The organism is Streptomyces sp. NPDC001508, from assembly GCF_040298665.1.
Lineage (GTDB): Bacteria > Actinomycetota > Actinomycetes > Streptomycetales > Streptomycetaceae > Streptomyces.
This window is the reverse complement of record NZ_JBEPAP010000016.1, coordinates 43,333-145,057: the sequence shown is the minus strand read 5'-3', so window position 1 is coordinate 145,057 and position 101,725 is coordinate 43,333. Positions and strand designations below refer to the sequence as shown.

73 protein-coding genes and 3 pseudogenes are annotated in these 101,725 nt (G+C 71.4%); 31 read left to right on the top strand and 45 right to left on the bottom strand.

Annotated features, from left to right (window positions below; genetic code table 11):
- Nucleotides 1-243, bottom strand: a 243-nt coding sequence (locus ABT245_RS17450; RefSeq protein ID WP_351734390.1) for a transposase, incomplete at its 3' end; no start/stop codon positions are given.
- Between the two features lie 141 nt (nt 244-384).
- Here ABT245_RS17450 and ABT245_RS17445 point away from each other — a divergent pair.
- Nucleotides 385-2,082 (top strand): PucR family transcriptional regulator, encoded by a 1,698-nt coding sequence (locus ABT245_RS17445; protein WP_351734388.1) that lies wholly within the window; start codon nt 385-387, stop codon nt 2,080-2,082.
- Nucleotides 2,083-2,268: 186 nt separating this feature from the next.
- Here the strand turns inward: ABT245_RS17445 and ABT245_RS17440 are convergent, their stop codons facing one another.
- The 8 genes from ABT245_RS17440 to ABT245_RS17405 form a co-directional block, all read right to left on the bottom strand.
- Entirely contained in the window at nt 2,269-3,729 is a 1,461-nt protein-coding gene (locus tag ABT245_RS17440; protein ID WP_351734386.1) for an APC family permease, read from the bottom strand.
- Between the two features lie 265 nt (nt 3,730-3,994).
- Nucleotides 3,995-4,948 (bottom strand): electron transfer flavoprotein subunit alpha/FixB family protein, encoded by a 954-nt coding sequence (locus tag ABT245_RS17435; protein WP_351734384.1) that lies wholly within the window; start codon nt 4,946-4,948, stop codon nt 3,995-3,997.
- Nucleotides 4,949-4,961: 13 nt separating this feature from the next.
- Nucleotides 4,962-5,762, bottom strand: a complete 801-nt coding sequence (locus ABT245_RS17430; RefSeq protein WP_351734382.1) for an electron transfer flavoprotein subunit beta/FixA family protein — start codon at nt 5,760-5,762, stop codon at nt 4,962-4,964.
- Between the two features lie 19 nt (nt 5,763-5,781).
- On the bottom strand, nt 5,782-6,831 hold the full coding sequence (locus ABT245_RS17425) for an aspartate/glutamate racemase family protein (protein WP_351734380.1): 1,050 nt from the start codon (nt 6,829-6,831) through the stop codon (nt 5,782-5,784).
- A gap of 275 nt (nt 6,832-7,106) precedes the next feature.
- A complete protein-coding gene (locus ABT245_RS17420; RefSeq protein ID WP_351734378.1) occupies nt 7,107-8,543 on the bottom strand; it encodes an aminobutyraldehyde dehydrogenase in 1,437 nt (478 codons plus the stop codon).
- A gap of 397 nt (nt 8,544-8,940) precedes the next feature.
- Nucleotides 8,941-9,843, bottom strand: a complete 903-nt coding sequence (locus tag ABT245_RS17415) for a polysaccharide deacetylase family protein (RefSeq protein ID WP_351734376.1) — start codon at nt 9,841-9,843, stop codon at nt 8,941-8,943.
- Between the two features lie 243 nt (nt 9,844-10,086).
- Entirely contained in the window at nt 10,087-10,536 is a 450-nt protein-coding gene (locus tag ABT245_RS17410) for a hypothetical protein (RefSeq protein ID WP_351734374.1), read from the bottom strand.
- The gene (locus tag ABT245_RS17405) at nt 10,533-12,170 is read right to left on the bottom strand and encodes a GMC family oxidoreductase (RefSeq protein ID WP_351734372.1); all 1,638 of its coding nucleotides are present in this window, start codon (nt 12,168-12,170) and stop codon (nt 10,533-10,535) included. Before ABT245_RS17405 ends, ABT245_RS17410 begins: the two co-directional genes overlap by 4 nt.
- A 370-nt stretch (nt 12,171-12,540) precedes the next feature.
- Between ABT245_RS17405 and ABT245_RS17400 the strand changes: the two genes are divergently transcribed.
- From ABT245_RS17400 to ABT245_RS17390, 3 genes are all read left to right on the top strand, one after another.
- On the top strand, nt 12,541-13,104 hold the full coding sequence (locus tag ABT245_RS17400; RefSeq protein ID WP_351734370.1) for a winged helix-turn-helix transcriptional regulator: 564 nt from the start codon (nt 12,541-12,543) through the stop codon (nt 13,102-13,104).
- 217 nt (nt 13,105-13,321) lie between these two features.
- Nucleotides 13,322-14,692, top strand: coding sequence for a CARDB domain-containing protein (locus tag ABT245_RS17395; RefSeq protein ID WP_351734368.1), 1,371 nt, complete (start codon nt 13,322-13,324; stop codon nt 14,690-14,692).
- A gap of 314 nt (nt 14,693-15,006) precedes the next feature.
- Nucleotides 15,007-15,549 (top strand): MerR family transcriptional regulator, encoded by a 543-nt coding sequence (locus tag ABT245_RS17390; RefSeq protein WP_351734366.1) that lies wholly within the window; start codon nt 15,007-15,009, stop codon nt 15,547-15,549.
- On the opposite strand, the gene asnB is transcribed toward ABT245_RS17390, so the two are convergent.
- The gene (gene asnB / locus ABT245_RS17385; RefSeq protein ID WP_351734364.1) at nt 15,528-17,339 is read right to left on the bottom strand and encodes an asparagine synthase (glutamine-hydrolyzing); all 1,812 of its coding nucleotides are present in this window, start codon (nt 17,337-17,339) and stop codon (nt 15,528-15,530) included. The two genes, ABT245_RS17390 and asnB, sit on opposite strands and share 22 nt — an antisense overlap.
- Before the next feature lie 223 nt (nt 17,340-17,562).
- On the opposite strand from asnB, the gene ABT245_RS17380 reads away from it, so the two are divergent.
- Complete coding sequence (locus tag ABT245_RS17380) at nt 17,563-17,880, top strand: hypothetical protein (protein WP_351734362.1); 318 nt, start codon at nt 17,563-17,565, stop codon at nt 17,878-17,880.
- Between the two features lie 157 nt (nt 17,881-18,037).
- Here the strand turns inward: ABT245_RS17380 and ABT245_RS17375 are convergent, their stop codons facing one another.
- Nucleotides 18,038-18,220 carry a hypothetical protein gene (locus tag ABT245_RS17375; protein WP_351734360.1) on the bottom strand — a complete coding sequence of 61 codons (183 nt, stop codon included), beginning with the start codon at nt 18,218-18,220 and terminating at the stop codon, nt 18,038-18,040.
- Nucleotides 18,217-18,465 (bottom strand): hypothetical protein, encoded by a 249-nt coding sequence (locus tag ABT245_RS17370; RefSeq protein ID WP_351734358.1) that lies wholly within the window; start codon nt 18,463-18,465, stop codon nt 18,217-18,219. Before ABT245_RS17370 ends, ABT245_RS17375 begins: the two co-directional genes overlap by 4 nt.
- A gap of 36 nt (nt 18,466-18,501) precedes the next feature.
- Between ABT245_RS17370 and ABT245_RS17365 the strand changes: the two genes are divergently transcribed.
- Nucleotides 18,502-18,648, top strand: coding sequence for a hypothetical protein (locus tag ABT245_RS17365; protein ID WP_351734356.1), 147 nt, complete (start codon nt 18,502-18,504; stop codon nt 18,646-18,648).
- 38 nt (nt 18,649-18,686) lie between these two features.
- Here ABT245_RS17365 and ABT245_RS17360 read toward each other — a convergent pair whose 3' ends face one another.
- The 4 genes from ABT245_RS17360 to ABT245_RS17345 all read right to left on the bottom strand — a co-directional run bounded on the left by ABT245_RS17360 (nt 18,687) and on the right by ABT245_RS17345 (nt 26,443).
- On the bottom strand, nt 18,687-19,940 hold the full coding sequence (locus ABT245_RS17360; RefSeq protein ID WP_351734354.1) for an alpha/beta hydrolase family protein: 1,254 nt from the start codon (nt 19,938-19,940) through the stop codon (nt 18,687-18,689).
- 352 nt (nt 19,941-20,292) lie between these two features.
- The gene (locus ABT245_RS17355) at nt 20,293-21,243 is read right to left on the bottom strand and encodes an SDR family NAD(P)-dependent oxidoreductase (RefSeq protein WP_351734352.1); all 951 of its coding nucleotides are present in this window, start codon (nt 21,241-21,243) and stop codon (nt 20,293-20,295) included.
- A gap of 193 nt (nt 21,244-21,436) precedes the next feature.
- On the bottom strand, nt 21,437-22,435 hold the full coding sequence (locus tag ABT245_RS17350) for a LuxR C-terminal-related transcriptional regulator (RefSeq protein ID WP_351734350.1): 999 nt from the start codon (nt 22,433-22,435) through the stop codon (nt 21,437-21,439).
- Nucleotides 22,436-22,591: 156 nt separating this feature from the next.
- Nucleotides 22,592-26,443 carry a S8 family serine peptidase gene (locus ABT245_RS17345; protein WP_351734348.1) on the bottom strand — a complete coding sequence of 1,284 codons (3,852 nt, stop codon included), beginning with the start codon at nt 26,441-26,443 and terminating at the stop codon, nt 22,592-22,594.
- Between the two features lie 372 nt (nt 26,444-26,815).
- Here ABT245_RS17345 and ABT245_RS17340 point away from each other — a divergent pair, with 372 nt between their 5' ends.
- The 4 genes from ABT245_RS17340 (at nt 26,816) to ABT245_RS17325 (ending at nt 32,762) form a co-directional block, all read left to right on the top strand.
- Entirely contained in the window at nt 26,816-27,283 is a 468-nt protein-coding gene (locus tag ABT245_RS17340; RefSeq protein ID WP_351734346.1) for a hypothetical protein, read from the top strand.
- Nucleotides 27,280-27,966, top strand: coding sequence for an SDR family oxidoreductase (locus ABT245_RS17335; RefSeq protein ID WP_351734344.1), 687 nt, complete (start codon nt 27,280-27,282; stop codon nt 27,964-27,966). The genes ABT245_RS17340 and ABT245_RS17335 overlap by 4 nt, the downstream gene beginning before the upstream one ends.
- A gap of 561 nt (nt 27,967-28,527) precedes the next feature.
- Entirely contained in the window at nt 28,528-31,962 is a 3,435-nt protein-coding gene (locus ABT245_RS17330) for a phosphocholine-specific phospholipase C (RefSeq protein ID WP_351734342.1), read from the top strand.
- 251 nt (nt 31,963-32,213) lie between these two features.
- Nucleotides 32,214-32,762, top strand: coding sequence for a putative immunity protein (locus tag ABT245_RS17325; RefSeq protein WP_351734340.1), 549 nt, complete (start codon nt 32,214-32,216; stop codon nt 32,760-32,762).
- Here the strand turns inward: ABT245_RS17325 and ABT245_RS17320 are convergent.
- Complete coding sequence (locus tag ABT245_RS17320) at nt 32,742-33,629, bottom strand: DNA polymerase III subunit beta family protein (RefSeq protein WP_351734396.1); 888 nt, start codon at nt 33,627-33,629, stop codon at nt 32,742-32,744. The two genes, ABT245_RS17325 and ABT245_RS17320, sit on opposite strands and share 21 nt — an antisense overlap.
- 422 nt (nt 33,630-34,051) lie before the next feature.
- On the opposite strand from ABT245_RS17320, the gene ABT245_RS17315 reads away from it, so the two are divergent.
- On the top strand, nt 34,052-36,232 hold the full coding sequence (locus ABT245_RS17315; protein WP_351734338.1) for a SpoIIE family protein phosphatase: 2,181 nt from the start codon (nt 34,052-34,054) through the stop codon (nt 36,230-36,232).
- A gap of 82 nt (nt 36,233-36,314) precedes the next feature.
- On the opposite strand, the gene ABT245_RS17310 is transcribed toward ABT245_RS17315, so the two are convergent.
- Nucleotides 36,315-37,499, bottom strand: a complete 1,185-nt coding sequence (locus ABT245_RS17310) for a beta-ketoacyl-[acyl-carrier-protein] synthase family protein (RefSeq protein WP_351734336.1) — start codon at nt 37,497-37,499, stop codon at nt 36,315-36,317.
- Nucleotides 37,500-37,943: 444 nt separating this feature from the next.
- Here ABT245_RS17310 and ABT245_RS17305 point away from each other — a divergent pair, with 444 nt between their 5' ends.
- From ABT245_RS17305 to ABT245_RS17295, 3 genes are all read left to right on the top strand, one after another.
- On the top strand, nt 37,944-41,999 hold the full coding sequence (locus tag ABT245_RS17305; RefSeq protein ID WP_351734334.1) for a Pls/PosA family non-ribosomal peptide synthetase: 4,056 nt from the start codon (nt 37,944-37,946) through the stop codon (nt 41,997-41,999).
- A 2-nt stretch (nt 42,000-42,001) separates the two neighbouring features.
- Nucleotides 42,002-42,691, top strand: a complete 690-nt coding sequence (locus ABT245_RS17300; RefSeq protein WP_351734332.1) for a BPL-N domain-containing protein — start codon at nt 42,002-42,004, stop codon at nt 42,689-42,691.
- A gap of 132 nt (nt 42,692-42,823) precedes the next feature.
- Nucleotides 42,824-43,174: a 4'-phosphopantetheinyl transferase family protein gene (locus ABT245_RS17295; protein WP_351734330.1), complete on the top strand. Its 351-nt coding sequence runs from the start codon at nt 42,824-42,826 to the stop codon at nt 43,172-43,174.
- A gap of 183 nt (nt 43,175-43,357) precedes the next feature.
- Here ABT245_RS17295 and ABT245_RS17290 read toward each other — a convergent pair whose 3' ends face one another.
- Nucleotides 43,358-43,543, bottom strand: a complete 186-nt coding sequence (locus ABT245_RS17290) for a hypothetical protein (protein ID WP_351734328.1) — start codon at nt 43,541-43,543, stop codon at nt 43,358-43,360.
- Between the two features lie 159 nt (nt 43,544-43,702).
- Here ABT245_RS17290 and ABT245_RS17285 point away from each other — a divergent pair, with 159 nt between their 5' ends.
- Both ABT245_RS17285 and ABT245_RS17280 read left to right on the top strand, forming a co-directional pair.
- Entirely contained in the window at nt 43,703-44,380 is a 678-nt protein-coding gene (locus ABT245_RS17285; protein ID WP_351734326.1) for a response regulator transcription factor, read from the top strand.
- A 3-nt stretch (nt 44,381-44,383) separates the two neighbouring features.
- Complete coding sequence (locus ABT245_RS17280) at nt 44,384-45,859, top strand: sensor histidine kinase (RefSeq protein ID WP_351734324.1); 1,476 nt, start codon at nt 44,384-44,386, stop codon at nt 45,857-45,859.
- Here ABT245_RS17280 and ABT245_RS17275 read toward each other — a convergent pair.
- Genes ABT245_RS17275 through ABT245_RS17230 form a run of 10 tightly spaced genes read right to left on the bottom strand, consistent with a single transcriptional unit; the run spans nt 45,818 to nt 69,387 of the window.
- Nucleotides 45,818-47,206, bottom strand: a complete 1,389-nt coding sequence (locus tag ABT245_RS17275) for a salicylate synthase (RefSeq protein ID WP_351734322.1) — start codon at nt 47,204-47,206, stop codon at nt 45,818-45,820. The genes ABT245_RS17280 and ABT245_RS17275 overlap by 42 nt on opposite strands.
- A 59-nt stretch (nt 47,207-47,265) precedes the next feature.
- Nucleotides 47,266-49,023: an ABC transporter ATP-binding protein gene (locus ABT245_RS17270; RefSeq protein WP_351734320.1), complete on the bottom strand. Its 1,758-nt coding sequence runs from the start codon at nt 49,021-49,023 to the stop codon at nt 47,266-47,268.
- Complete coding sequence (locus ABT245_RS17265; RefSeq protein ID WP_351734318.1) at nt 49,020-50,891, bottom strand: ABC transporter ATP-binding protein; 1,872 nt, start codon at nt 50,889-50,891, stop codon at nt 49,020-49,022. The genes ABT245_RS17270 and ABT245_RS17265 overlap by 4 nt, the downstream gene beginning before the upstream one ends.
- Complete coding sequence (locus tag ABT245_RS17260; protein WP_351734316.1) at nt 50,888-51,616, bottom strand: class I SAM-dependent methyltransferase; 729 nt, start codon at nt 51,614-51,616, stop codon at nt 50,888-50,890. Before ABT245_RS17260 ends, ABT245_RS17265 begins: the two co-directional genes overlap by 4 nt.
- A gap of 34 nt (nt 51,617-51,650) precedes the next feature.
- Nucleotides 51,651-52,481 (bottom strand): thioesterase II family protein, encoded by an 831-nt coding sequence (locus ABT245_RS17255; protein ID WP_351734314.1) that lies wholly within the window; start codon nt 52,479-52,481, stop codon nt 51,651-51,653.
- Nucleotides 52,478-53,743, bottom strand: a complete 1,266-nt coding sequence (locus ABT245_RS17250) for a cytochrome P450 (protein WP_351734312.1) — start codon at nt 53,741-53,743, stop codon at nt 52,478-52,480. The genes ABT245_RS17255 and ABT245_RS17250 overlap by 4 nt, the downstream gene beginning before the upstream one ends.
- A complete protein-coding gene (locus ABT245_RS17245; RefSeq protein ID WP_351734310.1) occupies nt 53,740-55,809 on the bottom strand; it encodes a Gfo/Idh/MocA family oxidoreductase in 2,070 nt (689 codons plus the stop codon). The genes ABT245_RS17250 and ABT245_RS17245 overlap by 4 nt, the downstream gene beginning before the upstream one ends.
- Nucleotides 55,806-56,978 carry a saccharopine dehydrogenase NADP-binding domain-containing protein gene (locus ABT245_RS17240; protein WP_351734307.1) on the bottom strand — a complete coding sequence of 391 codons (1,173 nt, stop codon included), beginning with the start codon at nt 56,976-56,978 and terminating at the stop codon, nt 55,806-55,808. Before ABT245_RS17240 ends, ABT245_RS17245 begins: the two co-directional genes overlap by 4 nt.
- Complete coding sequence (locus ABT245_RS17235; protein WP_351734305.1) at nt 56,975-62,503, bottom strand: non-ribosomal peptide synthetase; 5,529 nt, start codon at nt 62,501-62,503, stop codon at nt 56,975-56,977. The genes ABT245_RS17240 and ABT245_RS17235 overlap by 4 nt, the downstream gene beginning before the upstream one ends.
- Entirely contained in the window at nt 62,500-69,387 is a 6,888-nt protein-coding gene (locus tag ABT245_RS17230; RefSeq protein WP_351734303.1) for a non-ribosomal peptide synthetase, read from the bottom strand. The genes ABT245_RS17235 and ABT245_RS17230 overlap by 4 nt, the downstream gene beginning before the upstream one ends.
- Before the next feature lie 178 nt (nt 69,388-69,565).
- Here ABT245_RS17230 and ABT245_RS17225 point away from each other — a divergent pair, with 178 nt between their 5' ends.
- Nucleotides 69,566-71,200, top strand: a complete 1,635-nt coding sequence (locus ABT245_RS17225) for a (2,3-dihydroxybenzoyl)adenylate synthase (protein ID WP_351734301.1) — start codon at nt 69,566-69,568, stop codon at nt 71,198-71,200.
- Between the two features lie 78 nt (nt 71,201-71,278).
- Here ABT245_RS17225 and ABT245_RS17220 read toward each other — a convergent pair whose 3' ends face one another.
- The 6 genes from ABT245_RS17220 to ABT245_RS17195 all read right to left on the bottom strand — a co-directional run bounded on the left by ABT245_RS17220 (nt 71,279) and on the right by ABT245_RS17195 (nt 77,753).
- On the bottom strand, nt 71,279-72,853 hold the full coding sequence (locus tag ABT245_RS17220; RefSeq protein WP_351734299.1) for an ABC transporter ATP-binding protein: 1,575 nt from the start codon (nt 72,851-72,853) through the stop codon (nt 71,279-71,281).
- Entirely contained in the window at nt 72,850-73,707 is an 858-nt protein-coding gene (locus ABT245_RS17215) for an ABC transporter permease (RefSeq protein ID WP_351734297.1), read from the bottom strand. Before ABT245_RS17215 ends, ABT245_RS17220 begins: the two co-directional genes overlap by 4 nt.
- Nucleotides 73,704-74,654 carry an ABC transporter permease gene (locus ABT245_RS17210; RefSeq protein ID WP_351734295.1) on the bottom strand — a complete coding sequence of 317 codons (951 nt, stop codon included), beginning with the start codon at nt 74,652-74,654 and terminating at the stop codon, nt 73,704-73,706. Before ABT245_RS17210 ends, ABT245_RS17215 begins: the two co-directional genes overlap by 4 nt.
- Nucleotides 74,651-76,237: an ABC transporter substrate-binding protein gene (locus ABT245_RS17205; protein WP_351734293.1), complete on the bottom strand. Its 1,587-nt coding sequence runs from the start codon at nt 76,235-76,237 to the stop codon at nt 74,651-74,653. Before ABT245_RS17205 ends, ABT245_RS17210 begins: the two co-directional genes overlap by 4 nt.
- 152 nt (nt 76,238-76,389) lie before the next feature.
- Nucleotides 76,390-76,611 carry a ferredoxin gene (locus ABT245_RS17200; protein ID WP_351734291.1) on the bottom strand — a complete coding sequence of 74 codons (222 nt, stop codon included), beginning with the start codon at nt 76,609-76,611 and terminating at the stop codon, nt 76,390-76,392.
- 113 nt (nt 76,612-76,724) lie between these two features.
- A complete protein-coding gene (locus ABT245_RS17195; RefSeq protein ID WP_351734289.1) occupies nt 76,725-77,753 on the bottom strand; it encodes a helix-turn-helix transcriptional regulator in 1,029 nt (342 codons plus the stop codon).
- Nucleotides 77,754-77,914: 161 nt separating this feature from the next.
- Between ABT245_RS17195 and ABT245_RS17190 the strand changes: the two genes are divergently transcribed.
- The 4 genes and pseudogenes from ABT245_RS17190 (at nt 77,915) to ABT245_RS46100 (ending at nt 79,204) form a co-directional block, all read left to right on the top strand.
- Nucleotides 77,915-78,337, top strand: a complete 423-nt coding sequence (locus ABT245_RS17190; protein WP_351734287.1) for a VOC family protein — start codon at nt 77,915-77,917, stop codon at nt 78,335-78,337.
- Nucleotides 78,338-78,442: 105 nt separating this feature from the next.
- Nucleotides 78,443-78,571 (top strand): annotated as a pseudogene (locus tag ABT245_RS17185) (aldo/keto reductase); the annotation flags it as partial.
- A 146-nt stretch (nt 78,572-78,717) separates the two neighbouring features.
- Nucleotides 78,718-78,942, top strand: a pseudogene (locus ABT245_RS46105) (DNA glycosylase AlkZ-like family protein); the annotation flags it as partial.
- An 82-nt stretch (nt 78,943-79,024) separates the two neighbouring features.
- Nucleotides 79,025-79,204 carry a DNA glycosylase AlkZ-like family protein gene (locus ABT245_RS46100; RefSeq protein WP_502982141.1) on the top strand — a complete coding sequence of 60 codons (180 nt, stop codon included), beginning with the start codon at nt 79,025-79,027 and terminating at the stop codon, nt 79,202-79,204.
- A gap of 257 nt (nt 79,205-79,461) precedes the next feature.
- Here the strand turns inward: ABT245_RS46100 and ABT245_RS17175 are convergent, their stop codons facing one another.
- On the bottom strand, nt 79,462-79,953 hold the full coding sequence (locus ABT245_RS17175) for an MFS transporter (protein ID WP_351734285.1): 492 nt from the start codon (nt 79,951-79,953) through the stop codon (nt 79,462-79,464).
- 572 nt (nt 79,954-80,525) lie between these two features.
- On the opposite strand from ABT245_RS17175, the pseudogene ABT245_RS17170 reads away from it, so the two are divergent.
- The 9 genes and pseudogenes from ABT245_RS17170 to ABT245_RS17130 all read left to right on the top strand — a co-directional run.
- Nucleotides 80,526-80,822, top strand: a pseudogene (locus tag ABT245_RS17170) (urease subunit gamma); the annotation flags it as partial.
- A 108-nt stretch (nt 80,823-80,930) separates the two neighbouring features.
- Nucleotides 80,931-81,377: an urease subunit beta gene (locus ABT245_RS17165; RefSeq protein ID WP_351734394.1), complete on the top strand. Its 447-nt coding sequence runs from the start codon at nt 80,931-80,933 to the stop codon at nt 81,375-81,377.
- Nucleotides 81,374-83,410, top strand: coding sequence for an urease subunit alpha (ureC, locus tag ABT245_RS17160; RefSeq protein ID WP_351734283.1), 2,037 nt, complete (start codon nt 81,374-81,376; stop codon nt 83,408-83,410). The genes ABT245_RS17165 and ureC overlap by 4 nt, the downstream gene beginning before the upstream one ends.
- A gap of 119 nt (nt 83,411-83,529) precedes the next feature.
- Nucleotides 83,530-84,204, top strand: a complete 675-nt coding sequence (locus ABT245_RS17155; RefSeq protein ID WP_351734281.1) for an urease accessory protein UreF — start codon at nt 83,530-83,532, stop codon at nt 84,202-84,204.
- A 29-nt stretch (nt 84,205-84,233) separates the two neighbouring features.
- Nucleotides 84,234-84,929 carry an urease accessory protein UreG gene (gene ureG, locus ABT245_RS17150; RefSeq protein WP_351734279.1) on the top strand — a complete coding sequence of 232 codons (696 nt, stop codon included), beginning with the start codon at nt 84,234-84,236 and terminating at the stop codon, nt 84,927-84,929.
- Nucleotides 84,926-85,774 (top strand): urease accessory protein UreD, encoded by an 849-nt coding sequence (locus tag ABT245_RS17145; protein ID WP_351734277.1) that lies wholly within the window; start codon nt 84,926-84,928, stop codon nt 85,772-85,774. The genes ureG and ABT245_RS17145 overlap by 4 nt, the downstream gene beginning before the upstream one ends.
- Before the next feature lie 283 nt (nt 85,775-86,057).
- Nucleotides 86,058-87,083 carry a permease gene (locus ABT245_RS17140; protein WP_351734275.1) on the top strand — a complete coding sequence of 342 codons (1,026 nt, stop codon included), beginning with the start codon at nt 86,058-86,060 and terminating at the stop codon, nt 87,081-87,083.
- A complete protein-coding gene (locus ABT245_RS17135) occupies nt 87,080-87,805 on the top strand; it encodes a TIGR03943 family putative permease subunit (protein WP_351734273.1) in 726 nt (241 codons plus the stop codon). Before ABT245_RS17140 ends, ABT245_RS17135 begins: the two co-directional genes overlap by 4 nt.
- A 348-nt stretch (nt 87,806-88,153) precedes the next feature.
- Nucleotides 88,154-88,576 carry a DUF7144 family membrane protein gene (locus ABT245_RS17130; protein ID WP_351734271.1) on the top strand — a complete coding sequence of 141 codons (423 nt, stop codon included), beginning with the start codon at nt 88,154-88,156 and terminating at the stop codon, nt 88,574-88,576.
- A 183-nt stretch (nt 88,577-88,759) separates the two neighbouring features.
- On the opposite strand, the gene ABT245_RS17125 is transcribed toward ABT245_RS17130, so the two are convergent.
- The 6 genes from ABT245_RS17125 to ABT245_RS17100 all read right to left on the bottom strand — a co-directional run bounded on the left by ABT245_RS17125 (nt 88,760) and on the right by ABT245_RS17100 (nt 94,943).
- Nucleotides 88,760-89,563 (bottom strand): ABC transporter ATP-binding protein, encoded by an 804-nt coding sequence (locus ABT245_RS17125; protein ID WP_351734269.1) that lies wholly within the window; start codon nt 89,561-89,563, stop codon nt 88,760-88,762.
- Nucleotides 89,564-89,566: 3 nt separating this feature from the next.
- A complete protein-coding gene (locus tag ABT245_RS17120; RefSeq protein WP_351734267.1) occupies nt 89,567-90,532 on the bottom strand; it encodes a FecCD family ABC transporter permease in 966 nt (321 codons plus the stop codon).
- Between the two features lie 56 nt (nt 90,533-90,588).
- Nucleotides 90,589-91,638, bottom strand: coding sequence for an ABC transporter substrate-binding protein (locus ABT245_RS17115; protein ID WP_351734265.1), 1,050 nt, complete (start codon nt 91,636-91,638; stop codon nt 90,589-90,591).
- 531 nt (nt 91,639-92,169) lie between these two features.
- The gene (locus tag ABT245_RS17110) at nt 92,170-92,772 is read right to left on the bottom strand and encodes a sigma-70 family RNA polymerase sigma factor (protein ID WP_351734263.1); all 603 of its coding nucleotides are present in this window, start codon (nt 92,770-92,772) and stop codon (nt 92,170-92,172) included.
- 222 nt (nt 92,773-92,994) lie between these two features.
- The gene (locus ABT245_RS17105; protein WP_351734261.1) at nt 92,995-93,750 is read right to left on the bottom strand and encodes a hypothetical protein; all 756 of its coding nucleotides are present in this window, start codon (nt 93,748-93,750) and stop codon (nt 92,995-92,997) included.
- Nucleotides 93,751-94,001: 251 nt separating this feature from the next.
- Nucleotides 94,002-94,943, bottom strand: coding sequence for an alpha/beta hydrolase family protein (locus ABT245_RS17100; protein WP_351734259.1), 942 nt, complete (start codon nt 94,941-94,943; stop codon nt 94,002-94,004).
- Between the two features lie 243 nt (nt 94,944-95,186).
- Here ABT245_RS17100 and ABT245_RS17095 point away from each other — a divergent pair, with 243 nt between their 5' ends.
- Nucleotides 95,187-95,567: a MerR family transcriptional regulator gene (locus ABT245_RS17095; protein WP_351734257.1), complete on the top strand. Its 381-nt coding sequence runs from the start codon at nt 95,187-95,189 to the stop codon at nt 95,565-95,567.
- A gap of 533 nt (nt 95,568-96,100) precedes the next feature.
- On the opposite strand, the gene ABT245_RS17090 is transcribed toward ABT245_RS17095, so the two are convergent.
- From ABT245_RS17090 to ABT245_RS17080, 3 genes are all read right to left on the bottom strand, one after another.
- Nucleotides 96,101-97,354 carry an exo-beta-N-acetylmuramidase NamZ family protein gene (locus tag ABT245_RS17090; protein WP_351734255.1) on the bottom strand — a complete coding sequence of 418 codons (1,254 nt, stop codon included), beginning with the start codon at nt 97,352-97,354 and terminating at the stop codon, nt 96,101-96,103.
- A gap of 96 nt (nt 97,355-97,450) precedes the next feature.
- Nucleotides 97,451-100,351, bottom strand: coding sequence for an FAD-binding and (Fe-S)-binding domain-containing protein (locus ABT245_RS17085; protein ID WP_351734253.1), 2,901 nt, complete (start codon nt 100,349-100,351; stop codon nt 97,451-97,453).
- 23 nt (nt 100,352-100,374) lie between these two features.
- A complete protein-coding gene (locus ABT245_RS17080; protein WP_351734392.1) occupies nt 100,375-101,544 on the bottom strand; it encodes an anhydro-N-acetylmuramic acid kinase in 1,170 nt (389 codons plus the stop codon).
- Nucleotides 101,545-101,725: the final 181 nt, after the last annotated feature.

Below are 101,725 nucleotides of genomic sequence, written 5' to 3'. Positions count from 1 at the left end.
CATCGCGACATCGGCCAGGCAGTCCCCGCCCAGGGCGGTCGCGAGCGCAAGGTCCAGCAGGATCTTGCCTGGGCCGTGCACCGCCCGCGGCTTGCGCCACGGCGCCAGCGCCTGAGACATCACCTGATCCAGGCCGGCCTTGCGGACCGTCTCCACCAACAGCACTGCACCGGACTGCGACACCACAGCACGACCGTTGCCCTCGACTCGGACAGGCGGGTACGACCCGCTACGCTTCTTCACCCGGGGAGTGCTTCTCTCTTGGCGACGAACAGGACCTTCGACAAGCCCTATCGTCCCAGCTCAGAGGCACTCCTCGCTTATTTGATCAACACTCGGACGGTCCCCCTCGTGAAAGCCCGAGGTTAGTTTAGGAAATGTTCCATGACGGAGATCACGGCCGGCTGCGCGCTCGGTGATCTGCTGGGCAACGACCGGCTGGGATTGACCCTGCTCGTGGACAGGCCCGCAGCACGCGGGCGGCTGGTACGCGGCGCCCGGCTCCTGCTCCCGGGTGAGCACACCCAGATACGTGAAGACCACATCTTGATCTCGCTCCGTGATCCGGGTGAGGGCGCCTCGATGCGCGAGTATCTGGAAGAGCTGGAGAGTCTCCCGGGGTCGCTCATCATCGCGATTCGCGTGAAAGCGGGCACAGTTGTCCGTCTGGATGGCTGTGCGGGTCAGCACGTCATCCTCGGCCTGCCGGGCGACGCCGATCCCGCGGAGTTCATCACCGAGGTGGCCCGTGCCACCGCGCGGATCGAGGAGACACTCACCCGCAGACTCACCACGCTCCAGCGGTCCCTCGCCCAGGCCCTGGCGGCTCCGCGCCCCCTTCAGTCGCTGACCTCACGGTTGGCCAAGGTGTGCAGCGCGGTGGCCACGATCATCAGCAGCAGCGGGGCGGCCGAGCACCCGACCGGGCCGCTTCCCCTCTCGCTCCTCCTTCCCGAGATCAGACGCACCCGCAGCGAGTCACAGATCTTCGGGATCGAGGGCTGGCACGGGATGGCGGTCAGGGTCTTTGACGGTGCGTCCGACAATGCCAAGGGCGGCTGGCTGCTGGTGGCGAGCCGACGCGCCTCGTTCCCGGACCAGTACTCGATGGCGGCGGTGTACATCGCCGCCTCTCTGGCCGAGACGAGCATGCAGATCGAACTGGCCGCCCAGCGCCAGGAGCGGGCGGTACGCAGTGCCATTCTCGAACAGGCGCTGGCCCTGCGTGCCGAACGTCACGATGCCGAGCTGGCAGAGAGGTTCGCCTCGCTGGGGTTCTCATTCGGCCAGGAGACACGGTGCATCGTGGTCGAACTCGCGCAGGAGTCGTCGTCGGTGCGCGATGCGGCCGCCCTGGACAGCATGTACCACACACTGCATCGTGAACTCACCGCCGAGGACATCCCTCATCTGCTGGTGCTGCGCGAGAATGCCGTCGTCGGCCTTCTCCAGGCCACTGCCTCAACGGCACGCAGAACCTTCGTCAAGGTCAATGGAAGTCCACGCGACTTCCTGCTCGGAGTCGGCCGACAGACAAACGGGGTGGGAGACATAGTCGACTCCTGTCATGATGCGCAACTGGCTGTCCTGGTCCTGCTGCGCCGTGTCGATGCGTCCCAACTCAGCATGGTCTACGAGGACTTCGACTTCGCCACTCGTCTCTTCTCGGATGTGGGCCTGGAAAAGATGACGGCCTGGGCGGACGAGTTGCTGCGTCCCATCAGGGACAACAAGCTCATGTTGCAGACCCTGGCCACGTACTTCGAGTACCAGCAGAACATCATGGAGGCCGCGAAGGTCTTGGCGGTCCACCACAATTCGCTGCGCTACCGCCTGTCCAAGATCGAGGCCGCTCTCAACGTGAGCCTGCGGGACCCGGCGGCGGTGTCGTCACTGTTCCTCGCCTTGACTGCGTACTCCATGGCCTGGGCCGAATCCGATCTCAACCGCTCCATCACGCCAAGTGCCCGGCCCACAGCCATCGGCGATTCGCGTGTCGCCGATGCCGGCGGAGCCGTACTCGATGACGCACAGCAAGGGCTCTCCTCGGGGTTCGGCGCGGCGATCGGTCCGGATCGCTAGCTCATCGCCCCTGTAGGACGCGGCAGCGCACTTTCCGGTATCTCCCCCAGAGCAGCACTGGGATCGGGGGATCCTGCGGCCTCCGCGTCGTGCAACGCTTCGGTGGCCACCGGAGGGGTCCAGTGGCCGCCGGACGAAGGACCGGAACAGCTCGGGTCGACTCCCTGTGCTCGCTGTGCGTGCTCCCTACTGGCGACCGATGCTGTGGTAGACGTCGGAGCGGTTCCGCTTCAGGTAGAGCGCCAGGCCGCCGCCGGCCAGGGTGACGCCCCAGATGAAGATGATCAGGACGTTCTTCAGGGTTCCCGTCGCTCCGGTGAGCAGGTCGAAGTGCTGGGTCGCCAGGACCAGCGTCACACACAGCACGGCGAAGACGATGAGCGACGCCACCGCTGGTCCGACGGCCTTCCCGTGTACGCGGTCGCGCAGCAGGAAGACGCCGATCGCGAGCGTGACGAGCAGCAGCATGATGACGAAGACGTAGCTGTAGAGGCCGGCCAGCCGTGCGTAGAGTTCGTCCTCGGGCGCGTTCGTGATCGCGAAGACGGCGAGCACGAGCAGCGCGGTCACGCTGAGGGCGAGCGAGGACCTGTGCGGGGATACGTGCCGTTCGTGGGCCCGGCCGAAGCGTCGGGGCAGGATGCCGTCGGCAGCGAGGTTGAACACGTATCGCGCGCTGATGTTGTGGGCCGCGAGAGCGAGAGCGAACGAGCTGGTGAAGAGCATGATCGTCGCGGCGTCGTACGCGAACTGGCCGGTGTACTCCTTGATGCTGTCGGTCGACGCGGTCACCATGTTCTTGTCGACCACGTCCATGACGGCGGCGGCACCGTAGGAGTTGATGAAGCACCATGCGGTGAGGGCGTAGAGACCGGCGAGCAGTGCCACCACTCCGTAGGTCGCCATCGGGATGGTGCGCTCCGGCTTGCGTACTTCGTCGCGGAAGATCACGGTCGCCTCGAAGCCGCCGAAGAGACCCATGCCGAAGAGGAACGCGATCGGCATGGAGCCCGAGAAGACCTGGTTCGGTGTGAAGGAGTCGAAGCCGATGCCGTGCGCGCCGCCCTTTGCGAGAACCGAGATGTCGTAGGCGACCATCAGGAGCAGCTCACACGCCAGGAACAGGGTGAGAACGCGGCTTGAGAAGCTGATGTTGAAGTGGCCGAGCACGCTCGTCACGATGAGCATCAGGCATGCCCACACCCACCATGGGGCCTGGGGGCCGTGGAAGATTTCGACGATGGCGGTGTTGAGGGCGATCCCGCCGAGCGCGTAGGCGCTGAGCAGGGCCACGAAGTAGCAGGTGAGAGCCGTGAAGCCGGAACTCAGGCCGACTCCCCTGCCCAGTCCGGCGGTGATGAGGGCGTAGAAGCCGCCGGGTTTCTTCAGCCGTGCGGACATGGTGACCAGGCCCACCGCCAGCATCGTGACGATCACTCCGCAGGCGAGGAACACCACTGGCGTTCCGACTCCGTTGCCGAGCAGGACCGCGACCGGGATGAACCCGAGGAACACTACGACCGGGCCGTTGAAGGCGACGACCGTGAAGATCAGTTCGAGCACACCCATGTTGCCGCGCAGGCCCGCGGTGTTCGCGCCGCTCGAAGCCACTTCGGCATCAGCAGCGGCTTCACTCGCTGTGCTCATATGGCATCCTCCACATGTGATTTCACGGATGCGTCGCCGCCCGCTCAGGGGACCTCGGTGTGGCGTGCACCACGTGTCATTTGAGATGCCAGAACGGTAGGGATTCCTTTCGGACACCTCTATGGGAAGAAGTCCGAAACTCGGTGGCGAGCCCTGCCATCTCCACGACGGGGACCGCGCCCGGTGTGGCACGGCAGAACGACGATGCTCCCGGCAAGCCTGCCAGGAGCATCGTTCGTGCCTCAAGGGTGGGTGTGCGGGAGACTCAGGCTCTCCGCCGGTCGATTTCCGCGGTGAGCGCGGGCAGGACCGTATGGAGGTCGCCCACGACGCCGAAGTCGACGAGTCCGAAGATGGGTGCTTCTTCATCTTCGTTGACGGCCACGATGGTCTTCGACGTCCGCATGCCGGCACGGTGCTGGATGGCGCCGGAGATACCGGCCGCGACGTAGAGCTGCGGCGCGACGGTCTTGCCGGTCTGGCCCACCTGGTGGGTGTGCGGTATCCAGCCCGAGTCGACGGCGGCGCGGGAGGCTCCCACGGCCGCGCCGAGGGTGTCGGCAAGGGCCTCGACCGGTCCGAAGTCACCGCGGGTGCCTCGGCCGCCGGAGACGACGATCGCTGCCTCGGTCAGCTCGGGGCGGCCGGTGGCCGCGCGCGGCTGGGTGTCGTCGATGCGGGCGGTCTGTGCGGCCTGGGAGATCGTCACCGCGAACGGCGTGACGGTACCGGCGCCGGGCGACTCTTCGGGGGCGGCTGAGTTGGGCTTGACCGTGATGATCGGGGTCCCGGTGGTGACCTTGCCGGTGACGGTGTGGCCGCCGGCGAAGACCGACTGCGTGGTGGTGCCGTCGGCCTCGATGCCGACGGCGTCGGTGATCAGGCCCGAGCCGAGTTTGATGGCCAGACGACCGGCGATCTCCTTGCACTCGGCCGAGGAGGACAGCAGGATCGCGGCCAGGTCCCTGTCGGCGGCGAGCTGGTGCAGCGCCTCCGCCTTGGGGGCCACGAGGTAGTCCCTGATGTCGGTGTCGTCGATGACATAGACCCTTTCGGCGCCGTACGCCTTGACGGCGTCGGCGACGGACGGGCCGGCGTCGGCGCTGCCGATGAAGACGGCCGACGGCTCGCCGAGTTGCCCGGCGATCGTGAGCATCTCGTACGTCGGCTTCTTGACCGTGCCCGCCACATGGTCGACGAGGACCAGAACCTCAGACATGTCGTGTTCCTTCTCAGATGAACTTCTTGCTTGTGAGGAAGTCGGCGAGCGCGACGGCGCCCGAGCCCTCCTCGTCCTTGACGATCTCGCCGGTGGTGCGCGGGGCGCGGGCGGCGGTGGCCTCGACGGTGGTCCGGGACGCGTCCGGGCCGACCAGGGACGCGTCGATGCCGAGGTCGGCCAGGTCCCAGGTCTTAAGGGGCTTCTTCTTGGCCGCCATGATGCCCTTGAAGGACGGGTAGCGGACCTCCCCGGACTGGTCCGTGACGGACAGCACGAGCGGCATGGTGGCACTGATCGATTCCGTGGCGGTGTCCCCGTCGCGCCGGATGTGTACCCGGTCGCCCTGGGTCTCCACCTGCGACGCGAGGGTGACCTGCGGGATGCCCAGGCGCTCGGCCAGCATGGCCGGGACGACGCCCATCCCGCCGTCGGTCGAGGCCATACCGGTCATGATCAGGTCCGGTACGGTGCCGTCGCCCGCCTTCTTCACGGCCTCGGCGAGCACCAGCGAGGTGGCGATCGCGTCGGAGCCGGCGATGGCCTCGTCGCAGATGTGCACGGCGCTGTCCGCGCCTATCTGCAGAGCCTTGCGGAGGGCGTCTTCGGCGTCGTCTGGGCCCACGGTCAGGGCCGTGACGGCGATCTCCTCGTCGCCGCGCTCCTCCTTGATCCGGAGTGCCTGCTCGATCGCGTACTCGTCGAGTTCGGACAGCAGGCCGTCGACGCCGTCTCGGTCGACCGTGTTGTCGGGCTCGAAGCTGCGGTCTGCGGTGGCGTCGGGCACGTACTTCACCAGGACGACAACGTTCATGAGAAGAGAGTTCCTTCGGTCAGTTGGCGGCCAGGGCCGCCGCACCCTTCAGGGTGACGAGATTGGAGTTGAGCACGACGACTTTGCGGTCCGGGAAGAGGTGCCGGTGCTGTTCGTAGGCGGAGGAGACGATGGTGCAGCCGATGACGACGGACTGCGCCTCACCCGCCGCGGCCAGGTCGGCCACGATGTGGTCCACCGCTTCCGCCGCGCCGCGGGGATTCTCCAGGATGGCGTCGCCTTCCCAGCCGATGGCGGACACGCCGACGCAGGCGGTTCGGTGTCCGTAGTCGTCCACGAGTCCCCGAATGACCGGCACGGCCTCCGCGATGTCGGTGATCACGGCGAACTTCGGGCCGAACTGGGTGGCGATGGCGGTGGTGAGCTGCAGCGGCCCGACGACTGGGATCCGGGACACGGCGCGCGCCTCGCGCAGCGCGGGGTCGTAGTGGCAGGCGATGACGACCGCGTCGTACCGCTCGGCGTTGGCCTGTTCCACTGCCCTGAGAATGGCCTGTGTCTGGGCGGTTTCGTAGTCGACGTTCTCGGATTCGAACCGTTCCACGTGCTGTGCGGAGACGATCTGTTTCCCGTGTCCCGTCAGCAGCGAGGTGAGGACGGCGTCGAACTCGTCGTCGTGCTCGGACTTCTCGAAGTGGAACGGGGTCAGGAACAGGATCCGCGGCGCGCCGGTCTCCTCCGATGCGGGGTCGGCCGTCGCCCGATCGACTGGCGCGATCGACAGCAGCAGGCGGGTGCCCCGCTGTCCGCCGTAGCGGACGGTGCTCCCCTTGGCGAGTGCGATCAGCTCGCCCACGCCGGCCCGCAGATCGCTCTCGCCCTCGTCGCCGATGACGAGCAGGGATGCCTCGCCGCTGATGACATAGATCGACTCCTCGTAGTCCAGGCGCCACGGGTCGGTGTGACCGCCGTCGGGGAACGTCATGAAGTAGCTGCCGAGTTGACCGAACTCGGCTTGCGCGGTGCGATGCTCGATGACCGCTGGGCCGAACGGCCTGGCCCTGCTCTCGTCGTGGGGTAGGACAGTCGCCTTCGGCGGGGTCGGCATGTGGTTCTCCTCGGATGCGCTGTATGTCAGGCGGTCCTACGTTGTCGGCGGGTCGGACGGGCCGTCGTAAGGTCCAAAGATCCAGAGACGCCGGGTATGGCTTTCAGGCGGTTGCACAAGATGGTTCTGCTGACCTGGCCGCCCGGCGTCTTACGACGACTCGGCCGCTGATCAGGAGCTGCGGGCCCCTGCGGGTGCATCGCTGAGTAGGACCACGCCGGCGAGGCCGATGAAGTGACGGCCGTCGGTCCGCGGATGCCCGTCGAGGCGGCGCATCAGCCCGTGGCCTTCAGCATGACGTGTTTGACCTGGGAGTATTCATCGATGGCATGGGCCGATAGCTCCTTGCCGTAGCCGGACTGGCCGAAGCCGCCGAAGGGCATCTCGTTGGCCAGGACGAGATGCTGGTTGAGCCACACGGTCCCGAAAGCGAGTTCCCGCGTAAAGCGCAGGCTCCGGGAGACGTCGGTCGTCCAGACGCTGGCGGCCAGACCGTAGTCGACCCCGTTCGCCATCGCCAGCATCTCGTCGTCCGAGCCCGCGCGCTGGATCGTGACCACCGGGCCGAACACCTCACGCTGGACGATCTCGTCGTCCTGCCGCACCTCGGTGATCACGGTGGCCTCGTGGAACCAGCCCGGGCGATCGATCCGGTTGCCGCCGACCAGGACGCAAGCGCCCGCCGAGCGGGCACGCTCGACGAAGCCCTCGACGCGTTCCAGTTGCCGCTGTGAGATGACCGGGCCGAAGTGGGACAGCTCGTCTTCGGGGTCACCGCACCGCAGGCCGGCCACGGCCTTGCAGTAGGCATCGGTGAAGGAGTCGTAGGCGGCGTCCTCGACGATGACACGGCAGGGCGCGGTGCAGTCCTGGCCGGCGTTGAGGTAGCCGGTGGCAGCCAGTTCGCCGGCGACGGCCTCCAGGGGTGCGTCGGCGAAGACCAGGGCCGGCGCCTTGCCGCCGAGTTCCAGGTGGACGCGCTTGAGCGTGGCGGAGGCCGCGACGGCGACCTTCCTGCCGGTGGAGACGTCTCCGGTCAAGGACACCATGCGCACGGCGGGGTGTTCCACGAGGGCCGCGCCTGTGGCGCCGTCGCCCAGGACGAGGTTCAGGACACCGTCGGGCAGCACCTCCCGCGCCAGTTGGGCGAACAAGAGCGTCGACAGGGGCGTCAGCTCGGAGGGCTTGAGAACGACGGTGTTGCCCGCCGCCAGCGCCGGGGCGAGCTTCCACATCGCCTCCATGAGCGGATAGTTCCACGGAGTGATCAGCCCGACCACGCCGAGGGGTTCGCGCCGGGTCATGGAGGTGTTTCCGTCCAGGTACTCACCGGCCGCGCCGGCATGGGCGATCCGTGCGGCGCCCGCCATGAACCGCAGCACGTCCGCGTCGTATGCGATCTCTTCGCGTGCCAGGCCCAGCGGCTTTCCTACGTTGAGGGTCTCCGCCCTAGCGAAGTCCTCGCGGGCGGCTTCCAGCCGGTCCGCGAGGGTGAGCAGCAGCGTGGCCCGCTCGGCCGGTGTTGTGCGGCCCCAGGTACGGAACGCCATGGTCGCCTTCTCGACCGCGGAGGCGACTTCTTCGGGTGTCGCGTTCCGGAAGGCGGCAAGGGGCTCACCGGTCGCGGGATTGTGGGCGACGGAGACGGTGCCGTTCTCGGGGGCTGCGCGCCAGTGGTCGAAGAGCGGACCTGCGAGCGGGGCGGTGGGCATTCGGACGTGGACCTCCTGGACAACGGTGAGGCGCGGGCCGCAGGACCGAGCTGCACCGAGACGGGTACGGCCTCTTGGCTGGCCAGTCTTGTCCTGCGGCACCGGGCCGGGAACTGTGATCCGCACAAGACCCGGCCCGGTCACTTGTGACCGGTACGGGGGGGCAGGCGACGCGGCAGCGTCCGAGCAGGGCGTCGGCCGTCTACCGCGCGATGGCGGCGGAGCGCAGCGCCTTGGTCGGATCGTCGGACAGCGGCCGTGACCTGCCCGCGCTGGATGGTGCCGTCATCCAGGCTCACCCCCGGTGCGGCGGGTCCGTGCGGGCCATGACGACAAGAAGGTGCCGCGTGACGGACCCGCGTGGTGGTCCTCGGTCAGGCCGAGGTCGGCGGGCTGGTCAGGGCCGCCGGGTGCTCTCCAGTCCGGTGGGGTGCGGGTCGTTGGTGGGTCCGGCCGGCTCGGTGTCCGTCCAGGCGTCGTACGCCTGCGACAGGGTCGGAAACCAGATGTCGTCGTGGCTGACGACGTGGTCCAGGAAGCGCTCAAGCATGATCATGTTGTTCGCCCGGCCGATGGTCTGCGGGTGGAGGGCGAAGGTCATGAGGCCGCCGGAGCAGCGCTGGTGGGCGAAGTCGAAGCTGTCCTTCCAGCGTTCGAGGACTGCCTGGTTCGACTGCATGAGCGGGCTGCCCTTGAACGACTCGAGCTCGGGGAAGTCGTCGAGGCTCCAGTGCACGGGAAACTCCAGCGCCTGGCTCTCGGGCCCGAAGGTGTTGCCCCGTTCGAGGTCCATGTGGGTGACCATACGCGGGTGGTACGGCGTGAAGTCGCGGCCCATCAGCGAGGAGTCCCAGTCGAAGCCGTACTCGGCGAGCAGGTCGAGCGTGATGTCGGTGACGTCCAGGGCCGGTGAGCGGTACCCGCGGGGCCGGGCGCCGAGCAGCCGCTCGTGCTGCTCCAACTGCAGCTCGATCAGGCGCCGCTCCTCGTCCGGATCGAGTTTGGGGACGTACTCGTGAAAGACCCCGTGGGCGGCGATCTCGTGACCCGCGGACACGATCGCGTCGACGGCGGGGCGGAAGGTCTGCATCGTGTGCGTGGGCACGAACCAGGTGGTGGTGATGCCGTACCGCTCGAAGGTGTCGAGCAGACGGGGCACACCGACCTCGGCGCCGAACTCGCCGCGTGACAGCAGTGTCTGGGAGGTGGAGCGGAAGGTACCCATCCAGACGCTGTGCGCGTCGAAGTCCGGGCCGAGCGAGAGGGCGAGTCGCTTGCCCTCGGGCAACTGAAGTGGCATGAGCACGTTCCTAGTCGGTCGGTACGGTCCTGTTGGCGGTGCCGTCGGCGGCGTCAGCCGGCGATCCGGCCGCCGTCGACGTGGATGACCTCGCCGTTGACATAGGCGGCCCCCTCACTCGCCAGCAAGAAGACAGTGGCCGCGATCTCGAGGGCTCGCCGCCCCGTCGAGCGGGGATGAGCAGGTCCGCGAGGCCCGTGCTGGTGCCCACGCCGGCATCGGCCGCAAGCCGGCGCCGGCCCGCTACTGGGGTGCGGGCACGTAGACCGCGCCGCGTGCCAGTACGGGAGCGACAAGCTCGTCGGAGCACAGCTCTTCCGGCGTGGCGAGTGTGATCGGGCGGCGGGCCTGGCCGGGGTAGCCGAGCGCGGAACGCACCTCGCTCGACATGTAGTAGGCGGAGTGCAGGGCGAACACCACCTGTTCGAGGTCCTTCCCCGTCCAGCGCTCGATGTCCGCGAACGTGCACGTCTGCGAGGCGGCTGCCCGTTCGCCGGCCCTGGTGACGGCCGGTTCCAGTCGCGGGTCGGCCTCCAGTGCCTTGTCGAGCAGCTCCAGGTGTGCGCCCACCGAGCGTCCGGGCGGAAGCTGTTCGGTGCCCGGAAGCAGCACATCGAGGATCGAGGCGAGACCACCGCGGGTCCGGTCGTCGATCATGTTCTTCCGCTGAGTCCGCTGAATGTCCATGGTCATACCGGAACCTTCTGATTGCTCGCCGTGTCCATCAGGTGCTCGACCGCGCGGGCGGCGAAGGCCACCACCGTCGACGTCGGATTGACCGAGGACGAGGTCACGAACACGCTGCCGTCCAGGACGAAGAGGTTGGGTACGTCGTGGGCACGGCCGTACTGGTCGACGACCGAGGTGTCCGGGTCGTCACCGCACCGGGTCGTCCCGAGCATGTGCCAGCCGACACCCGGCATCCACGGCACGACCTTTGTCTCGATCGCCCCGGCGGCCTGGTGCGCCTCCCGCATGCGCTCCACGTTCCACTCCAGGTTGCGCACGCTGTCCTCGGAGAGCCGGTAGGTGATCTTCGGTGCCGGGATTCCGGAACCGTCGACCATGTCGGGGCTCAGGGTCACGGTGTTGGTCTCGTCCGGCAGGTCCTCGATGGAGGCCGCCCACTCGAAGGCCCGGCCGAGGGTGCGTTCGACCAGTGCCTGGCCGGCCGCACCGGTCCGTTCGGCGAGGGGCAGGTCGGCGTATCGGGCCAGAATCTCCATAGGGCCCGGGATCGCCATCGCCGACCATTTGGCGCCGCGGGCGAAGCCCCGGCTCAGATCGGTCTCGGCGAACTGCAGGGAGTACAGGTTCGCGCCGAACGGGCCGAGCCAGCTTTCGAGTTGGTCGGGGTAGATACCCATGACGCCGACGAAGGGGTGCATCATCAGCCGCTTGCCGACCAGGCCCGAGGAGTTCGCGAGGCCGTCGGGGAAACGGTTCGAGGCCGACAGGTGGAGCAGGCGCGGGGTGCCGACGCCGTTCGCGCACACCATGACGACCGCGGCGGATGTGTGGTGCTCCTGGCCTGTGGCGTCGATCCAGGTCGCACCGGTGGCGAGACCGGCCTTGTCGACGGTCACCTCACGCACCCGGGCCTCGGTGATCAGTGTGGCGCCCGCGGCGAGGGCCGCAGGCCACATCGCCACGTCGAACGATCCCTTCGCGCCCTCGGGACACCCGGACATACATGTGCCCCAACGCGCGCACGCGCCCCGGTCGCCGTGGGTCCTGGTCATGATGGCCTGAGTGCCGGGCCACCAGTGCCAGCCGAGCTTGTTCATGCCCTCGGCGGCCTTCACGCCGATGCGGCCGATCGGCACGCCGGGCATCGGCGGTTCGACGGTCGGCGGGTACGCCGGGTCACCCGGGCGCCCGGAGACGCCGATCATCTCGTCGAGCAGGGTGTAGTAGGGCTCCAGGTCCTCGTACGTCAGCGGCCAGTCATCGGCGAATCCGTACAGGCTGCGCACCCGGAAGTCGGAGGGGATGAAGCGGGGCCATTCGGCGCCGTAGAAGATGCTGCTGCCGCCGACGCCGTTGAAGTTCAACGGATGCACGTCGGCCTCGGACACGTCGCAGGGGTAGTCCCAGGTTCCGCGCCGCACGTTGGGGTCCGCCGACCACGAACTCGCGAGCAGGACGTCCCGCTCCAGTTTGTCGCTCGGGTAGTCGATGCGGTTCACCCAGCCGCCCTGTTCCAGGACGGTGACCCGGTAGCCGTTCTCCGCCAGGATCCGGGCCGATGTCGCTCCGGCGGGACCGGCCCCGATGATCAGCACATCCATCGCTGCCTTGTCCGGCGGCGGCCCGACTGCTGTCATCTGAAGTCTCCTCGGTAGGTCCGCGACGCCCCGCTCTCCCGGCGGGGCCGTCCTGGCCGTGAGGGTGCTCACTTGTCCGGCAGCCTAAGGAGCCCCTATCCGGGACCAGTACAGTGAGCTGTCCAAATCTCTCGGGGCCCGGCGGTGAGAAGTCCAAAGTCGCTGATCAATCCAGACGCCCCGCGTTCGGGTCGCCTGCGGAACGCTCCGTCGCGGCTGTGTACGACTCCGGTAGGGCGGTAGACCCCGAGCCCGGTGACCCGCTCGTAGGTGCAACGGGGGGGCCGGTTCCTGGAGGAGCCCTTGCTGGTCCAGAAACTGCCCCTCACACCCCGGGGGGGTCGGTGTCTTCGCGCCCTGCGTCCTGCACGTGTTCTTCGGGCCGGATCTCGGCGCCATCAACAAAGGCGGGCCACTGACCGACGCGCAGGCGACCGCGCTGGCCCCACGGCCCAGGGACGGGAAGCGGGCGGTCGGCACCGGGCCCGTCGTGCTGGACGACCGTGACCGGCTGCTGCTCGACCGGCCGGCCCGCGACGGCAGGACGCCGGTGGGTGAACTGGCCGATGCCACGGGACTGTCGGTGTCCACGGTGCGCCGCCGCAGCAGCGATCTGCGCGCCGAGGGCGTGCTGTACGTCGACATCGACTACCACCCCGACGTGCTGCACCCGTCGGCGGAAAGCTTCCGTATGGACGGGTCGCCAGGCTTGCCCGCTTGCTGGGCTACAAGGACCCACCTCGCGCCGGTCCCCGCCTTCATGGCCCGCTGGTGGGGCGAATTCGTCCTCGCCCGCGACCCCCAACTGGTAGCGAAGGTACACGGCTTGGAGGACGAGGCCGGCCGGGATCCTGACTACGCCCGCGCCAAGTCGCTCATTGAAGAGGCCGGACGCATTCGCCGCACGGCAGCGAAGGCGGAGCCCGGCCAGTGAATGACGGCTTCATGGGGCCGCCCTGGCAAGCCCTACGGGGGCCGGTGGACGGCGGGTGCGGAGTTCCACGCGGCCTTCTTCGGTCCACGACCGCACGCCGTTCGCCAGCTGGGCCGAAAAACCGGGGCGCGGCGGGATCCTCTGCCATGTGATGATCCTGCCGGTGCGCCGGGGCTGCCGGCGCGTCAGTCGCGTCACCACACCCTTGGGGGTAGCAATGAGACTGTTCTCTGCCGGACGCCCGTTACGTCTCAGATCCGGCGCCGCCGTCGCGGTGGCGGCCGGTCTGCTGACTGCCGGCCTCGCCGCGCCCGCGTTCGCTGACGACGACCCGCCGCAGACCGACCAGTTGTGGATCAACCCGCCGTACGAGCAAACGCTGCCGCTCGGCACGGACGGTGGTCAGCCGCAGTCCCGGACCCTCGGCGTCGGCATCTACCACGACAACGACAACTTCACGGTGACCGACGGCAGGCTCACCGTCGACGTCTCCGACCTCGCCGGGGTCGCCGAGGTGACCTGGCCTGACAACTGCACGCCGAGCGGCACGAGCGCGGTGTGCAACATCCCCGTGGTGCCCGCGATCGGGGGCGACTACGAGGACCAGGTGTTCTTGAAGGTGCGCGCGGCCGACGGCGCCGAAGCCGGCGCGCAGGGCAGGATCACCTACGAGGCGACGGCCACCGGCGGGCCCGACGGCACGCTCACCGCGCCGCACGAGAGCTTCGAGACCACGCTCACCGTCGGCGCCGGGCCCGACCTCGCCATCGCCCCCATCGCCGACATCGAGGACGGTCAGCCCGGCGAAGAGCGGACGATCCCCTTCAAGGTCACCAACAACGGCAACGAGAGCGCGAACGGGTTCAGCGTCAAGCTGTACGCCTCGTACGGCCTGACGGATCTGACCCGGTACGACGCCTGCACGTACACCACGACGGACGGCACCGACTACGCGCCGTCGAACCAGGCAATCTGCACGTTCGACCAGGTGCTGGCGCCGGGTGACTCCTTCGAGTTGCCCGAGCCGCTGACGGTGCGACTCGCCCCGCACTCGCTGAACGAGCGGCTCGACATCGACGTCGAGCCGGGCGACGGCGCGCAGGACATCGACTCCCAGAACGACTATGTGGCCGTCCAGATCGGCGCGGAGAACACCGCGGACTTCTCCGTGAGCGGTGACGCCGTCTCCGGCGCGGCGGGCGAGACGGCCACGGCCCAGCTCACGTTCAAGAACAACGGCCCGGCCTGGCTCGGCAACCTCGGCTCCGGCGACCCGGTCGCCGAGGTCCGGCTGATCGTGCCCGAGGGCACCACGGTCACCGGCGTGCCGTCCGGCTGCTACCCGCGCACCCTCGACGGCGGCTACTACCCGAAGCAGACGGGCGCCCCGCGCTACGACTGCAACCTGCGGTACTGGGTACTGGAGGACACCCAGCGCACGTTCGCGTTCTCCGTGCGCGTCGACACCTTGGTGCCCGGCGCGACCGGTGCCGTGAGCATCCACCCGACGTTCGGCGAGTTCGGCGAGTACCCCTTCGACTTCGACCCGGACCTCGCGAACAACACGGCGGTCCTGGCCGTCAACTGACCGGCCCGGAGGTTCGGAGCAAGCCGTCCAAGCGGCTTGCTCCGAACCCGCTCTGCAAAGCGGACACCGCCGGCCGGTCCCACCTGGTTTCACGGCGTCCTCGGCCACGCGTTCATGACCGCCGCCCCGGAGATGCCGGCCTGCACACCAGGCGTCCAACGCAAGGCGGGCCCCCTTTCCGTACGGCGGGCTCGTCTCCGCGCTCGCATCGGTCGCCGCGGCGACCACGCCCTCGGCGACCAGCCGCGGCCCCGGCGGGCTCGGGGGCCGGACGCTGACTTGAGTGCGTGTGCGACGTACTTCAGGATCTTCCCATGATGTCTGAGCCACGTGACCAAGGCGAGCTTGTGGTGATCGGTGAAGCAGGCAGACGCTTCGGGCTGAGCGTCTCCACCCTGCGCTACTGGGAAGAGCGCGGCCTGATCCAGGCGACACAACGGCGTGGGGGGCGCCGTTACTACGGCCCCGATCAGCTGCATCGCATCGGTCTGATCCAGATGTGGCGGGAGACCGGGCTGATGAGCGTGAACGAGATCGCCGTCGCCCTGGGCGGCGAGGGCGACTGGCGCGAGGCGGTGCAAGGACGCGTACGGGCGATCGAGGAGCAGATGGACCGGCTGCGGGTCGGCCGGGCGCATCTGGAGCACCTGTTGACGTGTCCCCGTGACGCTCCCGCCATCGAGTGCGAGTACCTGCGCAAGGCGGTCGCGGAGCGGATGAGAGGCAACCCGGTCACCCCGGAGGATCTGCGCCACGACGGCGACGAGGATGCCGGGCCACACCCCGGCCGCCGGGCGCCCGCACCGGACGGTCGCCGCACGTCCGCGCCACCGGCTCAGCAGAGCACGACGCGATAGGCGCGCAACCACTCGGCGGTCTGCAGAAGCAGGGCGAGGGTGTCCCGGACCCGCCACATGCCGGGACTGTCGCAGGGGCGGGCGAGCAGCGCGAGCAGTGCCGCACGATCGACGAGGGGCGACAAAGCCGAGTTGCGGTCGGACAGTTCGGCGCGCATCTGCTCCCGCAGGCCGGCCTCGTAGTCGGGGTGCACGTTCACGGGAAACGATGTCTTGCGGCGCCCCAGGACATGGGCGGGCAGCGCGCCGGCCATGGCGTCGCGGAGTAGTCCCTTGACCCGGCCGCCCGGCGACTTGAGGTGCCACGGCGTGTTCCACAGGTATTCGACGAGCCGGTGATCACAGAAAGGGACCCGGACTTCGAGGCCCGCGCGCATGCTCGTCCGGTCGGTGAAGTCGAGCATCAGCGGCAGCCAGCGTGTGAGGTTCAGATGGAACAGCTCACGGATCCGGGTGCCCAGCGGATCCTCCCCGGGAAGCCGGGGCACCTCGGTCATCGCCTGTGCGTGGTCGTCGGTCAGATGCCGGGCGACCCGCCGCCTCAGGTCGCCGTCGAGGACAGGGCAGACGGACTGGGGAATGGCCGCCCAGGGCAGGGCGTGCTGCGCGCGGGCGGCGGGCGAGTGGAACCACGGGTAGCCGCCCAGCGACTCGTCCGCCGCATCGCCCGAGAGGACGACCGTGACCTCCTTCTTCACCACCCGGAACATCAGGTACTGGGCGGCGTTGATGTCCGCGAAGCCGGGTACGTCGCGGGCGCGCAACACCTCGGAGCGTGCCCGCAGCACGTCCTCGGTGTGCAGCAGGATCTCCGTGTGCCGGGTCCGCAGTGTCTCCGCGACCGAGTGGGCGAACACGGAGTCCTGCTCGGGGCGGGTGGCGTCGGGTGTGAAGTACTTCTCCTGGTCCTGGAACCCGACCGAATAGGTGGGGGTGACGCCGTCGTGGCCGATCACGTCGGCGGCCAGGGCCGTGATCGCGCTGGAGTCGAGTCCGCCGGAGAGCAGGGCGCCGATCGGAACGTCGGACACGAGCTGCCGTTCCACGGCGTCCTTGAGCAGTCGCCGGACCGTACGGACGGTGGTGGGGTGGTCGTCCGGGTGCTCATGGCTCTCCAGTCTCCAGTACGGCCGTTCGCGCCGGCCGGCGGCGTCGGCCAGGACGAGATGTCCGGGACGCACGGCGCGGATCCGGCGGAACACCGACCGTCCAGGCACGGGTGTGACGCACAGCATCGCGGCCAGCCCGTCCGGGGTGACCTCGGGCCGCGCGAAGGGATGCGCGAGCAGTGTCTTGAGTTCGGAGCCGAACACCACCCCGTTCTGGTAGGGCAGGAAGTACAGGGGTTTCACGCCGAGGCGGTCACGGGCCAGCAGCAGCGCACGCCGGCCGGGGTCCCAGAGCGCGAAGGCGAACATGCCGTCGAGGCGGGTCACACACTCCGCTCCCCACTCCAGGTACGAGCGCAGCAGGACCTCGGTGTCCGAGGACGTGCGGAAACGGTGTCCGCAGGAGGTCAGCAGGCGGCGCAGCTCGCGGAAGTTGTAGATCTCACCGCTGAACGTCACCACACAGGGTGCCTCGCCGTCGCGGGCCGCGGTCATCGGCTGTCTGCCGCCCTCGACGTCGACCACGGCGAGCCGGCGATGGCCCAGTGCCGCCTGGCGCGACAGCCACGTACCCCCGTCGTCCGGACCGCGTGGGACGAGTGTCCCCGTCATCGCGTCGAGTACCCGGTGTTCGTTTCCCAGGTCCCGTTCCCAGTCGACCCAGCCCGCGATTCCGCACATACTCCCTCACTTCCCTTGTGCGGGACTAGCCCTGATCCGTCCCGTAGCGGGAGGTTCGCACCTCAAGCCGACTTGAGTTCAAACCCGGTACGGCCAGGTCGGGTCAGTCACGATCCTCGGCGCCCACACCCTTGACCTCAAGCCGGCTTGAGGATGCAGGGTGACTGTTGCAGATCACTTTCATCTGCAAGTAATGTGCATATACGAGGCGAGGAGACAAGTGGTGAGCCGTGCCGGCAAGACGACACTGCTGGCCACCCTGTATCTGGTTCAGGACGTCGGGTACTCCTTCTTCTTCCTGGCTCTCGGCGTCATCCTGCGCCGCCGCGGTGCCTCCCTCGAACACCTGGCACTCATGAACCTGCTGGGAGTCGCCTGGGCGGGAAAGTTCCTGCTGGCTCCCCTCGTGGACAGGTTCTCGGTGCAGCGCTTCGGTCACTACCGCGCGTGGCTGATGAGCACTCAACTCGTCCTGGTCCTCGCCCTGTTGTGTCTGGCTCCACGGACCCGGTGCACCGGCTGCCGGTCGTGCTTGCCGTGATGACGCTCGCCCTGCTCGTCTCCGGCGCGCACGAGGTGGCGATCAACGGGCTCGCGGTACGTCTGCTGGCCCCGCACGAGCGCACCATGGCCGGCGGCTTGCAGACGGCCGCCATCAGCGTCAGCATGATCCTGGGTTCCAGCGGATCCTTGCTGCTCTATGCCTCCGCGGGCTGGCCGATCACCGTCATGGCGCTGGCCGCCGTCTTCCTGGTCCCGCTCGCCCTGCTGGCGCGTCTCCGGGAGCCGCCGGCTCCCGGCGCCCGCGGCACGGGCACGCCGAACGCGCTGCTGTCCTTCCCCCGCAGGCGGGGCGCGGCACGCTGGATGCTGCTGATCATCCCCCTCTCCATGCCGTGCCGCTGCGCAACAGGCCGGTCCACTTCACCGCGCCGCCGGGACTGTTGCCATCAGGCCGGACACCCCACTGTGTGGCGAGTGCCGCCAGCGCCAGGACGGCCGGCAACACGGCCACGCCGAGTGCGATCGACGACGAGTTCCCGGAAGCCCGGTAGATGGGCTCGGACAGCGCGGCTATGGTGGCGGCGCCGCCGCCCATCATCATGGCGTAGACGCCCATCATCATACGTGCCTCCTCAAGCCAGCTTGAGGTCAACCCGGGGTGCGCACCGCCCGGACACCGGCGACGGCCCTCAGCGGATCCGGCGACGGGTCGTCGTCCTGCCCGCAGACGACCGTCGCCGGGGTGGTGATCAGCGTCAGCGCCGCCTGGCCCTGGGAGACCGGCCACGCCCGCACCGCCCGGTGACGCGCGGCGACTCGGCGTCCGCCGGGCCAGTCAGCCGATCACCTCGGGTTTCCGGTCAACGCGCCGAACCAGTGGGCCACTTGCGGTGCAGACACCACGAAGGAGCCGAAATGGTCCACATCGCCCTGGTTCACCAGGGACATGTGTGCCTGGTGAGCGGCGAGTTGAAGCGCGCAACTGCGGGCGTTCCCGAGGGGAACGTCGGTGTCGGCCACCCCCGCGTACAGCCGCACCGGCACATCCGGCTTCCAGTCGCAGGTGTGATCGGCCGAGCGCAGGGCGCTCAGCAGGGGGCCGGTCGGGTGCTGGAGGAAGTCGTAGAAGGCGGGCGTGAGCAACTGCTTCACCGACGGGGCGAGGCTCTTGACCACGTCCTCCTCGTTGTGCCGTCCGTCGAAAAGTGACTCCACACGGCTCGCGTACGGCGCACGGAAGACCTCGCCCGGGTCCTTGTAGAAGTGAAGCAGCCGGTTCTGGGCGACCAGCCAGTACGAGACGTAGAAGACGCCGCTGGTGTCGTTGACCCGGCCGTCGAACAGGGCCGGCATCTCCTGGCCCGCCAGGTCGTACGGCCCGCTCACCGGCGCCAGCGCCTTCAGCCGGAAGGATCGCTCCGCGCCACCTTCCAGCGCCCGGCCGAGCGCCATCGCGACCTGGCCGCCCTGCGAGAAGCCGGTTGCGTAGAGGTCACCGGTGAGCGTCCGGCCGAGCCGGTCCGCGGCTGAGCGGGCGGCGCGCAGCATGTCGACGGAGACGGCGACGGCGGAACGGGTGTCCATGTACGGGTGCGGGCCCGGCCCCTCACCGAGCCCCAGATAGTCGGGCGCGGCGACCGCACGCCCCGCCGAGGCGTTCAGATACGACGGCACACGGCCGAAGTCGTCGCTCACGGACGGCGCGTAGGCGCGGTCGACCATGGTGCCGTGTGTGTCGGAGACGAGGTCGAGCCGCTGGGCTCCGCCCTTGGGAAGGGTGAGGAGACCGGTTGCGGTCGTGGGTTTCCCGTACGGGTCCACGGTCCGGTACGTCAGCCGGTAGGCCCGCACGCCGTACCGCACCGGATCGGTCGCGATGTCCCGCCCGGCCAGGAACTCCCTGACCTGCCCGGCGTCACGGTCGGCGACCGCAGTGACGGAGAGGAGGGTGCCGCGGCGGTCGGTGTGCCGCTCCGCCGCCGTGGCGACCGGCGCGACGGCGACGCCGGCGAGGAGCAGGGCCGCCGCCGCGGGGAGCCCCTTCTTCGTCCGCCAACTGATCTGTCTCACTGGGGACTTGCGTGTCTCATCACTCATGTCGCAGACGTTACGGACGCACTGTCCGCAGCGGCATCCGGGACGCCCCCGTGCTGGTGGTGCACTCAACTCCACCCTGAGCGGGGCGAGGGGCGGGCGTACCGGGCTTCGGTGTCCCCGTCGGCGCGGTGGAGCGGCGATGTCTGCGCTGCGCCGACGACGACGTCATGCACCGCCTCGGCACAGCCGGAAGCGGCAGACCGGCGGCGGGGCAGGGGCCGGCCGCGTGGCCCGGCAACGACAGAGCGGGGAGTTCCAGGTGAAGGTGCCCGGGCAGCCCTGTCCGGTGTGACCGAGTGCGCCAGTTGGGCATTGTGAGCACGCCGGTCGGCCGAGGGCTCGCTCGGCCGGTCTATCCGCGCGGGGTGTCGGGGTCGACACCGGTCAGGTCGCGGCTGGCGTCCCACAGCCGTGCCGCGACGGCGGTGTCGGCGAGGTGACTCCATACCGCTTCTTGCCGGGGTGTGCCGCGCAGGCTGAATTGGCGTGGTCCCCACAACTGTCCTCCGCGCACGGCAGGGTCGAGCACCGCTCGGACCGCGGGCCATGCGCCGGCGTGCTTGCCCTGGACGAGGAGGGCGGCGGGTGCCGCGCGCAGCCGTGCGCCGGCGGTGCGTACATGGACCGGCGGTCGCGACGGGGTCAGGCAGTCCAGGGCGCCACCGGGATGGACCACCACGCTTGCCACCGTGCTGCCGAGGGCGCGCAGGCGGCGGTCGAGTTCGAGTCCGAAGTACATCTGGGCCAGCTTGGACCGTCCGTAGGTGCGCTTGGGGCGGTAGTCCCGCCGCGACTGGAGATCGTCCAGGTCCAGCCGCTCGGACTTCGCCGCGAAGCTGCCGACGGTCACGATGCGTGCCGCCGGTGCGGCCGACAGCAGTGGCATCAGCCGGCCGGTCCGGGCGAAGTGCCCGAGGTGGTTCGTGCCGAACATGAGTTCATGGCCGTCCCGTGTCTCGCGGCGTGGCGGGTCGTCGAGTGCGACCCCGGCATTGTGGACCACCGCGTCGAGACGATGCATCTCCAGGGATTCCACCGCTGTGCGGAGCGACGACAGTTCGGCGAGGTCCAGCCGTACGGCATGCACCTGCGCGCCGGGCACACGGGTGCGGATCGAGGTTACGGCGGCTTCGGCTCTCGCCGCATCCCGGCTGCCCAGTACGACGGTGGCTCCGGTGGCGGACAGCTGCTCCGAGATGAAGTACCCGATGCCCGCGTTGCCGCCGGTGACCAGGAAGACACGGCCTTCGGCACGCGGTAGCCGGTGAACATCCCAGGGCGGGGTGGAGGACGCGGACGACATGATGGCAGGCTCCCTTGGTTCCGAAGGACGAGACGGTCACGGCCGCCGCCGGGCAAGCGGCGTGTCATCCACGGTTCCAGCCGGCACCGACACATCGTCTACGGATCACCGACATCGGCCGCACTCCCCGCTGCCAATAAGATCCCGACGGCCCGACATGGTCGACAGCCCGACACGGCCGACGAGCACATGCTCAGAGCCAGTTCCGGCGGGCGGCCTGCCAGGCCAGCTGCATACGGGTCTCGGCGCCGACAAGGGTCATCATGTGCTGGATGTGCCGTTGGATGGTGCGTCGGCTGAGTTTCATCTGGCTGGCGATGGCCTTGTCGGCGACGCCCGCCACGAGCAGCGACAGCAGTCGGCGGTCGGTTTCGCTCAAGGCGCCCGCACCGTGGCCGTCGGTACCGTCGACGGTACCGGCCGCACCGACACGCAGCGGAACGGCGTCCTCCCAGTAGCGCTCGAAGAGAGCGGTCAGCGCGTCCAGGAGACTGCTGTCGCGCAGCAGTGCCGCCGTCGGTTCGCCGGGGTTGCCGTGCGCGCCGCCGGGGACCAGCGGGCAGATGGCGATGGCCCGGTCGGCTATGGCCAGGCGCAGCGGTAGGTGAGGGACCGAGCGGGCGATCTCACCGGCGCGCACGCCCTCGGCGACATTGTCGATGGCTCCCTCGTCGTCGAAGAACGCCTGCTCGTACAGGACCCGGTAGCGCACCCCGCGGGCGAGGGCGTCGTACTCCGCGCGGTTGCTGCCCGAGGGCATGGCCACGTACTGGGCCTTGCAGAACCAGAGCATCTCGTGGCGCGCGTTATCCTGCATCCGCCGCAGATGCTCGCGCAACGCCTCGGCCCCGGTGATCACTTCGATGAGCTGGCCCGCGTCCCGGCGGCGGCGTGCGCTGCGGTAGCTGTCCAGCAGGTCGCCGACCGCGGTACGGGCCTTGTCGAGGGCGTCGGCGTGCCGCTGGAGCCGGGGCAGCAGCGCCACGTCGGGCGGTGTCGCGGCGAAGTGCGGCGGATCGTGGTCGGTGGGGGTGGCGAGCCCCTTGCCGCGCAGGGACACCAGGGTCGACTCCACCGTGTCGGGCGGGAGTCCGGTCTGAGCGGCGATCTCCTGGACCGACGCGGTTGCGGTGCCGACCAGAAGGCGGTAGACCGATTCCTCGCGCGCCGTCAAGCCTGCCGCCTCCAGCATCCCGCACCCTTTCTCGTCTCCGCCCGATCCCGGGCGGAGCGGCCGGATGTCGTTGAAGTTTGTATATAAGGCCGTTGAAGTGCAAGCGTTGACGGGCGCCGGGGCTCCCTCGCCCCGACGCCCGCCGCTGTCAGCCGCCGCTTTGCCGCTCCGTCATCACCGTCCCGCTGCGGTGCCGCGGTGCAGGTAGGCACGGTCGATCGTCTGCCGGACGCCGTCTCCGGCGGCGTCCTTCGCGGTGACGCGGAGGGTCACGAACGTGTCCCGGTGCACCGAGGAGGGCCGCTCCACGGTGGCGGTGAAGTCCGTACCGCCGCTGTGCCGGTTCGTACGGGCCGTGGTCCAGGTCCGCCCGTCGTCGTACGAGGTTTCGACCTTGAGCGACACCCCGCGCGGGGCGGCCAGGCCGTCCGGCATGCGCACGTGGAGGCCCACGGTGTGCGACCGTCGCGGACCCACCGCGTTGCGGGCGTCCACGGGCACGTCGTAGTCGACCTGGAGCAGGGGCAGCAGGGCGGTGGTCGCCGCGGTGCCCGAGGTGAACGTCCAGGAGGTCGTGGTGCCGGTGCCGAACCGCCAGTCGGCGGAGGTGCGGGCGGTCATCAGGTCGAGCCGGTAACCGGCCTTGCCCGCTGGCACCTCGAAGTCGCCCCACGCGCCGTCGTCGGACTCCGCGACGCGCCGGCCGTTGCGGTACAGCTCCGCGCGGGTCACCTCGCTCGCGTCGGCCACCGCGGACGCTCCGGTGCCGATCCCGCCCAGCGCGGAGCGCTCCGCGAACGACCAGTGGCCGGCCTCGGAGTCGGTGAACTCCGCGATGTGGAACGACAGGGTGTCACCGTTGCGCACCGAGGCGGGCCAGCCCGTCACACCGTGCGGGACCGACGGCCGCACCGGGGCCGCGAACCACCGCTCGGTGGCGCGCTGTCCGGGCTGGTAGGTGTGGGGCGCGTCACGCATCCCGACGCCCAGCTCGATGTCCCGGTCCGTGACGGTGTCGTGGTGCACGGTGTGGCTCCAGCGTGTGTCACCGGCCGTCACATACTCCGTCCGTTCCTGGCCCGTCGGCACATCGCGGGTGTACTGGTTCCAGGACGTGTTCTGGTAGGGCCGCCATCCGAAGCGCTGCTCGCTCCCCCAGGAGGAGGCCCCCGTACGGGTGTAGGTGGCGCGCACCACCGCGCTGTTGCGCTCGGAGACGGTGTGCACCAGGTGTGCGGGGACGCGCTGCCGGGACACCTGCATCACGTCGTACAGATACGGGCTGCGCACCGTGCCGGAGAAGGTCACCGAGGTGGGGCGCTTTCCGGCGCGCTCGAGCAGGTCGGTTCCCTCGGCCGTACCGGCCCGCATGATCGGCAGGGCCAGGCGGTCGCCTTCCGGGTGCCAGCGCGTCCAGGGGTAGGAGCCCTGCGGCATCACGAGCATGAGCGCCTTGGCCCCCGCGTCCGCGGCCGCCTGCGCCAGCGCCCGGTCGTCGCCGTAGTCGTAGCGGATGACGGCGAGTTTCCCCCGTACGCGGGCGGCCTTGAGGTCGGCGGCGGTACCTGCTCCGGCGTCCACGGCGGTCAGACGGACGCCGTTGTCGTCGAAGACCGGGGAGGTCGGCAGGTAGTACGGGGTGAAGGCCGAGGAGGTGCCGGACACCTTCGCCCGCAGCTGGGGCGCCGTCAGCTGCCATCGGGAGGCGAACTCGAAGGTGCCGTCGGTGACCTGGGCCGTGGGGCTGACGTAGATCCGCTTGGCGATGTCGAAGTACATCACGCCCTGGAGCAGGCCACGGCCGTCGATCTTGCGGTACGTCTGGTAGCTGAGGATGCCCCGCTGCTCGGCCGGCTTGGGTGTGCGGATCCGCACATCGGTGGTCTTCGAGGCGTCGAGCGTCACCGTGGTGTCCTTGGCGACCGTCACCTGCGGGTTGATCACCTCGCGCAGTTCCTGGCCGTCGGCGGCGTTGTCCAGGGTGCCGTGGCCGACCTGGTACGTGCCCTCCTCGACGACGGCGACGGCGGGCTCTGCGCTGGTGTACGAGACGAAGCCGTCGGCGCCCCAGATGGTCGGCAGCCGGCCCGGCAGCACCTTGCCGTCGCGGTCGCGGGCGACCACGGTGAGCCGGTGCAGCGGAGCGTGCACGACGAGGGAGAGCGTGGTGTGGGCGACCACCGTGCCGTCGGCACGGCTCGCGGTGACGTAGCCGTAGTACGAGCCGCGCTCGGCGTTCTTGGCGTCGGTGCTCAGCGGCACATCGGCAAAGGCGCCGGGGGCGAGGTGCACGGTGCCGGCGGCGGGCGTGACGACGCCGGACGGCAGGGCGATGCCGTCGGCGTTCGCCAGGGCTGCGGTCAGCTTGAGGTCGACGGGCTGGTCACCGGTGTTGGTGTAGTGCAGGACCGCCGCCTGCCGCTGCCCGCCGGCGCCCGTCTGCAGGGCGGGCAGGGTCACGCTGCCGGTGGCCGTGACCGCTCCCATCGCCGCGGCGACATCGATCCGGCCACCGCCCTGCTCGGTCGCCTCGGTGCCGGCCACGGTGTGCGCGGTGCTGGTCAGGGCGTCCTTCAACTGCCGCCCCGTCCAGTCCGGATGGCGCTGTGCGAGCAACGCGGCCGCTCCGGCGACATGCGGCGTCGCCATCGAAGTCCCGGACGCGGTCGTGTAGTTCACATCGACCGGGCCGCCCATCGTGGTGCCCGTGGCTCGCGCAGCCACCACACCCACACCCGGAGCGGTCACATCCGGCTTGACGGCCTTGTCGCCCGGGCGGGGGCCGCGGCTGGAGAACGAGGCGAGCAAGTCGTCGCGGTCGACCGCGCCCACGGTCAGGGCGGCATCGGCCGAACCCGGCGAGCCGATCGTCGACGGGCCGCTTTCGCCCGAGTTGCCGGCCGCGACCACGAAGAGGGTGTCGCCCGACGCGGAGAGCGTGTCGACGGCCTGGCTCATCGGATCGGTGCCGTCGGACGCCCCGTCCGAGCCCAGGCTCATGTTGACGACCTCGGCGTGCTCGGCCGCCGCCCACTCCATGCCGTCGATGACCTGCGACTCCGAACCGTAGCCGTCATCACCCAGCACCTTGCCGACCAGCAGCTCCGCCTTCGGCGCCACACCGCGCCGTTTCCCGGCCGACGCGGTACCCGTTCCCCCCACGATCGACGCCACATGCGTACCGTGTCCGAAGTGATCCTCGGTGTTCGAACTGCCCGAGAAATCCTTGGACTTCGCGATCCGTCCCGCCAGATCCGGATGGCGCGCGTCCACCCCGGTGTCCAGCACGGCCACCTTCACGCCTTGGCCCTCGAAACCGGCCTGCCACGCCGTCGGCGCGTTGATCTGCGCCGTACTGCGGTCCAGTACCGGAGAAACCCTGCCGTCCAGCCACACCCGGGGCGTCGCCGCGGCACGGGCCGCGCCGGATGCGTCGCCGGGGGTGAGCGCCTTCCAGAAGGCGCCGAGGTCGCCGTCCGCCACGCGCAGCGACCGCGCGTGGATGCTGTCCAGGCGGCGCTCGGGAGCGGAGGCCATGGTGAACGCGGCGACTCGGTCCGCGACGGCGGCCGCGGCCTTCTCGCTCTGCGCCGTCGTCCGGACCACGCCGTGACGCGGTTCGTCGGAGACGATCAGCGGCAGCGCCGAGCCGGCCGCCTCGTGGTGACCCTGGGCCATCAGGGTGGTGACGTTGAACAGGCGCCGGTCCAGCGTCCCGGCGGCGACCAGGTCCGCGGCGTCCGCCGGCAACACCGTCAGGTCGCCGCCGTCCTCCTGGTACGTGCGGAACACGATCCCCTCGCGCCCCGGCCCGGGCTCCACCGACGCGGCGGTCCGGCCGTCGACGCCGGGCGTCACCGTCACACGGTCGCCGGTCACCAGTCGCACGGTCGTGGGGCGGGCCCCCGGTGCGGCGGCGGGTCCTGCCGCGCCTCCTTCGGTTGTCTGCGCGGACACGGACTGCACACCCCCAGCGGTCAGGAGCAGTCCTGTCGATATCGCCGCCGTCAGGCGGATCCATGCCATCAGCCGAGCACCTTTCGTTCAGCGTGTGGTCACGCGCCATCCGAAAGAATCTGCTGACGCCGGAGCGCATGTCACGACCCTCAGGTGTCACAGCTGCGACATGTCCCAACGGCGCCAGAACCTTGACCCGTTGACGTCTCCCCCGGTCGCGGACCCTTTGTCACGTCGCTGAACCACCCACGTCCAAAACCCCCGGCAACCACCGCTGCCCGGCGACGCGGCATCGTGCAGCGCCGAATACGACCCGGTCAGCGACGAGCCGGTGATGGGTCGGCGCAGACATGCCTCGGTCGGCCGCCGTGGGGCCGGCGGCCGGTCAAGGGCGTGTGCTCGGGGCGGTCGTCATGCGCTGGGCGGCGGTGTAGCGCGGGCGTGCCGGAACCGGGCGGCGTCAGCTCGGTCGACGTGTCGGCGTTCGGAACAGCAGCGGGCACGCTCCGACTGGACGCGCTGGATACGGCGCTGGACGCGCTGGCCGTCGCTCCCGTGCAGAACACCGAGGAGCGCGCGGTGCTGATCGCCGCGGCGGTGGCGGTGCGCGACCTGGTGCACACACACCTCGCACACGAGGAACCCCTGTTGTTCCCGGCCCTGGCGGCACACATGTCGGACGAGGTCTGGTCGGAGTTCTCCCGTACGGTGATTGCCTCGGCCCCGCCGGTGGGCGCCCACCTCAACATCGGCTTCTTCGAACAGGTGAGCACCCCGGCCGAACTCGCCGTGGTCACAGCGCATCTGCCGCAAGGCGTCCTTGACCTCGTTCCGGCCATGCGGGAGCAGGCCCGGGCCATCCTGAACAGTCTGAAGGCCACCGATCGCGGAAGGATCGTCACCGCATGACCAGCACACTCATCGTCGGGGGCAGCGGCGGCTTGGGCAGTGTGATCGCCCAGCACTTCGCGAGCCGCGGCGACGACGTCGTCATCACCAGCAGGGACAAGGCACGCGCCGAGACCATAGCCGCCCGGATCGGCAGCACCACGCGCGGTCTGGCCCTGGACCTCGCCCAGCCGGAGACGATCAGTGCCTCGCTGGCGGACGTCACGGGGGTCGACCACCTGGTGATCACCGCCGTCGGCCAGGCAGCCAACACGTTGGCACAGTTCAGCATCCCGGACGCCGTCTCGGCCGTGACCATGAAACTCGTCGGTTACGCGGAGACCGTCCGCGTGCTGCGCGACCGGTTCACACCGGAGGCGTCCGTCGTGCTCTTCGGCGGGCTCGCCAAGGAACGCCCCTATCCCGGCTCGACCATCGTCAGCACCTTCAACGCCGGTATCACCGGCCTGGTGAAGACACTCGCCGTGGAAATCGCCCCGCACCGCGTCAACGCCCTGCACCCGGGCCTGATCGGCGACAGCCCCAAGTGGCGTGGCGTCCCCGACCCGCCGCACTCGGCCCAGACCCCGATCGGGCGGCTGGTGACGATGGCCGAAATCGCCGACGCCACCGACTTCCTGCTCCGCAACACCGGCATCAACGCCCACGATCTGCACATCGACGGCGGACTGCTGGCCACCTGAACCAAGTCGACAACCACTCCCGGCGCCGTATCCGCGGGGCCGGCTCGCCCTGCATCCCGCGTCGATCCGCAGGTGATCGCCTGCGCGCTGCACATCCACAGCGGAGGGGAACCGGCCGACCAGGGCTTCCCCCGCCCCGAAGACTTGGGTTCCTCGCAGCGCATCGGCCACGACGCCGGCCAGCCGTTCCTCCCGGTAGCAAAGCGAGTGACGTCGCGGATCTCCCGGCGGACCCGCGGGCGGCGGAACCAGTGCGGGTGGGCGAACACGCGCTCGGCGACCCGGCGTTGGGTGGGGAGGCCCAAGCCGTGCTCGGTGCCGCGGCGGGCGGTCAGCGCTTTCGCCCCGAAACTCCGGCCCGGGCGGCGGTACTTGTCGTGTTCGTAGCCGCAGGGGCGGCGAGCGGGATGCCTGTGGTGTCGGTGATCAGGTGGTGTTCATCGGCCGTCCCTGAAGCAGGCCGTACCGGCAAGGGAACGTTCGGCGCCACTGGATGAACGGGCAACGAAGATCCCTCACGTAGGGTTACGATGCGCGAGAGAGGTGACCTAGCCTCCCGGCATGTCTGACATTTCCCGCCGCAAGGTTCTCGGCACCCTCGCCGGTGGAACCGCGCTCTCTTTCCTGCCTCCGTCGCTGCACCAGGCGATGGCCGCGCCCATGCCACGCGGTGGCCTGCGGGCGATCGAGCATGTGATCATCCTGATGCAGGAGAACCGCTCCTTCGACAACTACTTCGGGACCCTCAAGGGTGTGCGCGGCTTCGGCGACCGAACTGCGCTGCGTCTGCCCACCGGTGGGAGTGTCTTCGAGCAGCCGCGGGCCGGCGGTGCCGAGGTTCTGCCGTTCTCGGCGCGGCAGGCGGCGGTCGACGCGGGCCGCCCCGAAAGCGACATCCAGTACCTGGGTTCGCTGGCGCACGGATTCTCCGACGCCGTGCAGGCCCGGGGGAACGGCTGGTGGAACGACTGGATCGCCGCCAAGAGCCAGAGCACCATGGCCTTCTACGACCGGCGCGACATTCCGTTGCAGTACGAACTGGCCGACCGCTTCACCCTCTGCGACGCGTACTTCTGCTCCGTCTACGGCTCGACCAACCCCAACCGCAACTATCTGTGGACCGGCACGACCGGTTACGAGCCGGACGGTGTCAACCGGGCCGTCACCAACGCCGCGTACTCCTACACACATCAGGGGTACGACTGGACGACGTACCCAGAGCGCCTGGAGGCCGCCGGTGTCTCCTGGCAGATCTATCAGGAATGGGACAACTTCACCGACAACGCGGTGGAGTACTTCCGTCCCTGGAAGGAGATCGGCCGCAAGATCCTGGCCAAGGTCAGCGGCCGGTACTCCACTACCGAGCAGTTCTACGACAGTCTGTGGGGCAAGACCGCGGATCAGCGCAAGTCCGCGCTGGCCGAGTTCCAGCAGGGCGTCGACGCGCTGACCAAGGCCGAGAGACGGCTGTTCCTGCGGGGCGCCCACCGCTCGGAACCGGACACTCTCATCCAGCGGCTCAGCTCGGACATCAAGCAGGGCACGCTGCCTCAGGTCAGCTGGATCGTTCCGACGGCCGCGCTGTCCGAGCACCCCAGCAGCTCCACCCCCGTCGGCAGCGCCAACCTCGTCTACGACCTCCTCGACGCGATCGCCGCCGACCCGAAGACCTGGTCGAAGACGGCGCTGTTCATCAACTTCGACGAGAACGACGGCTACTTCGACCACGTACCCGCCCCGGTCGCGCCGAAGCCGGCCACCGGCAACGGCGACGACTGGTTCAACGGCAGCCCGGTCGGTCCCGGTCCGCGTGTGCCGATGACGATCGTGTCGCCCTGGACGGTGGGCGGTTTCGTCAGCTCGGAGGCGTTCGACCACACCTCGATCATCCGGTTCCTGGAGAAGTGGACCGGGGTCCGCGAGCCCAACATCAGCGATTGGCGCCGCAGCGTCTTCGGCGATCTGACCTCCGCCTTCGACTTCGACCGTGCCCACCGGCAGCCCGAGGTGGAGCAGCCCGGCCCGGTGCCGGCGCCCGTCGGCCGGTGGAACCCCGTACCGCCCAAGGACCAGTCGCTCCCGGAGCAGGAGGCCGGCACCCGTCGATCGCGCCGCTCCCCCTACCGGCTGTCCCTGCGCGCGGACGTCACCCGCTCCGCCGTACGCCTCCGGTTCGGCAACGAGGGCGGCACCGGCGCGACGTTCACCGCCTACCCCGGCGACGGCACCGCTCCGCGCGCCTGGACCGTCCCCGTCGGCAAGAGCGCCACCGAAACGGTGGAGTACGGCGCCGACGGCTACGACCTGCTGGTCCACGGTCCGGGATGGTCGGTGTGGGAGCTGCGCGGAACCGGTGTGGGCGCCGAGGCCCAGCTCGTCGAGCATCCCGCGCCCGGCCGGGTGAAAGTGGTGTGCTCCAACCCCTCCCCCACCACCCGTACCCTGCTCGTCGGTGAGTCGGTCTACTCCCGCAAGCACGGTGACCATGTGCGGACCGTCATCCTCAAGCCCGGCCAGTCCCGCACGGTGCAACTCCCCGTCCCGGACCACGGCTGGTACGACGTGGTGGCCGTCGACCGCGATGACCCGTCCTTCCTGCGGCGCGTGACCGGGCGTCTGGCCGACGGCAAGCCCGGCGTCACCGACCCGGCGACCGGCACGGCCCCGGCGCTGGCCGCGACGATCGGCCTGCCGGCGGCGCTGCCGTCCCTCGGGACGCCCTTCGCACAGGGCAACCCGACCGATGTCGTGGTCACCGTGCGCAACCAGGGCGCCCGCCGGCTCGACGCTCTCTCCGTCGCCCTGCTCGCCCCGTCCGGCTGGACGGTCCAGCGCACCGGTGGGACGCCCACCATGCTCCGGCCCGGCGACTCGGCCGACGTGCGCTTCGTGGTCACGCCCGCCCACCACGCCACCGCCGGGCGGCTGGTCGTCGCCGCGCACGCCGACGACGGTCTGCTCAGACTCGCTGACGCGCGCGTACCGACCAAGGTCGCCCCGGCCATGAGCGTCGCACTGACCGGTCCGGCCAGTTCCCCCGGGACCGACGGCACCGTGCTCTCGCCGGGCAGGCCGGGCACCGTGACGGCCACCGTCACCAACGCCGGCAGCACACCGCTCACCGGCCTGACCCCCGTGCTGTCCCTCCCGGAGGGCTGGACCGCCACCGTCAAGGGCGGCGCGCCCACATCTGTTCCGGCCCGCTCCTCCGCGTCCGTGGCCTGGGACGTCGTCGCGCCCGCCGCCGCGGCACGCGCCTCCGGCAGCCTCAAGGCAACCGTCACGGCGAAGCTGGGCGGCGACGACGCGGAAGCGTCCGCGTCCTTGTCCGCCAAGACCGGGCCCGTCATGACCGGCTACCTCCTCGCGGAGGACTTCGAGTCCGACGCCCCTGCGCTCGCCGCGGCAGCCGACCTCAGCCGCCCCGGCCTGCTCGGCTGGACCCGGACCACCCCCGAGGGCTGGACGATCACCAATGCACCGGCCATGCCGCAGGGCACGCGCGAGCTGCAGGGCTGGACCTTCCTGTCCAAACAGTTCTGGTTCCCCGCCGGACAGGACCGCCCCAACTTCAGCCGCGGTCTCGGCGTGGTGGCCGTGGCCGACCCCGACGACTGGGACGACACCGGCAGCCCGTCAGGCCGGGGCCGGTTCGACTCGACGCTGACCACCCCGGCCGTGGCCATCCCGGCGGGCACGTCCACCCTCCACCTGGGCTTCGACTCCCACTACCGGCAGGAGAGCCCGCAGGAGGCCGAGGTCACCGTCGTGTTCGACACCGGCGAACCGGTCCGGCTGCTCCACTACAGCAGCGCGACGTCCGGGAACACCAACCTGGGCAAGGACCAGCAGAACCGGCTCGTTAGGCTCTCCAGTCCGGTTCCCGCCGGTGCGACGTCGGCGAAAGTCAACTTCCGGATCTTCAACGCGGGCAACAACTGGTTCTGGGCGATCGACAACGTCCGTCTGGGCAACAGCCCGATCACTGACGCCTGAGGGGAGCTACGGAGCCGGGGAATACTCGGTTCCGTAGCCCCCTTGTAGCCCCAACCACCAAGTGCTTACGGGCGTGTGACGCCGGCCGGCTCCAAACCGCTTCTGTGCGAGCGGAATACAGACCGTCGGCGTCACGCACAGCACCACGACGGGCGCCTGGTCAAGACGCCTCAGGGGCTGAGAAATCACGCTGGGCGGCCAGGAGCCGCCCTACCGCCTTGCCGTCCAGGGCAATCGTCGAAGATGGAAGCATGACAGGGGAAGCGAGCGAGGTCGTTCTGAGCAAACAGGATCTTCGCGAGGTCACCGCGTTCGCCGCGGCATGCGCGGAGGCCGTGCTGGAGATATTCGAGGCCGATCAGCCGGACGACCCACGGCCCAGAGACGCTGTCGGTGCCGCGCGGGAGTTCGCCCAAGGCGGTGAGCGCGGGAAATCGCTGCGGGACACAGCGTCGGCGGCCCTCAAGGCGGCCAAGAGCGCGGACACCGCGGCCGCGCGCGAGGCAGCATGGGCAGCGATGGCTGCGGCAGGCGCCGCCTACCTGCATCCGCTGGCCAAGGCCACTCAGGTCAAGCACATTCTCGGAGCCGGCGCTTACGCGGCCAGAGCGGCCGAACTCGCCGCCGGCGACGATCGGAGCGTTGGCGCTGAACACCTTGAGCGGACGGTGCATCGTGCGACATCGGTTGTCGTTGACGTACTCACACGCTTCCCGGCAGCGCCGGGTGGCGGCGGACGTGTCGGCGAGTTGACCCGCATGTTGGACGCTGACCTTCGTTCACTGACCCTCACTGAATAACCTCTGGCGCCCGGATGGCGCGGCCTCACAACCAGGGGTGTCATTGCCAGTCTCGCTGGGCGGTGTCCCGGTGAGCGATGGCTTCGGCCACCTGCTCGATGGCGGTACGCACAAGGGCACCGTAAGCGTCCTCGGAAAGGTGCGGGGCATGTTCATGGGCCGTGTCGATGTGCTGAGTGGCGGCGTCGAATGACCCGAGCCTTCTCGGTTCGCCGTGCGCAGCCAGATCCCGTGCGGCGTGGCTTCGACTCGCACCAGCGCGCTGCGGCGGATCTCGCCTGCCGCGGCCCGTAGTTCGTCGCCGTTGACCGTGGCGGCCCATGTCGTGGTAGCCGCTTCAGCGGGCACCAGGGTTCGTGTGGAGAGCCGGTACCGGTCGGTTGCGGTCAGCGTGACCGCTTCGCCGGACGCCTCCACGCGCAGTCCACCGAGTACCGGCATCCCGGGATCCCGTGCGGTCGCGGTGAGCACCTGCTCGATCGCGTCAGCCAGCACGGGCCCCTTCAACGCGGCGATCGGCAGACTTGGCAGGTCGGTGAGCGATGACTTGATCAGAGCGGCTTTCCGCTGCACCGCTGCCGCGTCCCCGAGCACCGTCGCGACATGCTCGTCGATCATCCGGGCTGCTTCATGAGGCTCGGCGGAGAGCACCACTTCGACAGCGGCGAGGGGCATGGCAATCCCACGGAGCTGACGAAGCTGGGTCGCCCGTACCACCTGGTCAGCGCTGTAGTAGCGGTAGCCCGAGACCGGGTCCACCTCGGCAGGAGGAAGCAGCCCGGAGTCGGCGTAGAACCGCAACGCGCTTGGGGTCAGACCACTGCGTCGGGCGAAGACCCCGATCGGCATCAGCTCAGAATTCGGCACCCGGCCATCGTCGAGCTTCAACCGACCTGAAGGTCAACACGGATTTCAGCGGGCCCCGAGTAAGGCGCGCACCGGGCGGAGAAGGGCCAGCCGGATCGCACGGTGGGTGCGGGTCTGGTCGGCGCCGGTCTCGGCCGGCGCGGCAGGGTGTAGGAGGCAGCGCGTCGACGGGCGCCTGGGGTCGGCAAGCACGAGCCCCGGCACCCCGGCACCCCGGCACCGGCCCGTGCCGGGGCCCGCTCCCGGACGTGGCGCAGCCGACCAGCTGATCAGCACCTCCCGTACAGCGGGGGAACCCCACTTCGGTGAGCCGGGAATTTATGTTACTCATGAGGTGTGCGGTGAGGGATCTCGGAGCTTGACCGCACGGACTCGGGAATATCTTCCGGCATGTGCCGGAGCCAGCGAGCTGGGTGAGCTGCATGGACCCCACACCCTCCTCTTCCTCCGCCTCGCCGTTCGACATGGTCAGCGAAGCCCTGGCGGATTACATCCCGAGGGCCGGAACAACGGCGGCCGAAGGCCCTGCCGCTCCACCGGCCGAGCAGCACGCCGGTCGGCCGTCAGGTGCCGGCCGGGAGAACGGAGGCCGGGAACAGATCCTCGGGGCGGTCAATCTCGACCGGGATCTGAGGATCACCGGCTGCAATCTGGCGGCCGCCCCTTTCGCCGGGGTGAGCGTCACGCCGGGGGCCGCTTTCGCCGATCTGCTGCCACCCGAAGACGTACCGACGGTGACACAGCGGTTGCAGAGGGTTCTTGAGACGCGAGAGGCGCATGTCGCCCGGGTCCAGCGTCTGCGGCGGGCCGACGGGACCGAGCTGGTGGTCTCGATGAGCATCCTGCCGGCCGCACCACCGCGGGAAGGTCTGACGGTCTCCCTGATCGCCATGGCCAAGCGGCTGCACCTGTACGCTTCCGCGACCGCGATCGGGATGTCCTTGGACATCGGGGAGACCGCGTTGTCCCTGGCCCAGTCCCTGCTGGCCTGGGGAGACGTGGCCGCCGTCGACCTCGATTACGCCGTATGGACGGGCGAGGCGGTCACCGAGCAGGCGCAGGAGCGCATCCGGCTGCGCCGGGCGGCCCTGGTCCCGGACCGGGCCTGGCCCGAGGGGTATCTGACGCCCGGGGACAATCTTCCCCGCGAGGCGAGCCGGCTGCTGGCCGGTGCGGTCATGCGCGACGACATGCCGCAGGCCATGGTCATTGCCGACCGTGAGGGGATCGAGCGGGCACTGCTGAACGATCCGCGGCTGGTGCGCGCCCTGGTGCCCGGCGACCGGCCGGTGAGTGTCGCCTGCATACCGCTGGTCGTGGACGGACCCGAGGGCACGCCCGGTCCGATCGTGCTGGGCATGACGGAGGTGTGGCGGCGACCGGAGCGCCCGTTCCGCGATGGCGAACTGCTCGACTTGGAAGAACTCGTGGCCAAGACCGCCCGGCACGTGGACCTGGCCCGGCAGCATCAGCGTGAGCACGCCCAGGTCCTGGCACTGCAGCGCCGGCTGCTGCCGCGGGCCGGCAGCGACGCCATCGAGGTCGCCAGCGTCTATGAACCCACCACCCCCGACAGTGCGGGCGTCGGCGGTGACTGGGTGAACAGCTTTCCGCTCCCGGGTGACCGCACCGCGCTGGTGATCGGCGATGTCGTAGGGCACGGTCTGGGGGCCGCGGCGGCCATGGGCCAGCTGAGCATGGAGGCCCGCGCGCTGCTGTCGGCGGGGATGGGCCCCGGAGAGGTGCTGGAGCGTCTGGACGAGACGGTCACCCTGCTGGACGAGACGGACACGGGCCTTGCGGCCGGATACAGCGCGCTGGGCTCGACGTGCTGCATCGCGGTCTACGATCCGGTCGACCATCGGGTGGTGATGTCCAATGCCGGCCATCTGCCCCCCGTCCTCATCCGTCCCGACGGGTCCGCCGAGACCCTCACGGCGCAACCACAACCGGGCCTGGGAGCCGTGTTCGCGGTGCGGGAGCCGTTCGACGAGCACGAGTTCGCCGCGCCGCCCGGCTCCCTTCTCGTCCTCTACACCGACGGCCTGGTGGAGGACCCGGCGGCCTCGATCGACGACGGCATCGAACGGCTGACGGACGTGGTGCGCGAGGTGCATCCCTGGGACGATCTGCAACAGGCCGCGCATCGCGTGGTCGCCGGTCTGGCCCCGCAGGGGCGCCTGCGCGACGACATGACCCTGCTGCTCGCCCGTATGGCCGGCCGCCGCAGCCGGGACACCGCCACCTGGCATCTGCCCGCCCGCGATGACACCGCCGCCCGCACCCGCGTCCTGGCCTCCCCGCTCCTGCGGCGATGGCACACCGGCGAGCAGGCCCGGGACAATGCGCTGCTGGTGATCAGCGAACTGGTCACCAACGCCGTCCGGTTCGGCACCGGGCCCGTCACGGTACGGCTGGTGAAGGCCGGGAGCCGTCTGTCGTGCGAGGTCGGCGACACCGGCAATGGCCGGCCGCGCCTGCGCCGTGGTGAGCCACTCGACGACAGTGGGCGGGGTCTGCATGTCGTCCACAGGCTCACCACCCGTTGGGGGGTGCGGTGGACCAGCACCGGCAAAGCCGTGTGGGCGGAACTGGAGGCATAGCGCCCGCGCCGGAATGAGAGTGGCGAGCTTCGGCTAGGGCGTGTTTCGCGTCGCGGGCCGGACGGGACTTTCGAAACACGCCCTACAGCCACTCCCCTTCCACGGCCGTGGCTGTCAGCCCGGGCGCGGCCGCGTACAGCACCGTGCGACTGCCCGTCTTCTGACCGGCGTCGTGCGCGCGCCGCAGTATGTCGAACACGGCGGCACCGCCGCGGTTACCCGTGGTGTAGCTGTCCCGGCTGTAGGCCAGAAGCCCCGACGGCCACCCGTCGGGCATCGTCTGCTCCATGTACTCCAGCACTCGCGTTCCACCGGGATGCGCGAGCAGCAGATCGGGATGCCACGGGCGTCGGTCGTCGTGGTGGCGCGCCCGCAGCCACTGCCACATCGCGGCGACCGTCTCCTGCACGGCACGCGGCCCACGGCGGTCCATCACGAAATGCGTGCCGTCGGCCCGGGTCTCCAGCCGGTGCAGATCCGCGGTGCCGGGCAGGGTGTGATGCCAGACCGCGTCCAGGCGCAGGACCGACCCCGTGCTGGGGCGGCCCGTGACCACCACGGCGACGGCGGTGTCCGCGAACAGCAGCCGGACGATCAGCGATTCCAGCGTGTCGTCGGCGGGCTGGTAGGTGGTGCTCAGCGCCTCCGAGATCACGACCAGCACCACCCGGTCGGGGTCCGCGGCGACCAGATCGGCCGCCAGCGCCAGCGATCGGGTGCCGGCGATGCAGGCCCACTGGGTGGCGGGCAGCAGCAGCACATCGCTTCGCAGCGGAAGGCGGTTGAGCAGGGACAGGTCCAGCCCCGGCAGGGCCGGGGTGGTGGAGTGACTGGTTATCAGACAGTCGACGTCGGCGGCCTCCAGTCCGGCGTTCCGAAGGGCCCGCCGGGCTGCGCGCTCCCCGTAGGTCTGCACGGCCGCCCAGGCCGGCGCGGTGCGCTCTTCGATGGTCTGCGGCGCCGGTACCGCCTCCAGTGCGGCGACCACTCGGTTCACCTCCTGGTCGGTGAACCCGCCACGGGCCAGTGCCTCACGGGCCGGGCCGGCGCCCGGAGTTCGCAGTCCGCTGTCGCCGCTGGGCGCGGCGGCTGCCTCCAGCGGCAGCATCCAACCACGGGAGGCGATCCCCGTACTCGCGGCGATGCCGTCGATCCGCGGCAGCCACGGTGCCTGTGGATGCCGGCTTCGCACGTCCGCCAGGATCTGACCGGTCTCCACGACGTGTTCGCCATGCAGTACGACCGGAGGGCACAGGTAGGCGCCCATAGTACGCACCTTTCTCCGAAAACCCATGAATGGCGTAAAGTGTCCGAAATCTGCCCACTTGGGAAGGTCAGGGTCAAGTCGCCGTCATCGCACTCTACTTCGCGTTCGACCCACTTGACCCATACCGCGAAGGAACAAAGCCAGGGCGGACAACCGCCCAATCTCCAGACCGATTTCGGGCAAATGCCCATCAACAGGGCCGGATCTCGGGGAAGGACCACGGCACCCGCCCGATGCGTGGTCTCGCTGCGGCACGACCGCGCCGTGATCACACGGCATACGGCGGTCGGTGAACAAATCGGGCAACGGCCGGAGGCCCGCCTCGGGTTTCCTCCCCGAGGGCCGTGCGGATACCGGCTCTCAGCGTCTTCTCAGCGGGCGACGCACAGGCTGGAGGAGTCACCGGGGACACCGATCCCTCCTCCTGGCGAAGAGGCGGAGCCCATGGTCATCCACACCACCGCTCTGCCGGTCGTTCCGGCTCGCAGCCGCGCCGTCCCCGGCGGTGCGGGCGCCCACGGCCGGCTGAACCGCTTCTTCGAGGACGCCTGCGACCGTACGCCCTCGGCCTGCGCCCTCGAATGCGGATCACAACGGCTGACCTATGCCGAACTCGACGCGCGGGCCAATCAGCTCGCCCACCACCTGCGCGGTGCCGGGATCGGCCCGCACAGCCGGGTGGCCCTGCTGCTGCCCCGGTCCGTGGAGATGTACGTGTGCCTGCTGGGCGTCTGCAAGAGTGGCGCGGCGTTCGTGCCGGTCGATCCGGCGGCGCCGCCCGAGCGGGTGTCCTTCGTTCTCGGTGACTCGGGCGCCACCGTGGTCCTGACCACGTCCGCGCTCGCCCGGGGTGCCGCCTGGGCGGAGCCGGACGGAGTGTGCCCGGTGATCCGGGTGGACGCGTGTGCCGAGGAGTTCGCCCGCCTGCCGGCCGTACGGATCCCGGAACACTCGGCGGGCGCGGACGACCCGCTCGCGTATGTGATGTACACCTCGGGCTCCAGCGGCCGGCCCAAGGGTGTGGAGATCGCCCGGTCCAGCATCGGCAACTTCCTGCGCATCGTGTCACCGGTCTACGGCATCCGGCCGCGGGACCGGGTGTATCAGGGCATGACCATCTCGTTCGACTTCTCCATCGAGGAGATCTGGCCCACTTGGACGGCCGGCGCCACCCTGGTCGCCGGACCGGGCGGCCCGGCACTGCTCGGCGCGGATCTCGCCGACTTCCTTCAGGGACACGACGTCACCGTCTTGTACTGCGTTCCGACACTGCTGGCGACGATCCCGCGCGACCTGCCGCGGATCCGTCGCCTGATCGTGGGCGGCGAGGCCTGTCCCGCCTCGCTCGTCGAGCGGTGGGGCAGACCCGGGCGACGCATGCTCAACACATACGGGCCGACCGAGGCGACCGTCACCGCCACCTGGCAGGAACTCCGGCCGGGCCGCCCGGTGACCATCGGCCGCCCGCTGCCCACGTACTCGGCCGTCCTCCTGGACGAGCGGCTGCGGCCCGTGCCGGACGGCGCCGTCGGTGAGATCTGTCTGGGCGGTCCCGGACTGGCGCGCGGCTATGCGGGCCGTCCGGATCTGACGGCCGACCGCTTCGTCGAGCACCCGCCGGTGCCCGGCCCCGGCCGCCTGTACCGCACCGGCGACCTCGGCCGGATGACCGGCGACGGGGAGATCGAGTACCTGGGCCGGGCCGACGCCGAGGTGAAGATCCGCGGCTACCGGGTGTCCCTGGACGAGATCGACAACGTACTGCGCGAAGACCCCGGCGTCATCCAGGCGGCCACCGCCCTCGTGGCCCCGCGCGACGGGGGTGGCGGCGACCGCGTGCTCGCCGCGTACGTGGTGCCCGCCGGCCATGGCACGGCGCCCGGCGACGACCTTGTCGCGCGGTTGCACAAGAGGCTGCGCCGCGCGCTGCCCGCCTACATGGTGCCCTCGACGCTGGACGTCCTGGACCGGCTGCCCGTCATGCCGAGCGGCAAGGTGGACCGCGGGGCACTGCCCGCGCCGAGCGGCCGCAGGCTCATCGGTACCCGTGAGGTGCTACCGGTCAGCGATGCGCTGGAGGCCGGGGTGCGGGACGCCTGGGCACAGGCGCTGGGCCTGGCCCCGCAGGAGGTTTCGGCAGAAGCCGACTTCTTCACCGATCTCGGCGGCCACTCCCTGCTCGCCGCCCGCGCCGTGTCGCTGGTGCGCGAACAGACCGGCGCAGCCGGATCCACCCTGCGCGACCTGTACGAGAACCCGACCGTACGCGCCTTCGCGGCACGGCTGCGCGCCGCGCAGGGCGCCCCTGCCCCGCTGCCGCGGCCCCGGCCGGAACCGCTGCGGCACAGCCGTGCGGGGATCGCGCGCGCCGGGCTGGCCCAGGCGGCGGCGTTCTATGTACTGCTGTTCCTGCTCACCGGACCGGTGGCCGGCGCCTACGCGCTGCGGCACGGCCAGACGTCGGGCATGGGTCCCGCCGGGACCGGAATCGCCGCGCTGGTGGGCTACTTCGCCGTACGCTGGCTCGTCCCGCTCCTGCTCGCGCGACCGCTTGCGGCCGGCATCCGGCCCGGCCGGTATCCGCTGTGGGGAACGACGTATCTGCGGCTGTGGGTGCTGGACATCCTGCTGCTCGGCCCCGGCCCGGTGCGGGTGCTCAGCGGATCGCCGCTGATGGGCCCCTACCTGCGACTCCTCGGCGCCCGCGTGGGCCCGGGCACCACCATCGCCACCAGCCTGGTCGGTCTGCCCGCGCTGCTGCGCATCGACCGTGACGCCACCATCGGCTACGGCGCCACGCTCCGCCCGTGGCAGGTCGCCGACGGATGGGTGACGGTCGCCCCGATCACCGTGGGCGAGCGGGCCTATGTCGGTGCCAACGCGGTGCTCGAACCGGGCGCCTGCCTGGGTGCCGGGTCCGCGCTCGGCGAGCAGTCCGTGGCGGGACCTGACAAGGCCGTCCCGGCCGGAGCGCGCCGCGCCGGATCGCCGGCCCGCCCGGTCGCCGCGCTCGCCCCGCTCGTGGAGACGATGCTGCGCACCCGGACCGCGACCGACCACTGGCGACCGCGGCAACTGGCCGCCGTGGTGCTCGGCCTGACCGCGCTGGAAGCCGCGGTGCTCGTCATGGTCCTGCCGAGCGCCGCCCTGTTCTGGTCGGCCGCTTCGTACGGCGGTACGGCCGCCGTCCTGGCCGCGCTCGTGCTGTCCGGACCGGTCTTCGTGGCCACGGTGTGTCTGGTCGTGGCCGTCGGCAAGCGAGCCGTCCTGCCCAGGACACCCGTCGGCATCCACCCGGCGCGCTCGGGGCTCGGCGTGCGCAAGTGGATCGCCGACAAGCTGCTCGAACACAGCCTGTTCTTCACCAACTCCCTTTACGCCACGCTCTACACGGTGCCCTGGCTGCGGCTGCTGGGCGCCCGCGTGGGCCGGTACGCCGAAGTCTCCACGGCGGCGCACATCGACCCCGACCTGCTCACCCTCGGCGAGGGCAGCTTCGTCGCCGACATGGCCGGCGTCGGCATCGCCACCTTCGCGGCCGACCGCATGGCCTTGCGGCCCACCGAGATCGGCTCGCGCGCCTTCGTGGGCAACGCGGCGCTCCTCCCCGCCGGAAGCACGCTCGGCCCGGGTTCCCTGATCGGGGTCGGCACGCTGCCGCCACCGGACCGAGTGCCGCCCGGCAGCACCTGGCTCGGCTCGCCCGCGCTGCGCCTGCCGGTGCGGCAGGACAGCGGCGCCTACCCCGAGGAACGGACGTTCCGGCCCGCCCGCAAGGACGTGCTGGGCCGGCTGGCCATCGAGTTCTTCCGGGTCACGGTGCCCGCCTCGGTGATCGCCGGCACCGCCTTCCTGTATCTGCTGGCCCTGGCCGGCATCGCCCGCGGGACCGGGCCGCCGGTGTCGCTGTTGCTCTCCCCGCTCCTGGCCGCGGGTTCGGTGCTGGCCGTCATCGGGTGCTGTGTGCTGGCCAAGTGGGTGGTCGCGGGCAGGTATCGTCCGCGCGTCGAGCCGCTGTGGAGCCTGTTCGTGCGCCGTACGGAATTCGCCACCGGTCTCTTCGAGGCCGCAGCGGTGCCGGCGGGCGTGGGCGTCCTGGTGGGGACGCCGTTCCTGCCGCCGGTGCTGCGCTGGTTCGGCGCCCGCATCGGACGGCGCACCTGGATCGGCACCACGTACCTCACCGAGTTCGATCTCGTGGAGGTGGGCGACGACGCCGCCGTCGGCATGCAGGTGTCGCTGCAGAGCCATCTGTTCGAGGATCGAGTCATGAAGATGTCCACGGTGAGCGTCGGCCCCGGTGCGAGCATCGGTGCGCGGACGGTCGTGCTGTACGACACGCAGGTCGGCGCCGGTGTGCGGCTCGGGGCGCTGTCGCTGGTCATGAAGGGCGAACGGCTGACACCGGGGACGAGTTGGCGCGGTCTGCCCGCCGAGGGGCCGGCCGCACCGGCCGGTGCCCGCGCCGACCGGGCACCGGCGAGGACGGCGAAGAGGTAGCCGTGGCACGCCCCGAGAGCGGCACCGGACCCCGCCTGCTCGCCCTCGTCTACCGCGGGCCGGCCTCGCTGCCCGGCTGCCCCGAGGCGGTGGCCGCGCTGCTGGCCCGCGGCCCGTGGGACCTCGATGTCCGCTTCACCGGCCCCCAGGAGGCACTGGCGCTGACCGCCGGATCACTCTCCCGCGCGCTGGTGTACGCCCAGCCCGGCGGCGGCACGCTGGCCGCCGCGTACCGGAGGCTGCGGCCGCAGCGCGGGGCGATCCGTGCCTTCGTCCGAGGCGGCGGACGCTATCTGGGCTTCTGCCTCGGCGGCTATCTGGCCGGGGCCACCCCGGGTTTCGGCCTGCTGCCCGGGGACAGCGACCGGTACATCTCCTCGCCGGGAGCCACCGTCCAGGGCACGGGCGACACACTGGTCCGGGTCGACTGGCGGGGCCGCCCCCGCACCGTCTTCTTCCAGGACGGCCCCTGCTTCGTCCTCGACGAGCATGCCGACGCCACGGTCCTCGCCACCTACCCGACCGGCACACCCGCGGCCCTCGTGACCCGCTTCGGCGCGGGCCGGGTCGCGGTCGTCGGCCCCCACCCGGAGGCCACGGACGACTGGTACACCGGCCACGATCTGCCCGTGCAGCACACCCTCGACCTGGCCAGGGACCTGGTGGAGGCGGTGCTACGCAGGGCGCCGTGAGCCTGTCGCCGCGCTGTGGCCGGTGCGCGCCGAACCGCAGACGGCGCCGACGTTGCTGGACGCCGACGAACTCCGGCAGGCGTACGCCAACGCCCGGCCGGAGATCCGCGGACGGTACATCACCGTGCACACGTGCTGCGCCACCTCGTGGCCGACCGGCTCGGCGTCGCACCGCGCCAGGTGACGTACAGCCGTGAGCCGTGCCCGGTGTGCGGTGCCCCGCACGGCCGGCCCGCGGTGGCGGGCGGCCGCGCGCACTTCTCCCTCGCCCACAGCGGCGGCCTGTGCCTGATCGCGCTCGCCGACACACCGGTCGGCGTCGACATGGAGCGCGTCCCGTCGCCGTCGGCCGCGACCGGGCCGGCCCCGGAGCCCCACCCTCAGGAGCGGGCCGAGCCGACGGCGCCGCCGGAGCGGGACGGGCGCCGGCCCTCGCCCGGACCCGGGTGCGCAAGGAGGCGTACCTCAAGGGCCTGGGCATGAGCCCGGGGACTGCCCGCCGACTACGCCGGCTCGGGCCCGAGGCCGGCCCGGACACCGCCGGGCTGGGGGATCGAGGATGTCGCCGTGTACCACGGCCGCACCGCGGCGGTCGCCCTCCGCCGCCACTGACGCCACCTGCGGGCGGTCCGTGACCCACAGGTCACGGGCCGTCCGCGGGCGCCGTCAGCCGAAGGGCCGCTCGGCGACCCGTGCCCTGCGTATCTGACGCTGCCGCTCGTCGAGTTCCGGCACTCCCCGGCGCTCCGGCCGCCCGCGGTCCCGTGGGCCGTCGGCCGCAGGCCGTTCCTCGCATGGCTCCCGGGGATCCCGCAGCCGCGCCGGACGCTCGTCCTCCCTGAGGTCCCTCATCGTCGCTCGCCTCGCTCCCCTCACCGGCCCCCGCCTGTCTGTCGGGTTCAGCCTGCGCCCCGGGCACTGAGAAGGGCCTGAGAGCCCGCCCCTTCCTCAGCCGGCTCTCAGGAAACAGCAGTGACGGTCCGGAGCTAGGGTGGAAATGGAGAGACTGCCATGCGGATGCTGATCATCGAGGACGAGCACGCACTCGCCGAGGCGATCGCCGACGGACTCGCCGCGGAGGGCTTTGTCGCCCATGTCGCCCCCGACGGCGCGGACGGACTGTGGCGGGCACTCCACGAGCCCTACGACGTCATCATGCTGGACATCATGCTGCCCTCGCTGTCCGGGTACGAGGTCCTGAAGCGACTGCGAGCGGCCCGGGTGTGGACACCGGTGCTGATGCTCACGGCGAAGGACGGCGAGTACGACGAGGCGGACGCCCTCGACCTCGGCGCCGACGACTACCTGAGCAAACCGTTCTCCTACGTGGTGCTCGTCGCCCATCTCCGAGCCCTGCTGCGCCGCGGAGCGCCCGCCCGGCCCGCCGTGCTCACCGCCGACGATCTCACCCTCGACCCCGCGCGCCGCCGCTGCCGCCGCGGCCACCACGACATCGACCTGACCGCACGGGAGTTCACCCTGCTGGAATACCTGCTGCGGCACCCCGACGAAGTGATCAGCAAGACCGACATCCTCTCCCACGTCTGGGACGAGCACTTCGACGGCGACACCAACATCGTCGAGGTGTATGTGGGCTACCTCCGACGCAAGATCGACACCCCGTTCGACCGCCGGACCATCGAGACCGTCCGCGGGGCCGGCTACCGGCTGCGCGGCGGCAGGAGGTGACCTGTGGCCGCCGGCCTGTGCTCCTGGTGGGCACGCCGGTCGCTGCGCCTGCGGCTGACCGCCGCCGCGGCAGCGGTCATCGCGGCCGGGCTGACCGGCGCGACCGTACTGCTCGTCGTCTGGCTGCACGCCAGTCTGATCAGCGGCCTCGACCAGACCGCCCTGCAACGCGCCCAGGTCGTCGCCTCGGACATGGACCGCGACCACATCCGCCAGGACCTGCCCCCCACCGGCCACGGAGAAGGCGCCGTCCAGATCGTCGACGGCAGGGGCGCCGTACTGGCCAGCTCGGCCAACCTGCGAGGCCGCCCGCGCGCGTTCGACTTTCCCGCGAGCCGTTCGGACACCCCGCACGCACACACCGTCAGCAACATTCCCGTCGGGCCGGGCGGCACCTGGCGTGCCGTCGGCGTCCCCGCGGGCACCCACCGCACCCCGGTGACCGTGTACGTCGCCGTACCCACCGAGGGCGTCGACCACGGTCTCGCGCAGCTCACCGCGGCTCTGGCCGCCGGCGTACCGGCGGTCGTCGCCCTGCTCACCGGCGTGGTCTGGCTGCTCACGGGGCGCGCGCTGCGCCCGGTGGACGCCCTGCGCGCCCAGACCGCCGAGATCACCGCGTCCGATCTGAACCGACGCGTCGACGTACCGCCCGCCGACGACGCCCTCGGCCGGCTGGCCGCGACCTTCAACGACCTGCTCGCCCGACTGGACACCGCGACCCGCCGGCAACGGCGGTTCGTCGCGGACGCCGCCCACGAACTGCGCAACCCCCTCAGCACGCTCCACACCCGCCTGGAAGTCGCCGCCCACCGGCCCGGCTCGGTCGACGGGCACGGCCTCGCCACCGGTCTGCTCCAGGAGAGCGAACGGCTCACCAGACTCGCCGACGACCTGCTCCAACTGGCCCGGCTCGACACCCGGCCCCGGCTGCGGACCCGCCCCGTCGACCTGGACGAGGTCGTCTACACCGAGGTACGCGAGGCGCGTCGGCGCACCCCGCTCATCATCGACCAGCGCTCGGTCGGCGCGGCACGCGTCCAGGGCGACGCGGACGCCCTCGCCCGCGTGGTACGAAACCTGCTGGACAACGCCCTGCGGCACGCCGAGACGCGGATCGGCGTCACCCTGCGCGCCCAGGACGGCACCGCACACCTGGTCGTCGTGGACGACGGCCCCGGCGTCCCCGAAGCGGACCGCGAGCGGGTCTTCGGACGCTTCACACGACTCGACGACGCCCGCGCCCGCGACACCGGTGGAACCGGGCTGGGCCTCGCCATCGTCCGCGACATCGTCACCGCACACCACGGCACCGTCCGCATCGAGGACAACCGGCCCGGTGCCCGGCTGATCGTAGTGCTGCCGGCCGGGCACCAGCCGGCGGAGGACCGGCCGACGGGTCGGTCAGGGGTCCGGGGGGTGTCGCACGGTGTCGGATCAGGTCTCGGTGAATCTGACGTACGGCGCGACACTGCGTAGCTTCTCGCAGGTTTCCTCGGTCTCCCGGTCGGGGCTGGACTGAGCCGTGACCCCGGCGCCCGCACGCAGCCACACCTCGTTCCCCCTGCCGATGAGGGTGCGCAGCACGAGGGCTGCGTCCAGGGCTCCGCCGGTGCTTCCCCGGAACACCGCGCCGCCGTACAGACCCCGGGGTCCTTCCTCATGGCGGCCCAGGGCCCGCAGTGCGGCGCCTTTGGGGACGCCGGTGGCGGTGATCGCGGGGAACAGCGAGGCGAACGCGTCCCATGGCCCCGTTCCGGGCCGCAGCCGGCCCGTCACCCGTGAGGCAAGGTGCTGCACCGAGCCGCGCGGCCGGACCGCCATGAACTCCTCGACCGCGACGGAGCCGGGCCGGCACACGGCCTCCATCTCCTCCCAGGCCAGGCGTACGGACACCGCGTGTTCGTGTATTTCCTTGGGGTCGGTGAGCAGGTCCACGCGCCTGCGTTCGTTGTCCACCGGGTCGGCTCCCCGTGCGCGGGTGCCCGCGAGTGGCTGAGTGCTCACACGTCCGTCCTCGCCGACCTCCAGGACGGTCTCGGGGCTGAACCCGGCCGCCCGGTACCCGCCGAGGTCCATCAGGTAGGAGCGTGCCGGGGTGTTGGCCCGGCGGCCCGCGAGATAGGTCGCGGGGAAGTCCACGCCGGGCTCGACGGGCAGCGGAACCTTCCGGGACACCACCGCCTTCTCCAGGAGTCCCGCCCGGATGTCCGCGACCGTACGGGCCACCGCCTCGCCGTAGGCGCCGGCGCCTGCGGCGATGACGCCCTCGGTGCCCTCCGGCGACAGCTCGTCGGGGGCGCTCCGCCGCGCCGGTGGCTCCACCAGCAGGTCGGCGACCTTGCGCTCCCATGCCTCGTCCACCGCGCGGACCAGGGTCTGCTCAGCGGTGAGGGTCACCTCGACGCATGGAATCAGAACGTGCAGCAGGGGGTGGTCACCGGTCGCCGCGGGGTCCGCATGGAGGAGGTGGGAGAGTTCGAAGGCCGCCCAGCCGTAGAAGTGGCGTTCTGTGTCACGCAGGGCGGACAGGGCGGTGGCGAACGCCGTCAGGGGTCGCCGGTCGGTGCGCGATGTCCAGGTACGCCCCACGGCCCGCGCGGTGATGCTGGTGGCGTGCGCGGTGACGCTCACGGCGGAGCCCGCCGCGAAGTGCCAGACGCCGCCCTCCGTCTCGTACACCATGTACTGGTCGGCGAGTTGCGCCTGTGCGAGGCGGGTGGCGGTGGCCGCGGGGTCGTGGCAGGGCTCCCGGGTGCTCGCGTGGGCGAGCGGAAGGACGGAACGCGCCCATGCCTCCCAGGTGGGCCGAGGACCGGTGCTCATCGTGTCGTGCCTTCCCTCTTGCGCTGGTTCCGGTGGAATCGCCGGTGCCGGGTGACGGGTCATGACCGTGCCGCCTCCAGTCGCCAGCCGTGGGCCCTGGCTCGTCGCTCCCAGAAGGTGGCGTATGTGCCGCCCGCCGTGACCAGGTCGTCGTGCGTGCCCCGTTCGGTGATCTCGCCGTCCTCCAGGACGAGGATCTGGTCGGCGCTCACGACGGTGCTCAGTCGGTGCGCGATGACCAGGAGGGTTTTGCGGTCGGCCAGGGCGCGCACGGCCTCGGCGAACTGCGCCTCGTTCTCCTGGTCGAGCGCGGCGGTGGCCTCGTCGAGGACGAGGATCGGGGCGTCCTTGAGCAGGGCGCGGGCGATGGACACGCGCTGGCGTTGCCCGCCGGACAGTCGCGCGCCGGCCTCCCCCACCTTCGTGGCCCACCCGTCGGGCAGTTCCTCGATCACTCGGTCGAGGCCGGACAGGGCCGCGGCCGTGGCCAGTTCACCGGGTCCGGCGTCCGGTGCGGCGATCCGGACGTTCTCCTCGATCGTGCCGTCGAAGAGGTAGACGTCCTGGAAGACGAGGGATACGTGGGCGGCCAGATCGTCGGCGGTGATCTCGCGGACGTCGACGCCGCCGATGCGGACGGTTCCCTCGGTGGTGTCACGGAAGCGGGCGAGCAGCCCGGCGACGGTGGTCTTGCCCGCGCCGGAGGGCCCGACCAGCGCGGTCATGCTGCGCTCGGGCAGGCGGAAGGTCACGTCACGCAGGACCGGGCGTCCGGCTGCCCCGTCCGCCGCCCCGCTGTCGTAGCTGAAGCCCACCCCTGTGAACTCGACGCTCGCGTCCCGGGGCGGCCGGGGCTTCGCGGGCTGGGGAAACGGCGGTTCGTCGAGGACCGCGCCGAGCCGTTCCAGGGTGTTGCGGGCGATGCGCATGCCCGCGCCGGCCTCGGCGGCGGACGACACGCTGTCGATCAGCCGGACCAGCAGCACCAGGAGTGCCAGCAGGGTGGGCACGGTGAGTGATCCGTCGAGTTGCCAGGAGACGCCCAGGGCGAGCAGCAGGGCGAACACGAGCCGGGTGGCGAAGGAGAAGGAGACCAGACCGGGCAGGCCCCGTGCGATGAGCCGCCGGTCCGCGCGGGCCTCGGCCACCAGGGCGTCGTCCAGCGCCCCGTAGCCCTCCGCGGTCCGGCCGAACGCCCGCAGGACGGGCTGGTTGCGCGTGTACTCCAGGACCCGGTCGGCGGACTCGCCGATCGCGGCGTCACGGCCGAGGTCGAGCCGGCGCATCACCGCGGTGCTCGCCAGTTGGACGGCGAACAGTACGGGGGCGCAGCACAGCAGGACCAGGGCCGTGCGGACGTCGAAGAAGAAGGTGGCGGCCACCAGCGTCGCCGGGGTCACGAAGGAGCTGATGAAGGGGCGCAGCAGATGGGCCGGTGTGCTCATCACCTGGATGACGTTCTGTCCGGCCAGCCGGCTGAACTCGGCGGTGCGGCCTGCGGTGAACCAGCCGAGGGGCAGTCGCAGGGCCTGGTCCGCCATGCGGCGGTGGAGCACCCGGGAGAGCCGGGAGCCGACCGTGAATCCGCCGCTGAGGGCGGCGCCCTGGAGCACGGCGTGGGCGAGCGAGCAGAGGGCGAAAGCCGTCAGCCAGGGCCACACGTCGTCGGGGTCCGTGCCGAGCAGGGCCCTCAGGACGGGCACCAGCAGGGCGAAGGCGGCGCCCTGGAGGACGGCCGCCGCGGACTGGAGGACGAGCAGCCGGTTCAGCGGACGGGAGCCCTCGGGCCCGAGGACGCGGTAGAGCTGACGGATCATCGTGCGCTTCCCTCTCGGATGTCGTCCGCCGCGCGGTCGGTGCCCGGGGAGGCGGACAGCCGGCGGGGAACGGCTGCGGTCCGGTCCGGCTGTGCGGTCCGCTGGGCCTGCCACAGCGTGGCGTAACGGCCCTGGGCGGCCAGCAGGTCGTCGTGCCGCCCCTGTTCGGTGATGCGTCCGTCCTCCAGCACCACGATCCGGTCGGCCGAGCGGATCGTGGACAGCCGGTGGGCGATGACGAGCAGGGTGCGGCCGGCCGCGAGCGCGGACAGCGCGTCCTGGATCAGCGCCTCGGAGTGCGGATCGGCGTACGCGGTCGCCTCGTCGAGGACGAGGACGGGAGGGTCGGCGAGCAACGCCCGTGCGATGGACAGGCGTTGTGCCTCTCCGCCGGAGAGGGTGACGGCCGTGCCGAGTTCGGTCGCGTAGCCGTCCGGCAGGGCCATCACGCGGTCGTGGATGCGGGCGGCACGCGCGCACCGCTCGACCTCCTCGTCGGTGGCGTCGGGGCGGCCCAGCCGGATGTTGTCGGCGACGCTCGCACGCAGCAGCCGTACGTCCTGGAGGACGAAGCCGACCCGGCGGTACAGCTCGGTCGCGGGGATGTCCCGCAGGTCGGCGCCGCCGAGGGTCACCTCGCCCTCCGTGACGTCGTGGAAGCGGGGCAGCAGCGACGCCAGGGTCGACTTTCCGGAGCCGGAGGGTCCGACCAGCGCGGTGACCGTGCCGGGCGCGAGGTCGAGGTCCACACCACGCAGGACGTCGGTGCGCCCGTCGTAGGAGAAGGACACCCCGCGCATCGAGATGTGGTGCCCGTCGGGCAGCGCGGGGGCCGTCGGCTCGGGCAGGGCAGGGGTGCGCAGCAGCTCCGTGATGCGTACGGCGGCGGCCTGGCCGGCCCTGATCTGCTGAACGCGGGGGCCGACGACGCCCATGGGGGCGGCGACGGCGGGGCCGAGCAGCAGGAACGGGACGAGTTCCGCGCCCGTCATCCAGCCGTGGGTGACGAACACCGCGCCCACCACGGACACAAGCAGCAGGACGACGGCCGGGGCGACCACCAGGACGGCGGCGGTGGAGCTGACCAGGGTGGCCCGGACCCAGCCGGAGAAGAAGTCGGCGAACCCCTCGGTCGCGGCGACGAAACGCTCGTGGGCCTTGCGTCCGCGCCCGAAGCTCTTGAAGACGGCGATGCCGGACGCGAACTCCACGGCGGCGCCGGAGATCCGCCCCAGCGCGGCACCGAACTCGGCCATCTGCGCCGCCGCGCCCGACATGGCCCGGCCGAACAGGAGCACGCCGAGGACCAGGGGCACGACGCTGACCAGGGCCAGGCGCCAGTCGACGGTGAACAGGTAGCCCAGAGCGAGCACCGGGGCGGTCAGCACGGCGACGACGTCGAGCAGCGTGTGGGCGAACAGCGTGTGCAGCGCGCTCACGTCGTCCTGCACCGCCTGCTTGACCTCGCCGGTGCCCTTGTCGGTGAGCCGGCCGAGCGGCAGCCGCCCGATGTGCCGGGCGAGCCGGTGGCGGAGGGCGAGCTGGAGGTCGTTGTCGGCGAGATGGGCGAGGGCACCGGCCGCCGTCGCGCACACCAGGGCGAGCAAGCCCGCCGCGCAGGCCAGCGTGACCAGCGGCCAGAGGGTGTCGCCGTCGGCGGGGGTCCCTTGGGTGAGGCGGTCGGCGATCCTTGAGACGGCGATGAACGGGACCACTCCGGCGAGGGCCGCGACAGCCTGGAGGCCGACGGCGAGGGCCAGTCGGCCCCGGACGGGCTCGGCGAGCGCGCGCAGCGGCGGCGGGTGCGCCTCGGTGCCCGCGCCGGGGGCCGCCGGGTCCGGGCCGGGCCCGGACGGTTGTGACTTCACTTGACGAGTACTCCGATTTCGGGGATGGGCCTGCCGCCCGCCTCGGTGATGCGGCGGCTGGTCATGCCGGCCTCTCGGGCCAGTCGGGCGACGTCGAAGGTGTGCCAGTCGTAGCTGTCGGCGACCTCGCGCACGGTGCGGCCGTCGCGCAGGACCTTCCAGGTGGTGGTGAACCGCATGGCGTCGCCCTCGGTGGGTTCGCCGCCGATCCACCACTCGTACGTCTGGCGTCCGATGGTCTCCCTGAGGGACATCACCGGTGGGATGACGCGTGGTGAGGAGACACCCATCAGCTCCACGACGATGGGCGCGCCGTCCGGCAGGCGGGCCGCGAGCCGCTTCCACAGCGCCACGCGTTCGGGGACGGTGAGATGTCCGGCCACGCCGAAGATGACGACGGCGGAGAGCCGTTCGGGCAGGACGAGGTCCTGGGCGGCGCCGTCGACCACCGTCACCCGGCGCCGCAGGTCCGGGTCGCGGGCGACCCTGGAGGTGAGCATGGCGCGCATGGTGGCCGACGGCTCGGCCGCGAGGATGTCCGCCTCGGGCAGTGCGGAGGCGATGACTTCGGTCACGCGTCCGGTGCCCGCGCCGATCTCCAGGACGGGCCCGTGCGACACGTCCAGGCCCGTGAGGACACGGGTCAGCGGGGGGCCGCTGCTGGCGGTGTGCCGGGTGGCGACCAGTTCGTAGAACTCGGCGGAGGTCGAGTAGTAGTCGATCACGACGCTCTCCAGGCGTGGGGGGCCGGGCGGTGGCTCATGGGGTGCTCGGCCAGGTGGGTGCGCCCGTGGTCAGCGAGGGGTCCATCCTGCGCAGGACGGTGGCGGCCACCTCGCGGCGTTGCGGGGTGAGGTAGAAGTGGTCGCCAGGGAAGACGCGTACCTCGGTACGGGCGGTGGTGAGGCCCGCCCAGCCGCCGGCCCGGTCGCGGCAGCGTTCTTCGCCGAGTTCCGGGTCCGCGCCGCCGGTCAGCACATGGATCGGACAGGTCAGCGGCGGCCGTGGGCCGGGCCGGTAGGTCTCGATGATCCGGTAGTCGTGGCGTACGGCCTTGAGGATCACGGCCCGCAGCCCGGGATCGTCGAGGACTTCACGGCTGGTGCCGCCGAGCCGGACCAGTTCCGCGCTCAGTATGTCGTCGGGCCGGCGGTGCAGTTGCCCGGTCACCGCCGTGCCGGGAGCGGCCCGGCCCGACGCGAAGAGCCGGCGCGGGCCCGGTGCTCCGCGGCGGTCCAGCTCGTGGGCCAGTTCCCAGGCGACGGCGGAGCCCATGCTGTGCCCGAAGAGGGTGTAGGGCCGGTCGAGCAGCGGCACGACGGCGTCCGCCAGCGCGGTCACCAGCTCGCCCATGCCGGCTGTCTCCGGCTCCTCGATGCGGTCCTCCCGGCCCGGGTACTGGATGCCGAGGAGTTCCACCTCGGGGGGCATCAGCGCCGCCCAGGGCCGGTAGAAGGTGGCGCTGCCGCCCGCGTGGGGCAGGCAGATCAGGGTGAGCCGGGACGCGGCCCCGTCGCTCCACCGCCTGATCCACGGGCTGTCCGTACGGGCGGCACGCGCGGAGGCGCTCGGCGAGAAGGCGGCGGTCACCAGGTCACCTTCAGTTCTTCGAGGCCGAAGGTGGCCGAGTCGTGCTTGAAGACGACCTGGTCCCGGTCCTTTGCGAGGCGGAGCGTGGGGACGCGGCGGATGAGCGTTTCCAGGGCGACCTCCAGCTCCAGCCGCGCCAGATGCTGTCCGATGCACTGGTGCACGCCGTAGCCGAACGCCACGTGATGGTTGTCCGTGCGGTGGAAGTCGACCCGCTCGGGGTGGTCGAACTGTTCGGGGTCGTGGTTGGCCCCGGCGAGGAGGGCGATGACACCGTCGTCGGCGGGGACGGTCCGGCCGGACAGCTCGATGTCCTCGGCGGCCACTCGCAGCGGTATGGAGTCGGCGACGGAAAGGACGCGCAGGAGTTCGTCGACGGCGGCGGGCATCAGCGAGGTGTCGTGGCGCAGTTCGTCCATCAGCTCGGGCCGGTCCAGGAGGAGCAGGGTGCTCAGGGCGATCATGCTGGTGGTGGTCTCGCGGCCGGCGTTGATCGTGATGCCGAGGGTGGAGAGCAGTTGGTCCGTCGTCACCTGGCCGGTCGTCAGATGGTCGGTGACGAGCTGGGAGATCAGGTCGTCGCGGGGTTCCTGCCGCCGCTCGGCGATCAGTTCGGCGAGCAGCCCGAAGAGGCCGCCGAGGGCTTCGGAGACCTGCTCGGCGGTGCTGTGGCGGGAGCCGGAGATCCGGGTGACGTCCCGGAAGAACTCGAGGTTCTCCCGGGGGATGCCGAGCAGTTCACAGATCACCGAGGTGGAGACGGCGTTGGCGTACGCCGAGACGAAGTCCGCGGGACCGCCGGCGGCGAGCATGGCGTCCAGGATCTCGTCCACGCGTGCCTGTACGGCGGGTCGCATCGCGCGGACCCGGCGGACGGTGAACACCGGCAGGAGCATCCGCCGGTAACGGGTGTGTTCGGGGGCGTCGGTGCGGATGAAGGGCCGGAACCTGGCCCCGGCCTCCTGTTCGCCTTCCCCGAGGGCGGGGAAGTTGGCCCGGCGGATGTCGGCGCTGACGCGCGGGTCGGAGAGCAGTTCGCGTACGTCGTCGTAGCGGGTCACCACCCAGGCTTCCCGCTGGGTCGGCAGCGTGACACGGGCGACCGGGTCCTCGGTGCGCAGTGTGCTGTATTCCTCCGGTGCGGCGAAGGGACAGCCACGCCGGATCGGGAAGTCGCGGGGCTGGCCTGCGGGGTGCGGCGCTGCTTCGGGGGTGGGTTCGTCGGGGGTGTCGGGCGTGGTCGGGGACACGGGGGTGCTCATCGGTGGTCCTCAGTCGTCGGTGGGCAAAGAACAAGGGATGCTTCGGTGCCGCGCGGGGTGTCCGGCGCGTCCGGTCCGTACGTCGAGTTCGGTGCGTGCGGTGCCCGGGTGAGTACGGCCAGCGGGGGTGCGCCGGGGCGGGTCGGCAGGGGGTGTGCGGTCATCCCGGACTCGGCCTCCACGTCCTTCAGGCCGAAGGGAGCCCAACGGTACGAGTCCCGTACTTCGCGTTCCGTCTCCGTGGCGCCGTCCCGGTAGACGCGCCAGGTGGAGCGCAGGCGCAGCACGCCGTCGGCCGCGTCGTCGGGTGCCGCGCCGAACCACCACTCGTAGCGCTGCCGTCCGGCCGTGGCGGTGGCGAGCCTGGTCTCGGGAAGCGTCAGCGGTTCGTCGAAGCCCATGAGTTCGACGACCACGAGCCCGCCGGGGGCCAGCCGGCGGGTCAGCCGTCGCCACAGCAGGGCTCGTCCGGCGGGGTCGAGATGGCCGAGGACACCGCAGAGCAGGACGACGCCGATCTGATCGGGGAGTTCCAGGTCCGGGGCCGCGTCCGCGGTGATGGTGATCCTGGAGCGCAGCTCCGGATCGCTGAAGACGCGGCTGGTGAGCACGGCGCGCATGCCGACCGCCGGTTCGCAGGCGATGATCTCCGCGTCCGGCCGGGCCCGGGCGACGGCCTCGGTCACCAGGCCGGTGCCGGCGCCGATGTCGACCACCGGCCCGGTGCTCAGGTCGGCGTCGGCGAGGAGCGCGGCGATCGCCGGGGCGCTCGCGGTCGCGGTGTGCTCGGCCGCGACGAGGTCGAAGAACTCCGCCGACGGGGTGTAGGGCGCGGTGTTCCCGGGGTCGGCCCCATCGTCCCGGCTCGGGCCGGTACGGGTGCCGGACCGTGCGTCGGAGGGGACGTGTCGGGTGCCGGCGCGTTCGGCGGCCGGGGTCTGCCCGGCCTCGCCGCCGCCCAAGAACGTGTGGGCGGGGGGTTGTCCCGGCACCGGGAAGATGTCACTGACCGCGAGGGGCCGCGGGGCGGCCGGTCGGACGATCTCGGGCGGTCCGAGCCGTGCCGCGAGGTCGGCCCAGATGCGGCACACGGCCAGCTCGTACTGCCCCGTGCGCAGGGCGTCGTCGCCCCGCTCGGCGGCTTCACGGAGCCCGTCGAGGGCACTGCCGATGGCTTGCGGCCACAGGTCGGAGAAGACGGTACGGAAGGTTCCTGTGGTCCCGACGACGGACGTGGTACCGAGGCCCAGGCGGCCGGTGCCCGGCCCGTCCAGGACGAAGCGATGGTCGGCGTCGCGTCCGATGTGCAGGCGGGGACTCCACAGGACGGGCCCGTGGGTGTCGGCCAGGGTGAGGACCCCGCCTTCCGTGCCGAGGGAGAGCCGGTGCCAGTGCAGGGCGTGGTTGTCCCGGTCGGCGGGGTCGAGTTGGTGGTGCACTCTCAGGGTGAGGGGTACGCCCGCGAACACGCCGTGCAGGGAACAAAACGGCTGCGGCCCGATGTCGGCGGGCAGCGGTGCCGGGTCCGCGAAACGCCAGGGCCGCAGGGTTCCCAGTGCCTGTCCGAGGATGTCCACCAGCGGATGCATGAGGTGGACCGGCGTGGCGGCGTCCACGAACAGCGGCCGCTGCCGTGCGACGAGCCTGCGGGCCGCGTCGATGAAGGCGCGGACCGGGGCGACGTGCGGGTAGTGGGTGTTGAGGCGGTACTGCACCCCCCGGCGGCGGGCGTGTCTGAGGTTGTCCGTCAACTCGCTGAGGTGCAGGGGGTGTTCCTGGAGGACGTGGATGCCCCGGTCCATGAGCGCCTTGGCCAGTTCGGTGCCCTGCCCGCCCGATATGGAGGAACCGACCGCCACACACGCGGCGTCGATACCGGCCGGGAGGCCGTCGGGGTCCGTGTAGTACGGGACGCCCAGGCTCCGGGCGTACGCCCGGGACGCGGCCGAACCCCGGCTGAGGATGCCGGCCAGCGCGTATCCGGGGCGCCGGTGTGCCGCCTCGGCGTAGAAGCGGCCGAAGTTGGTGCCGCAGACCAGCACACGGAACGGAGCCGGAGCGCTCACAGCACACCCTCTTCCATCTGCTCGGCGCCGGCCGCCGTCCCGGTGAGCCGTAGCTCGGCGGCTCCTTGGGACCGCAGGTGCCGCACCACGGTGCCGGGGTCCAGTACGTCGCAGGCGAAGTGCACACCGGCCCGGACCTCGGCCCGGAGCACGGCGTCCACCGCCAGCGCGCCCACGGCCGCGGTGAGCCGGTAGCTGCTGGCCGCGCGCAGCGTCAGTCCAGCCGTGGCCGGCTTTGCGGACGCGGTGCCCGACAGCGCGAAGTCCATGACGTAGTAGGGTCTGCGGCCGGCCAGGTCGAGGTCGGCGGCGAGGATCAGACGGTCCGCCAGCTCTGCCGGGTCGTCTTTGGCGGCGAGGCTTGCCGGCAGCAGATTGAGGAGCGCGCGTACGCGGGGACCGGGGTGGACGTTGTACCAGTCGAGCCGGTCGAGGCCCAGGACGCCGGCGAGGCGTTCGCTCTCACCGCTGAGATAGGGCTGCACGGCCACCCGGCCGGGGAAGCCGTCGTGTTCGGTGTCCTCGGCGGCGCGCAGGGCGCGTGGGACGCGCCGGCCGCCGCGGACGGCAGCGAGGGCCTCGCCGTAGGCCGCGCCGGCCGCCCCGCCGGAGGTGAGGGAGAGCATGAGGTCGCGTGCCACCGTCGGCGAACAGGTCTCCAGGCCGCCGCAGTGGGCGGTCAGCGCGGAGACGCTGTCCAGGCCCTGCCCGGCCAGCCAGCGGGGCAGGAGACTGGACAGGCCGGGCAGGGCCCCCGCCGACAGGACGACGGTGCGGCCGTCGCGGGCCGGGTCGCCGTCCTTGAGGAGGTCCTCGGCGGCCGGGTCGTCCCCGGCCACGTCGACGCAGTGCGCGCCGGCGGCGAGGGCCGCCGAGGCCACCGTGGCGCGGAGCAGATAGGTGGGGCCGACGCAGTTGAGGACGATGTCGCAGCCGTCGGTGAAGGCACGCAAGCCGTCCGGTGCGCCGGCGTCCGCCCGGACGGTCTCGTCCTGGCCGGTGGGGTCCTGCTCGGCGATCTCGCGGAGGGCCGAGGCGGTCCGGCCGCCCAGGCGGAGCCCGGTGTGGCCGAGTGCGCGCAGTTCGCGTACGGCGGCCCGGCCGACCGCCCCGGACGCCCCCAGGACCCCGATCCGGGGCTTGTGTCCAGCCGTCGGGTTCCGGGTCATCGGGTGATCGCCCCCTGGGTCAGTTCACCGAGGGTCTTGAGGATGCCGGGCGCGTGCTCGACGGACAGGCAGCTGTAGTGGTCGCCGCCGATGTCGACGATGTCCAGGTCGCCCAGGGTGAGTTCCTTCCAGTAGGCGGTGACAGCGTCCTTGCTGCCGGGGAAGGGGTAGGCACCGTCGTGCCGCAGGAAGGTGATGTCACCCGCGTAGGGCTCGGCGTCGTACCGGGTGATGGCGAAGACGCTCTGGCGGAAGGCGAGGAAGAGCCGCGTCATGTGGTCGGGTTCGTAGGTGCCGGCCGAGGCGGGAACCGCCTCGCACATCCGCGCGATGCGGGTGGCGCGGGGTACGTCGGCGAGTCGCCGGAAGCAGCTTGCGACGTCCTCGAACTCCTCGGGCAGCGCGGCGAGTCCGCCGTCCGGCAGGACACCCGGGCTGGCGGCCAGGACGGCGTCGGCCGCCGCGGCCACCCGGTACTGGTCGTCGGGGAAGCCGAGCGCGGCGGGGTCGATGCCCATCATGACGGCGAAGGAGTACTCGGCGAGCAGTTCGTCGTCCAGCCGGAAGCGGGGGCTGTGGCTGCTGATGACGGTGAGGCTGTCCACCTCCGCCCCGGACTCGGCGAGGTTGCGGGCCACCTCGGTGGCGATCAGGCCACCCAGGCAGTAGCCGACGACATGGAAGCGGCTCCGCCCGTTCGCCGTCAGGGCCCGCGCGTAGTCGGAGGCCACCTGCTCGATGAGTCCGTCCGGCGGGGCGGCGAGGAACCCGTCGAGGTCGGGGACCTCCACACCGACGACCTCGGCGAGGCCGGGCGAGCGCCGTCTGATCTCGGTGATCAGCGCCCGGTACGGCATGATCGTCGCGGTTCCGGCGTGCACGAGCACGGTCGTGGGCTCGTCGGCCGACCGTGCGCCGTGCAGGTGGATCACCGGGTCCGTGCGTACGGCACCCGCCGCGGGCGCGTCCTTCGGGTCGGCAAGTCCCCGCAGAAAGCCGGCGAGGCCGGCGACCGTGGGGCGGCGCAGCATATGACGCAGGACGACCTCCCACTCCAGGTCCGCCGCCTGCGGTACGCGTTCGCGCAGCCGGCCCACCATCCGGGCCACCAGGAGTGAGTCGCCGCCGAGGTCGAAGAAGTCGTCGTTGCGGGTGACGTGTTCGACCGCGAGGAGTTCCGTCCACAGGTCGGCCAGGCTGTTCTCCAGTTCGTCCCTCGGCCGCTCGTCCACGACGACCGGTGCGCTCTCCCGGGGCAGCCAGGTCCGCAGGCGCGCGCGGTCGGTCTTGCCGTTGGCCGTGCGGGGCAGGGTGTCGACGATCTGCCACACCGAGGGGAGCATGTACTCGGGGAGCCGGGTGGCCGCCGTGCGGGCCAGCTCCCCCATGGGCACATGGTGCCGGTCGTCCTTCATCGTGGCGATGAACACCTCCTGGCCGGTGAGCGCGAGAGTGTCCTCGGCCTTGGGCAGCGAGGTCACGTGGGACGCGGCGTGCCGGCCGAGGAGTTCACGCCACTGCGTGTGGGTGAGGAAGGACTGGCCGGTGTGCTCGCGCACATCGGTCCACGCCCGGCCTGCGACCTCCAGGAACTCCATGGAGACCAGCAGCGGCAGGTTCTCGTCGCGGGTGTTCTCCACGAACACGAGCTGTCCGCCCGGCACGAGCAGTTCCCGCAGCCGGCCCACGGCCGCGTCGGCGTCGGCGGCGGCGTGCAGCGTGTTGGCGCAGACCACGACGTCGAAGGTGTTGGGCACAAGGTGCTGGGGGCGTGGGTCCTCGTCGATGTCGAAACGCTGGTAGCGCACCCAGGTGTGGTCGGCGAAGCGCTCGCGGGCCTCGCCCAGGAAGAACGCCGAGGCGTCGGTGAACAGGTAGTCGACGCCGTACTCGGCGAGGACGGGCACCAGTTCGCCCGTGGTGCCGCCGACGCCGCCGCCGACCTCCAGCACACGCAGCCGCTCCTCACCGGTGTGGCTCGCGGCGATCTCGCGCAGCGCGGCGACCACCGCGCGATTGAGGTGCCGGATGGCGAGGTTGTCCCGGTAGGCGGCGTCCGCGGCCTCGGTCGCCGCGCCGGGGAAGAGCAGATCCCGGATGCCGACCTCCCCGGTGACCAGGTCGGGCAAATGCTCGGCGCAGGTGCGCATCACGGTCAGCAGCTCGGTGCTCCACCCGATCTCGTGCTCCAGGTCGGCGGCCAGCCGCCAGCGGCGCTCCGTCTCGGGCGGGGAGACGGGGACAAGGCCGGTGTAGGTGTCGTCGGCGGCCCGGTGGGTGAGCCGGTCCCGGGCGGCCAGGGCGCGCAGCCAGCGCCGCACGATGTGCCGGTGGCGTGGCGTGGCGCGCAGCGCCGTGCCCACCTGCTCCGCCGTGCGCGCGGCGCCGTCCTCGAACACTCCGCAGCCCGCGAGGACCCGGGTCATCTCGGCGAGCGCCACCTCGTCGAGGGCGGCCAGGAACTCCGTGAGCCGTGCCGTGTCGACGGCCGCGGAGGCTTCCCGTACGGCGTCGGCGGCTGCCGCGCGGGCCTGTTCCGGGCCCGGCGGGACCGGCTCGTCGCCGTCCTTGTGTGCCGTCTCCACGAACGCGGCGAGCCGCCGTCCGCCCGCGGCCGAGTCGTCGACGACGACCGCGCCCGCCGCGACCGCGGGGTGGGCCTGCACGGCGGCCTCCACCTCGGCGAGTTCGACCCGGTAGCCGCGGATCTTGATCTGGGCGTCCTCCCGGCCCAGGAACTCGATGGTTCCGTCGGGGAGATACCGGCCGAGGTCACCGGTGCGGTAGAGCCGCTGTCCGCTGACCGGGTCGGTGGGGAACCGTTCCGCCGTGCGGGCCTCGTCGCCGAGGTAGCCGAGGGCGACGCCGGCACCGCCGATGTACAGCTCACCCGGCACCCACTCGGGCCGTGGCCGCAGCCGCTGGTCGAGTACGGCGAAGGTCTGGTTGGTCAGGGGCTTGCCGTACGGGACGCTCGGGCGGGCGGTGTCCACCTCGCCGATCGGGTGGGCGATGGACCAGATGGAGCCCTCGGTGGCGCCGCCGAGTGAGACGATCTCCAGCCCGGGCAGCAGTGCGCGGGCCTGGTCGGGCAGGGCGACCGGTATCCAGTCGCCGGATATCAGCGCGAGTCGCAGCGAGCCGTCGTCGGTGGGAGGCTCGGAGCGCAGCCAGTCGCACAGCATGTGCAGTTGGCCGGGAACCGAGTTCCACACCGTCACACCGAAGTCGCGGACGAGTTCGGCCCAGTGGGAGGGATCTCCGCGCCGGTCGGCCTCGGGAAGGACGAGGGTGGCGCCCACCGCGAGCGGCCCGAACAGGTCGTAGACGGACAGGTCGAAGCCCAGTCCCGCGATGCCGAGGACGCGGTCGCGCTCGGTGACGGCGTAGCGGCGGTTGATGTCCTGAACGGTGTTGAGGGCGGCCCGGTGGCTGATCATCACGCCCTTGGGCGTGCCGGTGGAGCCGGAGGTGTAGATGACGTAGGCGAGTTCGTCCGGGTCGCGTCGGGGTGCGGTCGGGTCGGACGCGGTGGTTTCGGGGAGGAGATCGACGGCGACGGCCGCCACGGTCGCCGGGAGGTCGTCGGTCTCGGCGAGCCAGGACTGGGTGAGGACCGTGCGTACGCCCGCGTCGGCGATGATCGTGTCCCGGCGGGCGGGCGGCTGGGCCGTGTCGACGGGCAGATAGGCGCCGCCCGCCATCAGCGTGCCGAGGACGGCGGCGACCTGCTCCCAGCCCTTGTCCGCCCAGACGGCCACCGGTTCCCCGGGCCGCAGTCCCAACGCCGCCAGCGACTCGGCGACACCGCTCGCGCGGGCGACGAGCTGCCGGTAGGTGAGCGCCACTTCGGGCGTCCGGACCGCGATCGCGTCCGGTGTGGCCTGTGCCCGGGCCAGCACCGGTTCGTGGAGGAGAGCGTCCGGCAGGGGTCCCTCGGTCGCGTTGACCGCGCTTCGGCGGGCCCGCTGCGCCTCGGGGAGAGGGATGCGGGCCGGTGCGTCCCAGGCGGCCTCACCGGCCTCGCCGTCGGCGGACAGCAGTCGCACGAGTGCCGTCCAGGCGTCGAACATGGCCTCGGCCACCCCGTGGCTGAGCGCTCCGTCCCGGATGTCCCAGGACAGGCCCAGCGCGTCGCCGCGGTGCATGACCTGGCAGTCGAGCCATACCTGCGGCGTCCGGGTCGCGGCGTAGGACACCTCGGGGGGTACGCCCTCGGCGGTGCCGCCCCCGCTCAGGGCGCTGGTGAAGACGACCGGCATCAGAACCGGGGCGCCGGCCCTGCGGGACAGTTCGGCGAGCACGTCCGAGCCGGTGAACAGCGGATGCGCCAGGTCTTCGAGGAGCCGCTGCCCGACGGCCCTGGTCCGTTCGGCGAAGGTGGCCGGGGCGTCGAGGTCGACGGCGAGCAGTTCGAGCGAGGTGAAGTCACCGACGAGCCGGCCGATGTCCTCGTGCAGGCCGGGCCGGTCCACCGTGGGCACGTTGAGGGTGAACCGGCTGGTCCGCGACCAGTGGCCGACCGTCTCGGCATAGGCGGCGAGCAGTGCCGTCGAGATGGTCAGCCCGCGCCGCGCGGCGCGCTCGGTGAGACGCTTCCGGTCGGCCGCGGGCAGCAGGACCTCCAGCCGGCGGAAGGTCACCGCGTCGCCGGAAGCGGGCGGACGGCTCGTTTCCTCGAAGGCGCTCACGGCGGCCTGCCAGGGTTCGGCGAGGGGCAGTTCGGGGGCGGGCGGCAGTGTGTCGAGCCGTTCCGTCCAGTAGGCGCGGTCACGGGAGTGGCCGTCGGTGTCGGCGAGGGCGCGGCGGGCCAGGACGTAGTCGCGGAAGGTGATCCGCGGGGCTTCGGGGAGGTCGGCACCGCCGTAGCGGTGCTGGAACTCGGCGAGCAGGATGCGCAGGCTCGCGTGGTCGACGACGAGCATGTCGAAGGAGAGGTGGAGCACGGCCCGCCCGGCGGTCCTGCTCACATGGACGTCGAAGAGGGGCCACTGGTCGGTGGGTGCCTGACGTGCGGACAGACGGGCGCGGGTGCGTTCCACCTCTGCCTCGGCCAAGGCGGGCGGGAGCGCGGTCAGGTCGTCGGCCCCGACGGCGAGGGCGGGCACGTCGGCCAGGACCTGCTGGTAGCCGTCGTGGTGGATGACGGCGCGGAGCATGTCGTGGCGCTGGACCAGCTCCCGCCACACGGCGGTGACGCGGTCCACGTCCAGGTCGGGGTATGCGAGTTCGACGTAGGCGTGGCAGCCGACGCCGCCGTAGGCGTAGGCGTCGGTGCGGCCGATGAGGTAGGCGGCCTGGATGTCGGTCAGCGGGAACGGATCGTGGCGGCTGCCGGGGTCGCCGCGCAGCGTGGGCTCCGCCGCCTCCAGGTGGCGCAGGATGGCTTCCTTGTGCGTGCGCAGTTCGGCTCGGTGCGTGTCGGTGAGCCGGCCCTGGGGGGCCCGGAAACGCAGGTGTCCGTCCTCGGCCCACAGGACCACGCCCTCGTCGGCGTAGCGGGCCAGCAGTTGAGCGATGTTCACAGCTCTCCGGTCTCGTAGGCGGTCGCATGGGCCGCTAGCGTTCGGGTGACGTCCGCGGCGAGCGCGGCGATGGTCGGTGCGGCGAAGAAGCGGCGCACGGGCACGGCGGCTCCCAGGCGGCGCTCGATCGCCGTGAGCAGGCGCAGCGCGGAGAGGCTGTCGCCGCCGAGGGTGAAGAAGTTGGCATCGCGGTCCGGCACGGGTTCCGGTAGCTGCTCACGCCAGAGTGCGGCGAGGGCTGTCTCGGTCTCGCCCCGTGGCGGCTCGCCGTGGGCGGACACCGGCTCGGGGCCCGCCGTGCCGGCCAGCGCGTTGCGGTCGACCTTGCCGTTCGCGGTGAGCGGCAGGGCGGGCAGCAGCAGGATGCGGGACGGGACGGCGTAGCCGGGCACCCGCTGCGCGAGCAGGCCGAGAAGGTCCTCGACAAGGCCCGGGTCCTCGACGGGCGAGCCGCCCTCGGCGGGGCCCGGCTTCCCGTCGGGTGCGACGGCCTCGCTGGGGCCCGGCTTCCCGTCGGGTGCGACGGCCTCGCTGGGCGCGGCCCCGTCGCCGGGCGGCGTCTTCGGACCGGCGGCCCGGGGGTCCAGCGGTACGGCGAAGGCGACCAGGCGTTTCGCGGTGCGTTCCCCCACGGCCACGACGGCGGCCCGCGCGACGGCGGGGTGTGCCTCCAGCGCGGCCTCGATCTCGCCCGCCTCGATACGGTGGCCAGCGATCTTGAGCTGGTCGTCGAGGCGGCCCAGGAACTCCAGCAGTCCATCACCCCGGAACCGGCCCAGGTCGCCTGTCCGGTACCAGCGCCGACCGTCCCGTACGACGAACTTCTCGGCGGTGCGGACCGGGTCGGCCAGATAACCGCGGGCCAGTCCCTCGCCGCCGATCCACAGCTCACCGGGCGTCCAGTCGGGGCAGTCCCGCCCGTCCCGGTCGACCACCCGGTAGCACTGCCCGGTCAGGGGACGGCCGTAGGGGATGGACACCCACCGGGGGTCCACCTCGGTGACGGTCAGGGTGTTGGACCAGATGGCGGCCTCCGTCGCGCCGCCCATGGCGACGAACGCGCAGGGCCGCGCGGTCCGGGCCCGCAGGCGGGCCGGGAGGTCGAGGCCGATCCAGTCACCGGAGACCAGTGCGGTCCGCAGTCCCCGTACGCCACCTGCCGCGCGACCGCCCTGGACGCCTTGTTCATCTTGTTCGTCTTGTTCGCTTTGTTCGTCGGCGTCCAGCAACAGGTCGAGCAGGGCGGGGACGGTGTTCCAGACGCTCACGCCGTACCGGTCCAGCAGGCTCGGCCAGCGGGCCGGCTCCCGGCGCTGGTCCTCGGTGGGGAGCAGCAGGGAACCGCCCGCGGAGAGCAGGCCGAAGAGGTCGTACACGGACAGGTCGAAGTCCAGCGCGGACAGGGCGAAGACACGGTCGTCCCCGGTGATGCCGTGCCGGGCGTTGATGTCCGCGATCGTGTTCCAGGCGGCGGCGTGTGAGATTTCGACGCCCTTGGGCTCGCCCGTGGAACCCGACGTGAAGATCACGTAGGCGAGGGCGTCGGGGGAGGTCTCGTGCGGCGCCCGCAACGGCTCGGGGCGCTGTGTGTCGGGGAAGGGGACGGCGCGGGGGCCGGTGCCGTCCGAGTCGGGCCAGTCCCCCAGGACGACACGGAACCCGGCCGTGGTGTGAACCCGCCGCAACCGGGCAGCGGGCTGTTCGAGGCCGAGGGGGACATACGCGGCGCCGGCCGCGAGGACGCCGAGGACCGCCGCGATCTGTTCCGGTCCCTTGGGCAGGGTGACCGCGACCAGATCGCCCGGCCGTACGCCCGCGTCGCCGAGCGCGGCGGCGGTGCGCAGCGCCTGCTCGGCGAGGGTCGCGTAGCCGACCTCCTCCCCCGCCGTCGTGACCAGGGCGGTACGGTCGGGGCGGTCCGTCGCACGGGTGAAGAAGGTCTCGTGCAGCAGACGTGGCGCGACCGGCTCCAGGGCGGACTCCCGTGCGGCGGCGGCACGCCGTTCGCGCTGGCCGGCGGGCAGCAGGTCGGGCAGCGGTGCCTCCCAGTCGCCGGTGACGAGGTGCCGCAGCAGCCGTGCGTGGGCGTCGAACATCGCGTCCAGCACGCCCTCGGAGAACAGGTCCTGCACCGCGTCCCAGGTGACGATCAGGTTCCCGGACTCTTCCGTGACCTGGTTGTCCAGGCACACCTGCGGGGACTGGGAGATGCCCCAGACCTTCTCGGGCAGGCCCGTGCCCGGTCCGGCCAGCGTCGCGTCACCCACGCCGATGGCGCTGGTGAACACCACGGGTGCGGCGGCGTCCACCGTGCCCGTGCGACGGCCGAACTCCCTCAGCAGCCAGTCGATCGGCACATCGGCGTGGTCCAGGTCCTGGGCCTGACGGTGCTGCAGCGCGACGGCCGCCGCGAGCCATGACGTGCCTTCGCGCCGGTGACCCGCGAGGGACAGGGAGGTGAAGTCGCCCAGCACCCCGTGGATGTGGGGGTGGATGTCACGCCGGTTGAAGAGGGTGAGTGTGACGGTCACGGCGTCGGTTCCGCTCCAGGCCGCCAGGACTTCCGCGTACAGGGCCAGCAGAACGGTGGAGGGGGTCAGGCCGTGCCGGGCCGCGTGCTGCTTGACGGTCTGCCAGTCCTCGGCGGGCAGACTGAGCCGGCGCCGGGTGAAGACGGGCACTTCGAGCGTGGCCGGATCCCGGTCGAAGGGCAGGGCGGGAGGGGGCGGCAGTTCGGACAGCCGGGTCTGCCAGTGCGCACGCGCCCGGGCGGCCGACTCCGGGTCCGCCGAGGGGCGGGTCAGATAGTCGCGGAACGTCACGTCGACGGGCGGCAGTTCGTGGTCCGGGTTCGCGTAGAGCGTGTTCAGTTCGGCGTAGAGCGTGGTGATGGAGAGCGCGTCGAGCACGAGGTAGTCCAGGCCGATGCCGACACGGACACGTGTCCGGCCCGCGTTCTCCTGGTCGCCTTCGCGGTAGCGCACGGCCTCGACGGCGAAGAGGGGCCACCGCGCGGGGTCGCGGACCTGGTGGGACAGGCGGGCGCGCAGGCCGGCGAGGGCATCGGACGCGCCCTCGGCGGTGGCGTCCCGCGCCGGTATGCGCACCGCGGGTACGTCGGGCAGGACACGCTGGTGTCCGTCCTCGACGACGGCGCGGAGCATGCCGTGCCGGCGGACGAGGGTGTTCCAGGCACGCTCCAGCCGGTCCAGGTCGACGTCCGTGCCGTCGAACTCGGTGTAGTGCCAGGTGCCGACACCACCGAGGGTGAAACGGGGATCGCGGCCCGTGTGGTAGGCGGCCTGGACGTCGGTCAGCGGGAACGGCTCATGGGCGTGGTCCGGGTCGGGCACAAGGAGGGGCGGAGCCGGCTCGCCGGGCGCCGCCTCGGGGTGCAGCGTCGCGCAGAAGTGCTGGAGCACGGGGCGGGCGAACAGGTCGGCCACGCGGGCGCCGGGGAACCCGGCGGCGCGCAGCCGGCCGATCATCCGCGTCGCGACCAGAGAGTCGCCGCCCAGCAGGAAGAAGCTGCTCTCACGTCCCACCTCGGCCACCCCGAGCAGTTCGGCCCACTCGGCCGCGACGGCGGTCTCCACCGGGCCGGCCGGCGCAAAGGTGCGGGCTCCGTCCTGGTCTGCGGTCTCGGTCAGGGCCTGGTGGACCGCCGCCCGGTCGAGCTTGCCGTTGGCGGTCAGCGGCAGGTCGTCGAGGACCAGGACGCGCTCGGGCACCATGTAGGAGGGCAGTCGCTGCGCCGCCCGGGTGCGCACGGCGGCCGGATCGGGTGACCGGTCACGGGCGGACACGGCCGCGGCCAGGTGACGCACCGGCGTGTCGAGGACGGTGGCGACCGCGTGCAGGACGGCGGGGTCGTCCTCCAGCGCGGACTCGACCTCGCCCAGTTCGATGCGGTGGCCGCCGATCTTCACCTGGTGGTCGGCGCGTCCCAGGAACTCCAGTACGCCGTCGGGCCGGTAGCGGGCCAGATCACCGCTGCGGTACCAGCGCTCGCCGTCGTACGCGACGAAGCGTTCCGCCGTGCGCTCGGGGTCCGCCCGGTAGCCGGTCGCCACGCCGGGGCCGCCGATCCACAGTTCGCCGGGGACGAGATCGGGGCAGTCCCGTCCCCGTCCGTCCACGACACGGGCCCGCATGTTGCGCAGCGGAACTCCGTACGGGACGGACTTCCAGGCCGGGTCGGTCTCCTCCACTTCGAAGACCGTCGAGTGGACAGCCGCCTCCGTCATGCCGCCGAGTGCCACGAAGCGGCAGCCGGGTACGAGGGCCCGGAGTCTGGCCGGCTGGTCGAGTCCGACCCAGTCCCCGCCGAGCAGGACCATGCGCAGGGATGTCCCCAGGCCCTCGGCGCCCCCGGCATCGGCTGCGGCCATCAGCAGGTCCAGCAGGGCGGGCACGCACTGCACCAGCGTCACCCCGTGCGTGCGCACCAGTCGCACCCAGTGGTGGGCGTCGCGGCGGTGCTCCTGTCCCACGGCGACCACCTGGCCGCCCAGGGACAGGGGGGCGAAGATGTCCCAGGTGGCGAGGTCGAAGTCCAGGGCGGAGATCGCGAGGGTGCGGTCCGAGGGCCCGAGCCCCAGCTGCTCCGCCATCGCCTCGACGGTGTTGACGACCGCTCGGTGCGGCACCTCGACGCCCTTGGGCACTCCCGTCGAGCCGGATGTGAACAGCACGTAGGCGGGCAGGGCGGGGTCCGGCCGGGCGACCGGTGCGGGCCGGGCCGCCGACGCGTCCTCGAGGAGCAGCACCGGTGCGGAGGAGACGTCCGCGCAGAGATGGGCGTGCGCCCGGTCGGTGAGTACGGCGGACGCGCCGGCCACCAAGTGGATGCGGTGTCTGCGTACGGCGGGCTGTTCCACGCCGACGGGGGCGTAGGCCGCGCCCGCGGCCAGGATGCCGAGGACCGCGGTGATCTGGTCGGCGCCCTTGGGCAGGGTCAGCGTGACGGTGTCGCCTTCCCGCACGCCGTGGTCCCGCAGCAGCGCGGCGATCTGCCGTGCTCTGTGGGCGAGTTCGCCGTAGGTGAGCGTGTCGCCGGCCGGGCGGACGACCGCGGTGCGGCCCGGTTCTGTTTCGGCGAGCTGGAAGAAGCGGGTGTGCAGGGCGCGGTCCGGTACGGGCGTGGGCGGCAGGGCGGCGACCGCGCGCCGGGAGAGGACGTCGTGCGCCGGCAGGCCGTCCACGGGCCGGGTCCAGGCGTCGGGGTCCGTGACGAGGCGGGTGATGAGGCGGCGGTAGGCGTCGAACGCGGCGTCGGGCACGCCGGCTTCGAACACGCCGTCCCGAACGTCCCAGTTGAGCAGGAGACCGCCGTCGAGTTCGGTGACCTGGGCGTCCAGGTAGACCTGCGGGCCCTGCGAGATGATCCAGGAAGGGTGGCCGAAGGACTTCTGGACGTCCTGCTCGAAGATCTCGCCCAGCCCGATGGCACTGGTGTAGACGACGGGGGCCAGCACCGGGGAGCCTTCGACGCGGGCGAGGTCGCGCAGCACCTCGACGCCGCCGTACGCGCCGTGGGAGATGCCTTCTTGAAGGCGTTCCTGGAGGCGGCGGGCCTGCCGGGAGAACGGCAGGGACGCGCTCAGGTCCGCGTCGAGCAGGACCGAGCTGCTGAAGTCCCCGACCAGTCGGGCGACTTCAGGGCTGAAGATCTCCCGGTCGAACAGTGGCAGGTTGAGGAGGAAGCGCGGGCTGTCGCTCCAGGCGGCGATGACCTCGGCGAAGGCGGTGGCGAGGGCGGCGGCGGGGGTGAGGCCGTGCCGACGTGCGGCGTTGATCAGCGCCGCCTTGTCGTCGGGGCCGAGCCAGTGGTGGAGGCGGCGGGAGTGGGTGAGCGTGGTGTCGTTCGCGCTGACCGGGGTGAGCGGATCGACGGTCGTCGGCAGTCGCGGGGCGCGCGGCAGTTCGTGCAGGCGCTCCCGCCACCAGGTGGCGTGCTGCTCGCGTTCCGCCGTGCGCCGGGCGTCGTGCTCGGCGAGGTACCGGCGGTAGTCGAGGCCGAGTTCACGCGGCGGGTCGTCGGGACATTCGTAGAAGCGTTGCAGGTCGGACAGGACAACGCGCAGGCTCAGCGCGTCGCCGGCCATCATGTCCAGGTCGATCTGCAGCCGGGTCCTGCCGCCCGGGAGCAGGCACACGGCCGTACGGAAGACATCACCGGCGGCGATGTCGGTACGAGCGTGGGTGTTGCGCTCGCGCAGCAACTCCAGTTCGTACTCGGCTTCTTCAGGTGTGCGGTCGCGCAGATCGTGGATGGTCAGTGGCGCACCGGAGGCGCCGAAGCGCTGGCGCCCCTGCTCGTCGAAGACGGCCCTCAGCATGCCGTGCCGCCGCACCAGTACCTGGAGAGCGGCGTCGAGCCGGGCCGGATCGACCTCACGGCCGTCGAGTTCGACGTAGAAGTGCGCGGCGACGCCGCCGAGCGGCTGCCCGTCCTGGCGTCCGATCCAGTAGGCGTGCTGCATCGTCGCCAGAGGGAAGGATTCCGTCTCCGCCCCGGTCGTCGCCGCACCGGGTGATGCGTGGACCGGGGCGGTCCGCCGCGCCGCGGGCCGCCGGGCCGTGGCGGGCGCGTCGCCGCGGGGGGCCCGCCCGAGCAGGGCCGTCCACGCCCCGAGGGTCGGAACGCGCGTGAGGTCCTGGAAAGTGACCGTGCTGCCCTCGCGTCGCCAGGCGCCGACCAGGGACATCAGCACCAGTGAGTCGAGACCGAGTTCGAAGAGGTCACGGTCGTCGTCCAGCTCCTGCGGCGCCATGTCCAGCGCGCGGGCGACCGCTTCACGCACCGCCTCGGCCGTGTGGGGGTCGCGGCTGTCGACGTCGCCCTCCGATGTCCGCGCCTTGACGACTGCTTCATCGCTCACTACTGGGGGCCTTCCGGTCGGGTGGGGTGGGCGGCGGTCGGGGAGCGGACGCTGACAACTCCCGCGCGCAGGGCCGAAACTCAAATAGAAACGATTATCATTTCTATAGTTCACATCGTAGTCACACGACGAGGTCCGGCGCCAGAGCCCACGGCCCGGCAATGAGAGGCGGAGCTGTATGACGGAGACTCAACCGACCTGGTCCGAGGCCGAATCGGCGCGCTATCGAGCCGCCGGACACTGGGAGGGGGTGACATTCGGTGCCCGTCTGCGTCAGGCGGCCACCGGTCATGGCGGGCGTGTCGCCCTGGTCGACGGCGACCGGCGGTGGACCTACGCGGACCTGGACGCCAAGGCCGACCGTGTCGCCGTCGGACTGCGCGGGCTGGGGATCGGGCGCGGCGACCGCGTGGTGGTCCAACTCCCCAACTGCGCCGAGTTCCTGCTCGTCTGGTTCGCGCTGCAGCGGCTCGGGGCGGTTCCGGTGCACGCCATGCCCGGCCACCGGCGCCGGGAGATCGGCCATCTGGTGCGGCTGGCGGGCGCGGTGGCCTGTGTGGTGCCCGACCGGCACGCCAGGTTCGATCACCGGGAACTGATGAGCGACGTACGGGCGGAGCAGGGGCCGGGCAGCTCGCTGCGGCATGTCATCGTGGTCGGCGACCCCGGCCCGTACGACGACTTCGTCCCGTTCGACGCACTGCGGGTGGACGCCTCGTCCGCGTCCGGCCCCGGCTCCGACGCCGGCGGAGCGGACCCCGCCGATCTCGCCCTCCTGCTGCTGTCCGGCGGCACCACGGGGCTCCCCAAACTCATCCCGCGGACACACGACGACTACGCCTACAACGCCCGTGCCTGCGCCGGCGTCTGCGCGCTCGACCCACAGGCCGTGTACTTGGCGGTCCTGCCGATCGGATTCAACCTCACCTTCGCCTGCCCGGGTGTGCTGGGCACCCTCATGGCCGGCGGAACCGTCGTCATCGCGCCGGACCCCAGCCCGCAGACGGCGTTCGCCCTGATCGAGCGGGAGCATGTGACCATGACCTCCCTGACCCCGCCGCTCGTTCCCCACTGGATGGACGAAGCCTCGTCCGGCTCCTGGGACCTCGGGAGCCTCGCGGTGCTCCAGGTCGGCGGGGCGCGGCTGCCGGAGGAGCACGCGCGCAAGCTCGGGCCGGCGCTCGGGGTGAGCGTGCAACAGGTCTTCGGCATGGCCGAAGGGCTGATCAACCTCACCCGGCTCGACGACCCGGATGACCTCGTCTGCACCACACAGGGCCGGCCCGTCTCGCCGGACGACGAGGTCCTGGTGGTGGACGCGGACGGCAGGCCGGTCCCGGACGGCACGGCGGGTGAACTGCTCACCCGGGGCCCGTACACGCCGCGCGGCTACTACCGCGCCGCGGAACACAACCGCACGGCCTTCACCCCGGACGGCTACTACCGGTCCGGCGATGTGGTGCGGCGTCTGCCGACCGGACACCTCGTGGTGGTGGGGCGGATCAAGGACCAGATCAACCGTGGCGGCGAGAAGATTCCCGCGGTCGAGGTGGAGGAGCAGTTGCTGACGCATCCGGCCGTCACCGCGGCAGCCCTGGTCGGCGTGCCGGACGAGCGGTGGGGTGAGCGGTCCGTCGCCTTCGTCGTCTGCGCGGGCGCGGCCCCCGGCGCGCGAGAGGTCGCCCTCCACTTGCAGGAGCGCGGGCTCGCCGGTTACAAGGCCCCGGACGAGGTCATCCAGGTTCCGGGTCTTCCGCTCACCGCCGTCGGGAAGGTCGACAAGGCGGCGCTGGCCCTGCTGCTCGGGCGGTGAGCCAGGGCCGGGGGGGAGCGCCCGGTGGGCGTCGCGCTCCCCCCGGCGGCGGTAAGAGGCCCCGCACTCGCCGTCCGCTCACCGCTGCTCGGGCACCGCGAACACAGGACGGTCGGCGCAGGCGAGCAGTTCCCGGGTGACCGGGTGCTCCGGGGCCACCAGCACCCGGTCGACCGGGCCGGCCTCGGCCACTCTCCCCTCGTCCAGGACGACGACCCGCTCCGCGTGGCGGGCGGCGGCTGCCAGGTCGTGCGTCACCATCACGACCGTCAGTCCCAGTGTCCGCCGCAGCGAGTCCAGCAGCTCCAGAATCCCGCTCGCCGTCTCCGCGTCCAACGCCGAAGTGATCTCGTCGCAGACCAGGACGCCGGGCCGGGCGGCCAGCGTCCTGGCCAGTGCGACGCGTTGCCGCTGGCCTCCCGACAACTCCCCCGGCCGACGGGCCAGCACATCCGGGTCCAGTCCGACCCGATCGAGCAGCCGTACGGCTTCGCGCGCCGCGTCCTGGGCCGGCCGGCGCCCCACGCCGGTGAGGGGCCGCAAGAGGGCGGTGCGTACGGATTCCCGTGGGTTGAGAGCGCCGCGTGCGTCCTGCGCGACGAGCTGCACCGGGGCGCCGCCGCCTCGCTCGGCGGCGCGCTCCCGCCACTCGACGCTGCCCCGGCTGGGCCGGTGGAGTCCCGCGAGACATCGGGCGAGGGTGGTCTTCCCGGACCCCGAGGGGCCCACCACGGCGATGCAGCAGCCCGCCGGGGCGGTGAGGGAGATGTCGTGCAGCACGGGGACCCGGCCGTGCGCGGCGTCCAGCCCACGGACCGTCAACTCTCCGGCGTCGGCGGGGGCAACGCTTTGCGGGTTCCCGCGGCAGGGGCCGGCGGGCCCGCCGGACGGCGGCACGGACATCGGCGCCTTCGGCACGCCGACCGCGGTGATCCGGCCTTGTTCCAGACGGATCACATCGTCCGCCACGGACGCGATCCACTCCGGGTCGTGGCTGACCAGCACCGCGGAGCGGTCCCCGTCGGCCAGGACCTCGCCCAGCAGCCTGCGCATGCCGGCCGCCAGAACCGTGTCCAGGCTGCTGGTGGGCTCGTCCAGGATCAGCAGGCTGGGTGTGCCGGCCAACGCGAGTGCCAGGGCGACGCGTTGGGCCTGTCCTCCCGAGAGCTGACGCGGCAGCCGTCGCTGGAACGCCCGGTCGGCCGGGAGCCGCACGGACAGCAACAGTTCCTCGACCCGCGCCCGGACGTCGTTCGCACGCTTCGCGGACGAGCGCAGGCGCACCGCCTCGGCGATCTGTGTGCCGATCCGCAGCGCGGGGTTGAGCGACGAGGCGGGGTCCTGGCCGAGGAACGACACCACGCGCCCCCGCAGGCGGCGGGCGCCCCTGCGGTCGAACGGATCGAGGCCGGCCACCCGGACGGTTCCGCCCCGGACCTCCAGGCCCGGACGGACATGTCCGAGCAGGCTGTACGCCAGACTGCTCTTGCCGGATCCCGATCTGCCCACGACCCCGAGCACCTGCCCGCGCGGCAGACAGAGGTCGGCGTCGTGCAGGACGGGCGGGCCGCCGGTGGCCGGACCGAGGGTCAGTCCGGTGATCTCGGCGAGCGGACCGCTGCCGGACCGGCGGGCGGACACCTGGTCGCTCATGCGGCCCCCCGCCCCACCGTGTCCGCCAGTCGTCCGGCCAGCAGACCGACACCGACGGACAGCAGCACGAGCAGCAGGGCCGGAGCGAGGAACGGTGTGGCGGCCAGCGTCGCCCCGGGCACGTTCTCGCTCACCATGCGCCCCCAGTCGGGCGCCGCCCCGCCCTGTCCGAGTCCGAGAAACCCCGCGGTGGCGGTGAGATGCAGGGAGGCGACCAGGCGCAGCGCGCTGTCCACCAGGGCCGGTCCGGCGATGTTGGGCAGCACGTCGTACCGCAGTACGGCCCGCCGGGTGTCACCCCGGGCCAGCGCGGCCTCGACGTATCCACTGGTCAGGACGGTGTCCGCGGCGGCGCGCAGCACCCTGGTGGAGAAGGGGGCGGTGGCCAGGGCCACGGCCGCCACGACGGCCGGGCCGCTGCCGGGGAAACCGGCGGCCAGGACGAGGACGATCAGGAGAGCCGGGAGTACGGCCAGGGCGTCGACGCAGCGCACCATCAGGTCGCCCAGTCGCCGGGACACCATGGCCGCCAGGACGCCGGCGGACATTCCGACGGCACCGGCGGCCGCCGTGCCCGCGAGCGCGGTCAGCACGATGGTCCGGCCGCCGCTGAGCACCCGGCTCGCCACATCCCTGCCCAGCACGTCGGTGCCGAGGAGAAAATGTCCGTCCGGCTGCTGGAAGGGCGCCGCGAGCCGCGCGGTGGGGCTGTACGGCGCGGCCAGCGGGCCCAGCAGGGCGAGCAGGACGACGAGCAGCGTTCCCGCGCCCATGAGCAGGGGCGGTCGGCGGCGGCGCGGTGTGCGGTGACCGGCCGGACGGTCCCGCCGCCGCGGTGTCAGCACTGTGGTCATCGGCCGTGCCTCTCCCGCGCGCCGAGCAGACGCGCGCAGATGTCGCCCAGCAGGAGCACCGCGAGCATCACCGCGACGAGGGCGGTGGCGATGCCCTGCACCATCGGCACGTCCCGTGCGGCGACGGCCAGTTGCAGTTCCCGGCCGATGCCCGGGTAGTCGAACACGTTCTCCACCACCACCGCGGAGCCGACCAGTGCCCCCGTGGTGAGGGTGAGCGCCTGCACCGCGGGCCCCGCGGCATGGGGAAGGATGTGACGAACCGCGAGCCGCACCCCGCGGACGCCGTTGAGTCGCGCCGCTTCGCAGTACGGTGTGGCCGCCGCGTCCGCGACGCAGACGCGCAGCAGTCTGGTGGCGACGGCGAGGCCGACCGTACTGAGCGTCAGTACGGGCAGGACCAGGGCGCGCGGCACGTCGAGCGGGGTGCCGCCCAGGGGGATCACGGAGACACGCGGAAGGACCCCAAGCCATACCGCCAGTACCGCGATGAGCAGCGCCGCGATGACGAACTCGGGTACGGCCGCCAGGACTTGGGCGCAGGCGGAGACCAGGCGGTCGGCGCCGCCGCCGCGCAGCCCGGTCCACAGGCCCAGCAGTGCGGCGAGCGGTGCGGTGACCGCTAGGGTCAGTCCCGCGAGCAGCAGGCTGTTGGGCAGGCGGGTGGCGAGGACTTCGCCGACCGGTCGGTCCCCGACGAAGCCATGGCCCAGATCCCCTCGCAGTGCGCCTGTCGCCCAGGACGCGTATCGCTCGGCGGCGGGCCGGTCAAGACCGAGTTCGGCACGGACGTCGGCGCGCTGTGCCTCGGAGGCGTCCATACCGGCGACCGCGCTGACGGCGTCTCCCGGAAGGACGGCCGTGGCCGCGAAGATCGCGGCGGACAGCAGGACCAGCAGGACGGCCGCCCCCGCGAGGCGACGGCCGGCGAACGCGAGCAGGTTCACGCCAGGGACGCCTGGGAGAAGCCGGGGAACTGTTCGAAGAGGTCGTCGCGTATCCCGCTGACCTTTTTGGTCTGGGCGTTCAGATTCGGCTTGAAGACCGGCAGCACCTGGTTGCCCTCGTCCCAGCGCGTGCGCTGCGCCCGTGTGCCCAGCCGCTTCGCCTCGGACGGGTCGCTCGCGGCGCGGGCCTTCGCCACAAGGGTGTCCGTCTCCGGCTTCTTCCAGCCGAACGCCGACGGCGATCCGCCGGCCGCGCTCATCTGGTAGGTCGACAGCGCGGGGATGGGCATCTGGTACGAGCCGGCCAGCGGCAGCGCCGCGTAGGCGGCGAAGTCGGCGTAGAGCTGCCCGGCGGGCAGTTCACGGAGCGACGCCCGGACGCCGGCCTGCTTCAGGTCCTCGACGTAGAGCGTGGCCATCTCCACCATGCCCGGCGTCTCGGGGCCGGTCGTCAGCCGGACCTTCATCCCGTCGGCGCCGGCCGCCTTGAGGAGCCCCCGGGCCCGCTCCGGGTCGTGGGCCCGCTGGGGCAGGCCCTCCGCGTAGTCGGAAAAGCCCATGGACGGCAGGTCGTTGCCGATCTCGGCGTTCCCGTAGAAGACCGTCCTCACCATGGCCTCGCGGTCGACGGCGAGCTTGAACGCCTCCCTCACCCGCGGGTCGCCGAACGGCTCGACGCCCATGTTCAGCTGGAAGGAGAGCCCGACCAGGTAGGGGCTCTTCGTCGGGACGAGCCGGACCGTCGCATGGTCCGCGAGGGTGCGTGCGGTGACGGGTGAGAGGTCGTGGGCGAAGTCGATCTCACCGCTCGTGAGGGCCCCGGCCCTCGCGGTCGAGTCCGCGATCGAACGCAGCTCCAGGCCGTCCAGGTGCGGGACATGGCCGTAGTGGTCGTCGAAGCGCTCGAACGCCGCTCCCTGACCGGCCGTGAACTCGGTGAGCCGGAAGGGCCCGCAGCTCGGCATGCCCGTGCGGAAGCTCTTGGTGCCGTCCTTGACGACGAGGAAGTTGCCCTGGCAGAGGATCATACGGCCGTCCGCGATGGGCCGCAGGGTGGGCAGTACGACCTTCAGGTCACCGTCGGCCTTGGCGCGCGCGAGGTCGAAGTTGGCGGCGGCGAGCCGGTACACGGGCAGTGTGCTCTTGCCCGCGAGGACGCTGAGGGAGTGCAGGATGTCGGCGGAGGTCAGTTCGGAGCCGTCCGTGAAGCGGACGCCGGGCCGCACGTGCAGTGTGTAGGCCGACAGATCGTCGGAGATGTCGATCCCCTTGAGCACGCCGTAGCGCACCCCGTCGGGCCCGCTGGGATCGAGGTTGCCCAGGGTGCCGTGCCAGGCCCGGGCGCGCACCAGGTCCAGTGCGGACGGGCCGTTGAAGAAGTCGAGCGTCTCGGAGGCGCCCCCTCCGACGAAGGCGGCTCGCAGGGTGCCGCCCGAACGAGGCGAGGAACCCGGTCCCGGCTTCCGGTCGGCACCGGGCTCATCGGTGGAGCACGCCGCCAGCAGGCCGGGTCCCACCGCCCAAGCCGCGGCCCCCGCCGCACCACGGCGCAGGAGGGTACGGCGATCGAACTGTCTGGACATGCTTCTCCTTGACGTTGCGCTGAGCTGAACCGGGCGCCGGGAGACATTCGCGGCGCGTGAACCGAGGCCGGCGCGATGGCAGGCGGCCGGTGAAGGACGGGCGTACGTACCGACGGGCGGCACCGGCCGTACCGCAATGGACGGTTGCCGGGCTACCGCAGGAGGAGGGCACCGGACGGGCAGGCCCGAAGGGCCTCGTGCACGGCGTCCGACTGGGACGCCGGTGGCCTCTCGTCGAGGACGAGTACGAGCCCGTCCTGCTCGTCCTGGTCGAAGACGGCCGGCGCGGCGAGCACACACTGTCCCGCCCCCACGCATCGATCCCGCTCCGCGCTGATCTTCCCGTCACCGGACGCCCGGCCCGCCAAGGTCATGAGAATCCCTCCCCTGCCGCCGCACACACGGCCGCCGATGCGGCAACCCGAGATTAATCGATAACGACTTCCATATTCAACAACTGGGGGCGATTCACAAAGCGGCTGAACCGTCAGGCGTTCCCGGGGTCACGTCCGGCTGCACGCCGGGGCGGACCGGTCTCCGGTCCTGTGGTGCGTACGGCGCGGGCGTAGCGGGCGGCCAGGTCGGCGAACGCCGTGGCCAGTTGGGGCGGGCCGACGACTTCGACATCGGTGTCGAAGCGGCCGATGACGGCGGCGAGCCCGGTCCATGACCAGGAGCCGAGGGTGAGCCGGCAGTGATGGGGGCCGAGTTCCTCGACCACGCCGTCCAGGACGAAGGGCGCGACATCGGCGGCCGGGAGACGCAGGACGACTTCGCCTTGGCAGGGCCAGTCGGTGGTGGTGCCGTCGTTGCCGCGGAAGCGGCTGATGACGAAGGCGGAGACGCTGCCCCCGGGGAGTTCGCGCGGGGCGAAGCGGGGGCCGGTGGGTGTGCGGGGCCGGATGCGGTCGACGCGGAAGGTGCGCCAGTCCCCGCGGTCGAGGTCCCAGGCCACGAGATACCAGCGATGCCGCCAGGTGACCAGGTGGTGGGGCTGTACACGGCGGGTGTCGTCGGCCGGGGTGCCTGGGCCCGGGGTGTAGTCGAAGCGCAGTTCCTCGCGGGTGTGGATGGCGCGGCTCAGGTCCACCAGGACCTGGGTGTCGACCTGTGGGGTGTCGCGGGCCGCGGCCGGTTCGACGGCGGTGATGCGCAGCAGGTCGATGCGGTGACGCAGGCGGGGCGGCATGACCTGGCGGAGGGTGCCCAGAGCGCGGGCGGCATCCTCGGCCACGGTGGTGCCGGTGGCCGCGGTCCGCAGCGCGATGGCCAGGGCGACGGCCTGGTCGTCGTCGAACAGCATGGGGGGCAGATGAGCGCCTGCATCCAGGCGGTAGCCGCCGGCCGGTCCCTTGACGCTCGTGATCAGGTAGCCGAGTTCGCGCAGGCGGTCGATGTCACGGCGCACGGTGCGGGAAGTGATGCCGAGGCGCTCGGCCAGATCCTCGCCGGACCAGTCACGGTGCGTTTGAAGCAGCGAGAGCAGCACGAGCAGCCGGGAGGATGTCCTATGCATGAGATCCATTGTCATCCGCAGTAGAGGACACCACCTGTCCGCTACCTCCGCCATGGTGGCGTACAAGCCGTTCGGGAGGCATCGCTCCTGGTCACGGCAGCAGCCAGCCGGCCTTGGACGGCCGGCGGCGCAATCGACACATCGAGGTCAAGGAGCAGGCCATGTCCGTCACGACCACCACCCACCTGAACTTCCGGGGCACCGCACGTGAGGCGCTGGACTTCTACCGGTCCGTGTTCGGCGGACGTACCGTCGCGGTCACCTACAAGGACGCGGGCGCCGTGCAGAACGAGAGCGAGGCGGACTGGGTGATGTGGGGCGAGGTGGCCGGCGACAACGGCTTCCACGTCATGGCCTACGACGTGCCCTCGCAACTGCCCTGGAGCCGGGGTGAGAACCCGTTCTTCGTCTCCGTACGCGGTGACGACGCCGAGGAGATCAGCACCCTGTGGGGCAGGCTCGCCGACGGCGCGACCGTCGTACGACCGCTGGAACCCGCGCAGTGGGCACCGCTGTACGGCATGCTCACCGACCGCTTCGGCATCACCTGGGTCCTGGACGTCGCCGCCCCCTACAACGGCTGAGCCGGCCCACCTGACCTGCCTGCGCCGTCCGGGCCGCCGCGGCCACACGGCCGTGGGACGGCGCAGGCACCGAACATGTACGGCGGCGAAGAGAAGTGGGGCACCATGCGGATGCGGACGTTGCGACGGACCGGCATCGAAGTCAGCGCCTACTGCCTGGGCACCATGATGTTCGGCAAGACGGGCAACCCGGATCACGACGACTGCGTGCACATGATCCACCAGGCGCTCGATGGACACCCTCGTCCCGCCCGGCACCGACATCAGTCCTCTGGCCGTCTCCTGCACTCCTCTCCTGGACGTCTCCTGAACACCTCTCCCCCTGACCCGCACCGACCTGCGCCGAAGCCCGCCCCACGAGCGGGCCGCGGCCTGACGCCATGACCGTTCTCGACAGCCGCGCCCTCAACCGCGCCACCCTGGCCCGCCAGCACCTGCTCACACGCAGCGACACCTTCGTGCCCGAGGCGGTGGCCCACCTGCGCGGTCTGCAGGCGCAAGCGCCCCAGGAACCGTTCATCGGGCTGTGGTCCCGCCTGGCCGGCTTCGAACCCGCGCAACTGGACGAAGCGCTCACCGGGCGCACCGTGGTGCGCACCGGCCTTCGACAATGCCGTCCTCGGCTACCACGACCGCAGCCGCATCATCGACGCCCCGCACCTCGGTCTGTCCGTCGCGGGCCACCGCATGGTCCTGGTCGACGGACGTGTCACCGCCACCTGGACCGTGCACGGCCACCGACTACGCGTCAGTCCCCTGCGTCCCCTCACCGCCCCGGAACAAGAAGCCGTCCGCGCCGAAGCCGAAGACCTGATCACCTTTCTGGACGAAGGAATCGACCAGGTCCGACTCGACACCGAAAGCTGACGCTCACGCACCCTCGTTTCCCGACATGACACGACCATCGGGCGAGGCGATGGCTCGGCAGGGCAGCCGGTCGAGGTGGAGACCCCACCGTCGCGCCACCCGGCTCAGGTCGTTTCGCCCCCTGGCCCCACTTCCCCGCGCGCACAACGGAATGCGCGACCTTCCCGGCCGCCGCGCAATGCGACGTGACCGAGCCCTATGACGACCGGATCACTGCGCACTGTCTCCCCCGGGTGGCTCGGGGGCGTGCACACCGGTCAGTCGCGCGTACGCCCCGCGAGCAGCACGATCAGCGCGCTGGGCACGAGGAGGACGGCGGAGGCGACACCATAGCCCACCAGCCCGCTCGAACCGGCCGCCCAGCAGATGTTGAGCACGAGGGTGGACAGTCCCAGCACCCCTATCTGCCCGAGGTTCTGGTTGGTCTGCATCGCCGCGCCGGCATGGCCCCGCCGACCCGGCCGGCTGTGCGCGAGCGACAGCACGATGAGGGACGGCTCCAGCATGCCCATGCCGATGGCGGCCAGGGGCATCGCGGCGGCAGCGGTGAGTGGCGGCACGCCGGGGAGCGTGCCGGCGACCGCAACCGCGACCGCGCCCGTCTGCACCAAGGCGCCGAGCCGGACGAGCCGGTACCGCGGCCAAGCCTCCAGCACCCGGCCCTGAACCCAGGAGGCGCCCGCCCGCACCACGGAGGCACTGGTGAAGACCAGGCCGATGATCACCGCGGACACTTTCCGCTCGGCCACCAGGGCCCTCGCGGCAGCGGTCCTGATCCTCCGGCGACCCGACAGCCGGGACCGGCCTGCTCCCGGCAGCGTCATCCCGCTCCGCCCGTCCGGCGATCAAAGAGGGCAGGCCGTCACGCGGCAACGCCGAGCCTCTTGCGGGGCCGGTGGATGAACTCGCGGACGGCCGGCTCGCGCCGCCGGGGGGCGAGGGCGGCGTGGAACTCGCGGACGCAGTCCTCGGCCCGGCTCAACTGGACGCGGGCGAGGATGTCGATGGCGGTTGCCGAGTTCGAGACCTGTGGTCGAGGTCAAGGGCCGTGATGTTCGAGCCGGCTCGGGGGCCTCTGGCCTCCGCTGCTGCCAATGCCTGACCGCTCCTCAGTCCAGCTCATTGAGCAGCGCGTCGAGGGCCGGATGTCACGCCTCGCGGATTCATCAGGTGGCGTGGTTTATCCGCCGTTCGGTCGCTTTGGCTGATCTTGCCCGCTGATGATCGAGGGGCGCCCGGTTGTCGGCCTGGGGAAACGTGTTCGTGATTCTCCAAGCGTGCCCGGCCGCAGGCACTGTCCGACCGAAAGAAATGGCTCATCGTGCATTTGACTCCGCATGAGCGGGAGCGCCTGTTGATCCATGTCGCGGCCGAGGTTGCACAAAGGCGCCGCGACCGCGGGCTGCGCCTCAACTACCCAGAGGTGATGGCCTTGCTGACGGTGCACGTCTTCGAGGCGGCGCGCGACGGCAAGACGGTCAGCGACATCATGGACTCGGGCCGGCAGTTGTTCACCCGTGACGAGGTGATGGACGGCGTCCCGGAGATGATCAAGTACGTCCAGGTGGAGGCCACCTTCCCGGACGGCACCAAGCTGGTCACCCTCCACGACCCCGTCCCGGAGGCCACAGAGGAGCCCGAGGTCTACCCGGGCAAGGTCGAGCACCCCCAGCCGCCCCGCAAGCCAGGCTCCCCGGTCGACTGCGATGACAGCGGCACCCCGGATGTGTGCTGCACCGAGGACGACAAAGCCTCCCGGTACGACGCGATCTGCTTCAATGCGCACCTCGACGGGGACACACACGGCGTCAGCCTGCAGAGGGACGCCACCTCCTTGCCCGGGCCGGGCAGGACGAAGATCAGGGTGAAGAACGAGTCGGACCGTCCCGTCCAGGTCGCCTCCCACTATCACTTCGCCGAGGTCAACCCGGGGCTCAAGGTCGTCAGCATCGAGGTCCCTACCGGTCAGACAGTCCCGGACGACCGCAGTCTGTGGAACTGCGAGGCGGCGAAGGGCCGGCGGCTCAACATCGCGGCGGGCACGTCCGTGCGCTTCGAACCGGGCGACGAGTGCTGTGTAGAGCTGGTGCAGATCCAGGGTGAGGTCACGGCCGGCGGCAACACCAGCGACCTGACCAAGATCCAGGGACTGCGCGAAGGGGTCGTCCGATGAGTGACCCGCAGGGACAAGCCCCCGGCCAGGAGCCGAAGCCGGTGGAGAACCGGCCAAAGCCGAGCAATGAGCTGACGCGGGCGGAGTACACCGCGCTGTACGGGCCGACCACGCGGGACCGGGTCCGGCTCGCCGACACCGACCTCACGCTGGAGATCGAGGCCGACTGGAGCGGCGGCCCTTCGTACAGCGGCAATGAGATGGTCTTCGGCGGCGGCAAGGTGATCCGCGAGTCGATGGGGATGTCGCACCTCGCCAGGGACGGGAAGAGCAGCCAAGGCCATGACACCGGCCACAGGCCCGTGGACACCGTCATCACGGGCGCGCTGGTCCTGGACTGGTGGGGTGTGGTCAAGGCCGACATCGGCATCCGTGACGGCAGGATCGCGGCCATCGGCAAGGCGTACAACCCCGAGACGATGGACAAGATCACGACCTTCGAGATGCCGGATCGTGGACCCGCGAAGGAAGCCCCGCCGGTCACGCCGACCAACTTCGTCATCGGGCCGGGCACCGAGGTCGTCTCCGGCAACGGGCGGATCCTCACCGCGGGGGGCGTGGACACCCATGTCCACTTCATCTGCCCTGAGCAGATCCACGAGGCTCTGGCCTCGGGTGTGACCACCCTGATCGGCGGCGGCACGGGACCGGCCGAGGGCAGCACGGCCACCACCGTGACTCCGGGCGCATGGCACATCAGGCGAGCCTTCGATGCGCTGGATGGGTTCCCGGTCAACATCGGCCTGCTCGGCAAGGGCAGCACGATGAATCAGCACGAGCTCAACGCGCAGGTGGACGCCGGTGTTTGCGGGTTCAAGATCCACGAGGACTGGGGCGCCACGCCCGCCGTGATCGACCGGGCGCTGGATGTCTGTGAAGAACGCGGTGTCCAGCTCGCTCTGCACGCCGACTCGCTGAACGAGTCGGGGTTCCTGGAAAGCACGCGGGCCGCCTTCACCGGCGACGGCAGGGACGCCGGGGGCAGGTTCGCGGCGAAGAAGGCACGCTCCCTCCATATCTTCCATGTCGAGGGTGCCGGCGGCGGACACGCACCGGACATGATCGAGCTGGTCAAGGAACCGAATGTGCTGCCTGCCTCGACCAACCCGACCCGGCCCCTGACGGTCAACACCGTCAAGGAGCACGTCGACATGATGATCGTGTGTCATCACCTCAACCCGGAGATTCCGGCGGATATGGCGTTCGCCGACTCCCGGATCCGGCCGTCCACCATGGCCGCGGAGGACCTCCTCCACGACATGGGCGCCATCTCCATGATGTCCTCCGACGCCCAGGCGATGGGCCGCATCGGCGAGATGATCATGCGTACCTGGCAGACCGCACACGTCATGAAGAGCCGCTACGGGCCCCTGAAAGAGGATCTCGAAGCCGCGAGGATCCACACGATCGCCGACGACACCAACCACTCCTTCAACGACCGGCAGCTGAAACCGAACGACAACTTCCGGGCACGCCGGTACGTCGCCAAGTACACGATCAACCCGGCGATCACGCACGGCATCGAAGACCACGTCGGCTCGGTGCAGAAGGGAAAGCTCGCCGACCTGGTGCTGTGGGAGCCGAAGTTCTTCGGCGTCAAGCCGCATATGCTCCTCAAGGGCGGCCAGCTCGCGTACGCACAGGTCGGCGACGCCAACGCGTCGATCCCGACGCCGCAGCCCTACCAGCCGCGCCCGGTCTGGGGCTCCACCGGCCGCTCCCCTGGACGCAACTCGGTGAACTTCACGGCGCCGGGCGTGGCCGTCAAACTCAACGGAGACGGCACCGGCACTCATCCAGGTCTCGGTCTCGACAAGCAGTTCGTGGACATCCGCAGCACCCGGGATGTCACAAAGGCCCACATGAAACTGAACGACACCGTGCCCGACAGCCTCGAAGTCGACCACAACAGCTTCGAGGTCACCATCGGCGGTGCGACCACGACCGACGCCCGCACCGAACTCAATGGCGCGACCGTACCGCGCTCCTACGTCAATGAAGTACCTCTGGCACAGCGGTACTTCCTCTTCTAGCACCGCCATCTGCCCGGCCGCCCGAGCAGCAGCATCGCGGCCGGGCCCCGGCGCGGGTCCGCCCTGCCCGCCCGCGCTCGGCACGCCTTCCAACCCTCGCGAAAGGCAGCCGCTCACCCATGAGCCGTGCAGCCCTGCTCCTGCTGGCCGACGGCCGCTTCCCCGCCGGCGGGCACGCCCACTCCGGCGGCGTCGAAGCCGCCATCGCCCACCAAGCCGTACACGACACCGACAGCCTTCAGGCATTCTGCCGCGGCCGTCTGCACACCACCGGCCTGACCACGGCCGGGTTGGCCGCCGCGGCCGCCGCCGGAGTCGACCCACTGCTGCTCGACGACGCCGCCGACGCACGCACCCCCGCCCCCGCGCTGCGCGCCGTCGCCTGTCGGCTCGGCCGGCAGATGATGCGCGCGGCCCGTGCCACCTTCCCCTCCGAAGACCTGGAACGGCTGGCCGCCGACCGTCCCCAGGGCGCCCACCAGCCGATCGTGCTGGGCCTCGCCGCCCGGGCCGCCGGGCTGACACCGCTGGACGCCGCCTATGCCGCCGCGTACGAAAACGCCGGAGGCCCGGCCACCGCGGCAGTGCGCCTGCTCAGCCTCGACCCGCTCGACGCCTCGGGGCTGCTGGCCCGCCTCAGCACCGACATCGACGCCGTCGCCACGGCCGCCGCCCGGGCCGCGGACCGCGTTGCGGCCGAGGGGGTCGACGCCCTGCCGTCGGCGTCCTCGCCGCTGCTGGACATCACCGGTGAACAGCACGCCGCCTGGAGCGTCCGGCTCTTCGCCTCCTGACCCCCTTCCCTCCCCACCTGGAGTCCAACATGCACCTCGACCACCCCGAGACCATGCCACAGCGTCACACCCACAGCGCCGAGCCGCTCCGCCCCGACGGCAGCCCCCGAGCCCTCCGCGTCGGCCTGGGCGGGCCCGTCGGCTCCGGCAAGACCGCCGGCGTCGCCGCGCTCTGCCGCACCCTGCGCGACAGCTGGTCCATCGCCGTCGTCACCAACGACATCTACACCCGCGAAGACGCCGAGTACCTGCTGCGCGAGGCCGTACTGCCGCCCGAGCGGATCACCGCGGTCGAGACCGGCGCCTGCCCCCACACCGCGATCCGCGACGACATCTCCGCCAACCTGGAAGCCGTCGAACACCTGGAAGAGACCCTCCCACCCCTCGACCTGGTGCTCATCGAGTCCGGCGGCGACAACCTCACCGCAACCTTCTCCAAGGGCCTCGTCGACGTGCAGATCTTCGTCATCGACGTCTCCAGCGGCGACGACATCCCCCGCAAGGGCGGCCCCGGCATCACCACCGCCGACCTCCTCCTCGTCAACAAGACCGACCTCGCCCCGCACGTGGGCGCCGACCTCGCCACCATGGCCGCCGACGCCAAACGGCAACGCGGCGGCCTTCCCGTCATCTTCACCAGCCTCACCTGCGACGACGGCATTCGCGAGGTTGCCGACTGGGTCACCGCCCACCTCACCGCGTGGCGCGCCAAGGAGGCCGTATGAGCGCCGCCGCACAACTCTTCACCGGCCGGACAAAGACGGCCGGATCCCTCTCCGGCACCGACGAGCCCGCCGGGCACCCGCACGGAGTGCGGGCCACAGCCCGCGTCCACGCCACGTACAACGGACGCGTCACCACGCTTACGCAGCTACGCAGTGACGGCCCGTTCCACCTCCGACGCATGCGCAGCGACAACAACTCCGCCAAGGTGGGGATCATCGGTGCGATGAGCGCCCCCCTCGGGGGCGACCGGCTCACCATCGACGTCACCGCCGGGGACCGGGCCGCCCTTGAGGTCACGACGGCCGCCGCCACCCTCGCCCTGCGCGGCCCCACCACCGCCCCAGCCCACTACGACGTACGGCTCACCGCCGGCGAACACACCAGCCTGCGCTGGCTGCCCCAGCCGCTGATCAGCGCCGCCGGCAGCAACCTCCGACAGACCTACACCATCGAACTCACCGCAACCGCCCGGCTGCTGCTGCGAGAGGAGCAGCTCCTGGGCCGGGCCAACGAGGAACCGGGCCACCTCGTCAGCCGACTCCTGGTCCACCGCGCCGGAAGACCGCTGCTCGACCAGCAGACGGCATACGGGCACCCAGAGCCCGGCTGGGACGGCCCCGCCATCCTGCACGGACACCGCGCCGTCGGCCAACTCCTGCTCGTCGAACCGGAGATGCACACTCACCACGCCCCCGCCCTCCTCGGTGAGGGCTCCCGGGACGGGTGCGCCGTCCTCACACCGCTGGCCGACAGCCCGGCACTGCTCGCCACCGCCGTCGCACCGAACTCCTCGGCCCTGCGGGAACTACTCGACAAGGCCCTCGCGCACGCCCGCCAAAAGTAGCGCGTACGGCCCGCCGCCCCTCGACGGACGGCGGGCCGCCTCGTCCTCACCTCCCGCGCCGCCACCCCGCCGGCAGCGTCCCGACGATCACGGAACGGATGGCCCGGTCCGGACCGCAGCGGGGCCCGGGCCACGACGAGCAGAGGTGCCCTTGGGATGGCCTACTCTGGGCCTGGCGCAGCCGTGACCCTGACAGCTCTCTGTGGCCGGGCGCCCGGCCGGCGCACAGCCGCCACCGCTAGTGTGCGGCGCGTCCGTTGTGTCGTACGGTGAAGCGAGTGGCGTGGACGAACATGAATACCCGCAGGTAAGAGGCGGACCGGGCGATGCCGTGCGCCTCGTCGTGCGGACGCTCGTGTACGTCGTCGTCGGCGGCCTCGCGCTCACGGCGATCGTCACGGTCGCAAGCGTGCTCGGGCCGATGCTCGCGCTCGACTTCTACACCCCGCCCGTCGCCGCTTGGTGGACGGTCTTCACGGCCGTCGCCGTCCAAGGCGTCCCGTTCCTGCTGCTCGGCACGCTTGTCTCCGCGGCCATCGGCGCCTTTGTGCCCGAGCGTGTCTTCAGCCGACTGCTGCCGCGCAATCCGGCGCTCGCCGTCCCCGTCGCGGGCGCGGCCGGCGTCGTACTGCCGGGTTGCGAGTGCGCGTCCGTGCCGGTGGCGGGCAGCCTGATGCGGCGCGGGGTGGCCCCTGCCGCCGCGCTCGCCTTCCTGCTCTCCGCGCCCGCGATCAACCCGGTGGTCCTGGTCGCCACGTCGATCGCGTTCCCCGGGCAACCGGTGATGGTGGCCGCCCGGCTCGTGGCCTCCCTCGCCACGGCCGTGGTGATGGGCTGGCTGTGGGCACGCTTCGGGCGCCAGGAGTGGTTGCGGCTGCCGAAGCAGCGTACGACCGAGTCCGGTTCCTCCGGCGCGGCTGCCTTCGTGGGTGGGCTGCAGCATGACTTCCTGCATGCCGGGGGGTTCCTCGTGCTCGGATCGGCGGCCGCCGCGACCTTCAACATCGCGGTGCCGCGCTCGGTCCTCGACCTCTTCACCGGTTCGGCCTGGGTGTCCGTCCTGCTGCTGGCGCTGCTCGCCGTGGTGCTGTGCGTGTGCAGTGAGGCCGACGCGTTCGTGGCCGCCTCGCTCAGCGGGTTCTCCCCCACCGCGCGGCTGGCGTTCATGGTCGTCGGACCGATGGTCGACCTGAAGCTGATCGCGCTTCAGACGGGCACGTTCGGCCGGGCCTTCGCCATCCGGTTCTCGACGGTGACCTGGGTGGTCGCCCTGGCGAGCAGTGTGCTCGTGGGGTGGTGGCTGCTGTGAGGCGGTACGGGCCGGCCGTGCTGTTGCTGCTGGTGGGCGCCGCGGTGCTGAGGATTTCGCTGTTCAGTTCCCTGTATCTGCGGTATGTGCAGCCCGGGCTGCGGCCGTATCTGATCGCGTCCGGGGCTCTGCTGGCACTGCTGGGGGTGGCGGCGGGAGTGAGGACCGCGCGGGAGGTCCCGGACGACGACGCCCCGCACGACCATGCGACCGATCACACCCATACGTCCGGCCCTCGCCTCGCCTGGCTGCTCGCCCTCCCCGCCACGGCCCTGCTGCTCTTCCCGCCGCCCGCGCTCGGCTCCTACAGCGCGGCCCGGGAGGACGCCCAGCGCGCGGCGCAGGGTGTGGGCACCTTCCCGGCGCTGCCCGCCGTGGACCCTGTGGACCTCAGCGTGGCCGAGTTCAGCTCCCGCGCCGTCTACGACAGCGAACACTCTCTGAAGGGCCGCACGGTCTGGTTGACCGGCTTCGTCACCCACGGGGACGACGACACCTGGTACGTGACGCGGCTGCTGGTGTCGTGCTGCGCGGCCGACGCGACCACGAGCAAGGTGCGGGTCCGTGGCGCGGACGCCCCGGGGACAGACACCTGGGTGACGGTCACGGGCACCTGGCATCCCAAAGGCCGGCTGGGTTCGTCGGCGGCCTGGCCCCCGGAGCTGGACGCCATGACGGTCAAGCAGGTCGACGAACCGTCCGACCCGTATGAGAAACGCTGACCGGCGGGCCCAGCACGTAGTCCGCTCACGGGCGCGGACAGCCCCGCTACCGCGCTGAGACCACGACCGGCGGGGTGGTCGCCAACGCCGGTATGCAGGAGGGTTCCGTGAACCGTTCTGTGCCTGACGGCCGCAGCGTTCCGCGTCCCGGTGGGAAACCGGGGCTGCCCCGCGGCGGTGAGCGGGTACGCACCGGGTCCAGGAGATCCGGGAGGCGACGGCCTTCTGCCCGTGCCCGTGCTTGCAGTCGCGATACCGAGCGATCACGGCGATCCTGGCAGGGAGGCGTGACCGGCCGCGCGTGACCACGGTGCGTCGCCGGCCGCGCCGTGCAGGGAGGCGATGGCCATGGCAACGATACCCAGCAGGACACAGCGAGGGCACAGCACCGAGGCACTCAGCGGCGCCTCCTTGGCCGCCGGGGCCATGATGACGCTCAGCGGGGCGCTCAGCATCCTCATGGGCGTGTCCGGCGTCTCACAGGACACCCTGTTCGCCGCCTCGGCCGGCTACACCTACTGGTTCGACCTGACCACCTGGGGCGTGATCCACCTCGTCGTCGGTGTGGTGCTCCTCGTAGCCGGTCTGGGGGTCCTGGCGGACCAGAGCTGGGGTCGCGGGGCCGGCGCAGCGATGGCGGCGATAAGCCTGATCACCCAGTTCATGTTCGTACCGCACTATCCGGCGTGGGCGATCCCGATGATGACACTTGATCTCCTGATCCTGTTCGCACTGACGAGGTTCCACATCGAAACCCGCGGTGCTCACTGAACCGGAACACCCGTGCAGCACGCGCACCCCGCCGGCGTCGAGAGACCCGGCCCTCTGGCGCTGCTCCACATGGGCCGATACCAAGGGTGAGGCGGCCTCATCTGGGGGCGCGGCCGGACGGCTGCGACCGGTTCAGGGACTCCCTGGACGAGTCCCGCCTGGTGCGTCACGCTCCCGTGGAAGTCACCAGCCCCGCCTCGTAGGCGCAGGCCGGTGCGCGAGGGGGCGGGCCGCGTAGGTGATGCGGATGACACCGTCGGTGTGCCGTTCGGTGGTCGCGCGGACACCGAAGACATCGGCGAGCAGGTCAGGGGTGAGCACGTCCAGGACCGGCCCCGCCGCGGCCACGGCTCCGTCGCACAGGACGACCAGACGGTCGCAGAGGCGGGCGGCGAGATCGAGGTCGTGCAGGACGGCGAGGGTGGTGACGCCGGTGGCACGGATCAGGTCCAGGAGTTCGAACCGGGCCCGGATGTCCAGGTGGTTGGTCAGCTCGTCCAGGACGAGGAGCCGGGGGTCCTGGGCCAGTGCGCGTGCCAGCAGGACGCGTTGACGTTCGCCGCCGGACAGGGAGGTGTAGGCGCGGTCGGCGAAGGGCCGTACCCCGCAGCGCTCGATGGCGTCGGAGACGGCCTCGTGGTCCTCGGGTCCGTCGCGGCCGAGCAGACCGTGGTGCGGAGCGCGGCCGAGGGCCACGATCTCGGTGACGGTCAGGCCGGTGGTGTTGCCGCCGGCGTCCTGGAGGACGGCCGCGGTACGGCGGGCCGCGACGCGCGGGGACAGTTCCCACACGTCGTCCTCGCCCACCCTGACGGCCCCGTCCGCCGGGCGCAATGAGCGGTAGACGGCCCGCAACAGGGTGGACTTGCCGCTGCCGTTGGGCCCGACGAGGCCGACGATGTCGCCTTCGCGGACCTCAAGGTCCACATCACGGAGAATCGGGTTGCGGTCCAGGGTGATCCGGAGCCGGTCGACGATGAGTTTCATGCTTCAGTCCAGGCCCTTGTTGCGGCGCAGCAGCCACAGGAAGAAGGGGGCGCCGAGGAGGGCGGTGAGAATGCCCAGCGGCAGTTCGTTGGGGCGGTCGAGGGTGCGGGAGAGCAGGTCCACGAGGACCAGGTAGACGGCGCCCGACAGAGCGGTCAGGGGCAGCAGTCGGCGGTGGTCGGCGCCGATGGTCAGCCGCACCAGGTGCGGGATCATCAGGCCGACGAAGCCGATGCTGCCGGCGACCGCGATGACCGTCCCGGTCAGCAGCGCGCTGAGGACCAGCAGGACGGCCCGCAACCGGTTGACGTCGACGCCGAGCGCGGTCGCCGACTCGTCCCCGGCCAGCAGCACGTTGAGGCGACGGCCGAACAGGGACAACAGCGTGGTGGTGAGGAGTACCACCACGGTGACCGTGGGAAGTTGGTTCCACTGGGCGCCCGCGACGCTGCCCAGCATCCAGAACATGACCGTCCGCAGTTCGGTGGGGGTCGCCTGGAGTTGGACGTAGCTGGTGGCGGAGAGGAAGACATAGCCGACGGCGACACCCGCGAGCACCAGCCGGGTCGGGGCCAGCCGGCCGCGGCGCTGTCCGAGCGTGAAGACCAGCGCGCCGGCGGCCACCGCGCCGGCGAAGGCCGCCGCCGACACTCCGAGACCGGCGAGTGCCACACCTCCGCCGAGTGTGATGACGAGGACCGCGCCGAGCGTGGCGCCGTAGGAGAAGCCCAGCACGATGGGGTCGGCCAGCGGGTTGGACACCACGGTCTGCAGCACCGCGCCGGACACGGCCAGGCCCGCGCCGACCAGGGCCGCCAGAACCACCCTGGGGGTGCGGAAGTTCCAGACGATCTGGTCGAGCGCGGGGTCGGAGGGTGCCGTACCGGCGCCGGTGACATGGTGGAGGACGATGCTCCACACGTCACCGACGGGCACGTTGACGGCACCGATGCTGATCGCCACGATCATGGTGGCGAGCAGCGCGACGAGCAGGAAGGCGAACGCCAGCGGGAGCGTGAGCCGGCTCAGACGGCGTCCGGGTGCAGCATTTCGGCGACCTTCTTCACGGCCAGGTCGTTGCTGGGGCCCAGGTACATCGAGTCGGACAGCGTCACGTAGGTGTTGTTCTCGGCGGCCGGCCACTGGGGGAACTCCTTGAGCAGCTTCTTGGCGTATGCCGCCGGGTCGGGGTCGTTGTAGCCGATGACGACGAGGGCGTCGACGTCGGTGGCGGCCACCTTCTCCTTGCTGAGGTCGGCGAAGGTGGTTGTGGCAGCGGTCTCGAAGGCGTTGGCGCCGCCGGCCTCGGCGAGGATGTCGTTGATGATGCCGTTGGCGACGACCGAGCTGAAGTCGTTGCTGCCCATGGACATGTTGGAGAAGAGCACCATGACCTTCGGGGGCTTTTCTCCCTTGACCTTCTCGGAGACCGCCGCGATGTTCTTCTCGGACTCGGCGATCAGCTTCTCGGCCTTGTCGCCGACGTTGAAGATCTTTCCCATGTCGCGCAGCAGCCGGTAGCTGTCGGCGATGGTCATCTTGGCGGGGTCGTCGTCGCAGCCCTGCGGGGAGACATAGCTGGCTGCTCCTACTTGCTTCAGCTGCTCGCGGGTGGCGAAGCCGTTCTTCTGGTCGAAGCCGTACGAGGTGACGGACAGGACGAGGTCGGGGCGCAGGCCGAGCATGGCCTCGCGGGGGATGTCGTAGGCCTCGTTGAGTTTGACGTTCCCGGTGGGCAGCTTCTTGATGGCCGCTGCCCGGCCGGGCACCTCGGACATGCCGTAGCCCTGCTGGTTGGCGACGATTTTGTCGCCGAGGCCGAGGGCGAGCAGCGTGGAGACCTCGGCCACAGAGGCGCCGTTCATCACGACTACACGGCTGGGGGCCTTCTTGAAGGTCTCCTTCTGGCCGCAGTTGTCGAGGGTCACCGGGTAGCCGGTCTTCGAGGCCGCGGCCTCGGTCGTACCGTCGCTCGTCGGGTCGTTCGCCTTGTCGTCGGAGGAGGAGCCACAGGCCGCCGTGAGGAGGCAGAGTGCTGCGGCCAGGGCGGCAGCGACCGGCCGGTTCATCGACATGCAAGCTCCTTGCGTGAGGGGTGTGCTCATGGGCTGAAGGGTTCTGTTGCAGTAGTCGGGGCGAAGCGGCCGTGAGTTCCCGGGCGGGTGCGGTCTGTTTCGCGGGCGCACCGTGGCCGGGTGCGACGCCCTTGGGGTGGCCGGTGGATCCCGAGGTGTGCGGTACGTACGCGAGATCCGTGCGCTGTGTCGCCGAGGAGGTGCCGGTGGTCTTTCCACCGGGGCCCGGCCGGTCCAGCAGGAGTACGGCGTGGTCCGCCGGGGCCGACTGCCGGGCCGGTGTCGCAGGAGTGGTCGGACGAAGAAGCCGGGGAGTTCCCTCGGCGATCCGTCAGGTCTTCGGATCGCCGTCGAGTTCGCGGCGGCGCGGCCCCTTCTGAGGGCCGCGCCACCGGGACCGTCGGCGCCGGTGTCCCGGCACGGGAAAGCGCCCGGGTCAGACACGCCCGGGGGCGCCCGGGGCAGGCAGCTCGGGGGCGCCCGGGGCAGGCGGACTGGAGGCTCGGGGCAGGCAGGCTGGGGGCGGCCGGGTCAGGCGGGCTGGGGGCTCGGCGCGTCGGCTTCGAGGAGCAGCCGTCCGAGGGTGGCCCGGGCGCGGGAGACCCGGGAGCGGACCGTGCCGACGGGACAGCCGAGGTGGCCCGCCGCCTCCTCGTATGACAGCCCGACCACTTGGGTCAGCACGAACGCCTCACGGCGTTGTCCGGGCAGCGTCTCCAGGAGGTCGAGCAGGGCCACACCGTCGTCGAAGCCCGGCAGTCCGCACGGTTGGGTGCGTTCCACCACCGTCTGCCAGTCGGCGGCGTCCGCGATCCGGGGGCGGACCGCGGCGCGGCGCAGACTGTCAGCGACCGTGCGACGGGCGATCGACAGCAGCCAGGTACGGGCCGAGGCACGGCCCTCGAAGCGGTGCAGGCTGCCGAACGCCCGCGCGAAGGTGTCTTGGGCGAGGTCGTGGGCGGTCTGGGGATCGCCGCTGAGACGGGCGACGTAGCGCAGCACATCGCCGTGCAGGGCACGGACGAAGTGGTCGGCCGCGTCAGGGTCTCCGCCGCGGGCGGCCAGCGCCCAGGCGGTCGCCGACGCGTCCGCGGCGGCACGATCCGCCCGGGGAGCGGGCAGGACAGAGATCATCAGTGATGTCCTTCTCGGGTCTTCCGGTGCCAGGCCCGCACGGGGGCATGGCTCACCGGCACAGGGGGTGCGGCCGTACGCGAGAGATACGGCGATGCCCGGGGCCGTCAGGAACGTCCTGCTCGCGGCGGCGCGCCGCGCCGAGGCGAGGAGCCTGCTGGAAGACCTGCGCGCGAGCGCCGCAGGAAGTAAGGCGGAGCGGCCCCGGTGGATCCGGCTGTCTCAGAGGACAGCGGCACCCGCGGGCGGCCCCCGGAAGGTGAGGGAACAGCACAGAAGCAGACGCACCGGAGCCGGACAGGCGGCATCGCGGCAGCTGTGCACGGAGGGGCGGCGAAACGGCGTGGGCAGTGCAAGCAGCAGCCGCAGGGGCGCCGCCAGCCAGGCCGCCGCGGCCCGCAGGACACGGAAGACGGCCCGCTCGCCGTAGGCCAGCCACAGCCCGCACAGGGCCGCGGCCAGGAGGTGCGCGGCGAACATGCCGGCCGAGGCGGCACCGCTCATGGCGGCCATGTCGTGCCCGTGCTCGATGCCGGGCATGCCATGGCCCATGTGCGCGGTGGACCCCAGGTGCATCCGGGACATGGAGCCCATGTCCATGGAGGACATAGTCCCCATGGAGCCCATGTTCATAGAGCCCATAGAGCCGGTGTCCATGGCGCTCGTACCCGTCGAGCCGCCGGCGCGGGGCATGGCGGTGGAGGCCGGCACTGGTGCGGAGGCGAGCCTCTGCGCCAGGGAGAAGGTCTCGTGGAGCACTGCCTGCGCGGCGGTCACGACCGCGACGATCACCGTGCGTCCGCGCTCCCGGCCGGCCAGCGACCAGCCGGCCGCGCCGGTCCCGGCCGCGCCCGCGGCCATGGCCCACCAGGGGACGGCGGTCCCCGACATGGTGGCGTGACCGAGGGCGGCGAGCAGCACGCAGGCCACGGCGAACACGCCGGCCCGCACTGCGCGGCACCACCCTCGGACAGTCATAGCCCGCCCATCCTCGCACCCGGCGTCCGGTCGTCGTCAGAGGATACGTATGAGCCCCCACCTCCCAACTCACCGACCGGGACGTGACTCAACTCACCACGGCCACAGGGGAACCCGGGAAGCGCGGCGGACGACTACCGCAACGAACCGAACCCGGCCGTGGCACAGCAGGGTCTCGGGCAGGCGCCGGGTCGGTGCGATGCCCCAGCGGCTGGGCATCGGCGCGGATCGTCGCGGGCTCGGCGGCGGTGTTACTTCGATTCCAGTCGTCCCAGCGGGTGCAAGTCACCGGTGAGGGCGGCCTGGGCCGCTGCCCAGTCGGTGTGGTCGGTGCCGGTGACATGGCGCAGGTAGGCGAGGGTGACCTGCCTGACCAGGGCGACGCGCTCGGGGTTCTCGTCGGTGGTTTCCGCTGCCTCGTAGCCGGAGATGCCGCCGAGGTAGTGCTGGCCGCCGTAGACCGTCAGCAGGCTCTTGCCGCCGCGGCCGAGGGTGTACGGGTCGGTCGTCCAGGACGGTCCCCGGGTGGAGAGCGGAAGCTCGTCCTTGTCACCGGCAACGACGAGTCCGGGTGCGGTGATGTGGGAGAAGTCCTGGTCGCGCAACCAGGGAGTGTGCTGGAGGGCGAAGGGGGTCAGTTCGTCGCCGCCCCTGCCGGCGGTGGCCAGCTGGATACTGGCCATGACCCGGGGGTCGGACATGTCCCGTGCGATGCCGGTCTGCGGGTCCGCGACGCGCAGCCCCACGAGGATGCCCGCGGTCTGGCCGCCGAAGGAGTGTCCGGCCGCGACGACACGGCTGTGGTCCACCCGGCCGGCCAGGCCGGGCACGCACGCCTCCAGGGTGTCGAGTTCGTCGAGGATGCGCTTCATGTCCAGCACGCGGTAGCGCCACAGGTGGGGCCTGCGGGGGTCGTCCGCATCCAGGCGCAGCCTCCTGGAGTCGAGGTGGGTGGCCTGGACGACCACGAAGCCGTGGGAGGCCCAGTGATCGACCAGCGGTGCGTAGCCGTCCAGGTCGGAGCCAAAGCCGTGCGCGAACAGCACGATCGGCAGATCGACGCCGGTGACCGGTGCGCAGACGCGTATGTGCAGGTCCTCGCCGCGCTCGGGTGCGGGCAGTGTGAGCGGCTTCACCGACATGATCGGGGTGGGCCCGGGGCCGCTGAGGTCGGTCGTCCTGTAGGTGGTCATGTGTGTGCTTCTTTCAGGTGGGCGATGAGGCCGCGGGAGTCGGCGCCGGGTTTGCCAGGGGATGCGCCGTAGGGGAGGTCGGCGCCGGACATCGGGCGGGCTCGCTCGTACCGCACGCTCCTTTCGTCCCGGCCCGCGTGCGCCGGGAGACGAACCGTCCGGGAGGGGCGCACGTCCGTTACGCTAAAACCTCACGTTGACGTGAGAGGCAAGGCGTAGGGCGTACGTCATCGGGGAGAGCACATGCGCATCGGAGAACTCGCCGCCCGCACCGGCGTCAGTGTCCGGGCCCTGCGCTACTACGAGGAGCAGAAGCTGCTCGTCGCCGAGCGCAGCACCAGCGGCCAGCGCCACTACCCCGAGAGCGCGATCGAGCAGGTCCAGCTGATCCAGCAGCTGTACGCCGCCGGGCTGTCCAGCAGGACCATCGTGGAACTCATGCCGTGTGTCATCGACGGCCGGGCCACTCCCGACCTGCTCAAGCGGTTGGCGGCGGAGCGCGAGCAGGTCGACCGGCGCATCACCGATCTCACCCATGCCCGGGACCGGCTCGACTCGATCATCACCGCCGCCCACGACAGCGTGCTCACCGGCGCTTCCTGCCGTCATGAAACCACCGCCTAGGAACACCGGGTGTTCGGGGGAAGAGATCACCGAACCGACGCGTTGACGCCCGGGCCGGCCGGTCCGGCTTCGCTGCCCCGGTCACGCGCCGAGGAGGCACCCCGGAGACCGTTCGTCATGCGCGGGAAAGGTGAGGCTCTTTATGGGTGACCCTATTCACCGATGAATGAGCGGGTATCGGCAGGGCCGTCGACGGCGGCCTGGCCGGTGCGGTGCGAGCTGTCATCTGGTACCAGGGCGAGTCGGACAACGGCCTGGACGGCAGACCGACGGCGGCGCAGCACAACGCGAATGTGCGGTCTCTTCTCGCCGACTGGCGGACCGACTTCACCAGCCTCGAACACATCTACGTCGTGCAGATCCGCAAGCACTGCGGGGCGGTCCGCAACGCCGCCGTTGAGTGCTTCCTGAGGGCGGGTCCGCTCCTTTGCTCGGCACGACGTGCCCGGTGCCGAACGTCCACGCCCTGCGGGTTTCGCCGTCGGTCCGGGCCGGGCGGACGGCAAGACCCGGGGGAACGGGCCGACCGGGGGTCAGCGGTAGAGGAGGTAGTGGCGGCGGAGGTCGCGGAACGCCGCCAGCTCACTCGCCCAGGCCCCCGCCACTTCCTCCGCCCCGGCGCCCGCGTCGATCATCGTGCGGACCAGTGTGCTGCCCGTCAGCCGGTCGATGCTGTGGTCGGCTCGCCAGGAGAAGTCGCTCCACACACGCTTCGCGGTCGCCAGGAGCGCCACTCCCGTGTACACGGGGTCGTAGATGTCGCGGTCGCGGACGTGGATCTGTACGCCGCCCACCGTCGTTCCCTGGAACTTCGAGAAGGTGGGGGCGAAGTACGCCTCACGGAACTCCACCCCCGGCAGGCCGAGGGCGCCTGCGGCCTCCGCCCACCGGGCGTCGATGCCTTCGGCCCCGAGCAACTCGAAGGGACGGGTCGTGCCGCGCCCCTCCGACAGGTTGGTGCCCTCGAAGAGACACGTCCCGGGGTACACGAGGGCGGTGTCGGGTGTCGGCATGTTCGGGCTCGGCGGCACCCAGGGCAGACCGGAGGCGTCGTAGAAGTCCGAGCGCCGCCATCCGGACATGAGAACCGTCTCCAGGTGCACCGGAGTCTGCAGGAACTCGCCGTTGAACAACCGTGCCAGCTCCGCGACCGTCATGCCGTGCGCCTGGGCGATGGGCTGCCGGCCGACGAACGACGCGAACTCCTTGTGCAGCACGGGGCCGAGCGGGCCGCGTCCCGTCACCGGGTTGGGCCGGTCCAGGACCACGACGCGCTTGCCCGCGAGCTGCGCGGCCTCCATGCAGTCGTAGAGCGTCCAGATGTACGTGTAGAAGCGCGCGCCCACGTCCTGGATGTCGAACACCACGGTGTCCACTTCGGAGGCGGTGAAGATGTCGGCCAGCGGCCGGCCGTTCTTGAGGTAGGTGTCGTACACCGGCAGGCCCGTCGCCGGGTCGTCGTAGCGGCCCTCCGAGCCGCCTGCCTGCGCGGTTCCGCGGAAGCCGTGCTCGGGGCCGAAGACGGCGACCAGGTTCACCCGGTCGTCCGCGTGCATCACGTCGACGATGTGGCGTACGTCGCGGGTCACACCCGTCGGGTTGGTGACGATGCCGACGCGTTGGCCGTGCAGCAGTGCGTATCCGTCCGCCGTGAGGCGTTCGAAGCCGGTACGCAGTCGGTGGCCGTTGCCCTGCGCCGCGGCGGCCGGAGCGGTGACCGCTCCCATGACGGTCAGCGCCCCCGCGGTGGAGCCGGCGGCCAGCAGATTCCGTCTGGACAGGTACATGATGTGACCTCCGTGTTCTCCGCGACCGCGGTGAACTCATGTGTTTGTCGAGTATCTGAAGAGCAAACGCGGACGTCAACGAGTAACCGTCAGGCTTTAGTTGTCGTCACTTTTTGCCCCCTGTCGGCGCTCGGTGGCTTCGTCGAGGAGTTCCAGCACATGTCGGTAGGGGCGGCCGGTGGCACGGGTCATGCCCATCTCACAGGTGCGGTTGCAGGAGGCGTACGCGTCGTAGGTTCCGGCGGTGATCTCGGCGGCCTGGGCGGCGGTGGCGGCCGCCGTGATCTCCGGGTGGAGCAGACCTCGGTCGCCTGCGAATGCGCAGCAGCCCCAGTTGTCGGGGACGGTGACCTCGTCGCTGACGGCCGCCGCCAGGGTGCGCAACGCGCTCTCGCTGCCCAGGTGCACGGTGGAGCAGGTGGGGTGCAGGGCGAGGGTGCGCAGGCGGCGGGGTTCGGGCAGGGCGGGAAGCAGCTGCTCGGCGGTGAAGACGACGCTGTCGACGAACTTCAGCGACGCGAACCGGGCGCGGTCGGATTCCGGGAGGGCGTCGGGCAGTTGCTCCAGACCATGGGTGCAGGAAGACGCGTCGCAGACCACGGGGAGCCGGCCGTGGTCGCTCGCCTCCCACAGCGCCTGAAGGGTGCGGGCGGCCATGGTCCGGTGTCCGGTGGTGTAGCCCTTGGACTGCCAGGGGGTGCCGCAGCACAGTCCGGCCAGTTCACCGGGCACGGTGACGGGAACGCCGGCCCGTTCGCACAGCCGCAGGAAGGCGGCTGCCGAGCCCGCCGCCCCACCGGGAGCGGCTTCGGGAGCGAACAGGCCGCCGATGCAGGCGGCGAAGAACACCGCGTGGGCGTCGGCCGGGCGCCGGGGCGCGGGACGGGCCGGGCCGCCGCGCGGGATGTCGTCCGCCCAGGCGGGGACCAGTTCCCCCGCTCCGAGCCGGCGGGCCGCGCCGGTGGCGGCGCGCAGTGCGGGGGCGGGCAGGACATGCGCGGTGTTCAGCGCGGCGCGCACGCCTTTGACCGCGGTCGCCCAGTGCCGGGCCGCCGCGTTCCCGGCGCGTTGCGCGACGGGGCCGTGTCGTTCGGCGCGCAGGCGTTTCATGACCGCGCCGGTGTCGATGGCGACCGGGCAGGCGGTGACGCAGAGGCTGTCGGCGGCGCAGCTGTCGACGGCCGCGTAGGTGTAGTCGCTCTCCAGCGCGCGGCGGCGTTCCTCGTCGCCGGCAGCGGTGGCCAGCGCGATCTCCCGCTGCAGGGCGATGCGTTGGCGGGGTGTCGTGGTGGTGTCCGCGGTGGGGCAGACGGGCTCGCAGTAGCCGCACTCGACGCAGGCGTCGAGTGCGGGATCGACCTGCGGGACGCTCTTGAGGCTGCGCAGGTGGGCGGCCGGATCGTCCTCCAGGATCACACCCGGGTTGAGCACGCCGTGCGGGTCGCACAGTCGCTTCAGCTCGCGCATGACGTCGTACAGTTCGTCGCCGTACTGGCGGCGGACGAAGGGGGCCATGGCGCGGCCGGTGCCGTGTTCGGCCTTCAGCGTGCCCCCGGCGTCCAGGACGAGGTCGACCATGGCGTCGGTGAACCGGGCGTAGCGTTCGGTCTCCCTGGCGGAGTCGAAGTCCTGGGTGAGCATGAAGTGGAGGTTGCCGTCGCGGGCGTGGCCGAAGATCACCGCGTCCTGGTAGCCGTGCCGTTCGAAGAGCGCGATGAGTCCCTCGCAGGTGCGGGTGAGCCGTTGCATCGGCACCGCGATGTCCTCCAGGATCGCGGTGGTTCCGGGAGGGCGGGCTCCCGCGACCGCGGTGTACAGGCCCTTGCGCAGGTGCCAGAGCCGGGCCCTGATGCGCGGGTCGCGGACGAGCGAGGTCCCGGTGACGGCGGGCAGACGCTCAAGGACCGGCCGCGCCGCCATCACCGTCTGCTCCAGCAGTTCGGCGCTGTCCTCGGCGAACTCGACCAGCAGCGCCGCGTGTTGCTCCACCCGCAGACCCCGCAGTTCGTCGACCGGGTTCGGGGAGTGCTGCGCCACTCGCAGTGAGGCGGCGTCGAGGAGTTCGGCGGTGCGGGCGCCGGCGGCGAGCAGTGCCGGCAGCGCGTCGGTCGCCTCGGCGAGGCCGGGCAGCACCAGCAGGCCGGTGGCGGTGTGCGGCAGCAGCGGAACGGTGCGGAAGACCGCCTCCCCCACGAAGGCGAGGGTGCCCTCGCTGCCGATCATGAGATGGGCGAGGATGTCGACCGGATCGCTGTGGTCCAGGAACGAGTTGAGCCCGTAGCCCAGGGTGTTCTTCATCGCGAACAGGCGCTCGATGAGAGCGCGGGAGGCGGCGGAGTCGCGGACGCGGTCGCGCAACCGCTGCAGGCCGGCGTGCAGTTCGGGCTCGCGGGCACGCAGAGCCGCGTCGGCGTCGGGGGCCGCCGTGTCGACCACGGTGCCGGAGGGCAGCACGAACTGCAGGGACTCCATGGTGCGGTAGGCGTTGTCCTGGGTGCCGCAGTTCATGCCGCTGGAGTTGTTGGCGACCAGGCCGCCGATGGTGCAGGCGGACTCGCTGGCCGGGTCGGGGCCGATCCGGCGCCCGTAGCGGGCGAGCCGCGCATTGGCCTGACGTACCGTCAGCCCTGGTTGCAGCCGGATGCGCAGGCCCTCGTCGAGGATCTGCGCGCCGCGCCAGTGGCTGCGGACGTCCACGAGGATGCCGCCGCCGCTCGCCTGCCCCGCCAGGCTGGTGCCGCCCGAGCGCAGGGTGAGCGGCAGCCCGGCCGCGCCGGCCCCGGCCATCAGGGCGCCCACCTCGGCCGCCGACGCGGCGCGCACGACGGCGCGCGGTGTGAACAGGTACGGCGAGGCGTCGTGGGCGGCCGCGACTCTGCGCGGCACATCGGTCGTCACCCTGGACGGGTCGCTGACGCACGCGGCGAGGATCGTGGCCAGCGTTGCGTCCCCTTCCGGGGCGGGCGGCGCGGGGACGGTCGGGGTGGAGGGTGTCATGGGTCCTCGATGCCGGGATGGGGTCAGTGCGTGATGCGCAGCAGGCGCGGCGGCTGTGCTGCGGGTTCGCACAGCCGTAGCGGCAGCAGGCCGGGGGTGATGCTGCCGAGGAGTGTGGCACGGCGGGCTCCGGTGCCCGAGGGGAGCGCGCCGGGCAGGCCGTTGACGGTGAGGAAGCCGAGCACGGCGAAGGCCAGGGCCTCCTTGGCGTCGGAGGGCAGGCCCAGGGCGTCGCTGGGGCGGACCGGCACGCCCGGCAGTTCCTCGGTGATCATGCGCATCAGCACCGGGTTGCGGGCGCCGCCGCCGGAGACGATGAGTTCGGTGACGCCGTGTGTGCGGCAGGCGTCCGCGACGGTGACGGCGGTGAGCCGGGTCAGGGTGGCCAGGACGTCGTCGGGGCGGGGCGTGGGTACGGCGTCGAGTGCCCTGTGCAGATAGGGCAGGTGGAAGTGCTCCTTGCCGGTGCTCTTGGGCGCGGGCCTGCGGTAGTAGGGGTCGTCCAGCAGGAAGGCGAGCAGGTCGGGGTCGGTGCGGCCGGCGGCGGCCCTGCGGCCGTCCTCGTCGTAGGCGGCGGCGCCCGCGGTGAAGTGCCGTACGGCGGCGTCCAGGAGGGCGTTGGCCGGTCCCGTGTCGAAGGCCAGGGGGTCGGTGCCGGGGGCGACGACGGTGACGTTGGCGATGCCGCCCAGGTTGAGTGCGGCGGGGGTGCCGGGCAGGGCGCGCAGGAGCAGTGTGTCGGTCATGGCGACCAGTGGGGCGCCCTGACCGCCGGCGGTGACGTCCCGGCTGCGCAGGTCGGAGACGACGGGAAGGCCGGTCGCTTCGGCGATCCAGGCCGGCTGGCCGAGTTGGAGGGTGCCGCGCACGATGCCGTCCTCCACCCAGTGGTGCATGGTCTGGCCGTGCGAGACGACCAGGTCGGCGGCGCCGTCGCACAGTTCGCGCAGGGCGTGTCGGGCGGCGTCGGCGAAGGCCTGGCCGATGCCGGTGTCCAGGGCGCACACGGCCTGGGTGGTGGTGGATGCCGGCGGGAGGGTGGCGGCGATCAGGTCGCGCAGATCGCCGGGGTAGGGCCGGGAGAGGTGACCGAGGGGCCGCAGGTGCAGCTCATCGCCGTTCAGGGTGAGGTCGGCGGCGGCTGCTTCGATGGCGTCGTAGGAGGTGCCCGACATCAGGCCGATCACACGCACGGTGCCTCCTGGCCCGTGTTCCGCCGCGCGGGCGGGGTCGGCTGCGGTTGCTGCATGGCTTCTCCCCAGGGGTGCTGTCGCTGGACGGGGGTGCGGGGGCCGCGTGGAGACGAAGCCGTCGTCGATATGGGTGATGTGGGTCTTCTCGACCGAGAGGGTCATCTTCAGTCTGCTGGCCAGC

Excerpts from the sequence above, each read along its gene's own strand:
- ABT245_RS17290 (WP_351734328.1), bottom strand. The coding sequence starts at position 43,543 with ATGAGGGACCTCAGGGAGGACGAGCGTCCGGCGCGGCTGCGGGATCCC.
- ABT245_RS17250 (WP_351734312.1), bottom strand. The coding sequence starts at position 53,743 with ATGAGCACCCCCGTGTCCCCGACCACGCCCGACACCCCCGACGAACCC.
- ABT245_RS17195 (WP_351734289.1), bottom strand. The coding sequence starts at position 77,753 with ATGCATAGGACATCCTCCCGGCTGCTCGTGCTGCTCTCGCTGCTTCAA.
- ABT245_RS17445 (WP_351734388.1), top strand. The coding sequence starts at position 385 with ATGACGGAGATCACGGCCGGCTGCGCGCTCGGTGATCTGCTGGGCAAC.
- ABT245_RS17415 (WP_351734376.1), bottom strand. The coding sequence starts at position 9,843 with ATGCCACTTCAGTTGCCCGAGGGCAAGCGACTCGCCCTCTCGCTCGGC.
- ABT245_RS17095 (WP_351734257.1), top strand. The coding sequence starts at position 95,187 with ATGCGCATCGGAGAACTCGCCGCCCGCACCGGCGTCAGTGTCCGGGCC.
- ABT245_RS17105 (WP_351734261.1), bottom strand. The coding sequence starts at position 93,750 with ATGACTGTCCGAGGGTGGTGCCGCGCAGTGCGGGCCGGCGTGTTCGCC.
- ABT245_RS17325 (WP_351734340.1), top strand. The coding sequence starts at position 32,214 with ATGACAGGGGAAGCGAGCGAGGTCGTTCTGAGCAAACAGGATCTTCGC.
- ureC (WP_351734283.1), top strand. The coding sequence starts at position 81,374 with ATGAGTGACCCGCAGGGACAAGCCCCCGGCCAGGAGCCGAAGCCGGTG.
- ABT245_RS17375 (WP_351734360.1), bottom strand. The coding sequence starts at position 18,220 with ATGATCAGCAGCATCCAGCGTGCCGCGCCCCGCCTGCGGGGGAAGGAC.
- ABT245_RS17205 (WP_351734293.1), bottom strand. The coding sequence starts at position 76,237 with ATGTCCAGACAGTTCGATCGCCGTACCCTCCTGCGCCGTGGTGCGGCG.
- ABT245_RS17285 (WP_351734326.1), top strand. The coding sequence starts at position 43,703 with ATGCGGATGCTGATCATCGAGGACGAGCACGCACTCGCCGAGGCGATC.
- ABT245_RS17100 (WP_351734259.1), bottom strand. The coding sequence starts at position 94,943 with ATGACCACCTACAGGACGACCGACCTCAGCGGCCCCGGGCCCACCCCG.
- ABT245_RS17440 (WP_351734386.1), bottom strand. The coding sequence starts at position 3,729 with ATGAGCACAGCGAGTGAAGCCGCTGCTGATGCCGAAGTGGCTTCGAGC.
- ABT245_RS46100 (WP_502982141.1), top strand. The coding sequence starts at position 79,025 with ATGGTCCTGGTCGACGGACGTGTCACCGCCACCTGGACCGTGCACGGC.
- ABT245_RS17115 (WP_351734265.1), bottom strand. The coding sequence starts at position 91,638 with ATGTCGATGAACCGGCCGGTCGCTGCCGCCCTGGCCGCAGCACTCTGC.
- ureG (WP_351734279.1), top strand. The coding sequence starts at position 84,234 with ATGCACCTCGACCACCCCGAGACCATGCCACAGCGTCACACCCACAGC.
- ABT245_RS17360 (WP_351734354.1), bottom strand. The coding sequence starts at position 19,940 with ATGAGTGATGAGACACGCAAGTCCCCAGTGAGACAGATCAGTTGGCGG.
- asnB (WP_351734364.1), bottom strand. The coding sequence starts at position 17,339 with ATGTGCGGAATCGCGGGCTGGGTCGACTGGGAACGGGACCTGGGAAAC.
- ABT245_RS17410 (WP_351734374.1), bottom strand. The coding sequence starts at position 10,536 with ATGACCATGGACATTCAGCGGACTCAGCGGAAGAACATGATCGACGAC.
- ABT245_RS17155 (WP_351734281.1), top strand. The coding sequence starts at position 83,530 with ATGAGCCGTGCAGCCCTGCTCCTGCTGGCCGACGGCCGCTTCCCCGCC.
- ABT245_RS17125 (WP_351734269.1), bottom strand. The coding sequence starts at position 89,563 with ATGAAACTCATCGTCGACCGGCTCCGGATCACCCTGGACCGCAACCCG.
- ABT245_RS17145 (WP_351734277.1), top strand. The coding sequence starts at position 84,926 with ATGAGCGCCGCCGCACAACTCTTCACCGGCCGGACAAAGACGGCCGGA.
- ABT245_RS17430 (WP_351734382.1), bottom strand. The coding sequence starts at position 5,762 with ATGAACGTTGTCGTCCTGGTGAAGTACGTGCCCGACGCCACCGCAGAC.
- ABT245_RS17270 (WP_351734320.1), bottom strand. The coding sequence starts at position 49,023 with ATGATCCGTCAGCTCTACCGCGTCCTCGGGCCCGAGGGCTCCCGTCCG.
- ABT245_RS17130 (WP_351734271.1), top strand. The coding sequence starts at position 88,154 with ATGGCAACGATACCCAGCAGGACACAGCGAGGGCACAGCACCGAGGCA.
- ABT245_RS17350 (WP_351734350.1), bottom strand. The coding sequence starts at position 22,435 with ATGCTGGAGGCGGCAGGCTTGACGGCGCGCGAGGAATCGGTCTACCGC.
- ABT245_RS17090 (WP_351734255.1), bottom strand. The coding sequence starts at position 97,354 with ATGTACCTGTCCAGACGGAATCTGCTGGCCGCCGGCTCCACCGCGGGG.
- ABT245_RS17215 (WP_351734297.1), bottom strand. The coding sequence starts at position 73,707 with ATGACCACAGTGCTGACACCGCGGCGGCGGGACCGTCCGGCCGGTCAC.
- ABT245_RS17240 (WP_351734307.1), bottom strand. The coding sequence starts at position 56,978 with ATGACCCGGAACCCGACGGCTGGACACAAGCCCCGGATCGGGGTCCTG.
- ABT245_RS17355 (WP_351734352.1), bottom strand. The coding sequence starts at position 21,243 with ATGTCGTCCGCGTCCTCCACCCCGCCCTGGGATGTTCACCGGCTACCG.
- ABT245_RS17225 (WP_351734301.1), top strand. The coding sequence starts at position 69,566 with ATGACGGAGACTCAACCGACCTGGTCCGAGGCCGAATCGGCGCGCTAT.
- ABT245_RS17085 (WP_351734253.1), bottom strand. The coding sequence starts at position 100,351 with ATGACACCCTCCACCCCGACCGTCCCCGCGCCGCCCGCCCCGGAAGGG.
- ABT245_RS17330 (WP_351734342.1), top strand. The coding sequence starts at position 28,528 with ATGTCTGACATTTCCCGCCGCAAGGTTCTCGGCACCCTCGCCGGTGGA.
- ABT245_RS17405 (WP_351734372.1), bottom strand. The coding sequence starts at position 12,170 with ATGACAGCAGTCGGGCCGCCGCCGGACAAGGCAGCGATGGATGTGCTG.
- ABT245_RS17425 (WP_351734380.1), bottom strand. The coding sequence starts at position 6,831 with ATGCCGACCCCGCCGAAGGCGACTGTCCTACCCCACGACGAGAGCAGG.
- ABT245_RS17275 (WP_351734322.1), bottom strand. The coding sequence starts at position 47,206 with ATGAGCACCGGTCCTCGGCCCACCTGGGAGGCATGGGCGCGTTCCGTC.
- ABT245_RS17220 (WP_351734299.1), bottom strand. The coding sequence starts at position 72,853 with ATGAGCGACCAGGTGTCCGCCCGCCGGTCCGGCAGCGGTCCGCTCGCC.
- ABT245_RS17190 (WP_351734287.1), top strand. The coding sequence starts at position 77,915 with ATGTCCGTCACGACCACCACCCACCTGAACTTCCGGGGCACCGCACGT.
- ABT245_RS17395 (WP_351734368.1), top strand. The coding sequence starts at position 13,322 with ATGAGACTGTTCTCTGCCGGACGCCCGTTACGTCTCAGATCCGGCGCC.
- ABT245_RS17305 (WP_351734334.1), top strand. The coding sequence starts at position 37,944 with ATGGTCATCCACACCACCGCTCTGCCGGTCGTTCCGGCTCGCAGCCGC.
- ABT245_RS17310 (WP_351734336.1), bottom strand. The coding sequence starts at position 37,499 with ATGGGCGCCTACCTGTGCCCTCCGGTCGTACTGCATGGCGAACACGTC.
- ABT245_RS17200 (WP_351734291.1), bottom strand. The coding sequence starts at position 76,611 with ATGACCTTGGCGGGCCGGGCGTCCGGTGACGGGAAGATCAGCGCGGAG.
- ABT245_RS17335 (WP_351734344.1), top strand. The coding sequence starts at position 27,280 with ATGACCAGCACACTCATCGTCGGGGGCAGCGGCGGCTTGGGCAGTGTG.
- ABT245_RS17315 (WP_351734338.1), top strand. The coding sequence starts at position 34,052 with ATGGACCCCACACCCTCCTCTTCCTCCGCCTCGCCGTTCGACATGGTC.
- ABT245_RS17390 (WP_351734366.1), top strand. The coding sequence starts at position 15,007 with ATGATGTCTGAGCCACGTGACCAAGGCGAGCTTGTGGTGATCGGTGAA.
- ABT245_RS17110 (WP_351734263.1), bottom strand. The coding sequence starts at position 92,772 with ATGATCTCTGTCCTGCCCGCTCCCCGGGCGGATCGTGCCGCCGCGGAC.
- ABT245_RS17370 (WP_351734358.1), bottom strand. The coding sequence starts at position 18,465 with ATGATGATGGGCGTCTACGCCATGATGATGGGCGGCGGCGCCGCCACC.
- ABT245_RS17420 (WP_351734378.1), bottom strand. The coding sequence starts at position 8,543 with ATGCCCACCGCCCCGCTCGCAGGTCCGCTCTTCGACCACTGGCGCGCA.
- ABT245_RS17435 (WP_351734384.1), bottom strand. The coding sequence starts at position 4,948 with ATGTCTGAGGTTCTGGTCCTCGTCGACCATGTGGCGGGCACGGTCAAG.
- ABT245_RS17345 (WP_351734348.1), bottom strand. The coding sequence starts at position 26,443 with ATGGCATGGATCCGCCTGACGGCGGCGATATCGACAGGACTGCTCCTG.
- ABT245_RS17120 (WP_351734267.1), bottom strand. The coding sequence starts at position 90,532 with ATGATCGTGGCGATCAGCATCGGTGCCGTCAACGTGCCCGTCGGTGAC.